The following is a 111,634-nucleotide window of genomic DNA, read 5'->3' as shown; positions in this document are numbered from 1 at the left end:
AGCCGCCGCCATCGGTGCAGAGTGGATGGCGGAACTCACCTGGAACGACCAGGCCGAGAACCTCAAAGACGTGGTCGACAAATACGGGAGATCATGAAGCTACGCATACTGACACTGGTCCTCCCTCTCTTCGGTCTCGTTTTCTTCACGCTCGTGATGGCGGGAGCCCAGGCGGTCGAGGTGATCCGTAACCTACCTGATTCGCGCGCCTCCATCGGCTGGATCATCGGGCTCATCATGATTCCGACGGCCATCACAGGCATCGTCTCGGGCTTGACCGCAGCGCTCGGCGCATACATCAGCAAGCGCATGTCGACGAACGCAACGAACGGATCGTCCAGCTGGAAGAGCATCAGCGCCGGCGCCGGCCTCGGCGGATCAGTGGGCAGTGTGCCGCTTCTCGTCTATCTGAGCTGGTGGTCCCAGGCTGGCCTCGGACTGTGGATCCTCGTACTGGGGTACGTGACGATCTTCGTCGCCTACGCAGGGTTCACCGCACTGTTGATGTGGCGCAAACCTCGGGTCGTGTGACTCATGTCGACGCCTTGGAAGTCGCTTCGATGTTCGCGCGAATCTGACGTTTCGCGCTCGACAGGCGAGATCGAGCGGTCGAAGAGTTGATCCGCAGTCCCGGTTACTTCCAGGCGATGGAATGCTTCATCTCTCACGTCCGTCGACGTAGCGCATGGCTGCAGTCCGATACCGCTGCGCCACCGCGCCCGACGCGAACTCCCGCCGCTCCACCAGATCGAGCCGCACCCGCTCACTCAGCCCGTCAAGCAATCGCGGCCCGTGCCCCGCGAGCACCGGATGCACGACGAACGTGTACTCGTCGATGAGTCCGAGTTCGGCCAGTGCCACCGGCAGTGTGACGCCACCCACCGATAGCCCCTCGCCCGGCTGCGCCTTGAGTGCGTGTACCGCATCGCCCAGGTCGCCTCGCACCAGCTCGGCGTTCCAGTCGACAGCATTCAGCGTGTTCGAGACGACGTGCTTCGGCGCGCCGTCGATGGCCTCGGCGAACGGGATCTCCCACTCCTCCATCCAGTCTGGCCACTGCCCGGATGCCGGGCGACGCCAGGCGGACTCCATCATCTCGTAGGTCGTTCGGCCGTAGAGCACGGCATCCGCTCGCTGCATCTCAGCCGTCCAGAACCCCATCAGGTCTTCGTCGGGAGCGACCCCCGCCTCGTGATGAACGCAGCCGTCGAGCGTGACGTTGATCGCGTAGCGCAGTGGTCTCATCTCGCCGATCTCCTTCGATGCGGGCGGTGAACCCAGAGTATCGGTGTCCTCCCGCACGATGCAGTTCTCATCCATAGGTTTGTCTCCATGACTGGCAGACACGCTATCTCCGACACTCAAGCTTCCCGGCCGACTCGAGAATCGCTCGCAGAGATTGCCGCGCTAAGCCTCGTATGGGTAGTCCTCGCTTCTTTGATAGCGACGCTGCCAGGGCTAGATGGAACCGTGGTTTGGAGCCTGGCTAGTGCGGCAGGGGAGGCAGTTCTGGGTCACATCGGCTGGGCGTTCGGGGTATTCGTGCCAATCCTTCTGGCCTTCTATGCCATCGTCATCGGCGGGCAGCTGGCCGCAACCGTCGACGCGGCGAAGACTCAGCGGACTCTGGGCATGATCGCAGAAGCAATGGTGAGCTCGCTTGTTCCGGCGCTTCTGCTGATCGTGATCGCCTGCATCGCGAAGCCCGGGATTGCTGGAACTCTCTTCGTGATCGTCCCGGTCCTCGGCGCGACATTGTTCCTTGCTGTCCAGCTTGGAGGATTCATCGTCTTCGAACGCGAGCTAGTTCTCGCGAAAGCCGAACGCACGCGAGTCACCATGCGTGCGCTTTCGAGAACCCTGCGCGTTCGATCGCGCAGGCCCGTATGGATTGTCCTGATCGCAAACGTCGTGGTCGCTGCCGGGGCAGGAGTCGCGATGGCCGCGTTCGTCGCTTCGGCGGACCAAGTGGATTCAACGACCACTTTCGACCCGCGCTTCGCGGTCACCATGTACGCGACGCTCACGACGTTGCAAACGTCCGCCTGCCTGTTCGCGGTATCGACCGTGCGGGCTGCGTCCGATCGATTGACTCGGATCCTCGGATGGTTGGTAGGGGTCGCGGTGTCGCTGCTGTTCTTCTTCATCGTTATCCCGACGTTGACGTCGCGCGGCTTCGCGACTGGTATCGGGCTGATGACCGCCCTTGTCGTCTCTACGGCCTCGACTCTGTGGCGAAGAGGGGACAAGCGACGGGTATCACTCGACTGGACGATCCAAGGGGCGGGATCGCGAAGTGCGGCACGATCGATCGCCAAGAGTCACGCGCGGACCGTCCGTCTCATTCAGGCAACACGCTCGGCCATCAAACAGCCATCGCTCCGAGATCGATTTGCTGCGGCCGTAGGGGGCTTTCGAAGCGGGGCAGTTGCCTAAGACCGCCGCGATTGGCGCCTGTTCGGGCTGGATCGGATGCTGTTGACCAGCACCCCTCCCGGCGCGCACTTGCCTCGGGAGTTCTCGTTCGCGCGATCGCGCGACGTTCGTCGGCACCCGCATCGCCAGACATTGTCGAGCGGACCCGGGAAGGTTCGGGTACCCGAGGTCCGCTCGGGCGGTCCCGAGAACTGTCAATCGGCGCCTTTACCCGTCATCGAGACCGCATGAAGGAGCAAAGCACACATATGAGGACAGTGCAGTATCTTGCACCCTGGTCTGGCCAGGGGGCGACTACGGCCGCAGACGCCCCGCCCGGTGCGACATCAGAGTCGCACGCCGGCGTCGGCTCCGTGCTCAGCCTCGAAGTCCTGAGCGTCTTTGCGGACGCGGCGCAGCAACACCAGCGAGTAGATCGTGAATCCCGTGCCGAGAATGAGGGTCAGCCAGTTGGGATTCCCCATCACGAGGCCGAAGATCGAGAGGCCGAGTGCGGCCACCCACAGCGCGAGCATGGTGATCGCGAACACCCGTCGTCGCTGCAGCTCCGGGGGTTGATGGATCAACGACGATGCGGGCTCCTGCTCTTGGCTGGTCATCGGAGCAGCATAGCGGCGAGCGCGGACGCTCATGGCGGCGTCGCTGGCGTCGCCGGTCGAACCGATCAGGACTGAATCGTTACTTGTACGCCGCGTCCACATACCGATATACAGATCACAGCGCTCTGGGGGCGCTGGCGATTCGTCGCCTCACTGTCGAGGGGAACTCTCATGTCACTGCCGCCTGCCTCCTGGCATCCGGACCCGGAGAATCCGAATCAGCTGCGGTGGTGGGACGGCCATCGCTGGACCGATGCCACATCACCGTCGCCAGCTGCGGCCGTGACGACTCAGATGGCTCCGCCTGCCCCACCCGCAGCGTCCGTTGCCACGAAGCGACGGAGCGGGTGGCGCACCGCCGGGATCATCGTCGGCGCACTCGTGGTCGGAGGAGTGCTCGCCCGGTTGTCGCCAATCGCGATCCTGTTGGTTGCCACGGTCATGGTCGGCGTCGCCCTCTACGTGATGGTCGCTCGCCCTCTCCCCGCGCTCGGGCTCCGGTCGAGGATGTCGGGCGTAGTCGCCCTGGGCCTAGCCGCGCTGCTGGTCACAGGCGGTGGCATCGCGAGCGCGAACAGCGGAGGCACACCGACGGCATCCGAGCCGCAGAACTTCGCGGCGGTGACGACATCGACTCCGGCGCCCAGCCCGACCCCCACGCCGACCACGTTCGAGACGGCGACCGAAGAAGTGCCCGTTCCGTTCGAAGCGACCACCGTCGACGACCCTCAGCTCGATCAAGGCGCCACAGCGCTCGTCGCCGTAGGCGTGAACGGCGTGAAGGTGATCACGTATCGGGTGACCCTGGTCGATGGCGTGGCGGTGTCGCGCGAGGTCGTAAGCGAGGCTGTCTCCGTGCAGCCGGTCCACGAGGTGACGGCGGTCGGAAGCAAAGCTCCCGCACCGGTCGCTGTGCCGGCCCCCGCGCCCGCACCGGTGCCGCTCGTGCAGCAGGGCGGCGGCGGATGCGACCCGAACTACACCGGCGCGTGCGTGCCGATCTCCAGCGATGTCGACTGCGCAGGAGGCAACGGAGACGGACCTGGATATGTGCAGGGCCCGGTGCAGGTTGTCGGCTCGGACATCTACGACCTCGACCGCGACGGTGACGGGATCGCCTGCGACTAGTCGCTAACCGTCCTTCAGGTCATCGAGCTGCAGCGGCAGCGATCGCTTCACGGAGATCATGGAATCCGATCTCCTTGCTATAGCGCGACAGCGTCGCCAAGCCCACGGACTTGTAGCCCAGTTCTTCGAGCACTGAACGTGGAAGAACGTGAAAGACCCACGCACCGACATCGAGGGGATCGTATTTCTCCGGATCAATCTGCCTGTTCCAGGCGAACACGTACACGTCGGCGTTGTACGTCTGCTCACCGACATACCCGGCTTCAATGTCGAGCCGTCGACCCCGCAGCCCTCCGAACGAGATCGTTGACGGGCGGCGCTGCGCCCACGATTGCAAGTAGGCAGAACTCTTCACCTCGATCTTGACGTCACCCCAGAGAACATCGAAGTCATCCCATTCCACGCGAGCGACTTCGAGACCGAGGGCCCGTCCTACTAGGTACTCGGCGAAGTACCCCCGAGCGTTGTTCATTCGCAGATCCGACATTGCGAAGCGCCAGAAATCCACGACGCTCCCACTCATTCCGCGAAAGGCCTCGTCGCCTCGCAACCGCGGCAGTTGAGGGGGTTCTCGCCACGTTCCATCCCAATCCATGTTTCACCTTCTGAAGTAGAGCTCACACTCGCCCACCAACGGTGGTGCGGTGTTCAGTTTCTGTTTAGTCCCCAAGTCCGAGAATCGAGCGCACGTTTGTAGTGCTCCTCCGCCTCGTTGATCTTGTTCTCCGGCGTAGCCGGATCGAAAACTCGGAGGAGCGAGTACCGGAAGGTCGACGGGTCAAGGGTGCGAAGCTCGACGTTGCCGCCGTGCCCGTTCGTCGCGTAGACGTTCCACCGCTGACGAAGGCTCTCTGCGCCGTCAGCCTTGCCCACGTATTGGCGCCCGTCGCGCGTATCGGTGATCAGGTAGATGCCCATCACCGATGCCAGTGCCGTCCGCCACGACGCGTACCGGTGGTCTCGCATGACAGCTTGTAGCTGCGGGTAGTCGAGAATGAGCCTGTCGAATCCGGGGAACGGAACCGGTTGGGCGTCTGCGATCTCCATCACCGGGTACTTGGCAGCGGTGGTGCCGTTGATCCACCAGGTTCGAAGAGAGCGCCACCCGATGACAAGCCGGTTCCTCAGGTCAGCGAGCTGATCAGACACCGAGAGGTCGAATGTGCGGACGGCTCCATCATTTGAGATCTCTCGCCGGTTCTCTACGACCGACCAGAGCCGCGCGCGATCGCCACCTTCCCTCACGAAGACAACCCACACCTTGGGGGGCGTAACTGGGAACATACGCTGCTTCGCACTCTGCCGGCCGGTGTAGTACAGAATTTCCGCGTCGGTCGAATCCGCGTGGATCCCCACGAGACCAGTGTCTTCGTGCTCGCGAACGTAGGCGTGGCGAATCACCATAGCCTCGGTCGGATCGATCCCCGCGCTGCGGAGGATCGAATCCAGGGTCAGGGTCACGGGGATCAGCCCCCGACGTAGGGCCGCGCCGGTCGAGCCTCTTCTGCCAACGCCTGGCGGTGCGACGTCAGCGCAGATCGAACAGCCGTGTAGATCACGAGCCACAGGATCAGGATGCCGATCAGAAACCCGGCGACGTAGAAGAGGACGATGGTGAGGAAGGGATCCATGGCGTCAGACTAACCGGCCGCGTGTGCGGAGCAGCTAGCCTCCCGCCTCGAGCGACCTGTAGAAGTAGAACGCCCGCTCGCCGGTGTCGGGGTCGACGCCACTGAACCCGTGCCGTTCGTAGAAGCGCATCGCCCCGGCATCCGATTCATCGACGTTGATCTCGATCGCCGCGACGCCGAGTTCCCGGCAGATCTTGACCATGTGCCGGAGGATCGCGCCGCCGACACCGCCACCGCGATGGGCGGGCTCGACATACATCTCATCGAGCAGCGCGACCGGTCCGTCAGACCACACATTCGGGCGCAGGGTCACGAGCGCGAGGCCGACCGCGGGATCGCCGCCGAGCACCGCGAACGTCGAGGATCCGCCCAGCAGCATGCGCAACCGCTCGGCGAGCACCTCGACCCCCGGCGTCTCGGTGTCGAACTCCGTGTTGAAGGCATGCAGCATCTCGGCGAGACGGGCGGCGTCGTGCGGGGTGGCTCGACGGGTGACGGTGGTCATGTGGATGCCCTTTCTCGGGTCGAGCGCTTCGTCTCGGGCCGGCGGCGGTTCCGCCGGTTCACAACTCCGGAAGAACGAGCGGACCGACGCATCGGTCCCCCGGGATTCCGGGGCCGAGCCGGCGGACGCAGTCGCTTCTTCCGGAGTTGTGGACGTGAACCTCCGCGCGCCACGCTCGACGAAACGGGAGAACCCGATCAGGCGCTGTCCGAGTCGGCCTTTCGCGAACCGGCTTCGAGAACGTCGCCCGCCGGCAGTTCCTGGTGTCCGCCGAACTGCAGGCGCATCGCCGACAGCACCTGGTTCGCGAACTTGTCTTCGTCGCGCGAGGCGAAGCGCTCGAACAGCGACGCCGCGAGCACCGGCACGGGCACGCCCACGTCGACCGCGGCCTTGACCGTCCAGCGACCCTCGCCCGAGTCGGAGACCCGACCGGCGAGACCGTCGAGCTGCGGGTTGTCGGCGAGCGCGGCGGCCGTGAGGTCGAGCAGCCACGACGAGATGACGGATCCGCGGCGCCACAGCTCCGCGACCTTCGACGTGTCGATGGGGAACTGGTAGAACTCCGGCTCCTCGAGCGGGGCGATCTCGGCCGAGTGCTCGGCCTCGCGCACTCCGGCATCCGCGTTGTGCAGCAGGTTGAGCCCTTCGGCGATCGACGCCATGATGCCGTACTCGATGCCGTTATGCACCATCTTCACGAAGTGCCCCGCACCCGACGGACCGCAGTGCAGATAACCCTGCTCCTCGGGGGTGAGGTCTCCCGTGCGACCGGGGGTGCGCTCGATCTCGCCGACCCCCGGAGCGATCGTGCGCAGCACCGGCTCGATGCGCTGCACGGCCTCATCCGGTCCACCGACCATCAGGCAGTACCCGCGGTCGAGTCCGAACACTCCACCGCTCGTGCCCACATCGACGTAGTGGATGCCGCGCTCACGGAAGGCCTTCGCCCGCCGAACATCATCGCGGTAGTTCGAGTTGCCGCCGTCGATCAGGATGTCGCCCTCGTCGAGCACCGCCGCCGCCTGGTCGGCCACCATGCCCGTGAGCGATGCGGGCACCATCATCCACACCGCCCGCGGCGCCTCGAGCTTCGACGCCAGGTCGGCCATGCTGTCGGCGCCTGTCGCTCCCTCGGCGACCAGAGCCTGCACGGCATCCGCGTTCACGTCGTAGACCACGCATTCGTGCCCCGCCCGCATGAGGCGGCGCACGATGTTGGCACCCATCCGGCCGAGTCCGATCATCGCCAGCTGCATGAGAATCCTTTCGTCTCAGCCCCCGTGAGCCGAGTCGGGGCAATCCTGGCACGGGTGCGTGAGGTGCTCAATGGCGTTGCGCGGTGGTGCGCGCTCGGTGCGGGGTCAAAAACGCACCCGCAGCGCCCTCTTCCGATGCGAAAGTGACCCCGCACGCACCAGGCCCTCGGGCGGGTCGTGTCCCGCACGCGGGCTGACGGCATCCGATCCTTCCCCGATAGCCTGATGATGTTGATCGCGCGGGGGAGCTGTGCGACCTGACGACCGGAGATCTGATGCCTTCACCACGCCTTCGCACCTTCGCGGCATTCACCGTCGCCGCGTTCGGCGCGGCCGCCCTCGTGAGCTGCACCGCATCCGCCGACACCGGCGAGAACGGCCCGACCGAGGCGAGCGTCGCCGTGCTCGACGAGTTCTTCGCGCACCTCGAGCGCGGGGAATCGGCGGAGGCCGCGGCGATGACGAGCATCGAGTTCCCCGAGGAGTTCATCGACGAGGACTTCTATGCGGCATCCACTGCTCTGCCCTCTGACGCGAAGGTCATCGACGTCGAGGGCAGCGACGAGTACTCGGTCACAGCGACCGTCGAATACGTGCTCGACGATCCCGAGAACCCGATGACGGCGACCTACAAGGTCAAGAACAGCGACGGCGAGCGCCGGATCTCGTGGAGCCACGAGTCGTTCGGCGTGATCAACGTCGGCTCCCCGGGCCGGCTCGTGCTCAACGACGAGATGGAGTACCCGATCAGCGCCGAGGCGGAGCGGGTGTTCCTGCTGCCCGCGCTCTACGAGTTCACCTACGACGACCCCACCGGCACCACGCAGCTCGACCCCGACGGCACGAACGAGTTCACCGTCGCGTGGCCGATGGACGATCAGCCGCGCGACACCGAGTTTCCCGCCCGTGTGAATGTGAGCACTGCGAACGTGTCGGTGATCGCATACGTGGAGACCGAGATCACCGACGCCGTCGACGCGCAGATCGAGCAGCTCACGGCCGCCTGCGTGGCAGAGCGCTTGGCCGGGCCCTCGTGCCCTGCCTCGGTGGTGGAATACGACAAGCCGTTGGTCGACCCGTCGACCGTGCAGTGGCTGCAAGAGTCGGGATACGGCGTCGGCGGCACCGATGGGGTGGTCGAGTATTCGAAGGGGTTCACGCTCCTCGCCGACGGAGATTCCTACCCGACCCCCGCCGTGTACGAGGGCACCGTGACCCGGGATGCCGACGGCGTGGTGACCTTCACCCGGAAGTGAGCGGGCGGGTCGCCTTTCTCCGGGCCGCCCTCACAGATGCAGGCTCAGATCACGGATGCATGCCCGATCGGGCGGTCTCGGCATGCATGTGTGATCCGGGCATGCAGGTGTGAACGAGCCACGCCCGAACCTTCCGCACACGGGCCGAGGGCTCGCCGCGGATGGAAGGATTGAAGAATGACTTCCGGCACGTTCGACCAGATCACGCAAGACGACCTGCGCGCTGCGGGCAGCGTCAAATGGACGGCGTTTCCCGACACCATCGGCGCGTTCGTCGCCGAGATGGACTTCGGCCTCGCCCCCGCGATCAACAGCGCGGTGAAGGATGCCCTCGACCTGGGCGTCACCGGCTACCTGCCCGACAAGCTCGCGAAAGACCTGTCTGAGGCGACGGCCCGCTGGTACTCCGACTCGTACGGGTGGCAGATCCCCGCTGAGCGCGTGCACCATGTGCCTGACGTGATCGCGGCGTTCGAGCTGGCGATCGAGCACTTCACCACTCCGGGTTCGGCCGTGATCGTGCCGACTCCCGCGTACATGCCGTTCCTCATGGTGCCGCCCATGCGCGACCGGCGGGTCATCGAGGTGCCGAGCATCGAGGTCGATGGGCGCTGGGTCATGGACCTCGACGCCGTCGCACAGGCCTTCCGCGACGGCGGCGAGATGCTGGTGCTCTGCAACCCGCACAACCCGCTCGGAACCGTCGCGACCCGTGACGAGCTGCTCGCGATCGCCGACACGGTGACGGCGGCGGGCGGTCGCGTCTTCGCCGACGAGATCCACGCGCCCATCGTCTATGCCCCGGCCCAGCACATCCCCTACGCCTCGGTGTCGGATGCCGCGGCCGCACACACGTTCACCGCGACCTCGGCCTCGAAGGCCTGGAACCTCGCCGGCCTCAAGTGCGCGCAGGTGATCCTCTCGAACGACGCCGACGCCGAGCTCTGGGAACGCCTGGGCTTCTGGGCGGGGCACGGCACCTCGACCCTCGGCGTCATCGCCAACACCGCCGCCTACACGGGCGGCCGCGAGTGGCTCGACGGGGTCGTCGAGTACCTCGACGGCAACCGGCGGATGCTGGCGCAGCTCGTCGAGGAGAAGCTTCCCAGCGTGCGGATGATCGTGCCCGAGGGCAGCTACATCGCCCTGCTCGACTTCCGCGAGACGGGTTTGACCGGGGATCTCGGCGAGTGGTTCCGCGAGCACGCCGGAGTCGCGATGACGGATGGCGCCGCGTGCGGTGTGGCCGCCATCGGGTATACGCGCTTCGTCTTCGCGATGCCGCGTCCGATCATGGTCGAGGCGGTCGATCGGATCGCCGTGGCGCTGCGCGAGCGCGCCGCGAACGCGACCTGATCCAGGTCGCGGGCGAGGTCGTCGCCGCTGAGCGCTCGATAAGCGGATCCAGCGGGTCTCGGCTGTTCATGTCATGTCCCATCGTCGAGGGTCGTTACATGAGATATATCCGGCACCCCGGGGCTGACGGGTGGCTCGCTGTGAGAGCCCGGCGCGGGGCCAGTTGAGCACCGGAACTCGGCAGTTCGGATGCGCAACTGACCCCGCATCCGCCACGATGTGCGTTTCCGACCCGGCATCCGCAGGAGGCGTGCCGCACGATGCGTCAGCGAGCTCGAACGGCGGCCCCCATCGCGGCGAACGCCTCGTGCAGGATCGGCCGCGGCGTCGCGAACACGACTCGCACGAAATCCTCGTACCCGTGCCCGAGCAGTGCGCCCTCGGTCAGCACCACTCCGGCGTGGTCGCGGAAGAACGCGGCCGGAGGGCCGTCGATCCCCAGCGCACCCGTGTCGATCCAGCCGATGTAGGTCGCTTCAGGTTCGCGATAGATCGCTCCCGGAAGATGCTCGTCGACGAGGGCTGCCAGTAGGTGTCGCGTCTCGGAGAGGTACGCGAGCACCCCGTCGAGCCACGGCTTGCCCTCGCGATACGCCGCGGTGGATGCGACCACTCCGAGCGTCGCGGCGCCGTGCTGCACCGAGAACCCGAACCGGCGATAGAGCTGCTGGTCGGCATCATTCGAAGTGATCAGCTGTGCGGTCTTGAGCCCCGGGATGTTCCACGCCTTCGACGCGCTCGTGCCGGTGATCGTGTGCGCGGCCGTCACCTCCGACACCGATGCGTAAGGGATGAACGGACGACCGTCGAAGCGCAGCGGGGCATGGATCTCATCCGCGAACACCCGACCGCCATGGCGCTCCACGATCTCGGCCAGCGCTTCGAGTTCGGATCGTTCGACGACGGTTCCGGTCGGGTTGTGCGGGTTGCAGAGCACGAGCGTGCGGGCGCCCGCGGCGAACGCCTCGTCGATGCGCTGCAGGTCGTGATGCCAGCGTCCGTCGACCTCGACACCCGGGATCTCGATCACCGGATGTCCGATCGCCGGCAGATATGTCAGGAACGGCATATATGCGGGCGTGGGCACGATCACCGGCGATCCGGCGGGCGCATACTCCTCGACGGCGACGCGCAACGCGGCCATCACATCGGACACCGGATGCACGCGTTCGGGGTCGATCGCCCAGCCGTACTCGCCCTGCATCCATTCGGCGGTCGCCTCACCGAGCCTGGCCGCGAGCGGTGGAGACAGGTATCCGAGGTTCTCCTGGTCGATCGCTCGGTGCATCGCGTCGGCGATCACCGGCGCGACCCCGAAGTCCATCTCGGCGACCCACGCGCCGATGCGCCCCGGGTGCAGGCTCCACTTGCGGCTCTCGGGCCGATCGAGTTCGAACCTTGTGCGAGAGTCGAACGGATGCGGGTCGGTGCGCGCGCGGTCGTCGGTCATGGCGAGCGGCTCTCAGCCCGCGAACCGACATCGGACGACGGCGCCGGCCCGAGTGGTGCTCACGTGATCACCGTCATCGAGCGGCCGGAAGCGGCCGGCGGTCGGGGTCGTGGTCTCAGACACGGGTACTCCTTCACAGCGAGAGCTTCCACACTAAAGAAGGTCCCGCCGTCGCGCGATTCTCGTTTCAGCGCGTGACCGTCAGGATGTCCGGTCCCGTCAGCCCGCGAATGCGATCCCGCTCGCAGTGCGCACCAGCGTCGCGTTGTCGGGCGCCGTCCGCCCGTCGGGCAGCGAGAGCGTGTCTTCGAGTCCGATGCGCGAATCGAGCCCGAGCTCGACGGCGAGCGTGAACGCGGGCCACGCCGACCGCAGCTCCCCATGGAGCAGGATGGGGACGCTCGGCTCGTCGAGTCGAACGTGTGCGATCAGCCCCTCGGCATGGGGTCGCACGACCTCGACGGCCTCGTCGGGCAGTTCGATGAGCACGCGAGCGCACCGGTCGCGCACCGGTGACTGGCTCCAGGCTTCGAGTCCCGTGGCATCCCAGATGCCTGCTTCGACTCCGACACCTCGGCTCTGCAGCAGCTCAGCCACCCGGTCGGCGCCGGCCTCATGCCAATTGACGGATGCGACGTCGGGCAGTTCCGTCCACTCCGCGATCGCGCCCAGCCGCCGCTCGACGTCAGGCTCGATCCACGCACCGGTCGTCACACCGATCGGCACGTCGGGGCACGCGGCTCGCAACGCCCGCAACCACCGCTCGACGTCGTCGGCAGCGAGGCTGTCGTGCCCCGCAGCATCCTTCGGGTGCACGTGGATCTCCGTCGCCCCTGCGGCCACGGCTCGCGCGGCGTCGGCAGCCGCGAGGGTCGCGTCGGCACTCAACGCCGGATGATCTGCGGCGGAACGGGCGCCGTTGATGCACGCCTGCAGCAGCATCCGTCGCTCTGGTCTCTCTGCGGAATCCGTGACCATCAGTTCATGAGGTCGCGCGGATGCCAGTCGTGCAGGTTTCCGGTATCGGAGGGCCCCTCGTCGGTGCGCACGGTGTGCAGGACCTGCCGCGCTGCCGCTGCTCCGCGGCCAGCCCGGACGGCTTCGTCCTGGGTCTCGAAGCTCGAACCCAGGGTGCGGGATTCGCCCTCGATGCGGTTGAACCAGATCCCGTCACGTTGGAAGGTCTCGATGTCGCCTGCGGCCATGCCACGTCCTTTCGATCTACCTCCTTTCTACGCGAGGGCCCGGACGCCGGAGAGACCCTTGACAGCGTGCCGGGCAATCGTCGGGCGGGGGCCGTCGTCGCATTGGCATCCATCGTTCCCGCCCCAGTCGGAACGCAGCTACGCGACGTCGGTCGCCCGACCGATGGGCCTGAGTCGACTCGCCGAGTGACCGTACGCGACGCCGATCGCCAGGAGCACCACTCCATCCCCTCATCTCGGCATGCGATCGGCGACGGATTCGCCCCGCGGCGCTCGCCTCGCGCCGACCGCATCCACGTATTCCCGCGCACGTCAACCCCGATGACGATGGTCAGCCGACCGATATACGGTCGTCTGATGCATGCATGACCCGGATGCATCTGCAAGGAGCAAGTGATGACGCTGGAAGTGATCTCGCCCACGGCGGCACTCCTCGACGGACGATATGTACTGCACGACCGCGTGGGGCAGGGCGGCATGGCGACCGTCTACCGCGCCGAGGACACGCAACTCGGACGCATCGTGGCGATCAAGATGATCCACGAGGGCACGGGGCCCGTCGCATCGATCGAGCGCGCCCACACAGAGAAGGCGCTGCTCGCATCGCTGAGCCACCCGTCGCTCGTGACGCTGTACGACGCGCAGCTCATCCCCGGGCGACCCCAGTATCTGGTGATGGAGTTCGTCGACGGGCCCACGCTCGCCGGGCGCATGGCCGCAGGCCCGCTGCCGCCGCGAGACGTCGCACGCATCACGCGCGATCTCGCCCGAGGACTGACCGCCGTGCACGCGGCAGGGATCGTGCACCGCGACGTCAAGCCGTCGAATGTGCTGCTCGCGCAGAGCCGTTCCGGCGATCCCGTCGCCGCGAAACTCGCCGACTTCGGCATCGCCTGCTCGATCGAGAACACCCGGCTCACCACCCCCGGAATCGTGCTCGGCACACTCACATATATGGCTCCGGAGCAACTGCGCGACGCCGACCCCGGCACGCCGGTCGACATCTTCGCGCTGGGGCTGGTCGTGCTCGAGGCCCTCTCGGGAGAGACCGGGTATGCCGCGCTCGGCTCAGGACGTGCGGCGGCGATCGCCCGCCTCGCGCAACCGCCGAGGATCTCCGAGACGGTTCCCGAGGAGTGGCGCGATCTACTGACCGGCATGACGCGACTCGAGCCCGAGGAGCGACCGACAGCGGTCGAGGTCGCTCGCGTCGCGCGCGGCCTGCTGCGGGGCTACGCCGCGGATGTCGGCGGTTCCGCAGTCGCTGCGGCGGCCGCATCCATCGTCGCCTCTGCCGGCTCGGCTTCTGCCGGTTCGGCTTCGGCCGCGGGCGCGGCACCGGCGGCGGCAGATGCCGATGCGTACTCTGCCGCGAGTGCGAATTCGGCGGCGAAGGCCGGTGCAGAGCCTGCCGCGGGCCCGACCCCGGCGGCGGATGCCGGTGCACACCCGGGCGCGAATCCGGAGGCAGAGCCGGTCGCAGCACGATCGGGTGCCGACGACCCCACGCCGACCGGCGCGACGGCAGTGCTCCCGGCGACAGACGGCACCGGCGTCACTGCGGTCGACGGTGTCGCACCCATCACGGACGCGGCCGCGTCGCGCAACCGAACACGAAATCGTGTGCTCGCGGGCGCTGCCGGACTGGTCGCGACCGGGGCGATCGTCGTCGGGCTCGCGGCATTCACCGCCCCGACATCCCCCGACATGTCGAGGACCGCGTCTGCGCCAGTGGTTCGAGTACCGGCCGAGGCGACGCCGGTGGATGTGCCCGCGGCTCCCGTGGAGGTCGTCACCGAGTCAGAGGATTCCGGGAACTCCGGCGAGGGCGGGAAACCCGACGAACCGGGCAACTCCGGGAACTCGGACAAAGGCAACAAGGGCGACAAGGCCGACAAGGCCGACAAGGGCAACACGAACGGCAATTCGGGCAAGAAGTAGTCCTCGCCGATAGCTTTCCGATGTCGAGGGGCAGTCAGCTCCGACCCGTGTTCGCACAGTTGCCGCCGAGGCCTCCTCTGCGCGGTGCGCACTTCGCGCTACGCGCGGCCCCTCCATAACTCCGGATCCGTACGCCCGATCCGTCCCCTGGGCGGATCCTGAGCAGATCCGACAGCGAATCTCCGGAGTTATGGAGCGCGAACTTGTCAGCCCGCGTGCGCGACCCGCACGTCGAGCACCCATCATGACCGGCGGCGTGCGTCGCCTCCCGTGCGTGGGGTCAAAAGCGCATCCCCCGCCCTCGATTCGGATGCCTTTTCGACCACGCACCGGGCTCAAGATGCGTTTTCGACCACGCACTCGGCATGCTCTCCTGACCGGCGATCGGCCCACGGCATCCCCCGGTAGACTGGCCATGCCCCGCCGGCCCCTCATCTAGGAGTGCGCGTGACCACCGCCCCTGCACCTGCCCACAAGCACGTCCCCGACTCCGTCGAGAACGCCACCGCGACTCCGGAGAAGGAGCAGCCGTACGCAGCGCTGGGCCTCAAGGACGACGAGTACGCCCGCATCAAGGAGATCCTGGGCCGCCGCCCGACCTCCGGCGAGCTGGCCATGTACTCCGTCATGTGGTCGGAGCACTGCTCGTACAAGTCGTCGAAGAACTACCTGCGCCGCTTCGGCCAGAAGGTCTCCGACGAGATGAAGGAGCGCCTGATGGTGGGCATGGGCCAGAACGCGGGCGTCATCGACGTCGGCGAGGGCTGGGCCGTCACCTTCAAGGCCGAGTCGCACAACCACCCGTCGTTCATCGAGCCGTTCCAGGGCGCGGCCACGGGTGTCGGCGGCATCGTCCGCGACATCATCTCGATGGGCGCGCGCCCGGTCGCGATCATGGACGCTCTGCGTTTCGGCGCGATCGACCACCCCGACACCGCCCGCGTCGTGCACGGCGTGACCAGCGGCATCAGCTTCTACGGCAACTGCCTGGGCCTGCCGAACATCGGCGGCGAGACGGTCTTCGACTCCGTCTACCAGGCCAACCCGCTGGTCAACGCGCTCGCGGTCGGCGTGCTCCGCCACGAAGACCTCAAGCTGGCCAACGCGACCGGCGTCGGCAACAAGGTCGTGCTGTTCGGCGCCCGCACGGGTGGCGACGGCATCGGCGGCGCCAGCATCCTGGCATCCGACTCGTTCGACAGCACCGGCCCCACCAAGCGCCCCGCGGTGCAGGTGGGCGACCCGTTCGCCGAGAAGGTGCTCATCGAGTGCTGCCTCGAGCTCTACCGCGACGAGCTCGTCGAGGCCATCCAAGACCTCGGCGCCGCCGGCATCTCCTGCGCGACCAGCGAGCTCGCGGCCAACGGCAACAGCGGCATGAAGGTCTCGCTCGACAACGTCCTGCTGCGCGATCCGTCGCTCACGGCTGAGGAGATCCTCATGTCGGAGTCGCAGGAGCGCATGATGGCGATCGTCGCGCCCGAGAAGCTCGACGCGTTCCTCGCGGTCGTCGAGAAGTGGGACGTCGAGACGTCGGTGCTCGGTGAGGTCACCGGCGACGGCCGCCTCATCATCGACTGGCAGGGCGAGCGCATCGTCGACGTCGACCCCTCGACCGTCGCGGTCGACGGCCCGGTCTACGACCGTCCGGTCGCGTATCCGACGTGGATCGACGCGCTGCAGGCGGATGCCGCCGAGAACCTGCCCCGTTCGAACGACCCCGAGGTGCTGCGCGAGCAGTTCCTCAACCTGGTCGCCTCGCCGAACCTCGCAGACACTCGCTGGATCACCAACCAGTACGACTACTACGTGCTCGGCAACACGGCCCTCTCGTTCCCCGACGACGCCGGCATGATCCGCGTCGACGAGGAGTCGGGTCTCGGCTTCGCTATCTCGACCGACGCCAACGGCCGCTACTGCCAGCTCGACCCGTATGCCGGTGCACAGCTCGCACTCGCCGAGGCGTACCGCAACGTCGCCGTCACCGGTGCCGTCCCCACCGCGATCACCGACTGCCTGAACTTCGGATCCCCCGAGAACCCCGAGGTCATGTGGCAGTTCGGGCAGACCGTCGACGGCCTGGCCGACGGATGCTATGAGCTCGGCACCCCGGTCACCGGCGGCAACGTCTCGTTCTACAACCAGACCGGCGACGTGCCGATCCACCCGACCCCGCTCGTCGGCGTGCTCGGCATCATCGACGACGTCTCTCGTCGCATCCCGTCGGGATGGCAGGACGAGGGCCAGAACATCTACCTGCTCGGCACGACCTCGACCGAGCTCTCGGGCTCGGCCTGGGCCGAGACCGTGCACCAGCACCTCGGCGGACTCCCGCCGAAGGTCGACCTCGCGGGCGAGAAGCGCCTCGCCGGTCTGCTCGGCGCAGCCCGTGACGAGTGGCTGATCTCGTCGGCACACGACGTGTCTGAGGGTGGCCTGGCGCAGGCTCTCGCCGAGGGCGTCTCGCGCTTCGGCGTCGGCGCGCGCGTCTGGCTGAACGAGATCATCGAGCGCGACGGTGTGGATGCCGCATCCGCCCTGTTCTCCGAGTCGACCGGTCGCGTCATCGTCACCGTGCCCCGTGAGGACGACGTCAAGTTCCGCGGACTCTGCGAAGGCCGCGACTACCCGGTGATGCGCATCGGCGTGACCGACTCCGAGGGCGCGAAGCTCGAGGTGCAGGATGTCTTCACGGTTCCCGTCGCAGAGATCCGCGAGCGCTCGCAGGCGACCCTGCCCGCAGCCTTCGGACCGACAGTCAGCGAGCCGGTCAGCGCATGAGCGGCGACGGCCTGAGCGAGGACTACGGCGATCTCGGCGAGAAGCGCAATCGCCGCATGCGCATCGTCGCTTGGACCGTCATCATCGCCCTCATCCTCGGCGGCGGCGGAGCGACCGTGATCACGCTGCTGCTCGGCTGAGTCGGGGTCTGCTCCTTCCGGTTGTGATTCCTGTTCGTCAGGCACGAGTTCGGTGTGCCCGGACGACACTCCGGTGGTCGGAGTCGTCTTCTGCACCGGCATCCGTGATCTGGGCTTCTCCACATCCCCCGGAACGGGGCGCCTGAATGTAGGCACCCCCGCGAAGGATCCGAGGCATCACAGATCCAAGGGGGATGCCATGACCGAAGCCAAACTCGACCTGATCGCCAAACTGCTGGCGAAAGCCGAGAGCACCACGCCTGAAGAGGCCGAGGCTCTGACCGAGCACGCCGAGCGACTGATCGTCAAGTACGGGATCGAGCAGGCACAGATCGACGAACGACGTGGGCTTCTCGGTCAGGCGCAGGAGCAGATCATCACCGAGCGGATGCTGTTCCGCGGCGTCTATGCGAAAGATCTCCGCGAGATCGGCATCGGCGTGGCCGGAGGACTCGGCGCCGTGCGCCCGATCCTCGCCGAGTACCCGCCGATCGCGGGGCTGCTGCTGGTCGGGCACACGTCTGATGTGACGCAGGTGCAGACCCTGACAGCCAGCCTGCAGGTGCAGGCCATGGTCGCGATGCGCGGCTGGTGGCTCGAGCACCGCGCCTTCTACGTCGGCCAGCGCGAAGGCGTGAAACGGCGTGCGCGCAGCGGCTTCCTCCGAGGATTCGCCGTCGGCGCCATGAGTCGCATCGAAGAGAGTCGTCGTGTCGCCGTCGAAGACAGCGGAACGGGCACGGAACTCGTGCTCTCGTCACGGCGGAGTCGAGTGGATGCCGCAGTCGATGAGATGCACACCTCGCACGCCCGACGGCGTCGCGGTGCGGATGCCGGCTCCTTCGCGCACGGGCACCGATCAGGTCGAGACGCGCGCACTGGAGACAGGGCAGTGGCGGGAGGGTGACGCCGGGTCGCGGGTGTCGGTCGCCCATCAGGTCGCGGAGTCGGCATGGAGCTATTCGGTTCGCGGCGATGCGGGTCGCGCTCAGCTCGTCAGTTCGTGGTCGCTGCTGCAGGGGCGAAGAGATATCTGGAAAGGGCGACGATCGCCTCGGTGTCGTGCTCCTCGCGCACGAGGGATTCGACGATGATCGCCCCGAGGATCGCACGTCCCAGTTGCTCGACGGGTGCGTTCTGCGGAAGCTGGCCGTCGCGGATGCCGCCGCGCATGCGCTCGGTGAGGTACTTCTCGACGCCGAGGCTCTCGCCGAGGTGGGCTCCGACGCCCGCATCCTCCGTCGCCGCAGCGACGAGGGATCGGAGAAGAGCCCCTCCTTCGGGGGCTTCGAGGATCGAGAGCACGCTGCGCAGCCAGGTCTCGACGTCTGCGGCGAGGTCTCCGGTGTCGGGAACGATGAAGTCGACAGGGATGAGTCGACCTTCGGCGAGGCACTCGCCGATCAATGCGCCGCGCGACGGCCACCAGCGATAGATGGTCTGCTTGCCCACCCCGGCCTCCTTCGCGATCCCCTCGATCGTGAGCCGGTCGTACCCCTGGTTGTGGAACAGTCGAGAGGTCGCGTCGAGGATCGCCTCCCGGGCAGCCGTGCTGCGCACGGGTCCGCTTCGATGCTCGTTCACCACTCGTTCAGGATAACCACAGAACACTAGACGAGACGCCCCGTATGATCTATTCGTCTGAAGGAGATCGTTTTGGCTTCATTGCTGTACCGCCTGGGTTCGTTCGCTGCACGCAAGGCGTGGACGGTGATCGTCTCGTGGGTCATCATCCTCGGCCTGGGGGTGGGCGCGTTCCTCACGCTCGGGGGCACGCTGAGCAACAGCTTCGACATCCCGGGCACCGCCTCGGGAGCCGTCACCGATCAGCTCGCCGAAAAGCTGCCCGACACCGCAGGCGGCACGGGAACGGTGGTCTATCAGACGACTGACGGCTCGGCCTTCACCGAGACGCAGAAGCTCGAGATCTCGAAGCTCGCAGCGAGCGCCGAAGACCTCGACGGCGTGGCGTCGGTGATCGACCCGTTCGACGCTCAGCAGCAGCAGGCCGTGCAGGCGCAGGATCTCGCCGACGGCAAGGACCAGATCGAAGGCGGTCGGGCCCAGCTCGACGCCGGCCAGACGCAGCTCGATGACGGTCGCGCGCAACTCGAGGCCGGACTCGAGCAGTTGACCGCCGCACGGTCGCAGGCCGAAGCGGGCGGCGCTCCCGCCGAGCAGCTCACCGCTCTGGACGCGCAGCTCGACGCGCTGAACACACAGCTCACGGAGCTCGACGCCCAGCAGAAGACGATCGACGACTCTCGCGCAGAGCTCGACACCAATGCCGAGAAGGTCGAGCTCGGCTCCACTCTCCTCGACCTCGCGAACGGCATCGGCGTCGTGTCCGACGACGGCTCGACCGCCATCGTGAACGTCTCGTTCGAAGACCCCCGCCTCGAGCTCTCCGAAGAGGTCAAGCAGGGAACGATCGACCACTTCGAGTCGTCGCCGATCGACGGCGTCGAGGTCGACTTCGGCACCGACATCGCGCAGGGTGTGCCCGAGATCTTCGGCGTCGGAGAGGCGATCGGCCTCGCGTTCGCGGCCGTCGTGCTGATCGTGATGCTCGGCACGCTCATCGGCGCGGCCCTGCCGATCGTGACGGCCGTGGTCGGCGTGGGCGTCGGCGTGACCGCATCCCTCGCCTTCTCGGGCGTCGTCGACATGGCATCCGTCACCCCGGTGCTGGGTGTGATGCTCGGACTCGCGGTCGGCATCGACTACTCGCTCTTCATCGTCAACCGTCACCGCAAGCAGCTGCTCAATGGCGTTCCCGTGAAGGAGTCCATCGGACTCGCCACCGGCACCTCGGGCACCGCCGTCGTGTTCGCCGGTACCACGGTGATCGTCGCTCTGCTCGCCCTCAATGTGACCGGCGTGCCGTTCCTCGGGCTCATGGGCACGGTCGGTGCGGTCTGCGTCGCGGTCGCCGTGCTCGTCGCGATCACGCTCGCCCCTGCCATCCTCGGACTCGTCGGCGCACGCCTGCTCAGCGGCAAGGCTCGCGCCACCATCGGGCAGCCGCACGCCGCGGGCAAGCCCGTGAAGCAGATGTCGACGCTGCGCGCGATCGTCACCGTGCTCGTCAGCGTCATCGCCCTGCTGATCGTCGCGATCCCTTCGATGTCGATGCGCCTCGGGCTGCCCGACGGTGCGAGCGAGCCCTCCGACTCGACCAGCTACCGCGCATTCCACATCGTCGACGAGCAGTTCGGCGAAGGGGCGAACGGCCCGCTGCTCGTCACCGCGACCCTCGACGACGCTGTCAGTGACGACGACCTGCTGGCCACGCAGGTCGAGATCGCGCAGACCCTCGCCGACCAGGACGACGTCGTCGGTGTCGCGCCGATCGCGAACTCCGACGACAACACGCTGCTCGCGTTCCAGGTGCTTCCCGCCGAAGGCCCGAACAGCGCGTCGACCGAGAAGCTCGTGCAGGACATCCGCGCATTGCCGCAGCTCGACGGTGGCATCACGCTCGGCGTCGCCGGCCAGGCGGCGACCAACATCGATATCTCCGAGGCTCTCGCCGGCGTCCTGCCGCTCTACCTGGTGGTCGTCGTCGGGCTCTCGCTGCTCATCATGATCGTCGTGTTCCGCTCGCTCCTGGTGCCGGTCATCGCGACCGGGGGCTTCGTTCTCTCACTGTTCGCGACCTACGGCCTGATCGTCGCCGTGTTCCAGTGGGGTTGGGGCGCCGATCTCATCGGGTTGGACAGCCCGGGGCCGATTCTGAGCTTCCTGCCGGTGATCCTGGTCGGCATCCTGTTCGGGCTCGCGATGGACTATCAGCTGTTCCTCGCCTCGGGGATGCGCGAGGCATACGTGCACGGAGCTTCGGCGAGGGATGCCGTCGCGCAGGGCTTCCGCGCCGGACGCTCGGTCGTCATCGCCGCAGCCCTCATCATGGTCTCGGTGTTCGGCGGGTTCATCTTCTCGGAGTCGACCATCATCCGCTCGATCGGCTTCGGCCTCGCGTTCGGTGTGCTGCTCGACGCCTTCGTCGTGCGGATGCTGCTGATGCCGGCGCTCATGCACCTGCTCGGCCGCTCGGCCTGGTGGCTGCCGCAGTGGCTCGACCGCATCCTCCCGAACGTCGACATGGAAGGTGCCGCGCTCGAGCGCGACCACCCCGGTGTGCGCACCGACACGGTTCAGGTGGTGGCGAGCTCGGAGACGCCCGACCCGCGCTGACGGCCCTCGGGTACGGGTGCGGGTGCGGGTGCGGGTGCGGGTGCGGGCACCCTCGGGTGCGGATGCGAACGCTGACGCCCTCGAATGCGAATGCGGATGCTGACGCCCTCGGATGCGAATGCGGATGCGGATGCGAGCGCTGACGCCCTCGGATGCGGATGCGGATGCGAATGCGGGTGCGAATGCGAATGCGAGCGCTGACGCCCTCGGATGCGGATGCGGATGCGGATGCCGGCGAGTTGGCACGCGGTCACCGGTTCGAGTCGCGGTTAGGCCCGTAGGGCGGAGAACTCCCCGTTGGGCGGAACTCTCGCACCGGAACCTCCGCCTGACAGGGCGAAATCCGCCCGACACGGCGAACTCCGCCCGACACGGCGAACTCCCCCTAACACGGCGAACTCCGCCCGACACGGCGAACTCCGCCTGACACAGCTCACGCCGCCCGAGACGATCGCCCCGGACCCGACGGAGCCACGCGAGCGCCCCTTCCGCGCAAGGGCGAGCGTCGGTAGCCTCGGCGAGCAAGGAGGCATCATGACCAGCGCACCCATCGACGTGGCCCTGGACGCGAACATCGAGGGCTACTTGATCGGCTCACCGGTGAGCATCATCCGCGAGTTCGCCTCCGCGGTCGGCAGCGGGCCGCGATTGCACCGGCATCCGTACGTCGAGACCTTCGTGATCCACCGCGGCCGCGCGCTCTTCACCGTGGGCGACGAGCAGGTCGTGGGATCCGGCGGTCAGGTTCTGGTCGTGCCGGAGCTCGTCGACCACCGTTTCGAAGTGCTCGACGGCGGCACGTATGAGGCGACCCACATCCATTCGAGCGACCGGTTCATCACGGACTGGCTCGAATAGTCACGCTCTGTCGGCGGCCGGATGGCTGGCCGAATCCCGGGTGGCTGCGGGGGCTGGGAGGATTCGCCCGCCATTCGGGGATTCATCAGCCGGATGCACGAGCAGGACAGCCGTCCCCCACGCACACGCATGCCCAGACGACAGATGCAGGCCGGATCTGGGGTTCTCGGCCTGCATCCGTGATCCGGGCATGCAGTTGAATGAGGCGGAAGATCGGATGCGCTCGTCACCGGCCGGACGGCTGGCCGAATCCCGGATGGCTGGACAGGCCCCGGCGATTCGCCCGCCATGCGTGCGATCTCCAGCCAGACGAACCGGACACCCAGCCAGACGAACCGGACCTCCAGCCAAACGAACCGGACACCCAGCCAGACGAACCGGGCGCCCAGGCACACAAACCGGGTACGGTCACACACCGGGTCAGACCACCATCCCGCGCCAGATCACCTCGACGGCAGCCCTCAGGCGGGCGGCGACCGCAGGGTCGTCCATCCGGTCGCCGCGCACGACGATCTGGTAGTACGCGGTGCCGGCGATCGCATCGAAGCATGCGTCGACGTCGAGGTCGGCACGCAGCTCACCACGTGCGATCCCCGCGCGCAGCGCGTTGAGCAGGGGCACCCGCCGACGCGACACATGTGACTGCCAGTACGCCCTCTGCAGCGCGCGGTCAGACATCACGAGCCGGATGCGCTGACGGAATCGCTCCTCCGCATAACCGGATGCCGCGACAGACAGGGCCACTCCGTTCTCGCCGAGCCCGAGCCCGTCGAACAGCGCCTCGCGAAGATCGACATCGTCCGGATACTCCGGCGGCACCATGCGCCCGACGTCGAGCGCGGCGGCGATCAACGTCGTGAGCGACGGCCACCGACGGTACAGTGCCGCCCGGCTCACCCCGCTCCGTGCGACCACGCGGCTGACGGTGACGTCCAGACCCGAGTCGATGATCTCGAGCGTCGCGGCGACGATCTGCCCGTCCATGTCCTCGTCGCGCGGACGGCCGGGGCGGCGGCGAACCGCAGCCCCGACAGCAGCATCCGTCACGGCATCGATCGTCGTCACACCAGCGCCCGCTCGCGGAGCCGCGCGACGGTCGCATCCGACAGCCCGGCGGCGCGCAGCGGCGCGAGGGCATCACCGTGCTGCTCGCGAAGCGTGTCGAGCAGCGTGCGCATCGACACCTCCATCGAGCCTTCGAGCAGCGCCGCGCTCGCGCCGGCGGCATCGGCGTCGAACCCGAGCGCCCTCCACATCGCCCCCATGACGGGCGCGGTGCGCTGCATGATCGCGGCCATGTTGTGGCTGGTCAGGGCGTAGTCCGCGACGATGTCGTCATCCGCCGCTCCGAGTGCAAGCAGCAGCATCGCCGCGACCACACCGGTGCGATCGCGCCCGGCTGCGCAGTGGAACGCGGCGGTCCCCGGCGTGTGGGCGATCACGTTCAGCGCCGTGACGAGCTGCGGCGCGGCGACCTCCACCATCCGCAGGTACATCTGACCCATCGCGTCGTGGGTGAGCTCGGGGGCGCCGTCACCCATCGAGCGTCCGACATCCGCGATCAGCGGCAGGTGGTGGTAGGCGACCGGGTAGTCGGCGAGGGGGCCACGACCGGTGACCGAGACTTCGAGCGGCGAGCGCAGGTCGATGATCGCGGTCAGGCCGGCCCCGACCAGCTGCGAGGCGACCTCGGTCGTCACGTACGCGAGGTCGTCGGTGCGGATCGCGAGTCCTTCGCGCAGCACTCCCCCGTCGATCGGGATTCCGCCGAGGTCCCGCAGGTTGACGGGGGCGCTGAGCACCAGGTCGATGTCGGCGATGGTCATGTGATTCTCCTTCGGATGAGGGCGCTGCCCTGGTCGATCGCCGTGACGAGCACGATGATGCAGATGATGATGGCGCTGAGGTGGCCGTAGTCGTACATGCGCATCGCGGTCGTCAGCTCGAGGCCGATTCCGCCGGCGCCGACGAGGCCGAGGATGGTCGCGCCGCGCACGTTGCCCTCGAACAGCAACAGCGTGTACGAGGTCAGCAGGGGTGCGGACTGCGGCAGGATGCCGTATTGGATGACCTGTCGCTTCGAGGCGCCGACGGCCTCCATCGCGACGACGGGTCCGCGGTCGACCTGCTCCATGGCTTCGGCGAAGATCTTGCCGATCGATCCGATCGACCCGAGGGTCATGGCCAGGATGCCGGCGAACGGGCCGAGTCCGACAGCCGAGACGAACATGAGCGCGAAGACGAGATCGGGCACCGAGCGGATGATGTTCATCACCCACCGCGTCGGGTAGTAGACCCACTTGGGTGCGATGTTCGACGACGCCCCGAACGCGGCGAGCAGCGACAGCACGGCACCGAGCACCGTGCCGACGACCGCCATCTGGAAGGTCTCGAGCAGCAGCGCGAGGATCGTGCCGATCTTCGAGAAGTCCGGCGGGAACAGGCGAGACAGGAACTCGCCCATGTTGACCGCGCCGTCGCCCAGCTTGATGAAGTTGAACTCCGCGCCGTTGAACGACCAGATCAGCAGCAGGGCCGCGATGGGCAGACCGATCAGGAAACGAGCGCGGGGCACGCGGAACGCACGCTCGAGGCGCGATCGCTCGGCCGCGTCGAGGGCCGGGCGCGTGGTCGCGCGATCGGCATTGCCGCCCGTCGAACGCGTAGTGCCACCCATCGGGCCGCCGGTCGGGCCGCCCGTCGCCCCGCCTGTCGAACGCGGGTCAGTGGTGAGCGTCATCGTCGTGCTCCTCGTCGTCGTAAAGCGGTGCCAGTGCGGCGGCATCCAGTTGTGATGTGGCGCCGGCGACCAGCATCCGCCCGTGCCGCAGGCCGATGATGCGGTCGCTGTGCGAGAGTGCGAGCGGCAGCACGTGCAGGCTGACGAGCACCGGGATTCCGTCTTCGGTGGCGATCTCGCGCAGGAGTTCGAGCACCGAGTCGGCGAGCTTCGGGTCGAGCGATGCGACCGGTTCGTCGGCGAGGATGACCTTGGGCTGCTGCATGAGGGCGCGGGCGATCGCGACGCGCTGCTGCTGCCCGCCCGAGAGCGAGCGCGCGGGCGCGTTGGCCTTGTGAGCGATGCCGACCCGGTCGAGCAGTTCGAGTGCGCGGCGACGATGCGCGCTCGAGAAGCCGCCCACCAGGTTGATCGCGCCCGCTCCGTGCAGGGCTCCGGCGAGCACGTTGGTCATGACGCTCAGACGTGGGATGAGGTTGAACTGCTGGAACACCTGGCCGACATCCGACCGCAGCGTGCGCAGCTCTCCGCGCGCGAGGTTGGTGACGTCGTGGCCCGCGACCCTGACCGATCCCGCAGAGATCGGGGCGAACCCCGTGAGGCTGCGCATCAGGGTCGACTTGCCCGAGCCCGAGGCGCCGAGCAGAGCGACCATCTCGCCCGGGAACAGGTCGAGGTCCACGCCGTCGAGCACCGTGGTGGTGTCGTACGCGACGCTGAGGTCGCGCACGGTCACGAGCGGCAGCGCCTGGCGCAGTTCGGCGGTGGGGGTGCGGCCGGGGGCGTGGGTCGCGGCATCCGCTCCCTCACCCGCCCCCGTGTTCGTCGGAAAACCCAGACCAACGGATGCCGGCTCGGCGCGTCGATCCTCGACCTGCCCACGGGCGGACGAACCGTCTGCGTTCTCCCTCGAACCGAGGGCGGATGCCGGGAGGGCGGATGCGGCGGCCGAGACCGGGAGGGCGGATGCGGCGGCCGAGACCGGGAGGGCCGATGCCGTGGCATCCGCCCTCATGAGGGACGGGTTCGTCACTTGAGATCCTTGAGCTCGACGCCGGCGACCGCGGCGATCTCAGCGAACGAGGTGAAGGAGGAGCCGTCGAGGTCGACGGTCTGCTCGGCAGCGGCGAAGGCGCCGTAGGCTCCGAGCGCCTCCGCGTTCTCGGGCGAGAACACCTCGGCGATGCCGTCCTGGATGAGTTTGCGGGTGTCGGCGTCGAGCGACTGACGGCCCAGCACCGCACCCTGGATGTCCATGGCGGGGCTCTCGCCGACCGCGCGCCACTCCCCGTCCGCGAACGGGAACATCGGAGCGCCGAGCTCGGTCAGCATGACGGCGGTGCAGGCGGCATCCACCTGTCCCTGCTGGAGCGCCGCGAAGCTGCCCTCGTGTCCGCCGGCGAAGATCGCCTCGTAGTCGGTCCCCTGCTCCAGGCCGGCCTCGTGCAGCATGTACACCGGCATGAAGTAGCCCGAGCTCGACGCCTGGTCGGCGAACGCGACGGTCTTGCCCTCGAGGTCTTCGACGGTCTCGATGGGCGAGTCGTTCAGCACGACGCAGGTCGAGACGGGCTTGCCGTCGCCCTGGAACGCGACCAGCGCGTCGACCTCACCCGTGTTCACGGCGAGCGCCGAGGGGAAGCCGCTCATGATGCCGATGTCGACGTGGTCGGCGCGGATCGCCTCGACGACGCTCAGGTAGTCGGGCACGTCGGTGATCTCGACGTCGCGGCCGGTGGACTCTTCGAGGAGGTCGGCGAAGACCTCGATCGGGTTCTCGGCGGTGGGGTCATCCCCGACGGGGAGCGTCGCGATCGTGATGGGAGCGTTCGGGTCGGCGGGAGCCGCTTCGGCGGTCGGGCTCTGGCAGCCGGTGAGGGCGAGGGCGGCGACCCCGAGGAGGCCGACGGCGGGCAGGGTGAGGCGGCGCATGATGACCTTTCGGGAGGAGTCGTTCCCGAATTCCGAGAACATGAGTATTCCAACTCGCGAAGGTGACAGGGAATTACGAGACCGGCGTACTCGAAACGGAACGCTGAGTGAACGGCTGGTGTCGGTGGCCGGCCGACCCGGATGTCGGAACCCCCGCCTAGAGTGTGCGGATGACCCTGGATGCCCGCGCTCGCCTCGAACAGCTGCACGCCCAGGCAGCGGAGCGGGTCGAAGCGACCGGGGTCACGCTCGCCGAGCTCATGCATGACCGAGAGGGCTCGAACGACGACGACGAGCACGATCCCGAGGGCGTCACGCTCTCGTCGGAGTGGTCACGACTGACGGGGCTCGCCGAGGCGGCGGCATCCGAACTCCGGCAGGTCGACGACGCGATCGCACGACTGGATGCCGGCACCTACGGCATGTGTGCGAACTGCGGCCGACCGATTCCGAAGGATCGTCTCGAGGTGCGCCCGTTCGCCACGCACTGCGTCGCCTGTGCCGAGAAGCTCGGCCTCTGATCCAGGGGCACCGGGTATCAACTCACCAGAGGAACGTGACCCCCACGGCGAACACCGCACCGATCACGGCGACCGCCCACCAGTACCATGCGCGGCGGCGAGGCCGGAAGGGCAGCGGCGTCCGCGAGCCACGCAGCACCAGGATGCCGATGGCAGCGAGCGCCGGTGCGAGAGCGATGCCCCACACCCAACCGCCGACGGAGAACCACGGCCCGCTGTGCCAGAGCAGCAGGAGGCCGAAGGCCGCCCAGATCAGGTCGCCGATCGACGGCAGAAGCGCTTTCACCCGGGACGCTCGGATCAGGGCGACCAGGCTCAACAGCAGAGCGAGCCCGAAGATGCCCCACGCGATGCCGACCGACGCGCTGTCGATCGCGGGAATCGGCGCGCCGGACGCATACGACATGGCGATGTAGTCGGCCGGGGCGGTCGTGTTCGACAGCGCGAGGAATGCGGTGCCGGCCTCCCGGTCGAGTGTGAGCATGGTGCGGAAGCCCCCGGTTCCGCCGTTGTGCCACGTCTGCAGGCTGTCGCCGTCGAACGCGGCCGACGTGATCCATCCCCATCCGATCTCGGCCCCTTCTCCCATGGGGGCGGTCGGATCGAGAGCGGCCACGCCCCGGGCAGTCCCGTCGAGGTTGGCCTGCGCCCAGGTCGCCAGGTCGGCGGCGGTCGTGAAGGTCGACGAACCGGCCGGCAGGTATCCCTCGCCCCACCAGCGCGGCGCGGGTGTGCCGTTCGACAGGAACCCGGGCACGGCGTCGATGGGCACCTCGTCGGCCGTCGCCGCGACGACCGTGTCGTCCATACCGAGCGGATCAGTGATGCGGTCCTTCAGCAGGGCCGCGTAGCCATCGGCATCCGCCGCTTCGACGAGTGCCGTCCCGAGCAGCGAGACGGCGAAGTTCGAATAGACCGAGCCCTGATCGGGGTCGACCGGCGCGACCGCCGCGTCGGCGATCAGCTGCTCGGTCGTGGTCGTCGCGTAGGGATTCTCGTTCAGGAGGACGCCGGTCAGCGACTCCGCTTCCGCCGTGGCACCGAGTCCCGGCAGTCCGGAGGAGTGCTGCGACAGCGACGCGAGCGTCACCTCGCCGGCTTCCGTGCCTTCGAGTTCGGGAAGGTGCTCAGCGAGCTGATCCTCAGCCTCGACCTCGCCTCGCTCGATCGCATCGGCGAACAGCGCACCCGTGAAGGTCTTGGTGATGGATCCGAGCTCGAACACCGTGTCGGCGGTCGGGGCTCCCGCTTTCGACGGGTCGGCGTCGCCGAGCCCGGCGAACACGGCGCCGTCGGGGCCGATCTCGGCGACGGAGAGTGCGCGGAAGCTGTCGAGACTCCCGGGCAGGGAGCGGATGCGGTCGGCCAGTGCCTCATCGCCTGCGGTCGACGCACTGACCGTCTGATGCTGCGGACCGATCGCCGCACCGAGCGCGACGCCCACGACCGCTGCCGCACCGATCACGGCCAGGATCGCTCGGGTGGGGCGTCGGCGTCGAGCATCCGGCGCGTTCTGCGGGTCTTGCAGGTCGGCGGAGGGATTCGAGGGAGTGGTCACGGTGGGCTCCTCAGCTCGAGGCGATCATGGTCAGGACGAGAAGGGGCACCACGCGTGCGGCGGGCACCTCGTAGTACCCGCGGCGCGGAGAGACGAGCCACCCCGCGCTGACGAGCTGGCGCAGGTGGTGGTAGAGCTGGCCCGACGAGGCGAGGTGCTCGAGCTGCAGCAGCTCGGCCGTCGTGTGCGCGCCGCGCATGATCTGGCGCACGAGCTCGAGGCGTGCCGGGTGCCCCAGAGCTTCGAGCGGACGGGCGAGGTCGCTCCAGTCATTCGCGAGCAGCCCTTCGGCGTGCAGTCCGTATTGCCAGCGGACCGGGCCCGCCTGCGTCTCGACCGCGCCGGCCATCATCACGGCCCCCGGCGCACGGCGGCCGAGCTCGTTCACGAACCAGAGCGGATCGTCGGAGCCGGCGGCTTCGGGCGCAGCATCCGTCGCTTCCGATTCCGCATCGTCGGCGGGCCCGGCAGAGTGAGCGGCGAGTGCGGAGAGTCGCGCGACCTCGTGCTCGAGGTCGGTGAGCCGGCGCTCGATCGTGCTCTGCTCGTCGGATTCCATGATCCGAACCTATCAAAAGTTCGTAATTACGGAAAACGGGGGATTTCGACGGTCGGATCGGATGCGGGCGCGGCCCCGAGCACGGATGCCGGTTCAGAGGCTCCCGAACGCGATCACCGCGCACATCGTGCCGACCGTCAGCAGAATCGGCGCCGCCACGATGCCGCACCAGAAGCTCCGGGCGGCTTCCTTGTCGGGCACCAGCGCGGCGACCAGCGCGGCGATGGCCATGAGCGCTCCGGCGAACACGAAGACCGGTTGCTGAAACACCCACGCGAGCGGAATGAAGTGGATGCCGACGACAGCCAGCACGAGGGGCGCGATGAGATCCTGTCGCTTGCGCCTGGTCGCCCAGATCGCCAGCACGATGATCACCACCACCTCGATCCAGAAGACGATCAGATACCAGGTCGACGCTGCGCCAGCCCAGCTGATCGCCGTCGGCGCCGACCAGTTGCGGATCGCCGCGGGCAGACTGATCCCGGCCAGAGCCGCGCCGCCGAGGCTGAGCACCCCGAGGATCACGCGCCAGCTCCAGTGCTTCGGCGGGCGCTCCTGCCCCCACCCCGCCCACACGAATGCGGCGATCCCGAAGATCGCCCCGGTCATCAGCAGGTCACGCGGGAAATCATCGATGATCATGCCCACAGGCTAACCGGGTGCCGGTGCCGGTGCCGGTGCCGGTGCCGGTGCCGGCGCCGGGAGCAGGCGACTCCGTGAAGCCCGAGAAGTAGGCTGAGGGCATCATGGACGAGTTCATCCGGGGCTTCTGGATCTTTGCGGGCAACTACTGGTGGCTCGCCTTCCCGATCCTCGGCATGGCCGGCGGCGCGGCGAAGGCGTGGGAGCGCAGCGCGAAGCGCCGGCACGAACGACGCATCGAGACTCTGCGACTCAAGGCCGAGATCAAGACCGCCCAGCTCGAAGCGCGCAGCGGACGGGCGAAGCGCATCGGCCCGGCGGTCGTCGACACCCGGGCCTCGGTCGCCCCGAACACCCTGCTCGAGCGCCTCTTCTCAGAGCACGACGAGATCACCGCGCGCTGGCTCGACTACGAGCTCGACGTCGCGAAGCTGATCGCCTTCCCCGCCATGAGCGACGGACGCCAGCCTCTGGTCGCCGCGTTCCTGCGGGCCAAGAAGACGGCGGATGCGTTGCGCCCGCTGTCTGCCGATTCGACCGTGACCGAGCGGCAGGTCTCGGAGTACCTCGACGCCGTGGGCGCCTACGCCGTGGCGTTCGAGATCGCAGAGAAGGATGCCCGCCGCCTGCGCGACTCGACCTTCACCGAGCCCGAGCGCAAGCGGCTCGATCGCGCGCAGCAGCTGCTCAAAGTCGCCGTCGACGAATCGGCCACGCAGGCCGAGCGCAACATCGCCTATCGGCGCGTGCGCGACGAACTCGAGGGTCTGATCCTGCTGAGCGACGAGGCCGTGCAGGTGCTCGAGAATCAGGTGGCCCGTGAGCTGCCGGCGCACCCGTCGGCGGGCACCGTCACGGAGACCACGCCGGAACCCGAGAGGATCTTCCTGCCCCCCGCTACGAACGCTCCCGTGACCCGGGCCGGCACAGAGGCACCTGCACCCCTGCCCGCGAGCACCAAGGACGACCGGGAGAACCCGCGATGATCACGAGATTCGAAGAGCTCGACTGGCAGGAGACACCGATCGGCGAGCTGACGCTGCGCCGACGCACCGAGCCCGCGGTCGGCCAGGAGATCTACGAGGTCAGGCTCGGCGACGAATACCTGATGTCGAGCCTGTTCACCGTGGCCGAGGAGGAGCTATCGAACCTGGGTCTGGCTGCTGCCGAGGGCGATGATCTCTCGGTCCTGGTCGGCGGACTCGGGCTCGGATACACGGCGGTCGCCGCATTGCGCGACGACCGTGTGGCTTCGCTCACGGTGGTCGATCGGCTCGGCGCGGTGATCAGCTGGCATCAGCGGCGCCTGCTGCCCGTGTCGGCGGAACTCGTCGACGACCCGCGCACGAACCTGGTCGAAGACGACTTCTTCGCCCTGGTTCGGGCAGCACCCCGCGAAGATCACCCCGGCTACTCCGCGATCCTCCTGGACGTCGACCACTCGCCGCGTCACCAACTCGACCCCACGCATGCCGACCTCTACACCGCGGCCGGCCTGCGCGCACTCGACCGGCACCTCGCTGCCGTCGGTGTCTTCGCGCTGTGGTCGGATGATCCGCCCGACGAGGACTTCATGGGCGAGATGCGCACCGTATTCGATGATGCCGTCGCCCACGTGGTCGACTTCGCGAACGCCGTGACGGGCGGGACGTCGTCGAACACCGTGTACGTCGCGCGCAGTCGCCGTGCGACGGATGCCGCTGTCGCACCTGCACCTGCACCTGCACCTGCACCGGAGTCGGCGTCGTGACCCCGAAGACGATCGTGCTCACCGGAGCATCCGACGGCATCGGCGCGGCCGCCGCACGCCAGCTCGCGGCATCCGGTCACCGGCTCATCCTCGTCGGCCGGTCCGTCGAGAAGACGCGGGCGGTCGCCGCCGACACCGGGGCCGAGTGGTTCACGGCCGACTTCGCCCGGCTCGACGACGTTCGTGAACTCGCGACGAAGATCGCGGATGCCGTGGGCGACGGCGGGATCGACGTGCTCGCGAACAACGCCGGCGGCATCTTCGGGGATCAGACTCCTACCGTCGACGGGTTCGAGAAGACGCTGCAGGTCAACCACCTGGCCCCCTTCCTGCTGACGAACCTGCTGCTGCCCCAGCTGCGCACCGGTCGCGCAGCGATCATCAACACGTCGAGCGTCGCGCACCGTCTGTTCGCTCGGCTCGACATCGACGACCTCGACAATCGCAAGAACTTCAGTGCGAACAGGGCCTACGGCGACGCGAAGCTCGCCAACGTGCTGTTCACGAAGAGCCTGCACACGAAGTTCCGCGCCGAGGGCCTGAGCTCGGTCGCCTTCCACCCCGGCACCGTGCAGACCAACTTCGCCTCGGATTCGAACACCCTCATGCGCTTCGTCTACCGCACCCCGCTCAAGCGCCTGCTCCTCATCAGCAGCGAGAAGGGCGGCAGCACCCTGAGCTGGTTCATCGAGGGAACGCCCGACGAGACCTGGATCTCGGGCGAGTACTACGACGAGCGGGTGCTGACTCGGCGCGTGAACCCGCGGATCGAGGACGCCGCACTGGCCGAGGCGCTGTGGCAGAAGAGTGCAGAGCTCGTCGGGATCGACGCCGTCTGACCGCATCCGGGTCACCGGCTGTTCGCCCCGGCGCGCTCCGGGTGCACTTCGTGCCGCCCCACCGCGTTCCCGACGGCACGAACTGCGACCGGAACCGACCCAGCGGGGACTTCAGCCGCACGAACTACGACCGGAGCGGCCAGGCACGCATGCGGGGTCGCATGGATCTCGCGCTCAGACGGCAGGAGTATGCTGGCACACCGGGTCATGTGACCCTTCAGAGCGCGAGAGGCGGTGATGGCGATGTCCGGTGATAGTTGCGACGCCGCCTTCGTTGCGTCGCGTCTGACTGCATCCGTGCGTTGAGCTTCGGCTCCGCACCTGCACGTCCTGCTCCGCAGCCGTCGGCGGCGTCTTCCGCCCCCTGACGAATTCTGCGCACGCCCTCTCTGACGAGGCAGTGCGCCTGCGAGAACGGAGCCAGTCATGGCCCTCATCGACAACGGCGTGTACGTCCACGGACGTCGCGTGGAGACCCCGAAGAACCTCGACGAGACCTACCGGTCGCTCGACGCCCACGGCGGCATCGCCTGGATCGGTCTGTATCGACCGAGCCCTATCGAGGTCGCCTCGGTCGCGCGCGAATTCGACCTGCATCCGCTCGCGGTCGAAGACGCGCTGTCGGGACACCAGCGGTCGAAGGTCGAGCGCTACGGCGACACGCTCTTCGCCGTGCTGCGCCCCGCCCGTTACCGCGACGAGCAGGAGTCGATCGAGTTCGGCGAGCTGCACCTGTTCGTCGGCCCCGACTTCGTGGTGACCATCCGCCACGCCGAGTCGCCCGACCTCGCCGGCGTGCGCCGCCGCATGGAGGCGCACCCCGAGCTGCTCGCGATGGGACCCGAGGCCGTCTTCTACGCGATCCTCGACGAGGTCGTCGACGGCTACGAGCCGATCGTCGCCGGGCTGCTCAACGACATCGACGAGATCGAGGACCAGCTCTTCGGCGACAGCGACGACGACGCCCTCTCGCGCCGCATCTACGAGCTCTCTCGCGAGGTCATCAACTTCCAGAGGGCGGTGCACCCGCTCGCCGGGATGCTGGAATGGCTGCGCCGCGGGTCGGAGAAGTACCGCATCGACGAAGAGCTGCAGCGGTCGCTGCGCGATGTGCTCGACCACGTCATCCGCGTGAACGAGCGGGTCGATTCGTTCCGGGCGATCCTCGAGAACGCGCTGACCGTGCATTCCGCGCTGGTCGCACGACGGCAGACCGAGGCAGGGCTGGCCCAGAACGACGAGATCAAGAAGATCTCCTCGTGGGCGGCGATCATCTTCGCGCCCACGCTCGTCGGCACGGTCTACGGCATGAACTTCGAGGTGATGCCCGAGCTGCACTGGGCACACGGATATCCGATGGCGATCGGAGCGATGGCCGCCTTCGCGGTCGCCCTCTACGGAGTGTTCAAGTACAAGAAGTGGTTGTGAGGCCGGTCGGGCTCAGCGGTCGTCGCCGCTGAGCCTCTCGAGCAGGCCGTCGAGGTCGTCGAACTCGATGACCTCGGCCTCGACGCCCTCACGATCGCGCACCTCGATGTTGGCGACCTCGAGCTCGTCGTCGAGCTGCACCAGGATCCGAGAGTCCGGGAACTGCTTCGGCGCGTCGAAGGCGATCAGCACCGCATCGGCGAACACCACGACGGAGGTGGCTTCGAGATCGTCGCGCAGGTCGATCTGCTCGAGCACCGGCTCATCGTCCACCGCCTCGTCGATGTCGTCGGCGACCTCGTCGATCACCGCACGCCACCGCGTCTCGGACACCGACAGGATGCGCGCGATCGCCGCGAGCAGAGTGTCGTCGTCGAGGGTCTCCTCGTCGTCCTCGAGCTCGGGGTCGACGTTGACGGTGACGACCGCGCCGGCGGCGTCGATGGTGGCCCGGCCGTAGACGAGGCCGTTCTCGGCGACCGGATCATCGAGCAGTCCGCTGTCGACGATGCGGGCGAGGAGGTGGTCGAGCAGTGAGGAGGCCATGCGACCAGTCTTCCACTGACCCCGCCGCTAGGCTCGGGGACGTGCCGAACGCCGAATCCCCCGCATCCGCCGCATCCGCCGCATCCGCCGCATCCGCCGCATCCGACCTCAGCCGCCTCGCGGCGTCCCTCGTCGGACCGGAGCCGTTGAACTGGGTCATCACCGGAGATTCGATCACCCACGGACTCGTCCACACGCAGGGTGGCCGCAGCTATCCCGAGCATCTGCACGAACTGATCCGCGGCGAGCTCGGGCGCACCCGCGACGCCGTGATCAACACAGCGATCAGCGGGCACCGCCTCACCGACATCCTCGGCGACTGGGATCGTCGCGTCGCGTCGTGGCGGCCCGACATCGTCACCCTCATGATCGGCACGAACGACATGGCGACCGGCCCAGGCCAGGTCACCGTCGCGCCTTCGGACTTCGCCGCTTCGCTGCGCGAGTTCGTCACGCGCGCACGGGCGGCGGGCGCGATCGTCGTGCTGCAGACACCGCCGTCGATCGACGTCCCGAATGCGCCGGGCCGCGAGCGGATCGTCGAGTTCGCGGATGCCGTGCGCGAGGTCGCCGCCTCGGAAGACGTGATCCTCGTCGATCAGCACGCGCGGTTCACCGAGCTCGGCAACGGCGGAGTGCCGTGGGGGATGATGAACGACCCGTTCCATCCGAACGCCGCGGGTCACGCCGCCCTGGCCCTCGAACTCGCGAACACCCTCGACATCTGCCCGCAGCCCGACCGCGACCGGACGCTCCCCCTGCTCGAGGCGCGGGTGATGGCGGCGCGCCTGAACGGCTAACCGCCCGCATCCCCCGCCCCGCCCCGCCCCGCCCCGGCCCCGGCCCGCGCGGCGTCCGTCGCCGCTGCCCGCCCGTCGGCCGCCGCCGCCGCCATGCGGGGCCAGTTCCGCACCGCACAGCAAGGTTTCCGATGCGGAAGTGACCCCGCATCCGCTAGGAGATGCGGAAGTGGCCCCGCATCCGCTGGGAGATGCGGAAGTGACCCCGCGTCGCCGAGCCCCCATGCGGGGCCAGTTCCGCACCGCGCAGCAAGGTTTCCGATGCGAAGGTGACCCCGCATCCGCTGGGAGGTGCGGAAGTGACCCCGCGCGGCCGGGGGCGGAGCGCCGCGCGGCAGACGCGCATCGGCGCACTCGCCCTGACCGGGTGAGGTCGTCGCCCGACTGGCCGGGAACGCCAATACCCTGGGCGCATTCGCACACGACAGCGGGGGTGGCGGCATGTCTCACGTGGTGGCAACGGGCGCAGGCAAGGCGATGATGGAGCGTCGGAACGACCCGACGCACGACTACATCCTCGGGCTCACACGCAAGAAGAGGCCTCGAGTGCTGTTCGTCGGCACCGCGACGGGCGATGACGCGGCATACATCGTGAGCTTCTATTCGACATACGACTCCGACCGCTGCGCACCGCATCACCTTCCCCTCTTCCACCGGTCGGTCGACGACCTCGCCGGATTCGTGAAGGGCTTCGACGTCATCCACGTCGGCGGCGGCAATACCGCGAACATGCTCGACGTGTGGAAGCGTCAGGGACTCGACGACATCATGCGCGAGATGTGGGAGGATCCCGCGTCGAACGTCGTGTTCACCGGCGGCAGCGCCGGGGGCATCTGCTGGTTCGAGGGCGGCACCACCGACAGCTACGGACCCACGCTGCAGGTGCTGCCCGAAGGACTCGGGTTCCTGCACGGCAGCTTCTGCCCGCACTACGACGCCGAGGATCAGCGCCGGCCGCTGTTCCACGCATCCCTGCTCAGCGGCGAGCTCGCCACCGGATACGCGGTCGGCAACCTGCAGTCGCTGCACTTCGAGAACTCCGACTTCGTCACCGCGATCAGTCCTGTCGAGAACCCGCTCGCGCTGCGTGTCGAGGCCATCGGCGGCAAGATCGTCGAGACCGAGCTCGCGACCGAGATCCTCACCGGCTCCGGCCCCATCACGAAGGGGCCGTCGACATGAACGACAACGTATGGATCCTCGTCGCCCAGCTGATCGTCGTCATCCTCGCGATCTACATGGGCACCCGCACGAGCGGGATCGGCCTCGGCGTCTGGGGGCTCGTCGGCGTCGCCGTGCTCATCTTCGTCTTCGGGGAAGCCCCGGGCAACGCCCCGGTGGATGCTGTCTTCATCGTCATCACGGTGATCACCGCCGCATCCACCATGCAGGCCGCCGGCGGAATCGACTGGATGGTGTCGGTCGCCGCCAAGGTGATCAGGCGCAAGCCGAAGTCCGTGGTGTTCCTCGCCCCGGCCATGTCGTTCCTCTTCACGGTCGGCGCCGGCACCGGCAACATCTTCTACCCGCTGCTCCCCGTGATCTACGACGTGTCGTACCAGCAGAAGATCCGCCCCGAACGAGCGCTCTCGGTCTCGGCCGTCGCGTCGCAGGTCGGCATCCTCTGCTCCCCCGTCTCGGCAGCGACCGCGTCGATGGTCGTGCTGCTCGCGCCTCAGGGCGTCGACCTCGGCGGACTGCTGCTGATCATGTGGCCCGCGTCGATCGCGGGGCTCTTCGTCGCGGCGCTCGTCATGATGCGGCACGGCAAGGATCTCGAAGACGACCCCGAGTTCCAGCGCCGCCTCGAGAGCCACCAGATCCAGCCGCCGACGGTCGACGCCCACGACAGCAAGCTGCCGCGCACCGCGGTGCTGTCCGCCACACTCTTTCTGATCGGTGTGGGCGTCATCGTGCTGTTCGGCCTCTTCGAGGGGCTGCGCCCGGTGATCGGCACGGATGACGCGGGCGACCCGGTGCGCCTGAGCGTGACCGTGATCATCGAGGTCGTGATGGGCATCATCGCTGCTCTCATCTTCGTGTTCTGCAAGGTCAAGGCCGCCGACGTCCCCAAGCAGCCGACGTTCCCCGCCGGTATCGTCGGTGCGATCGCCCTGTTCGGCATCGCCTGGCTCGCCAACACGTTCGTCGCGGCGAACCAGACGCTCATCGTCGACGGACTCGGGTCGGTGGTCTCGGGATCGTCCGCGTTCCTCGGCGCGCTGCTGTTCGCCCTCGCATTGTTCGCGGTCGCGATGCTGACGACGAGTCAATCGAGCGCGACCAACGCGATCGTCCCGATCGGCATCACGATCGGACTGCCCGCTCCGCTACTCGTCGGGCTCTGGCCGTCGACCATGGGCATCTACACGCTGCCCGCCAACGGCAGTCAGGTGGCCACCGTCGCGTTCGACCAGACCGGCACGACGAAGATGGGCAAGTTCGTCTTCGACCACTCGTTCCAGCTGCCGAACCTCGTCTACATCGGGGTCGCGATCGTCGTCGGCGTGACGCTCTCGTTCCTGTTCTCGTGACGTGAGGGCCCGCTGACATGCCGGATGCCCTCGACCGTTCGGCCCTGCGCCAGTTCCTTCTCGGACTCGCGCAGGGCATGAACGCCTCGGCCGAATCGGTCGACCGCATCCGCGACACGATGACCGAGGTCGTCGAGGCCTACGGCGGCGACGACACCGACTTCGTCGTGCTGCCGACGATCATCCTGGTCGAGACCGGCGATGACGAGGAGTCGCGAGTGGCGATCAGATCGGCGACGAACGCGTCGTTCCGATTCGACCAGATCGCGGCGCTGTACGAGCTGATCGCGCAGGCGCGCAACGCCTCGGTGCCGCCGCTCGACGGCATCCGACGCCTGAACGAGATCGGCGCGATGCGCCCCCGTCTCGGCTGGGTCACCCGCACGTTCGGGCATGCCGTGCTGACGACCGGACTCGCGCTGCTGCTCGCTCCGACCTGGCAGGGCGCGATCGTCGCGTTCGTGCTGGGTGCGGGTATCGGACTGCTCAAGCTCGTGCGGTCTCCCACGCTGCAGCTCGTGATGCCGATCGCCGCGGCGTTCGGCTGCGCCGCTGCCGTGTTCCTGCTCGCCGAGGTGATCGAGATCGGCGATCCCATCCGCCTGCTCATCGCCCCGCTGGTCACCTTCCTGCCCGGGGGTGTGCTGACCACGGCGACCGTCGAGCTCGCCGCAGGGCAGATGATCTCGGGAGCCTCACGTCTGGTCTACGGTTTCGTGCAGCTCGCGCTACTGGCGTTCGGCATCCTCGCAGCCGGCACGGTCGTCGGGGTCGAGTCGCGCACGTACGAGCCGCTCGAGGCGGCATCGTTCCTGCCGTGGTGGGTCGCGCTGATCGGCATCCTCGTCTTCGCTCTCGGCAACTACCTGCATTTCTCGGCGCCCGCCTCGACGTTCGGCTGGGTGCTGCTCGCCCTGATCGTCGCCTACATCGGGCAGTGGGCCGGCACGGCGTTGCTCGGCGCGACCGTGGGCGGATTCGTCGGAGCGGTCGCGATGGCGCTCGTCGTGTTCTGGATCGCCTCGCTGCGCCACGGGGCTCCGGTGCAGATCACCTTCCTGCCCGCGTTCTGGCTGCTCGTGCCCGGGGCCGCCGGGCTGGTCGGACTGACCGAGGCCGTCGCCACCGACAGCGGACTCGCGGATTTCATGGAAGCCCTGCTCTCGATCATGTCGATCGCGCTCGGCGTGCTCATCGGCACAGCGCTGTACCGGGTGGTGCATCACGGGGCGGAGGAGATCGTGCAGTTCGCGGTGGCACCGCCGACGGTGGCCGCTGATGCGCCGCGGCGGTTCTTCGATCGCCTGCTGCCCTGGCGGCGCGCTCGCGACTGAGCCGGGCTCGGTCGTCCGGCCGCCATAACTCCGGAACTGTCCCCAGGTTCGACCGGGATCGCCCCCGAATCGCCACGCCTGCCGACTTCCTCCGGAGTCATGGCAATCGACCGTGCCCGCCCTCCGAGAAAACTTAGTATTCGGTGTTGCTAAGTACCGGTACTCAGTGTTACTTTGTACCGGTACCCAGCAACACTGAGTACCGCAACCGAACGAAAGGAGGTTCTCATGGGCAAGCAGATGACCGAGATGCTCAAGGGCACCCTGGAGGGCATCGTCCTGACCCTTCTCGCCGAGCAGCCGGCCTACGGGTACGAGATCACCACCCGCGTGCGTGACCACGGATTCACCGACATCGCCGAGGGCACGATCTACGCCCTGCTCGTGCGCGTCGAGCAGAAGAAGCTCGTCGACGTCGAGAAGGTGCCCAGCGAGAAGGGGCCGCCCCGCAAGGTGTACTCCCTCAACCCTGCCGGCACGCAGGAGCTCGAGGAGTTCTGGAAGACCTGGAGCTTCCTCACGCAGCGCATCGACAGCCTGCGCACCGAGGACACGAACACGAAAATCGACACGAACATCAAGGAGAACTGACATGGCCGCCAAGTGGATCGAAGCGCTCACCGGATCGCTCGAGCAGAAGAAGCAGTACCGCGATGCCAAGAAGCGCATCGACGCCCTCCCCGAGCCGTATCGCACGGTCGCCAACGCCCAGCACCGCTACACGATGTACTACGGGGGCATCACCGACGGCGACATCCTCGTGCAGATCTTCCTCGATCTCGCCGATCTGTGGGAGCGCGCCGCCATCGACGGCACCCCGATCGACGACATCGTCGGCGACGACGCCGTCTCGTTCGCCGAGACCTACGCCGAGGCGTACGGCGGAACCCACTGGATCGACAAGGAGCGCGCCCGCCTCAACAAGGCGGTCGACGACGCGAAGAAGAAGGAGACACGATCATGACCGGCGCCGCCATCTCCGTGCGCGGCCTGGAGAAGTCCTACAAGGATCTCCACGTGCTGCGCGGCGTCGACTTCGACGTCGAGAAGGGATCGATCTTCGCCCTCCTCGGCTCGAACGGCGCAGGCAAGACAACAGTGGTGCGCATCCTCTCGACGCTGCTGAAGTCGGATGCCGGCGCGGCCGTCGTGCAGGGAGTCGACGTCTCGGCCGACCCGCTCGCGGTGCGGCGGATCATCAGCCTCACGGGTCAGTTCGCGGCCGTCGACGAGATCCTGACCGGTCGCGAGAACCTCGTGCTGGTCGCGAAGCTGCGGCACCTGCCCGATGCCGCGAAGGTGGCGGACGACCTGCTCACGAGGTTCCGCCTGACGGATGCCGGTGCACGCAAGGTCGGCACCTACTCGGGCGGCATGCGCCGTCGCCTCGACATCGCCATGAGCCTGGTCGGACACCCCGAGGTCATCTACCTCGACGAGCCGACCACGGGCCTCGACCCCGAAGCCCGCATCGAGGTGTGGAACGTCATCAAGGAGCTGGCGAACACCGGCACCACGGTGCTCCTCACCACCCAGTACCTCGACGAGGCCGAGCAGCTGGCCGATCGCATCGCGATCCTCCACGAGGGCCGGATCATCGCCAACGGCACCCTCGCAGACCTCAAGCGCCTGCTGCCTGCGGCCAAGGTCGAGTACGTCGAGAAGCAGCCCACCCTCGAGGAGATCTTCCTCACTCTCGTCGGCACCACCTCGTCGACCGAACCCGGAAAGGAGAACGCCGCATGAGCACGCACTTCGTCGCTGACACCGCGACACTCACCGGCCGCTCGATGCGGCACATCTTCCGCAGCGCCGACACCATCATCACCACGGCGGTCACCCCGATCGCGCTGATGCTGCTGTTCGTGTACGTCTTCGGCGGAGCCATCAAGCTGAGCATCGGCGCCGAGAACTACGTGAACTACCTGCTCCCGGGCATCCTGCTGATCGCGGTGGCATCCGGCATCGCCTACACGGCGTACCGCCTGTTCAACGACCTGCAGAGCGGGATCTTCGAGCGCTTCCACTCCATGCCGATCGCACGATCGAGTGTGCTGTGGGCACATGTGCTCACCTCGATGGTCTCGAACGCCATCACGTTGGCGATCATCTTCGCCGTCGGGTTCGTGATGGGATTCCGCACCGGGGCAGGCCCTCTGGCATGGCTCGCCGTGATCGGCATCCTGCTGCTGTTCACCCTGGCACTGACATGGCTGGCGATCATCGCAGGTCTCAGCGCCAAGACGCTCGACGGCGCCACCGCGTTCTCGTACCCGCTGATCTTCCTGCCGTTCATCAGCTCGGCATTCGTGCCGACCGAGACCATGCCTGGCCCGGTGCGGTGGTTCGCCGAGAATCAGCCGGTCACGTCGATCGTCGACACCATGCAGGCGCTGTTCGCCGAGAAGCCGGTCGGCACGGACATCTGGGTCGCCCTCGCCTGGTGCGTCGGCATCCTGATCGTCGCGTACGTGTTCGCGATCACCGCGTACCGCAAGAAGGTCAGTTGACCGTTTGCAGTGAGACGGAACGCTCCGTCCGGGCCCCGCGCCCGGCCGGGGCGTTTCGCCGCGCTCGGCGTCGGCTGGCCCGGCTTCGACTTGTGTAGGGCTCCTGACTTCGACACTGCGCCTCGGGAGGAGGACTGCGCGTGGGGAGGAGGATCCTGCCCTGAGGCTCCTCCCGAAGGGCGGTTCTCCTCCCTAACCGGGTGGGGTGGTCCACCTCTTACCCGGCGCGCGCGACCTACCGAAGCCCGAGCGGACCGAGCACCACGGCCTGCCGGGTACGCACCCAGACCACACCGTCGGCACGCCGCTCGGCGCGGGTCGCGAAGCGGTAGCGGTAAGACACGGCACGCACCCACCGCGGCGGTTCGCCGTCGAACGGGTCGCTCCGCAGCAGCGCCAGCGTCGGAGCATCCGCCTCGAGCAGTCGCAGCAGGAACACCGTGAACCAGTCGTCGAGAGAGCGCCCGAGCGGCAGGAACCACATCAGCCAGTCGAGTCGCAGGTGATACGGCGCGAACTGCCGAGGGATGCGGCGCACGTCGCCCGGCTTGCCCTTGAACTCGTACTCGCGCCACAGCAGGCCGTCATCGTCGACCGACCCCTCGACGATGATCTCGACCCGGTGCTTCGTGACCGTGCCGAAGGCCCCGTAGGCGTTGGCGAGCTGCCAGCGGTTGAAGCTCGCATTCATCAGCTGACGTCGCGCGAACAGGTTGCGCAGTGCGGGCCAGCTCAGCGCCACGACGAGCAGACCGACGGCCGTGGTGATCACGAACCAGTACAGCGGGATGCCGGGCCAGAGGGATGCTGCGACATCCGTCTGTCCACCACCCCGAGCCCCGATGCCCGGCATCCCGACGCCCGGAATCCCGATCGCCGAGAACGCGATCACGATCGTCACCCAGTTCAGCCAGGCGAAGTTGCCCGTGGCGACCAGCCATATCTGAGTCGCGATCATGATCGCCGCAGCCGCGGTTCCGACGAGCTGCGGCACCGGCCCGGGGATCCACACCGACAGGATCGGCGCGAACACGAAGAACGGCACCACGAGCTGGGCGAAGTGGTTGCCGACGACCTCACCGCGGTGGAACCACCGTGGCAGCAGATGCGCCTGACGACTGAAGGGACCCGGCATCGGCTGCGTCTCATGGTGGAACATCAGGGCCGTGAGGTCGCGCCATTCCTGTCCGCCGCGGATCTTGATCATCCCGGCGCCGAACTCGACCCGGAACAGCAGCCACCAGAACAGCACGATCACGACGGTCGGCGGCGGCTGCTCGTTCGAACCGAGGAACGCAGCCAGGAACCCCGCCTCGAGCAGCAGCATCTCCCAGCCGAACGAATAGAACGTCTGACCGATGCTCACCACCGACATGTACCCGAGCCACAGTGCGAGGAAGCACAGCATCGGCACCCACGGCGGACCCCACTGCGGGATGCCGATCACGAGCAGCACCGACACGGCGATACCCGCCCCACACAGAATCGTGAGGCGCTGATCGGAGTAACGGATGCGGGTGAAGAGCGTCGGATGCAGCATCCGCCGTCGCTCGCTCTGCTCGCCTATCCAGTCGAGCAGCACGGGCGCCGGCAGCAGCCCGTGCTCGCCGAGGAGCGCCCGGAACTGATTCAGGGTCGAGATGAACGCAACGAGGTACAGCGCCGCGATGCCCCGCTGGAGGACCTCGCGGGCGAACCCGAAGTCGACCGCCGCGAACCCGTCCACGCGCACAGGTTACGCCCGGGACCGCGCCGCGCAGGAGGGGGTTGCGGGAGAGGCACCCTGCACGTGTCGACTCGCTGCGCGCCCTCGAGGCCCGTCGGCGAGACCCGAACGCCGCGAGGGGCGGCGAACACCCCGATGGGCGGAGGATCTTCGGGTGACCCTCCGCCCATCGGGGAGAACTCCTCCCGACAGGGCGACGCAGCCCGCAGACCTCAGCCCGCAGACCTCAGCCCGCAGTCCGCAGCCCGCAGCCCGGTCAGCTGACCGTGCCGAGCGCCTCGGCGCGGCGGCCTCGCCGTGCACGACGGATCTCGAGCCCGACCATGCCAGCGAGAGCGAGTCCGATCAGCAGACCACCGGCGAGGGTGAAGCCCTGGGAACCGGTTCCTCCGGCGGCCGGCAGCTCGAAGGCGGGCACGTCGCGCACCGACACCGTGCTCCCTTCGAGGGTCACCTGCGGGCTCGACTGCCCGTCGGCGATCGACAGCGCACCGGCTGCCGACACGACGATCTTCACCGGATCCGCGAGGAGCGAGAACCCTTCCGGCGCCTTCGTCTCCTCCAGCCAGTAGGTGCCCGGACGCAGGCCGGCGGCGGTGAAGACTCCGACCTCGGCTCCGGCGATCAGTCCCGGGGTCACCGGAGCGCCCGGGCTTCCCGCCGCGTCGGCGAGCAGACGGAAGCCCGATCCGTCCATCCGCACCCAATCCCCGTTGACGTCTTCGCCGAGCTTCTCGACGATGATCGAGGCGAGCACCTCGCGCGTGGTCGCATGAGCAGGGTCGGTGTCGGTGATGCGCACCCCTCCCGATGCCGGCTGGCCTGAGGCGGTCGCCGTGTTCTTGTGCAGCACACCGCCGGCCGTCGGCGCGGGCATGGTCGCGGTGAACACCGCCGTCTCGCCAGGGTCGAGAGTGCCGTCCCACGCGCCGACGGGGAGGATCGACGCCGCCGCGATGACATCATCCGCGAGCTGCACAGCGGTCAGCACGACGTTTCCGGTGTTCTTCACGCGGAACTCGAAGGTGAGCGCCGACCCGGCATCGACGGCGACGCCCGGAGCCGTGTTCGCGTCGTCGCCGTTCACGAGCTTGACGACCTCGATGGCGGGTGCCGCCGCAGCGAGGTTCAGGATGTAGTCCTCGACCTCGCCCGACTGGGAGATGCCCCGAGGGTCGGCGACCTCCGACGCGGTGAAGGAGGTGCGCAGACGCAGGTAGGTGTCTCCGACGACGGCGGTTCCAGGCACCGTCCACGCGAGGTTCACCGAGGTCGCACCGGCGAGGAAGGCCGCCTGCACCCGCTCGGTCGCATCGAACGCGCCGTTCTTGTTGAAGTCGATCCACCCGGCGACTGTTCCCGCAGACGTGGTGCCTGACAGCGGGATCGGCAACGAGTACGCGGTGCCGCGGATCGCGCGCGGGGCACGGATGCCGTCGCCGATCGCGTCATCCGTGTCGAGCGATGCGGTCGCGCTGGCGTTCGGCGAGAGCGTCGGCTTGGCCGTCGCGTCGGCATCCGAGGTGATTCCCGCACCCAGGCGCAGAGGACCCTGCACGTGCACGGCGGCCTGGGCGGCGTCGTAGCTGCTCGGGGCGTCGCCCATGTCCTCGTGCAGACGGATGGACAGCCGGAAGAGATCGGCGAGTCTCGTCCCGAGGTCGGCGACGTTGTATCCGCTGGCCCACCCGTCGGTGACCGGAGCCCGCTGGATGTGCGTGCCGAGGCTCAGCGTGACCGTCTGGAACGTGCCCTTCAGCGCGACCGAGCCGCACCCGGCGAGCGATGTGCTGGTCATGGTGCGGCCACCCAGCTCGGCGGCGTCGGGAAGAATCGTGTCGCATCGCGAGCTGCTCGTCTTGACGACCGTGGTGAGGGTCGTCGGGGTGGTCTGGAAGTTCTGCGCGCCCGCGAACTGCGAGAACGTCACACCCGGGGTGACGATGCCGAGCTGCATGACGATCCATCCGGCAGCCGTGCGGTCACCCTCGGCGTTGGTCCTGACGGTGAGGCCGTTGCCGGTGATGATGTTGCAGAAGGTCTCGCTCGAGTTCCGCCTCTCCGAGCACTGCGCGTAGCCACCGAGCCCCGAGATGTCGAGGATCGGATCGGTGACGGGGCGGTTGAAGGCGACGGTGAGCGTGCCGTTGCCCGGGCAGTATCCCGTGTAGTCGAGATTGCCGCACATGCCGGCGTAGGCCTCGAGTCCGACGGTCGGGGTGTTCGCCGGATCCAGACCGGGAGCGAACATCGCCGGCGTCGCACCGTAACCGGAGTGCGGGGTCGTGGTCAGGAACTGCACACCCGCGGTTCCATACTGCGTGGTCGAGGGATTGAGGGTCAGCGTCGCCGTGACCCCGCCCCGGTAGTTCATAGTCGCGGAGGTCGCGGTGCGGGTCGTGCTCACCGCATCCTCGATCGCCTCTGCCGGGTCCTGCGTCATCGGGAGTCCTCCTGCCAGCAGGATCACGCCGATCAGCGCCACGCCGAGGAGCGTTCGGAGGCGGCGTCGCCGCGGTACGGGGGCGGATGCCGGTGCTGGTGCAGTCATCAGGTCCTCAATCACAGGGGACATCTCCGCGGGAGATCCCGATCCGTCCGACGGACCGGTGGGCGCAGCTTTCAGCCCCGGCGAAGCATGTCTGGAGTGTCGTCGATCTTTCGACGGCACTCACAAGACGGGGGTTCCGACTGTTCGTGACGGGTGGATCGAGGCGCTGTTTCGGTACATCAATACCCCGGATGACGGCTGTCCGTCGCATCGCCCCATGGGGCGGAGAACACAGCGATGGGCGGAGGATCCGTGACAGATCCTCCGCCCATCCGGGTGGAGTCCGCCCGACGCAGGGGCGGAATCAGTTCAGCGCTGTCAGGTCAGCTGACGACCCAGTCGAAGTCGTCGCCGTGCTCCTCGAGCCATGCGTCGACAGCATCCGCTTCCTTGCCCTCGCCGTACTCGTTCACGACGAGGTCTTCGAGCGAGCCGTACTGCTCGTCGTCGAGCTTGATCTGCTCGATCAGCTCAGCGGCCTCGGGGAACTCCTCGGCGAAGCCCTTCGTGCCCAGGAAGTGCAGAGCCTCGGACTCACCCATGGCGCCCTTGGGGTCTTCGAGATCCTTCAGCGGGAAGGCGTCGTTGGCCCAGAACGGACGCCACAGCGTCACGACGATGTCCTCCTGCTTGTCGGTCGCGGACTTCAGCTCGGTGAGCATCGCCGCCGTCGACGAGGTGACGAGCTCGTACTCGCTGTCGAGGCCGTACTCGGGCATCATCTTCTGGGTCTGCGCGGTGAGACCGGCGCCCGGCTCGATGCCGAAGATCTTGCCGTCGAACTCGGCGCCCTTGCCCGCGAGGTCCTCGATCGAGTTCAGCTCGGAGTACTCCGGAACCGCGATGGTCAGCTTCGCGTTGTCGTAGTACGCGCCGAGGTCTTCGATGTCGTCGCCGTAGGTGTTCATGTACTCGGCGTGCGTCAGCTCGGGCCAGGCCGACGGGTAGATGTCGACGTCGCCCTGGGCGAGACCGGTGTACAGCGGGCCCGCCTCGGTCAGCGTCTTCATCTCGACGTTGTAGCCGATCTTCTCGAGCTGGTCCTGCAGCAGGTACGCGGTGCTCAGGCCGTCGGTCCACGAGGGCAGGAACCCGAGGGTGATCGTGCCCTTGTCGCCCGAACCGGAGTCGCCTCCGCCGGTGCCTCCGCCGGTGCCTCCCATGCCGTCGCCGCTGCAGCCGGCGAGGGTCAGTGTCGCTGCGGCGCCGATGGCCGCGATCGTCAGGATCTTCTTCATGTGTATCTCTCTCGTTCCGTATATATGTGCTGTGTTGCTGTGTACTGCTGTGTTGCGTGTTCTCTTGCGGGAGGGATGAGTCAGTGCACGCCGCCGCCGACGGCGGTGCGGCGCGGGGAGGCCTTCAGGCGCTCGGCCTCGTCCTCGGCCTCCTTCGCATCGACCGCCTCGGCCGATGCAGATGCAGGTGCGGATGCAGGGGAGTCCGACGCTGCGGATGCCGCGGCGAGACGCTGCCGCGTGCGACGACGCGCCAGCATCCCGAGCAGCGACGAGCGGTTGCTGCCCAGGTCGCCGAGCGCTGCCGTGACGCGGTCGAGGAAGACGGCGATGAGCACGACGCCCAGACCCGCCTCGACGCCCTTGGCGATGTTGATGGTGGAGATCGCCTCGACGACGATCTTTCCGAGGCCGTCAGCGCCGGCCATGCCGGCGATGACGGCCATCGACAGGGCGAGCATGATGACCTGGTTGACGCCGGCGAGGATCGTCGGCATCGCGAGCGGAAGCTGGATGCCGCGCAGGATCTGCCCCGGCTTCGCGCCGAACGCCTGACCCGCCTCGACGGTCTCGGAGTCGACACCGCGGATGCCGAGCTCGGTCAGTCGCACGCCCGGAGGCAGCGCGAAGATCACGGTCGCGACGAGTCCGGGGACGACGCCGATGCTGAAGAACACGATCGCCGGGATCAGGTAGACGAACGCGGGCATGGTCTGCATGAAGTCGAGCACGGGCTTGAGCACCGCACGCACCGTGGCGTTGCGGGCCGACCAGATGCCCAGCGGCACCGCGATGAGCACCGCGATCGCCGCCGCGACGAGCACGAGGGCGAGCGTCTGCATCGCAGGGACCCACAGGCCCATGGCCACGATGAGGCCGAACGAGACGACCGTGCCGATCGCGAGCTGCCACGACCGGACGAGCCAGGCGATGAGCGCGGCGATCACGATGATGACCACGAAATGCGGGCTCAGCAGGGCGCGGGTGAGCCCGTCGACCAGGAAGCTGACGACGAACGAGATGACGTCGAGCAGGCCGTCGAGGTTCGTCTTGATCCAGTCGACTCCTGTTGCGACCCAGCTGCCGAGGGGAATGCGGAAACCATCCATCAGCGCACCTCCTCTGTCGTTGCGGCGGCCGGCTGCGGGTCAGCCGTCCATCCGTCGTCGAGCACTGCGTCGATCTCGGCCTGCGGCATCGGAAGAAGCGGCAGGGTGAGCTCGCCCGTAGCTCCGGGGCCGGGGCCGAGGGCTGCGAGCAGGGTGATGCGGGGGATCACGCCGGTCAGGCGCCCCGCGGCATCCACCACCGCCAACGGCAGCGGCGACTCCACCGACGGGATGAAGAGGTTCATGAGGACCTCGTCCTCGCTGACGCTCTGTGGAACCGGCTTGATGATCGACTCGAGCGTCGACACACCCTGACGCACGAGCTTGACGGCATCTCGGTCGGTGACGATCCCGAGCAGCTTGCGGTCGCGGCCCGTGACGTACGTGGCCGACATGAAGGCGTCGCGCATCTGGCGGAGCGCCGTGCGAGGCCCGGCGGTCTCGGCGACGACCGGACGCGGACGCTCCATGACGTTCGCGGCCGTGAGCACCCGGGCGCGGTCGACATCCTGCACGAACTGCTCGACGTAGTCGTTGGCAGGATCCATGAGGATGTCCTCAGGCGTGCCGATCTGCACGATGCGGCCGTCGCGCATCACTGCGATGCGGTCGCCGAGGAACATGGCCTCGTTGAGATCGTGGGTGATGAAGACGATCGTCTTCTGCAGCTTCTCCTGGAGTTCGAGCAGCTGCTCCTGCATCTCTCGGCGGATCAGCGGGTCGAGGGCGCTGAACGCCTCGTCCATGAGCAGGATGTCGGAGTCGGCGGCGAGCGCGCGGGCGATGCCCACACGCTGCTGCATCCCGCCCGACAGCTCGGAGGGGAGCTTGTCGGCCTGGCCCTCGAGTCCCACGAGCGAGAGGATCTCCTCCGCCTTCTTCAGCCGCTCGTCCTTGCCCACGCCCTTGAGCTCGAGCGGGTAGGCGACGTTCGCGGCGACCGTGCGGTGCGGCAGCAGTGCGAAGTGCTGGAACACCATCGAGATGCGGTCGCGGCGGATCTCGCGCAGACGCGACGAGGGGATGCCCGTGATGGGGTCGCCGTTCACGACGACGGATCCGTCGGTCGCGTCGTGCAGCCCGTTGAGCATGCGGATGATGGTGGATTTGCCGGAGCCCGAGAGGCCCATGATCACGAAGATCTCGCCCCGGTTCACGGTGAAACTGGCGTCGATGACGGCGGCGGTTCCTGCGTCGCCGACCTCGGATCTGCTCTCACCGGCCTTCAGTCGACGGACGGCACTGCTCGGATTCTTCCCAAACACCTTGTACAGATTGCGCGCTTCAAGAGCGATTTCGGACACGTTTCCCCTGCGGCTCGCCTTCGGGGGCTGAGCCTGCTTCGGTTACGCCCGGGTGATCCTCCCGGCCGTTTCGACATGGTGCTGTGGCGGCGCGGACGGCGGATTTCGGATCCACCGCGATAGAGCATCGACCGTACGTCCACGCCTCTTCGCAGCACAGCACATTCGAAAGAAGGACGTGATCGCGGACTGGTCTTCGGGCCGTCAGGCCCACCAACCAACGTAACGAAATGGCCGGTCAGGGGCAAATCCGCCATTTCTTCGGGTGTTCAGTTTCGGTGGCTGACCGGGGGATTGCGCGGGTTTCGGCCACGCGACGCGCCGGGGTCTGGCCCGCGTTTTCGGGCGGCCGTTCGCGCCTGCGTCGGCCCCATTCCGAGTGTGTGGCCGCGGGAAGCGCGTATGGCCGAACGAGGCGCAGGAGGAGACGGATCAGCGGCGGATGCTGCGCGTCACCGTGAACTTCGGAGTGCGCTCGAGCTGTTCGGTGGCACCCACGAGCCGGGTGAGTTCGGCGCGATATCCGAGCGAGGAGTTGTAGACGGTGAAGAGTTCGCCACCGGGGCGGAGGATGCGGGCCGCGGCCTCGAACAGACGTGTCGCGGCCCCTGTGTGGACGCTGCTGCCGAGGTGGAACGGCGGGTTGAGGAGCACGACGTCGGCGCTGGCGTCGGCGAGCTCGGAACCGGCGTCGTCGTGCATGACGACGACGCGATCGTCGACGCCGTTCGCTGCCATGGTGGCGCGGGCCGAGGCCACCGCCGCGGCCGACCGGTCGGTGGCGATGACGCCGGAATCGGGGTGCGCGAGGGCGTACGACGCGGCGAGCGCGCCGGTTCCGCAGCCCAGATCGACGACGACCGGGGCCGGGCTCGGCTGTTCGCCGTCCACAACTCCGGAAGAACGTGCGGCATCGGGCCGATTCGGGGCCTTTTCGACCGATCCGGGTGCGTTCTTCCGAAGTTGCGGATCCCCGAGCCCGAGCACCTCGAGCAGAACCCGGGTGCCGATGTCGAGTTTCGGCCCCGCGAAGGCCCCGCCGTGCGCGACCAGCACGAGCCCGTCGTGCCGCTCGGTCACCGGGAACGGCGGCTTCTCTGGCACCGTCCTGGGCTCGGAGGCCACGACCAGGCGCGACTTCCGCTCGGCGCGCTGGGCCTGCACATGGGAGAAGCTGCGCCCGAGCACCTCGTTCTGCGCGATGGTCATGTGCTTCACTCGGCCGCCGGCGACGAGCACGGCCTCCGCGGCGGCCCAGCGTGCCACGGCGTCGGCGATCTCTTCGAGTTCGGCGAGCGCCTTCGGCAGCTGCACCAGCACGAGCCGCGCGCCGTCGAGCAGAGTCGCATCGAGCTCGTGGCCAGAGAAGCCGACGAGGCCGAGCTCGTCGGCGTTGCGGTCCAGCGCTCGGCGCCCGGTCGCGAGGTCCTGATGCACGCGGAGGCCGTCGAGGCCGGCATCGGTCAGCGCCAGGGTGATCGCTCCGTACTCGTCGCCGATCACCGCGATCTCACGCCCCGCCACGTCGAGCGCGAGAGCGCGCTCGACGAGCAGCAGATCGGTCGCGTCGTGGGCCTGCAGGTTGTCGGCCTCGACATCGGGCCAGCGCCGCAGGCGGCTATAGGGGAAGTCCACCCCTCCAGACTAGAAGCGTCCGAGACGGAGCGTCCGAGACGGCGAACCAGAACGGGGGATGGCAGGCTCAGGGCCGCCCTCGTTCGGCGGACCGTCGCGAACCGTCTTCGCCCTAGGCCGACAGGGCGAGGGCGGTGCGAAGGGGCGCGGGTGCGCATCCGATGCACAGCGTCTCTCGCTCGCCGGATGCGGTGCGCCGAGCGACCCAGGGTGCGCCTCGTCCGATCGCGTCATCGCATCCGTCGCAATGGCGACGGCGGGCTGCCAGCAGGAGCAGCCCTGCGGCAGCGATGCCGAGAGCGAGAGCGACGAGCGCCGCGGTGATGGCCGCGCTGCCGCCCGTCGCCGCCAGGATCGGGGGTGTCGTGCTCGTGTCGCCCTCGAGCTGCACGACGATGTCGAAAAGCAGCTCGGTCGACTCCGCATCCGCGCTCCTCTGGGTGGCCAGAGATGCCGGCACGTCGAATCCGACCGTCACGGGAACATCCGCATCGCGCGGAACCTGCACCTGCACGAGTTCGGGACGTCCGCCGTCGAGGGCGAGCAGATCGGAGAACGGCGCAGAGCCCGTCACACCGGCGATGTCCCAGAAGAGCGTGACGTGGTCGCCGAGTGCTGGGTTGGCAGCCAGGGTGGGCACGGTCTCTGCCAGCACGAGGCCGACGGCCATGACGCCGTCGGATGGGCCGTCGTTACGCACTCGGAGGGTGCGGGAGACGTGATCCCCTGGCGATACCAGGCGTTCGCCCACGAAGCTCGCCTGAGCAGTGGCGTATTCGGACCCTCGCCAGTTCAGGTGAACCGTATGCCCGTCCCACCGGCCCGAGACCAGGTCCGCCCGGGTGGCGGGGCTCGATGTGATGTCGGCGGCTCCCGTCGCGTGAGTCTCAGCCCCGGCAGCTCCGCGGGGAGATTCCTCCGCCGGAGGGCGGGTCCCGAAGACGGTGGCGCTGGCGGGGGCCATGGACAACCCCAGCGCTATCAGGACGGACAGCACGAGGGCGATGGCGCCCAGTGATCGCGCGCCGCGTGCCAGGCGCGATGGCTGCTTCAGAGAGCAGCTGTCGCCGGAGACGTCGATGTAGGCACTCATGGGTGTTCCTCTCACAGAGACGGTGAAACGGGTGCGGTTGAGTGAAATTTCTGTTCCAGAAGCGCGACCTCGCGCTCACGAAGAGCGAGTTCTCGCTCCCGCAGGTCCAGTTCTCGTGCTCGGAGCGACGCGTCAGCGTCGGCCCCGCGGTTTCCCTCAGGAGACGGCGAAGCCGTATCCGGTGCGGTCAGTGCCCCCGCGATGGCGCGAACGCGCGTTCGCGGACGTGCCCGATCGAGTGCGTAGACGCCCACCGCCACGAGGGCGAATATCGAGAACACGAGGATCTTGTTGTCGTCGACCCAGCTCCGCGCCCAGCCCACGGCGGGAATGCCGTACATGAACACGCCACGCACCTGCTCGGGCGAGACGGGCTCGTCGGGGGCTGAGTTGGCGTCGCCCTGCAGGATGAGCCGACAGGAAGTACCGTCCTCGTAGTCGCCGACGGTCTTCGCGATGACGCGGTGGGTGATGAGTGCCGGGTCGTCCGGGGTGGGATGGTAGGTCACGATGTCGCCGATCGAGACGTCGTCGCAGACCTCCTCCTGAGCGATCCCTCGTACTGCGACGACGTCGCCGGGGCCGAGGCCGGGTTCCATCGAACCGGTGAGCACGGTCAGGCTGTCTCCCCCGAGAATGCGGGGGATGAGGAACAGGGTCGCGATGACGACGATGATGACGCCAGCTGCGATCGCCCCCAGGACGGCACCGAGTGCCTGCCAGAGCGAGCCGGGCACCCGCGCCAGACGGAGTCCGGCACCCGGCCGGGTGCGGGGAGATCTGATTCGGTTGCGAGGCACTGTCTTCTCCTTGAAGTGGGGCACCCGCTGACGCGGGTGCCCCACTGCTTTGACCTGCTTACTTGAACTGCGAGCCCGTGTCGCGGACCTGGTCGAGCTGCAGCTTCAGCTCGGCGAGGGTGTCGACGGTCAGGGCGTCCTGGCGGGTGCCCGTGGCTGCGGCGGTCTGATCCGAGTAGCTGCCGTCCGCCGCAAGGGTGTCCTTGCCGGCGTCGCCGGCTGTGCTGTCGAACGTGCCGTAGAGGACCACGGTGACGTCCTCGGACGTATCCGTCATCTGGAAGACGGTCGACTCCGCAGCGCCGCCTGCGGTGGCGACCATGGCAACGCCGTCGTCGACGCCGTCAGCCTGACCGGTTGCCGGTGCAGACAGGTAGAACAGGCTGCTGTCCGCGGGGACCGCGGTCTCGGAGACGAGCAGTGCGCCCTGGTTGTAGACCTCGTAAGACCAGGTCATGGATGCGTTGCCGTCGATCATGGCGTCCAGACCGGCGACCGAGAGCTTGCCGACGAGGTTGTCGCCCTCGAGCGTGACATCCGCGGAGAACGCCGCGGCGACCTTGTCACCCGGAACGGCGCGCCAGGATGCGTCGTCGATCAGGTGGCCGAGCTGAGTGCCGTCGGTGCCCGGGAGGGTGTCGGTCGCGTCGGATCGGTCGGCGGACACGTCGTAGAACGAGGTGTCCGCGGTCTGGACGAGGTTGAGGTCACCGCCCGTGATCTCGCCGCCGGCGAAGACGTCATCGGCGCTCCAGAGCGCGAACGTCGAGCCCCCCGCAAGGAGCGCGACCGCGCCCAGCCCGACCCACACCAGTCCGCGGCGACGCTTGCGCTCCTCCGTGACAACGATGGTTGTTGCGTGGTTGTCCATGTTTCTCTTTCTGCTTGTAGCCCCTCTACAAGGGACTGGTTCACCCGACGCCCAGCTAGTCGTCGAGGTCTGTGCCGAACGTGCTACTCGTTCGAAGCTGTGGGCGCGAAACGGTCGCTGGGCTGCGTCACTCCCGCGTTGCGATTCGTCACCGCGGGGTCGAGGACGATGGTGATGTCCGGCTCGTTGTTCGGGTCCGGGTAGATCCCCGCACTCCAGACGTCCACGTCCCGCGGGCGTGTCTGGTCCTCCGCGAGGCCGCTGGCTTCCACCTCATTGATGTAGGTGCCCAGCAGCGGCAACGACGGCGGGAAGCTGACAGACGTGCTCCACGTGTCCAGAGCCTCGTAGACCTTGCCGTCCTCGGCGATCCCCTGCGCGTAGGCATCATTGACATAACTGCCATCGGGCGCGTTGATGAAGGCCATCGCCGCACACCAGGTCTGACTCGATCCGCCGCTCGTTCCGGCGCCCGGTGCCTGGAGCTCATGCGCCCGAGCATCGAACACCAGGACGTTCTTGCGCAGTTCCCCTTCGGCCGTCTCGGGAGTCGCTGGCACGTCTGCACAGCCGCCGCCGGCGTCAGCGGGATACACCTTGAGGGTCGAGTACCGAAGAAGGGTGTTCTCTTCCCCGACCCCGGTGCTCAAGTCGTGGACCGAGCCGTCGCCTGCCACCTGCGAGGTGACGGACACGTCGTAGACGAGGCCGGTGATGCCGTCCGCCCGTCCGGTGGCATCGAACGTCCAGATGATCGGCGCGGCGTCAGGCCCCGTCTGCCCGAGAACCTCAGCCATCGACGATCCCGGCAGGGTGAGTTCGACGGGGGCGCCGTCCTCGCTGTGGACGAGATCTGCCGACCCGTCCGTCGGAGCCGCCGCGAAGGCGACCCGGCCGAGGTCGAACGCAGGGATGCTGACGGAGTCATCCATCGCCCACAGGGCGTGTGCCGCCGGAACAGTGGAGGCGGCAAGTGCCCCCAGAGCGAGTCCACCGATCACGGCCTTCGCGTACGCTCGACCGCGGTCGCGCCTGCGCAGCCCTTTCGCCATGCGGTCGCTCTTGCGGCTCACGGGTTGCCTCCCTCGACGAAGCCGGATCCTTCGCGAAGCTGCTCGAGCGAGATGACGATGTTCCCGGCTGCCCACTGGTCGGGTGCGTCGTCGACGGATCCGCCATCGGCCCAGTCGTAGTCGCCGAGGATCTCTGCAGAGATGACGACCTTCCAGTCCTCGGTCACCCCTTCGTCTGTGCCGGTCAGACCGCCCACCGCGAGAGTCGTGCCGAAGCGGGCGGTGCCGGTTTCAGGGGCGACCTGAACGCCGTCCGCGTCCTCGATGTGGAACGACAGCGCGATCAGTCCGTCCTCGACTGCCTGGGCCGCACTCCCGGTCGCATAGTCCACCGAGAGCCCCCCGGCGATGTTGTCCCCCTGGAGGTACGACTCGACGTTCTGGGTGATCGTGATGAGGTCTCCGGGCATCAGGGCGAAGTCCGCCGGCGTTCCGGTGAGCGGGCGCTGCTCGGAATCGCGGATTCCCGGAGTGATCTGGCTCCAGGTGGTCTCCATCGAGACCAGCCTCAGGTTTCCACCGGTGATGTCTCCCGCGTCGGCCGAAGTGCTGGCAGACCACAGAGCATAGGTTCCGCCTGCCGATGCGCCGGCGATGAGCAGCCCGACCAGGAGCGGGGCTGTGACCCCCAGGCCCGGTCGCCCGAGACCCCGCTTGCGTCGTTCACGCGTGGTCACGGGGTCTCACCCGACTCGGAGCTCGGGCCGTCTGCCGTGGTGTCCACGGGGATGAGGGAGACGCAGGAGAACAGTTTCTCGGAGTCACCGCTGTCGAGCGACGCGACCGTACCGATGACTCCGCCCTTGCCGAGTCGCTCGTCAGAGTCGATGACCTCGACATCGCGGAGGACCGTGAGCCAGTCGTCTGCGGAGGTGTTGCTGACGGTGTACACGAAGCACACGGCCTGACCGTCTGTGAGACGGCTGTCACGCGGAGCGGGCGTACCCGTGGCCTCGATCTGCTGAGCCGAGGAGGGATCGCCGACAGTGATGTACGCGCGCTTCACGATGTTGATGATCGGGTCGGTTGAGTAGAGGTACGGGTTCACGTCCGGCACGAGAAGACCGTCGTAATTGCTGTCCCCGGTCACGACGGTCGCCGCGATCGTGGTCTTCGTGCCTGCCGGAGCGTCTCCTGCAGCGGCGGTCACGACAACGGCAGCCGACTGAGTCTCCCCGCCGTCGATCACCGGCGATGCGGTGCTCAACGACAGCTTCGGCGTCCCCTCGGGCTGATCGACGCTCGTCGGGAACTTCAGCTGCTCGGTCGGAACGGGTGCACCGCCCGCCAGCATGTAGGTGAACTTCTTGCCCCGCCCGTCACCGGTCACCAGCGTGAACCTGTTCGGCTGAGCGGTGATGGGGTTCACGAACGTCACGACGTTGTCGGTGGCGCGCTCGCTCCCGGTCGCGGCTGCCGTGATGTTCACCAGTCCCGTGGGGATGGCGACAGTGCCCGCACCGATGGTCACGGTCACCTGCGCGGTGTCGTCGACGCGCACCACCACATCGAACTGGGTGCCCGAGCTTCCGGCGATCTCCGAGACCGAGACGATACGCGGGTTGAGCTTGTCGGCGTCGATGGTGCTGATGCCTGCTGCGACACCGTCGAGTCCCTCGGACGTCGCTCGCTTCGCCTCGACGACGAAGTCATCGCCGGCGACCGTCGACGTGTCGAGCTGCATCGACGAGGTGAGCGTGAAGTGCAGGTCGCGGGCGTGCGTCTCCTCATTCTGAGTGGTGGCCTGCGCGATCGTGAGCATGGGACGGCAGTTGCCGTCGATGACTGCGACTCGCGAGTACTGCGACGACGACGATGTGGAGCCCGAGAGGGGTTCGATCGTCTGCACCCGCAGTCCTCCCGTCACCGCTCCGGAGATGGGGTGGACGGGGCCGACGCCGCTGTTCGTCTCGAGTCGCTCGTCACCGGGCATGGGCAGAGCGACCTGCAGCGTCCGGCGCTCATCGGCGTCGACGTCGTAGCGGCCGATATAGACCTCCGCGTCGTTGCCCTGGGTCCAATAGACGTCGAGCTCGACGGGCACTCCGGGATAACGCCCTGCGGTGTTGTCTGCCGTGTTGGCTGCGTCGGCGGGCGGGGCCACTTCGAGGGGCACCGTGCACTCGGTCGCGGTGATCGGAGTGGCCTGGACGTTCGCGCTGCTGCGGGCGATCGGCCACCACGTGTTCAGCTTCGCGTTCGCGGACGCGTTCACGTTGCTGACGAGGGTCGCCGCGACAGAGCCGTTGCCCGCGAACTCCTCGAGGACGGTGTTTGTCTGGCTTCCGGACCGCGGTCCGAACGTGTTGCGGGCGATCTCGACGACGCCCGTCTGCAGCATCCGGATGCCGGAACGGGAAGCGCTGGTCGAGAATCCGTCGAAGTGGTTGTCCACGATGGAGACGCGCGAGTCGGCGAGGTTCGTGGCGGAATCGGTCGGCTCGAGACCGTCCCAGTAGACGGCCTGGGTGTTCATGGTTCCCGTTGCGAGGAACTCGTTGTCGGCGATCTTGCCGCCGGTGCCGATGCGCTTGTCGGTGGGGAGCATGATCGCTGCCGCGTTGTCCTGCACATCGCCGTTGCCCGACATGCCCGTGAAGTCGTTGCCGACGATCTCGAAACTGTCGAGGTTTGCGTAGGCCAGGTCGACCACCGCCTGACGAGCGCGGTAGTAGGGGGCGGAGAACGTGTTGCCGCTGACCTTCAGCGTGCCGACGGTGGCGTACCGGAGGTCGAGGCCGCGAGCGTCCGAGGCGGATGAGCGGTTGATGTTCGGCGCGACGTTGTCGGTGAACTCGAGCTCCGTGATGTGCTGCTCATAGGCCTCGACCGGCGTCGAGGTGCATCCCGCTGCCGTGCTTCCGTTGCACGCACCGGAAGCGTCGCCTGCGAGATAGGTGTTGCCGGTGACGGTGAGCCCCTTGACGGGGAATGACGCACTGGTCCCCTCGACCACGCCCCAGTTCCACTCCCTCTCGCTGGAGGCGAAGCCGCTGATCGTGGAGTTCGAGACCGTGATCTCCTCAGCTCCCCCGCGCACGACGAAGAAGCGCTCGGGGTAATAGGTGACAGTGCGCACGTCGAGGTCGTCGAGGGTGACCCGCTTGGCCTTCGGCCCGATGTAGAAGGAGGTCTCCCCCGCCCAGACATCGTCGACGGCGCGGATGGTGATGTCAGGCCCGTTGAGGTGGAACGGAGCGACGGCGATATCTCCTGCCCCGGCAGGGTGGACGGTGATCCTGTGCTCCAGGTCGATGGTGACCGGAGCGGTCACCTCGTACACCGCACCGCTGCTGTCACCACTCGCGTCACCGGCTACCGCGCCGTTGGCTCCGGAGAGGGCCGTGGTCCTCATCCGGGTCGCTGTGCTGATCGCGATGTTGCCACCTGCGAAGTCGGGGTCGACCCCGATGGCCACCTCACCGGGGGCGGCGTTGAGGGCATTGGATTCTTCGATGGCCGCGCGCAGTGTGCACGTTCCGACGGTGGACTCGCAGATGCCGTCTGTGAGGGAGCCTGCAGCACTCTGAAGACCCAGGGAGTCGACCGACAGCTGGGTCGCCGCCTGGGCCATGTTCGCGATGGCGATCGGTGTGAGCAGTCCCGCTGCGATGGCGAGCGTCACGCCTAGAGCGGTGGCCTTGCGGCGGCGTCCGCTATCGGTTCTACGAGTTCGCATTTCAAAGTTCCCCTACTGCGCAGGAGCGCGGCGATGTCCAGGAGTGGCTGACGCATCTATGACATCTCCGAGCGGCGAGGGGCACACCGGGTTCGAGCGATCATGAGTGGTGCACGATCGGAAGTTGGGTACTCGTGGGGGCATCCCTGAGTGACGTACGCGTCACGCGGGTGGAGAAACCGCCGGTCGACCGATATTTCGCAGAGCTCTTCGTGACGGTCCGAGCCCTTCCCGGACATCGGCGCCCTTGACAGAGACTGAACACGCGTTTAGTCTGCTGTACATGCGTTCAGCTTCGGATGATCTCACCGCTCGGGCACGGATCCGCGACACCGCCATCGCCGCCTTCGCCCGTGATGGGTACGACGCCTCGAGCCTGCGTGCGATCGCCAGGGAGGCCGGCGTCAGCCCGGCGCTGATCGTGCACCACTTCGGCGACAAGAACGCCCTGCGCACGGCATGCGACGACTACGTGGTCAGCGTCTTCACCGACGAGGAGCACGAGCTCATCGCTGCGCCGACCGGCGACCGCATCCGCACAGCCCTGCACGATCTCGAGCGCTACGGCCCCTACATCGACTACCTCTCCCGCATGCTCGTCGACGGCTCACCCGCCGCCGACCGGCTGTTCGACAGCTTCCTCGCCAATACGCGGCAGGTGCTCGACGAGCAGCGCACCGCGGGCATGCTCGAGCCGATGAGCGATCCCGAGATGACGACGCTGCTGCTGACGCTGATCGGTCTCGGACCCGTCGTGATGCGCGCCCAGATCGCGCGCACCCTCGGAATGGACCAGCTGAGCCCGGCCGGGCTGCTGCGCACCACCCTGCCGACACTCGAACTGCTCACGCACGGCATCTATTCGACGACCGCACTGCTCGACGGCGCGCGCGACGCACTCGCGGCCGAGGGGAATGCCCCGAGAGGAGACGCATCATGACCGACACCATCGAGATCGACCGTCTGCACAAGCGCTACGGCAGTCGCATCGCGCTGCATGAGCTCGAACTGCACGTGCGCCCAGGCACGGTCTTCGGGCTCATAGGTTCCAACGGCGCCGGCAAGACGACCACGCTCCGCACGCTCGTCGACGTCATCCGCCCGTCATCCGGCTCGGTGCGCGTCCTCGGTGAAGACCCGCGACACGGCGGCGCGGCACTGAGGCGGCGCATCGGATATGTGCCGGGGGAACTGCACCTCGAAGGGCGATCGAGCGGACACCGGATGCTGACGTTCTACGCCCAGGTCTCAGGCAGCCACGACTCCGCGGCCACGTTGCAGACCGGCCGCGAGCTCGCCGACCGCCTCGGCGTCGACCTCTCGCGCCCCGTCCGCACACTGTCGAAGGGGAACAAGCAGAAGGTCGGGCTCATCCAGGCGTTCATGCACCGACCGGAGCTGCTGATCCTCGACGAGCCCACCAGCGGCCTCGACCCCCTCGTGCAGCGCGAGTTCCTGCAGATGGTGCGCGAGGCGAAGGATGCGGGGCAGACCGTGCTGCTCAGCTCGCACGTTCTCAGCGAGATCCAGCAGACGGCCGACGAGGTCGCGGTGCTCGCGAACGGACGGGTCGTCGCCGACGGCGACGTCGCCTCGCTGCGCCTGGGCTCGATCCGCCGGGTGCGTGCCGAGCTGGCTGCGACGGATGCCGCGGCGGCCCGTGCCGCCTTCGATCGAGTCCCCGGCCTCAGCGGCATCGACGCGAGGGATGCCGCCGGCATCCTGCAGCTGTCCGGCACGATCGACGGCGCCATCGATCCGTTCATCAAGGCGCTCGCCCCGTTCGAGGTGCGCGACCTGACGGTCGAGGAGCCCGACCTCGAAGAGTCGGTGCTGCGGTTGTACGGAGACCCGGCGGCGCGTGCAGCGTCGGCTCAGCCACAGGGCGAGGTCGGCCGCGGCGCTGCCGAGGCCGACGCCCAGCTGCCGACGAGACGCTCGATCCGCGACGGGGAGGCGGAGCGATGAACGGCATCCTGCCGGTGTTCCGGCGCAACCTGCGCGAATCGTGGCGGAGCCTTCTCGGGTGGACGGTCGGCCTCGCCGCCGTACTGTTCCTCTACCTGCCGCTGTATCCGAGCATCGGGGGCAACGGGCAGATGCAGGACATCATCGACGCCCTTCCGAAGCAGCTCGTCGAGACCATCGGGTACGACCAGATCTCCAGCGGCGCCGGGTACACCCAGAGCACGTTCTACGGGCTGATGGGCTTTCTGCTGCTCACGATCGCCGCGGTGATCTGGGGGTCCGCGGCGATCGCCGGCGCGGAGGAGAGCGGACGCGCCGAACTCGACCTCGCGCACGGCATCGGCCGCGGTCAGTACGCACTCGAGTCCGCTCTGGCCGTGCTCGTCAGGCTGCTGTGGCTCGGCACCTTCGCGGGCATCGTCGTCTGGGGCCTGAACGACCCCTCCGAGCTGGGCCTCGAGGGCTGGCGCATCGTCGGAGCCAGCGCGGCGCTCACCGGACTCGCGTTCCTCACGGCATCCGCCGCTCTGCTCGCCGGCGCAGCGACGGGTCGCCGCATCTGGGCCACCGGTGTCGGTGCGGGAATCGCCGTCGTCGGGTACATCCTGCAGGCACTCGCCAAGCAGTCGAAGGACCTCGACTGGCTGAACGCTCTCTCCCCCTACGCGTGGGTCTACCGGCAGTCGCCGCTCGCCGAGGGCGTGGATCCCGGCGGACTGGCCCTGACCTGGGGCCTCGCGATCGCGTTCGTCGTGGGGTCGGCCCTCGCGCTCCGCGCCCGCGACCTCCGCGGCTGAGGTTCGCGCTCGGCGCTCGCCCACCCTCCGGGGCGGGGCCAGTTCCGCACCTCCCCACGGATGCGGGGTCAGTTCCGCACCTCCCCACGGATGCGGGGCCAGTTCCGCACGGTGTTCCGGGTTCTCCGGTGCGCAACTGGCCCCGCACGACACCGCGGGAACGGGTGCCGGAACGGGAACGGGAACGGGAGCCGGAGCGGGAGCCGGAACGGGCGCCGGAACGGGAACGGCACACCCGCGCCGCGACCCGCACTTGCCCGGGATCCGCCTCACCCCCCTTGACACAACCGAGGTTCAGTGGTTACCTAGTCGAGTAACTAACCCACCAACCGCTGCGGAGGACTCGTGATCGAAGAAGGCAAGCCGCTCTTCCTCCAGATCGCCGAGCAGATCGAGGACTCGATCCTCGACGGCTCACTCACGGAGGAAGCTCAGGCCCCCTCGACGAACGAGCTCGCCGGCTTCTATCGGATCAACCCCGCAACTGCAGCCAAGGGAGTCGCCATGCTCACCGACAAGGGAGTGCTGTACAAGCGCCGCGGCATCGGCATGTTCGTCGCCGCCGGGGCGAAGGATCTGCTCCTCGGCGAGCGCCGCGCCGCCTTCGCCGATCGCTACATCGACCCGCTTCTCGCCGAGGCCCGCACGCTCGGTCTCGGCGCCGACGACCTGGCCGCGCTGCTCCGCGAGCGCGCGGCCCAGGAACCCCAGACATCACAGACATCACAGACATCACAGACATCACAGACAGAAGGGATGACCCCCGCATGACCGCCGTCATCGAGGTGCAGCACCTCACCAAGCACTACAAGGAGAAGAACGCTCTCGACAACGTGTCTCTCACCCTCGAGGGCGGTGCGATCTACGGCCTGCTCGGCCGCAACGGAGCGGGCAAGACCACGCTCATGTCGATCCTGACCGCGCAGAACTTCGAGTCGTCGGGCACAGTGCGTGTCTTCGGCGAGCACCCCTACGAGAACACGCACGTCCTCAACCGGATCTGCTTCGTCCGCGAGAGCCAGAAGTACCCGGATGACGCATACCCGCGTCACGCGTTCAAGGCCGCGAGCCTGTTCTTCCACAACTGGAACCAGGAGTTGGCCGACGAGCTCATCGAGCAGTTCCAGCTGCCGATGAAGCAGACGATCAAGAAGCTCTCGCGCGGCCAGCTCTCGGCCGTCGGGGTCATCATCGGTCTCGCCTCGCGCGCCGAGCTGACCTTCTTCGATGAGCCTTACCTCGGTCTCGACGCGGTCGCCAGGCAGATCTTCTACGACCGTCTGCTCGAGGACTACGCCGAGCACCCGCGCACGATCGTCCTCTCGTCGCACCTGATCGACGAGGTGTCGAACCTCATCGAGAAGGTCATCGTGATCGACAACGGCAGGATCCTGCTCGACGAAGACACGGATGCCGTGCGCGACCGCGCCGTCACCGTGATCGGCGATGCGACCAAGGTCGATGCGTGGGCGTCTGACCGCGAGGTGCTGCACCGCGAGGCACTCGGCCGGGTGGCATCCGTCACCGTGCTCGGGGCGCTGTCTGCCGGCGAGCGCGCCGAGGTCACGGCATCCGGTCTCGATCTCGCTCCGGTGTCACTGCAGCAGCTGATCGTGCGTCTGACGCAGAAGGCCGAGGCGGGCTCCGCCACCAGAGCCTCCGCCGCGAAAGAGGAGGTCCGCTGATGCGACGCACGCTCAACGTCATCCGCCTGCAGCTCATCAACCGGCAGACGTTCATCTGGGTGCCGCTGATCATCCTCGGCTCGGCCGTGATCATCTCGATACTCATCTACGCGATGATCCCGACCGACGGCCCGAAGTACGGCGGTGGCGGCCAGGCTCCGCTCTGGTACTTCTTCGCGATCGGGATCTCGGCGATGACGCTCACCTTCCCGTTCTCGCAGGCGATGAGCATCACGCGGCGCGACTTCTTCTTCGGGACCATGCTCACGGCGATCCTCGGCAGCGCCTTCCTGGGGATCGTGTTCCTGATCGGCGGCGCCATCGAGACGCTGACGAACGGGTACGGCATCAACGGGTACGTCTTCTACCTTCCGTGGCTGTGGGAGGCAGGGCCCGGCGGGGCGTTCATCGTGTACTTCTCCCTCGCCCTGTTCCTGTTCGTGGTCGGCTTCACAGGAGCGACCATCTACAAGAGCTGGGGACCGACGGTGCTCACGATCGTCGGTGTCGGCCTCGCGCTCATCCTGGTCGGGCTCGCGTTCCTCGCGACGAGACTCGAGCTGTGGGGCCAGGTCTGGACGGGCATCCTCGACGCCGGCGCGCTCGGCCTCGCACTGTGGGGCCTCGTCGCCACTGCGGTGCTCACCGGCGTATCGTTCCTCGCCTTCCGCAGGGCCATCCCCTGATCGGTCGATGATCGCTCGATGCCGGTCGCTCCTCACGGGGGCGGCCGGCATCGCCGCGTTCCGACCGCTACTCGGCCTCGCGGTCAGATGCAACCAGGTGCGAGGACGGATGCCGAGCGGCTAGCGTCACCCTTCGGGGAGGATGACGAGAGGATGCCGTGACGAACATCAGAACACGAGTGCGCGCGCGCCGCCCGGGCATCGTGCGCTCGCTGCGCGAAGCGGTCGACCCCGCCCGGCTGCTGCTCGTCGCCAAGACCGCACTGGCGGTCGGGCTCGCGTGGCTGATCGCCCCGCACACGCCCGGAGTCACCGACGAGTACCCGTATTACGCGCCGCTCGGCGCGCTGGTCAGCATGTATCCGACGCTCATGGGGTCGGTGCGATCGGGGCTCCAGACGCTGCTCGGACTCGCGACCGGCATCGGATTGGCCGCAGTCGTCGTGCTGACCGTCGGCCCGACCTGGTGGAGCATCCCGGTCGTGGTCGGCGTCGGCGTGCTGGTCTCAGGCACCGGCTGGTTCGGCGCAGGACGCGAGTACGTCCCCATGGCGGCGCTGTTCGTGCTGATCGTCGGCGGCCAGAACGCCGACGAGTACTCGCTCGGCTATCTCGTGCAGATGGGAGTCGGAGTGGTCGTCGGTCTCATCGTGAACCTGGTGATCGCTCCCGCTCCGCTCACCCTCGCCGCCGCGGCGAAGGTCGACGCCTTCCGCGCGCAGTTGAGCGACCATCTGCACGACATCGGGTCGGCCGTCTCGGAGTCCTGGCCGCCGGAGCACGAGCAGTGGGCCGACGATGCCTCATCTCTCGCCGACACCACGTCAGAGCTGCGCACCGCGCTGTCCGACGCCGACGACAGCCGACGAGGCAACCCGCGGGCGTTCGGGCGGCGAGGTGACACGCGGCATATCCATGAGGAGCTCGCGCGCCTCGATCGCATCGCCCACCTGATCCGCGACATCTCCGACGAGGTCGCCGACACCATCTGGGACCGCCCCGGCGCGCTCGAACTGGATGCGGCACTGCCCGAACCGCTCTCGGCCGCGTGCCACGCCGTCGCCGACGTCATCGCGCAGCAGGATCCGCTCACTCCCGCAGATCACCGCGCTCGCGGAGAGGCGGCCCGCGCGATCAGGCTGCTGCTCGAGACCGTCGACGATCGCACGATCGATGTGCGGCGGTCCATGGGCCCTGGCGTGCTCGCGGCGATGCAGCTGCGCCGCATCCTGATCCTCAGCGGACACCGGGAGCCGGAAGAAGAAGCGGAGGGCGAGACCGAGTCCGAGCAGGAGGGCGAGGGCGCGTAGCGGTCAGATCGTGTCGTCAGCGGCGACGAGATCGATCTGCCAGAAGCGGCCCTCGGCGTCGTCATCGTCATGCGCGGCTTCGGCCTCGGACACCGCCTTGTCGAAGATCTCCATGACCGCCGTGAACTCTGCCTCGGTGAGCCGGGTGGTGCGCTGCTGGAACACGGCGTGGATGCCTGAGGCTCGACCCCCGTAGTACGCGGGCGACCACGCTATGACACGCTGGAGAAGGTCCTGGTGCTCGGCAGCCAAGGCTCGCACCACGGCTCCGCCGAGCTCCTCGTCGGCCACCGGATGGTCGGGGTCGCCGACGCTCATAGCACCCTTCACCGGCGCCCAGACTCGATCACGGCGATCACGGGCGTGCTCGGGGGCCTCGACGATGAGTCCGGCGTCGGCGAGAGTGCGCAGGTGGAAGCTGACGCTGTTCGCGGCGACGTCGAGCTCGGCGGCGATGTCGGCCGCGCGCATATGGTCGCGGCGGGCGAGCAGGCGGAGGATCTGTCGGCGCAGCGGGTGCGTATAGGCCTTGAGCATGGCAGTCGTCATCCATACGGGATCTTCGCCGTGAGTGCCCTCGCCCATGGTCAGATTCTACCTGCAGGAATTATTGCGCAAGAGTAGTTGCGCAAGTCTTCTTGCATAACTACTCTGAGGGGCATGACGACGACCGTGACCGACCCCCACCGGCTCTGGCGGAACACCCGGTACCTGACCTGGCTCGTGAGCGACACGAGCAAGGGCCTCGCCGCGACACTGTTCGCCTTCGCGATCCCCCTGCTCGCCCTGGTGGTCACCGACGATCCCGCCCAGGCAGGGGTGATCGGCGGTGCAGGAATGGTCGCGCGGCTGGTCTTCACACTCGCCGGTGGCATCCTCGCCGACCGGCACCGTCGCATCCTGCTCATGCTCATCGGCTCCCTCATCGGCATCCTGCTGGCCGGAGCATTCACGCTGTTGGCTGTGTCCGATGCGCTGACCTTCGGCACCCTGCTGGCCGCGAACGTCCTGCTGGCCGCTCGCAGCGGACTCTTCGACGTCGCGGGCGAGAGCGCGATCAAGGAGATCGTGCCCGATGACGCGATGGGCAGAGCTCAGGCCGCGAACCAGGGTCGGGATGCCGCGCTGCAATTGGCCGGCGGCCCGCTGGGCGGGCTGCTGCTCGGAGTCGGCGGCTGGCTCGTCGGAGTCGTCATGACGCTCTGCCATGCCGTCGCCGCACTGACGGCGTGGATGCTGCAGCGCCAGGCTCGCCGCGTCGGGATCGCGGACGCAGGGGCCGAAGCCGTCGGGTTTCGGGTGGGCGATGACGGGGAAAACCCAGAGCCCCCGGTTGATGCAGGGCGTATCACGGCGGGACTCGCCCTCGACGCGGCGGATGGTCTGGGCTTCCCCACGGATTCGAGTGCGGATGCCGCCGTCGCCGCACCGACCAGGACGAGCGCCTGGGCCGAGCTGCGCGAGGCCTTCGCCTGGCTGTTCTCGCGCCCCGATCTGGGCGGCGTGCTCGTCATCATCACGATCATCAACCTCGGCTTCAACGCCGCGATCACGACCGTCATGTACGCGCTTCAGCAGGCCGGATACTCGGAGCTGCTGATCGGCTCCCTCGGTGCGGGGGTCGGCGCGGTCATGCTCGCCGGTGCCATCGTGGCCCCCCTGCTCGTGCCGCGCATCCGCACCGGAGTGCTCGCGATCGCCGGTCTCGCGGCCGGCACCATCGGCACGATCGTGCTCTCGATGGTCACCGAGCCGTGGGCGATCGTCATCGTGCTGGGCGCCTCGGTGGTGCTGCTGCCGGCGCTCAATGCGGGGATGATGGGCTACTTCATGGTCGCCACACCGACCGAGCTGCTGGGTCGGGCCAACAGCGCGGCCGGCGTGCTGGGGATGGGCGCCATGCCGCTCGCGCCGCTGATCGCCGGCTTCGGCCTCACCTGGATCGGACGCGAATGGACGATCCTCGTGTGCGCCGCGCTCTGCGTGCTCGCCGTCGCCCTGGCGCTCGGCAACCGCGCGCTGCGCGCTCTGCCCGTCGAGTCCCGCTGGGCCGCGCACGCGAAGCAGTACGAGAGCGCCTGAGCGGCACCCGACGCTTGGTCCGACACAGGGCGGTCGCCGCCGTGTGTCACTTCGATCGAGCGCTCGCGGGGGTCCTCGCGAAATGGATGACCGGGATGGCCAGATGTCGGCGCCTCTGCATAGGATCGGCGACACGCCCACCCGACCTGAGGAGACGAAGATGTCAGACATGCAGATCACCGAGAAGCCACTTCCCTACGTCCGCCTCGCGGCGCTGACCGAGACCGTCGCCTCTCAACCCGAGGTCGCCGCCGTCGTGGGCCCGCTGTTCGACCAGGTGGCAGACGTGCTCCTGGCCGCCGGCGCCACCCCGGGACTCCCCATCGCCGAATACGACATGAACAAGCACGGCGTGCGCATCACGGTCGGCTTCGTCTACGACGGCCCCGCCGTCGACGGGATCGTCATCGTCGAGCTGCCGGCCATCGACGATGCGTTCACCGCCACGCACCTCGGCACCATGGAGACGATCGATGACAGCTGGGACGCGGTGAACCAGGCGATCATCGCCCAGGGAGCGACGGCGCAGGGCGCCTGTCGTGAGGTCTATCTGCAGTCGGAGTCCGAAGATCAGGCCGACTGGATCACCGAGCTGCAGCAGCCGGTCACCCGCAGCTGACCCGTCAGAGCGCTCCGGCGAGCGCCGCGACGCCCACGATCACCGAGACCAGCGCGAGCACGAGGGCGATCGCGATCAGCACGGCGTGCACCTTCAGGAACGTCGTGGCCTTGCCTTCGGCATCCCGGGCCCTGGGGTCTGTCGCGACCCGCTTGTAGAAACGGGGCCACACCAGCACGTTGAAGGCGGCGTTGAGGAAGAGCACGACGGCGAGAGCGATCACCCCTCCACGCTAACGCCCGCGGCACGAGTCCCCGGCCACCCGGCCACCCCCCGGCCACCCGGCATCCGTCGCCCGCCACCCGGCATCCGACATCCGACCTCCGGCATCCGTCTCCCGTCGCCCGGCATCCGGCATCCGGCATCCGCCACCCGGCATCCGTCTCCCGCCGTCTCTCATGCACCGTCTGCAGGACCAAGGCACGTCTGCAGGACCAGATCGCTGCCCGGTTCCCGCAGACGCTCATCCGTCCTGCAGACGCCCCCCGTGATGACCCTCGGACTCAATCTCACCAATATTCCGAAAAACATACCGAGTCCATGTATCACCAGGCTCTTGCCGTGCTCCTGACTGGTGTGATCACAATGGGACTCATGATCGACGGCGCACCCGACGGCGCCGCCCTCGATCCTGCACCGGACGACGGAGCGGCACGCTGGAAGCGAGCCGCCGAGTTCTTCGACGCATGGCGGGACGGCGACAGCCGCGCGATGGACGACCTCGTGCGGCTGATGACGCCTGTGCTCTGGCATGTCGTGCGCGCCTACGGGCTCGACCGCACCCTGGCCGAAGACGTCATCCAGACGACGTGGCTGCAGCTGGTTCGGGGGCACCGCTCGATCACCGATCCGAAGGCGGTGTCGGCCTGGCTCACCACCACCGCACGCCGCGAGGCCTGGCGGGCCGGCAAAGCCCACAACAGGGTCGACGCGACGGAGTCGGATGCCCTCGACGCACTGCTTCCTGAGCAGCAGTCGGCCGAGCATCACGCCACCGTCGGGGACGAGAAGCGACGGCTGTGGGCCGCGGTTCACCTCCTCGCCGACCGGTGCCAGCGCCTGCTGCGAGTGATCGCCTTCGAGGAGCGACCGGACTACGCCCGCCTCGCCGCCGACCTCGCGATGCCCGTCGGCAGCATCGGACCCACCCGTCAACGCTGCCTCGCGAAACTGCGCGATCTGCTCGATGCACCGACACCACGAACGGAGGGCAGCTCATGAGCGAGAACGACGGCGCCCACGGTGGCGACAACCACGAAGACGCCGAGCTGTTCGCGCAGCTGCGTTCGCTCTGGCGCGATGTCGATCCGATGCCGGCCGCTCTGATCGATCGCATGATCGCGACGGTTGCGGCTGAGGGTCTCTCGGAGGAGTACGCACTGCTCACCCTCGTCGAGGAACCGCTCGGCGCCGTGCGCGGTGACGCCGATGCACTGACCCTGCAGTTCAGCGACGGCACCACCAGCATCCTGCTGCACGTCACGCGCACGGCGAGCGGTGCGCACCGGGTCGACGGCTGGGTCGACTCGATCTCGCATGCGATCGAACTCGCGCAGGGCGAACGCATCCGCACCACGACGACCAACGACACGGGTCGCTTCATGTTCGACGATGTGCCCGACGGACTGACTCTCGTGCGTCTGCGCACCATGGTCGGCGATCAGGAGCGAACCATGTCGACCCCGCAGTTCGAGTTGTGATCCACCGCGGGGACTCCCGCGCGCATGACGGGGCGACCCGTGCACACCACCGCTGGGCGACTCCCGCACCACGCAGGACCTCACTCACCGGAAGCGGGCCGACCCGCACACATCGCGGGGTCCCCCGCACAGGACGCGGGCTCATCCCGCACAGGATGCGGGTCCGCCCGCGAGGAGAGGACCGACGATGGAGCAGCCCAAGGGGTGGAGCTGGCAGGACAGAGCTGAGGGATCGATCAGACGGGGGACGGCTCTCGATCCGTCGGTCGAACCCGTCGACGGCGTCAGGGCGTTTCCCACGGCCTACCTGCAGGAGCGTCTGCTGATCACGCAGGATCAGGAGAACGGCCAGGAGGCGTACGACGAGGAGATCCGCGAGCTTCGCGCAGCGGCCGGCTCGTTCGGCTGGAATCTCGAGATCGAATCACCGGATGCAGTCCGCGCCGCCGTTCCGCTGGTTCCCGGGGTGCCCGGCTTCCTCCGCGCCCGCCTCACCACGCCCGACGAGCCGACCCGCGGCGAGTCTCCGGTGCCGCCCGATGCCTGGCGCGTCCTGCAGCGCGCCCGCCGCAGCTCCGGCACGCCGATGCCGAGGACCAGCCTCGAGCACGTGCTGTCGATCGACCCTGTCGGCCTCAATCCGTTCAGCCGCACGAATCCCTTCAGCCGCACCAACCCGTTCAGCCGCACCAACCCGGTGCGCGGCGCGGGCGGAGGAGCCGGCGGCAGCGACGACTACCTCGAGCCGGGGCGCGGCGCGCGCCAGCCGGTGACCTGGCTCGGACCGGCGCCACGGCGCACGGCAGCCCCGAAACGCGGCCGCCGCCCCGTGGTGGCGGTGCTCGACACCGGATGCGGAGTGCACGACTGGCTGCCCGACGACATCGTCACCCGGCACATCGAGCTCGACGGCGTGCCGATCGGCCTCACCGACGACGCCGACCCCGAGCGCTACCCCGACCTCTACGGACAGCTCGATGGAGAGATCGACGCCGTCGCCGGGCACGGGACATTCATCGCGGGCATCATCCGCCAGACGGCACCGGATGCCGACATCCTCTCGATCCGCATGGCCGGCGCGCTCGGCGTGATCGACGAGAGCACCTTCCTGACCACGGTCGCGCAGGTCGTCGAGCTGCTGCGGCGACACCGCGAGGACCCGTCGACCGGGCATCCGATCGACGTGCTCAACCTGTCGCTGGGGTATTACCACGAGACCCCGGTCGACGGTCAGTTCAGCCTGACCCTCAACGCCCTGCTCACCACGGCACGTGCGCTCGGGTGCGTGGTGGTCTGCTCGGCGGGCAACGACGCCATCGACCGGCCGTCATTCCCGGCCTCGCTGTGGCCCTGGCCGGGCGCCGACAACGGCATCCCTCGTGACAAGGATGCGCCGCACGTGTCGGTCGGTGCCCTCAACCCGTCGGCTCGGTCGATCGCGCTGTTCTCGAACATCGGCCCGTGGGTGCAGGTGTACGCGCCCGGCGCCGCCGTGGTCAGCACGTCACCCGCCTTCGTCGGTGGCGAGCAGGCGATCACCAGGGCAGACGTCGAAGGTCTGCGGCGCGAGACCATCGACCCCGACGACTACCGCGGGGGCTTCTCGATCTGGAGCGGCACGTCGTTCGCGGCTCCCTACGTCGCAGGGCGCATCGCCGCACAGCTGGGCCCGGTGCCATCGCAGGGCATCACCGCGGATGCCGCGGCCAAGGCCGTCGCCGCGGTGCTGAAGACGCTGCCGTCGCCGGCGTCGGGCGGGTAGCCCCGGCCGGGCAGGCACGGACCGGTAGCCACGAACCGGATGGCTGAAGGATGCCCGGATGGCCGACCGCACACGATCACATCACCAGCCATCCGGGCATCGGCCAGCCATCCGGGCGCCCAGAAAACCGGATGCGGCCGCAGGCCTTCCCTGAAACCTGGCGTACCGGCATTCTGGTGAAGTGCCCCTGTCTGCTCTCGAGCTGCATCAGCGCGGCGTCGACGCAGCCAACTCCCGACGGTTCGCGCAGGCGCGGCGAGCGCTGACGACCGCATCCGCGCGCACCGACGACGACGATCTGCGCGCGCGCATCGACGGGACCATGGCCTACGTGCTCGCTCAGACGGGCCAGCCGGCCGAGGCCGAGCGCCTCTCGCGTGCAGCGCTGTCGCGCCCGGGGCTCAGCGACGAGACGGTGGCCCTCGCGAACGGGCAATTGGGCACGCTGCTCATGCATGGCGGACGCCTCGACGAGGCCGACCTGTTTCTCACGAAGGCGATCGACGGCCTCGATGAGGGCTCGATCGAGAGCGCGAACTGCCTGATGAGCCGGTCGATCGTCAGCATGCAGCGGCACCGGCTCGACGACTGCTCGGCCGATCTGCTGCGGGCCATCGCCGCTTATGAGGCCCATGGGGCAGACGCACCGCTCGCCGAAGCCCGCCACAACCTCGGCTACGCCGCACTGCTCGGCGGCGACCTCGTCACGGCGCTCGGGTTGATGACCCGATCGCGGCCGATTCTCGCCGCCACGAGCGACCTCGCCGCGGCGATCAGCGACCTCGACCGTGCCGAGGTGCTGCGTGACGCCGGCCTCACCACAGAGGCCGAAGAGCTGCTCGGCACGGTCGCGGTGCGGTTCGGTGCACAGCGGATGCGACAGGCACGCGGCGAGGCCGAGTTCCACCTCGCCCGGTCGCTGCTGCGGCACGACGCCGCTTCTGCCGAGCGTTCCGCCGCGACCGCATCCCGCCGCTTCGCCGCACTGGGAAGCGAGAGCTGGGCCGCGCGTGCCGAGGCGGTGCGGCTGGAAGCCCGACTGCTCGCCCACCCGAAGGCCGCACCGCACACCGAGGACTTCACGCGCACCGCCGCAGCGCTCGCCCGTGGAGGATTCCGCACAGAGGCCACCGCCCTGTCTCTCACGGCACGCCTCGCTGACGGAGGGCGACTGCCACGGCTCACCTCCGACGCCCCGACTCCCCTGCGCCTGCGGCAGCACGAGGTGCGTGCGGTGCGTGCGGCGTCTGCAGGCAAGGATGCCGATGCCCGACGCGCGGCCGCCGACGGGCTCGAGCTGCTCACCGCGTGGCAGCAGTCGTTCGGCGCGCTCGACCTGCAGGCCTCCGTGGCGATGCACGGCACCGAGCTGATGTTCACCGGGCTCGCTGCCGCCGCACGATCACGCGATCCCGGGGTGCTCTTCGAGTGGTCGGAGCGCGCCAGGCACCTGAGTCAGCAGGTCGCTCCGGTGCGCCCACCGCACGACGAGGAGCTTTCGGCCGACCTGGCTGAACTGCGCATGCTGCGCGCCGACCTCGCAGGGTCGGACTGGACGACCGATTCCCGGGTGCGCGAGCTGCGGGATCGGGTTCGCGACCGGCAATGGTCATCGACCGGTGTCGGCGGGAACCACGAACGCCTCGGGCTGCGCGAGACGATGGCCCGGCTCGACGATGACACGGCGATCCTCGCCTACGTCTTCACGCGCGACGAGCTGCTCTGCGTCGTGGTGACGGCATCCGCTTCGTCGATCGTCGAGCTGTCGCTGCCGCGCATCGAAGCCGCACTCGACGGACTCCGCGCCGACCTCGACGTCGCCGCCCTCACCCGCGGCGGCCAGATGGCGCACATCGTGGCGCGGTCGCTCGACGAGAGGCTGCGGCTGCTCGACGACGCGCTCCTCGCACCTACCCGCGCGGCGACGGGCGGGGCCGCCCGTCTCGCGCTGACGGTGCCAGGAATTCTCGGCGGCATCCCGTGGGCGATGCTCCCCGGCATGCGTGGAACGCCGTTCACGATCGCGACCTCGGTGTCGCGATTGCTCGGCGGGGCGCGTCGACACCCCGGTCCCTCGTCGGCGCATCAGCGGCCGGAGGCACCGACGGTGGCGCCGCAACGCCCGGGCCTGGCGTCGGCAAGCGACGCGTCGGCAGGCGAGACAGCGGCGCCGAGGCCGACGGCGGGGTTCGCGACCGGGCCTCGGGTTGCTCGCGCCGAGGAGGAGGTGCGCCGGGCCGCCGAAGCGTGGCGCGACGCGCGGATGCTGACCGGCGAGAGTGCACGGGTATCGGCCGTCACAGAGCTCGCCGAGCAGGTCGACGTGCTGCACATCGCCGCCCACGGTCGGCACGCGGTCGACAATCCGATGTTCTCGGGGTTCGAACTCCACGACGGCACCCTGTTCGGCTATGACGTCGACCTGATCTCGCGCGCGCCCGAGACCGTGGTGCTCTCGGCCTGCGAGCTGGGTCGTTCATCGGTGCGCTGGGGCGAGGAGGCACTGGGGATGACGCGGGTCTGGCTGCACGCCGGCACGGGCTGTGTCATCGCCGCCCCCGTGGTCGTGGCGGACGACATCGCCTGCGAGCTGCTCGGGGCCGTGCACTCCGAGCTGGCGGCCGGCGCACGCCCGGCTGTCGCCCTGGCCGCGGCAGCCGAATCCACCGGTCTCAGCGCGCCTTTCCAATGCCACGGAAGCGGACTCTGAAACTTTTCTCCAGTCGATGTATCAGAACATCGATGGGCCGCTCCTTATCTCCAGAAGGTGCCGGCGAAGGGCTTCGGAAACGAAGCGCGAGGGAGGCGCAGTCGAACTGGGGAAACCCTCGTGCACTGGGGAGTGTGAGGGAACGACAGGACACCATCTACTCCGGGGATGTCGCGAGAGGGGTCGCGGCATCCCCACCAGGAGTTCGGCACTGTGTTGCTTGTGAGAGTCGAGTCCGCATGCGAAGATCACAGGCACATTCAGCACCGACGGCAGTGTGCCCGGCGTGCGGAGAGCTGGTCGTCATGAGGTCGAAACGAGTGCTCGCATTCGTCGCAGTGGCCGTCTTCGGCGCGGCGGTGTCGGTGGGGTGCACCGACCAGGGGATGAGTTCAGCGACGCCGACCCCCACGGCCACTGACTCGACACCCTCACCGGGTGCGGCGGCGGTGGGCGAATGGACGTCCCCGGACGATCCGGGCGTGACCCTGACCCTGAATGCGGATGGGTCGTTGGTCGGCTTCGACGGCTGCAACACGCACTCCGGGGTCTGGAATGGCCGGGACGGTGGAATCATCCACCTCGAGTTCTCGGGGGGACACACGGAAGCCGGCTGCCCCGAGGGCGTCGTGCCGTGGCTCGCACTGTCCGATGGGGCGATGATGCGCGGCGACGCGCTCTCGCTCTTCGGGCCCGCGGACGGACCGACCGGCGAGCTGGTGCGGTCCGAGGACTGATCGGCCGGTCAGGCGGTCTGGACCTCGTAGCCCGCGTCGCGGAACGCGGCCAGAGTCGCGGCATCCGCGCCGTCGTCGGTCAGGAGCACGGGGAACAGCTCCGGGCCGCCGACGGCAGCGAACGCCACAGTGCCGATCTTGCTGCTGTCGGTGACGACCACGGCTCGGCGGGCTCGTTCGGCCATCATGCGGTTCACCGCCGCTTCGCGTTCATCCTGCGTGGTGGCTCCGGCAACGGCATCCATTCCGTTGACTCCGATGAAGGCGATGTCGAGCCGCACTCCCCTCAGCAGCTGCTCGACGAACGGGCCCACCAGCTCGTAGCTGCGCGAGTGGATCACTCCGCCCGTGACCACGACCTTGATGTCGGGTCGGGTCGCGAGCTGGGCGGCGATGTTCACGGCGTTGGTCACCACCGTGATGCCCGGCCCGGCCGAGAGATCGTCGCGAGCGGCGATCGCTGCGGCGATCGCGGTGGTCGTGGTTCCACCGGACAGCCCGACGACCATGCCCGGCGTGACGAGCGCGGCGGCGGCCTGGGCGATGCTCTCCTTCTCGTGCGAGCGCTGATGGCTCTTGTAGCGGATCGGCAGCTCGTAGGCGACCGAGTGCGCGACGGCCCCGCCATGCGTGCGGGTGAGCAGACGCTGCTCGGCGAGCGAGTCGAGATCGCGGCGGGTGGTGGCGGCCGAGGCGCCGAAGCGCTCGACGAGCTCGTCGACGTTCACCTCGCCGTCCGCGGCCAGCAGATCGAGGATCGCATTCAGACGGGCGGCGCGCTTCATGTCACCATCCTGCCCGCCTTCGCGTGACTCACCCCGCCACCTCGGTGGACTCGAGGGCGAACAGGCGCAGCATCCGCGCCGCCTCCCCGGCGAGCGCATCGCGCGCAGGGATGAGGTACTTGCGCGAGTCGACGAGCCTCTCATCGGTGTCGAGGGTCGCGCGGATGGCACGGGTGAAGAACCCGTTCAGGTGCGTCGAGACGTTGATCTTCGTCATGCCCGCGCGCACGGCGTCGGCGATCACGGCGTCCGAGACTCCCGATGATCCGTGCAGCACGAGGGGAACGGGGAGGGCTTCGCGCAGGCGTGCGATGAGAGCGAGGTCGAGGGATGCCGTGCGGTCCGTCATGGCGTGCGACGAGCCCACCGCGACGGCGAGTGCATCGACTCCGGTCGCGGCCACGAACGCCCGCGCCTCGTCGGGGTCGGTGCGCACGCCCGGTGCGTGGGCACCGTCCTTGCCGCCGACCTCGCCCAGCTCGCCCTCGACGTAGACGCCGGCCGCATGGGCTCGCTCGGCGACGGCAGCCGTGATCGCGACGTTGTCGTCATAGGGCAGCGCTCCGCCGTCGAACATGACCGAGCCGAAGCCGAGGGCGATCGCCTCATCGACGAGCTCAGGGCGCTCGGCGTGATCGAGGTGCACCGCGACCGGCGTCTGTGCGTGACGGGCGACCGCGAGAGTCGCCAGCGCGATCGGCTCGAGGCCACCGTGATAGTCGGCGCAGTTCTGCGAGATCTGCAGGATCACGGGCAGCCCGGCGGCGGCCGAGGCGCGCACCAGCCCCTCGGCGGTCTCGAGATGGATCACGTTGAAGGCGCCGATGCCGGTGCCGCGAACCGCGGCATCCGTCACGAGCTCGCGGGCGGAGACCAGGGTCACAGGGGGTCCTCTCGAAGGGCGGAGTCGTAGGGGGCGACGACGAGGCGCTGCTCGAGCGCCTGCCAGTCGTCGGAGATCTCTCCCGCGAGCGGCATGAGCACGGCGGCGGCCGACCACGCGGTGGCGCGGCGCAGAACGGTCTCGGGATCACGGATGCCGTCGGCATAGAGCACCGCGCACGCGGCCACTCCTGCATCACCGGCGCCGGTCGGGTTTCCGGCGAGCGGGGCGTCGAGACGGGCGTGCAGCACCTCGGATGCCGTGACGGCGAGCATCCCTTCGGCGCCGAGCGACAGCAGCACGAGATCGACACCGCGCTCGATCAGCGAGCGGGCACCGCCGACCGGGTCGGTGATGCCGGTCGCCTCGACGAGCTCGGCGGCGTTGGGCTTGAGCACGGATGCGCCGGCATCCGCCGCGTGCAGGAGAGCCGGTCCCGAGGTGTCGACGATCACGGGCACGCCCGCATCCCGAGCCGTGCCGATCAGCAGAGGCAGCAGCGTCTCGGGCGCCCCGGGCGGCAGGCTGCCCGAGATCACGAGCACCTGCGCGCCGGGGAGGGCATCGACGACCTCGCCGAGCAGTGCCGCCCACTCGGGATCGGAGGGGTTCACACCCCTCTCATTGACGACCGTCGTGTCTCCGAGCGCCGCGTCGACGATCGCGATGCTCTGCCGAGTGGCACCCACCACGGGCACCAGCCGGTGAGGAACCCCGCTGGCACCGAGCTCGGCGGCGAGCTCGACGCCGCTGCGGCCGCCGGCGGTGGACACGGCGAGCACCGAGGCCCCCTGAGCGTGGGCGACCCTCGCGACGTTCAGGCCCTTGCCGCCGGCTCGCACTGCGCCGGCATCCGCTCTGTGCGTCTCTCCGAGAGTGAGTCGATCGACGTGCCAGGTGAGGTCGAGGGCCGGGTTCGGCGTGACGGTGAGGATCATGCGAGCTCCCTCGCGCGCAGAGCCGCGCCCAGGATGCCGGCGTTGCCCGACAGCTCGGCAGGGACGAGTTCGGGGATGCGGTGGAAGCTGAGCCGTTCAGCCAGCCGGGCGCGCAGTTCGTCGAAGAGCGCCCCGCCCGCGCGGGAGAGGCCGCCGCCGATCACGATGGCCTCCGGTGCGACGACCGCGGTGAGCTGGGCGAGCGAGAGAGTGAGGGCGTCGAGCGCCGAGTTCCAGATCTCGGAGGCCACGCGGTCGCCGGCAGTGGCACGAGCGATCACATCTTTGGCGCCGTCGGGGGTGATGCCCGTAGCCTCGCGATAACGTCGCGCGATCGCTCCGGCAGACGCCACCACCTCGAGGCAGCCCCGGGCACCGCAGGCGCAGGCGGGGCCGTCGGCGATCGGCGAGTGACCGATCTCACCCGCATAGCCGCCCGCGGTGTAGGGCTCTCCGCCGACGAGCAGCGCGCCGGCGATGCCGGTGCCGATCACCAGCACGACCGAGTTCGAGTAGGCGCGGGCACCGCCCAGGCGGTGCTCCGCCCAGCTCGCCGCGCGCACGTCATGGTCGAACGCCACGGGCAGTCCGAGCCTCTCCGAGGCGAGATCGCGCAGCGGCGAGTCGTGCCATCCGAGGTTGCTGGCGAAGACGCCGAGACCGGCCTCCGCATCGACGATCCCCGGCACCACGAGTCCGGCCGCCTGCGGCACGACGTCGGGATGCTCGGCCCGCAGCTCGGCGGCGAGCACTCCGAGCCGCTCGATGAGCACTTCGGTGCGATCGCCGGCGGCCACGGGAGTCGGGGTGCGGCGCAGACCCAGGGCGGTGCCATCGGCATCGAACAGCGCCGATTTGATGTCGGTGCCGCCCACGTCGAAAGCCAGCACCGGCGCACCGTTGCCGAGCGGGCGAGCGGCGGCGAGCCTCTCGCCCGCTGCGTCAGTCACGACATCGGCGATGCTCGCGGCATCCTCAGGGCTGGTCATCGATCGCTCCGTTGGTGGGTCGGGTCATGCATCCAGGATGACGGATCGCGTGAGGTTGCGCGGCTGGTCGGGGTCGAGCCCGCGCGCGACGGCCCTGTCGAGGGCGACGCGGTGCAGGCGCACGAGGTCGGCGAGCGGGTCGATCGGATGCTGCACGAACCGCGCCCCCGTGGCCTCGACCTGGGCGGCCAAGCCGTCCGGCGCCTCGCCGAACTGCCAGGTCACGCGGCCGGGTGCGGCGATCGCGATCGGGCCGTGGCGGTACTCCATCGACGAGTACGACTCGGTCCACGACTGCGACGACTCGCGCATCTTCAGAGCGGCCTCGTGCGCGAGCCCCACGGTCCAGCCGCGACCCAGGAACGAGTACTGCTCGGCATCCCGCAGCTCGTCGTCGTAGCCAGCGGCGAGCACGGCTGCGGCATCATCGATCGCGCCCGTGAGGTCTTCGCCGAGCGAGGCGCGGAACAGCGCCAGAGCGGTGGTCGCGAAGCGGGTCTGCACGACCGACTTCTCATCGGCGAACGGCAGCAGCACGGCCTCGTCGACGAGCGAGACGAGCGGCGAGGTCTCGTCGCCGATCACACCGATCGTCGGAACGCGGCCCTTGATGCGCTCGACCAGTTCGAGCACCTCTGTCGTCGTGCCCGAACGCGTCAGCGCGACGACGGCGTCGTAGCCGCGGTCGACGAAGGCCTCGGATGCCGCGAACGCATCGGTCTCGCCCTGCCCCGCCGTCTCGCGCAGGAACGCGTACGACTGAGCCATGAACCACGACGTGCCGCATCCGACGACGGCGATGCGGGCTCCGGATGCCGGCAGCAGCGCCTGCATGTCGCGGAGATCGGCCGCGCGGGCCCAGGTCTCGGGCTGCGAGTTCAGTTCTTCGCGCATGTGTGCGCCGGGCAGAAGTTCGGTCATGTCGGGCCCTTCGGATGAGATGTTGCAAGTTTGTGATTGTTTAGCGGCTTATTCGATCATAGTATGTCGACAAAAGGAATCCTTGCAAGGCTTCCTCTTGATTTGTTTATTCTCCTGACAAATAATCGAACAAGTTCCACCGCCCCTCCGGAGATCCGGTCCATGGAGGGTTCCTCGAGCCGATCCGGCTCGAACCGATCGCCCAGCCACCCAGGGAAGGCGATCACACGCACCGTCGCGTGAGTTGTGCTTGCGACTGTGCACCACCTACACAGTGAGGAATGCAATACACATGAAGAAGTCACTGCGATTCGGCGCCGTTGCCCTGGCGGCAACCGCCACTCTCACGCTCGCTTCGTGCGGGTTCGGCGGCTCGACCGGCGGCGGTGGAGACGCGGAGGGCGAGACCACTCTCAACCTCCTCGTCCCCAGCTACTCCGACGCCACCAAGGGCCTGTGGGAAGACGTGATCGACGGGTTCGAGAAGGAGAACCCCGACATCAAGGTCGATCTCGAGGTGCAGTCGTGGGACAACCTCGAGAAGGTCGTCTCCACCAAGATCCAGGCCGGTGAGGCTCCCGACATCTACAACGGCGGCCCCTTCGCCGGCTTCGTCGGCGACGAGCTGCTCTACCCGGTCGAGGACGTGGTCTCGGAGGAGACCTACTCCGACTTCCAGGACGCGTTCCTCGCGAACGCCGAGGTCGACGGCACCGCCTACGCCCTGCCGCTGATCGCGTCGGCCCGCGCACTGTTCGTCAACAACGCTCTGCTCGAGCAGGCCGGCGTCGAGGCTCCGACGACCTGGGACGAGCTGCTCGATGCCGCTACCAAGGTGTCGGCACTCGGCGGCGGCGTGGCCGGATACGGCATGCCGCTCGGCTCCGAAGAGGCTCAGGCCGAGGCGGCCGTGTGGCTCTGGGGCGGCGGCGGCTCGTTCGGCGATGCCACCGAGATCACGATCGACACCCCCGAGAACCTTGCCGGTGCCGAGCAGATCAAGAAGATGATCGACGCGGGCGCCACTCAGGCAGACCCCGGTTCGACCCAGCGCTCGCCCCTGATGGACATCTTCATCCAGGGCAAGATCGGCATGCAGGTCGGCCTGCCGCCGACGGTGGGCCAGATCGAGGAGGGCAACCCCGAGCTCGACTACTCGATCGTCCCGATCCCGACCGAAGACGGCTCGCCGTTCACGCTCGGCGTCATGGACCAGCTGATGGCGTTCCAGAACGACGGCGACAAGCAGGAGGCGATCACCGCCTTCTTCGACTACTACTACTCGGCCGACGTGTACGTGCCGTGGGTGCAGGCCGAGGGCTTCCTGCCCGTCACCAAGTCGGGTGCCGAGCAGCTCGCCGGCGAGGAGGCTCTCAAGCCCTTCCTCGACGTGCTGCCCGACGCGCAGTTCTACCCGTCGACGAATGAGAAGTGGTCGGCCACCGACGGAGCCTTCAAGGCGCTGTTCGGTCAGCTGCAGTCGAAGCCGGCGCAGGACGTCCTCGCCGAGATCCAGGCACAGGTCGACGCGGGCTGAGCCCCGCTGACCCTGTCCACACCAAGCGACGGAGAGGTTCGGGTATTCCCATGAGCCAGACGAAAGAATCCTCGAACCTCGCGGGGGCGGCCACCGGCCGCCCCCGCACCCCGGGGCGCCGCACGGGCGCGACCCGCGGCAGGCCGGGAGGCAAGGACCTGCTCCAGGCGCTGCCCTGGATCGCCCCCGCCCTGCTGCTCATCATCGGCGTGGTGCTGTTCCCCGCCGGGGTGATGTTCTTCAACTCCACCCGCGACATCTCGCTCTCGGGCCTCGACAAGGGCTCGGTCGGCTTCGACAACTTCGTGACCGTGTTCACGTTCGCCGAGTTCTGGCCGATCATCTTCCGCACGATCATCTGGGTCGTGGCGGTCGTGACCTTCACGGTGCTGATCTCGCTCGGACTCGCGCAGATCCTCAACAAGGCCTTCCCCGGCCGACAGATCGTGCGCATGGCCGTCATCGTGCCGTGGGCGGCATCCGTCGTGATGACCACGATGGTCTTCTACTACAGCCTCGAGCCGTACTTCGGGGTGTTCAACAAGTTCCTCTACGACATCGGACTCTCCGACGACGCGGTCGGCTACGGCTGGACCAAGAACCCGGCCACCGCCTTCGCCTGGTCGATCGTGATCGCGATCTTCGTGTCGCTGCCCTTCACGACGTACACGATCCTCGCCGGGTTGCAGACGGTCCCGGCCGACACCCTCGAGGCCGCGAAGATGGACGGCGCAGGCCCCACCCGCACCTACTGGACCGTCGTCGTCCCCCAGCTGCGCAGCGCCCTCGCGGTCGCGATCCTCATCAACATCATCAACGTGTTCAACTCGCTGCCGATCCTCAAGGTGATGACCGGGTCGATACCGGGCTACGGCGCCGACACGATCATGACGATGATCTTCAAGTACATCGAGCTGCAGAAGAAGGTCGACGTCGCCAGCGCGCTCTCCGTCGTCGCCTTCCTCATCGTGATCGTGATCGTCGCGATCTACGTCAAGGCCGTCAAGCCCATGAAGGAGGTCTGATCATGACCCTGACCGAGACCGCCCTCGTCACCACCGCCGGCTCCGAGCCCGCCCCCCGCATCCCGGGGCGCAAGCGCCGCTACACCGAAGACCAGGTGACGCTGCCCCGCGTCATCCTGCGCATGGCCGCCGGCATCCTCGTGCTCGCGATCTTCGTGCTGCCGTATCTGATCATGTTCTTCGGCTCCGTGAAGACGAAGTCGCAGATCCGCTCGGTCGATCCGACCTACCTGCCGCTCGAGTGGCACTGGGAGAACTACATCTCGATGTGGTCGACCCCCGAGACGCCGCTGCCGTACAACCTGATCTCGACGATCATCATCGCCGTGTTCGCGACGCTGTTGGTGCTCGTCGTCTCGCTGCCTGCCGCGTACTACACGGCCCGCTTCAAGTTCCCCGGGCGCATGGTCTTCCTGTTCCTCGTGATCGTGACGCAGATGCTGCAGCCGGCCGTGCTCACCTCCGGCCTGTTCCGCCAGTTCACGGTGCTCGGGCTCAGCGACACGTGGGCAGCGATGATCTTCATCAACGCGGCGTTCAACCTGTCGTTCGCCGTGTGGATCATGCACTCGTTCTTCGCCGGCATCCCCAAGGAGATCGACGAGGCCGCTCAGATCGACGGTGCCGGACGCTTCACCGTGCTGTTCAAGATCAACCTGCCGCTGGTGTGGCCGGGCATCGTGACCGCGATCGTCTTCACGTTCGTCGCCTGCTGGAACGAGTTCGCCGCATCGCTCGTGATCCTCTCGACCGACAAGAACCAGCCGCTGTCGGTCGCGCTCACCAAGTTCGTCGGTCAGTACGAGACCAGCTGGCAGTACGTGTTCGGCGTCTCGATCGTCGCGATCCTGCCCGTCGTCATCCTGTTCATGCTCATCGAGAAGCGCCTCGTCGGCGGCCTCACCGCCGGCAGCGTGAAGTAGAACCTGCGGACCGGATGCGGAGCGCCACCCCGGGTGGCGCTCCGCATCCGTCGTCTTCCCGAAGTATGTCGAGGGGACGCTGCGGGTGCCGTCTAGGGTGGTCATGCAGGGGGGCAATATATGACATGGCAGGATGCTGGACGGGTTGATCGACGACCGTCAGGTGACGCACACCCGGGGTGGGGATGGGGCGTGGTGCTCGTTCCGGCAGCGGTCGGACTCACGGCGCTCGGGCTGTTCTTCATCCGATCGCTCGACCCCGGGATGGGCACCCTGATCGGGGTCGCCCTCATCGCCTGGGCCGTGTCTCTCGCGATGCCCTTCTTCGTCATCGCCTGGTACGCGGCGCAAGCGGCATGGAAGGCGCCTCGCGAACAGAGCGGGCGGACGTTCGCTGCACCATCGCGTGCGCTGCGACGGATCGGGTTCGGCATCCGGTGGAGCTTCGGCGCCCGCGGCCTGATGTTCAACCCCGCATCGTACGACGGACCGGACCTTCCGATGCTCGTCACCGGCAAGATCGTCCACTACCTCGCGATCGCGATCCTGGTGATGGCCGGGCTCATCGCCGCACTCGTCGGGATCGCTTCACCGCGCTGAGGGTCGGACGCGAGAGCGGCCGCGACCTCCGGTGTCGGCCGCGCAGCGCGTCAGTCGCCGGCGTCGGGTTCCGGAGCGGATGCCGCGCGCAGCTGCGCCGGACTCCAGCGCACGCCCAACGCACTCGAGAGCGCCACCTGAGCGACGCCCGTCGAGATAGACGCGTCCGAATCCGCGTACCGCACCGGCACGTTCGCGGTGCCTGTGGCGGTGTAGTCGACCTCTGCCTGCACGAGCGGCAGGAATCTGTCGCCCAGCGCCCGCGCGGGTCCGCCGATCACGACTTCGGCCGCGTCGAGCACGGCGGCGATGAGCTTGACGGTGCGGCCGAGCGCCCGTGCTCCTTCAGCCAGGTGCTCGCCGTCGGCAGCAGCGGCGAGCGCCGTGATGGCCCCGTCGTCCATGGCGTCATCGAAGTCATCACCGAGCATGGCGGTCATCGACGATGCCGACTCGAGGCACCCGCGTCGCCCGCACCGGCACGTCCGTGCGCCATCGCCGAACTCCACCTGAACGTGGCCGATCTCGCCCGCGCGATCACGAGGGCCCGGAGCGAGCTCGCCGTCGAGGGTGACCGCCGCGCCGATGCCGGTGCCGATGTGGATGAACAGCCGATAGCCCGAGGATTCGTCCTCCCTGGCCGCTTCGGCGATCGCCTCGGCATCCACGTCGTTGACGAGCAGCACGGGAATCCCGAGCGCCGCTTCGAAGCGCTCGGCGAGCGGCACGTCCGTCCATCCCAGCTGCACGCTCTCGAACACGCGGCGTCCGTCCGTCGTGCCCGGGAGCTGCACGCCGGCGACGAGCAGGCGTCCGGAATACTCGGCCGCGACATCGGCCACGGCGTCGTCGAGCATCCGGTCCCGCGACTCGTCGGAGAACGCGACCCGTCTCGTCTCGACCTCGGCGCCGTCGAGCGCGACCAGCGCGATCCGTGCGTCGGTCGGTCTGATCACGAGCACGAGGATCACGTGATGCTCGGCCTCGATGCTCAGAGTCGTCGCCCTCTTGCCTCCCGTGCTGGCAGCCTGTTCCCCGTCGACGATCAGCCGCAGGTCGATGAGCTCGGCCACGAGGGATGACGCGGTCGCCGCCGTGAGACCGGTGGCGCGCGCGATTCCCGCCCTCGTCTCCGAGCCGGGGTTGCGGAACACGAGCTGCAGCGCCCGGCGCAGGTTCGCGCGGCGAACGGAGGCCTGAGTGTCGAGTGCGTCGTCGCTGTTCAGCATGGTGCCGGTCCCGTTGCAGGAATTGGTTGACAGACCTGGTGGTTCTGCGTACCCTCGGTCATAGTTTATTCAATAAACTTAGTTCGGTCCCCGGGCGGGTGAGTGCTGCACACACTGTCATCCGCCCGGACGGCCGGATCATCGCCCCTCGGCGGCTTCGGTGTGATGGCGGATGACTTCGGCCACCACGAAGTTGAACCACTTCTCGGCGAACTCCGGATCGAGATGCGCCTCCTCGGCCAGCGCCTTGAGGCGTGCGACCTGCTGCTCCTCGCGCCCCGGGTCGGATGCCGGCATCTCGTGCTCCGCCTTGAGCTGGCCGACCTGCTGCGTGGCACGGAAGCGCTCGGCGAGCATGAAGATGAGTGCTGCGTCGATGTTGTCGATGCTCGAGCGCAGTCGGAGGAGTTCAGCCCGGGGGTCTTCGGCGGCGGTCATGCCCCCTACTCTACGGAAACACGGGGCTGAACGACCCCACCCCGGACGGGGGATGGCTCCTCGGTCGCGCCCTGGTCGAACGCTATCGTGAGCACATGAGCCGAGAAGAGCACGAGCCGTCCTCGAGCGGATCCGCTGCCGCATCCGCCCCACCCCCGGCATCCGAGCGCGAGCCCTCGGCGTCCGAGCACGAGCCCTCGTCGACCGACGCATCCGCTGACGGCTCCGCGTCCGCGAGCTCGCCCACGACAGGGCCCGCCTCCGTCGCGGCGACCGGTCCGCGCGACTCGACGGCGTCGCCCGCCTCCCGTCACGGCGTCGTCGAGCCCATGACGCCGAGCCGGTCGTTCTGGACGCGCATCGACCGTCCGTTCGTGTTCGGATTCCTGGTGACGCTCGGCGGCCTCGCCGCCATCGTGCTCGGTCTGGCGGTCGCGAACCTGTCGACCGTGCTCATCTACATCGCACTCGCCCTGTTCGCCGCCCTGGGGCTCGACCCCACCGTGCGGTTCCTCGAACGGCGAGGGCTGTCGCGGGCCATCTCCGTGGTGGTCGCGATCCTCGGACTCATCGTCGTGGCGGGCCTCGTCGTGTGGATGGTGCTTCCGGTCGTGATCGACCAGATCGCGAGCTTCGTGCGATCGGTGCCGGGGCTGATCCAGGAGTTCACGCGCAGCGACATCTATGCGACACTCGACGCCCAGTTCGGCGACCAGTTCCAGGACCTCGTCGCAGAGGTGCAGAAGTTCCTCTCCGATCCGGGCAACATCGCCGCGATCGGCGGTGGGGCGCTGCAGGTCGGCGCCTCGATCGCCAACGCCGTCTCGGGCATCATCGTCGTGCTCGTGCTCACGCTCTACTTCGTTGCGACACTGCCCTCGATCAAGACCGGGATGCTGCGTCTCGCTCCCGCCCGTGACCGCGCTCGCGCAAGCGACATCACCGACCAGATCACCGACTCGGTCGGCGCCTACGTGATGGGAATGGTCGTGCTCGCGTTCTGCAACGCCGTGCTCGCGTTCCTGCTCTACGTGTTCCTGGGGCTGCCGTTCCCGCCGCTGATGGCGACGGTCGCCTTCTGCATCACCCTGATCCCGCTCGTCGGATCCGTGATCTTCTGGATCATCGGCACGAGCCTCGCGCTGTTCAGCGACCCGATCGCAGCGCTCGTCTTCGCTCTCATCTACCTCGTGTACATGCAGATCGAGGCGTACGTCATCACCCCGCGCGTCATGAACAAGGCGGTCGCCGTTCCGGGAGCCCTCGTCGTGATCGGCGCCCTCGCCGGTGGCACGCTGCTCGGCCTGCTCGGCGCTCTCGTGGCGGTGCCCGTCGCGGCATCCATCCTCATCATCATCAAGCAGGTGCTGATCCCGCGGCAGGATGCCCGGGTCTAGCGCACTCACCCGGCGCGAGGGACGACCGCACCTCACACGCAGAAGTGCCCGGACCCTGAGGGCCCGGGCACTTCTCATGAGAACGACTCGCGATCAGACGAGGTCGTTGTCCTCCAGCCACTTCTTGGCGATGTCCTCCGACGACTGCTGGTCGACCGTGCTCAGCACGTTGAGGGCGACGAGCTCCTCACCGGTCAGCTTGGCGCTGACGGCGTTGAGCACATCGGAGACGTCATCGGCGATGTCGCTCGACACGATCGGCACCACGTTCGACGAGATGATCAGGTTCTCGGGGTCTTCGAGAGCGACGATCTCCTCCGTCTCGAACGCAGGGTCGGCGGTGTAGATGTCTGCGACCTGGATCTGCCCTGCGAGCAGCGACTCGAGCGTGGTCGGGCCGGTGGCCGAGAACGCCAGGTCGACGCCGTAGACCTCCTTGGCCGCAGCCGGGCTGTACGGACGCTGCTCGAACTCGGGGGCGGCGCCGATCGTGACCTGCGAGGTGACCTTGCTGAGGTCGCCGATCGTGGTCAGGCCGTTCTCCTCGGCGAAGCTCTTGAGCACCGTGTAGGAGTCCTGATCGGTCGCCTCGGCGAAATCGAGGGCGGTCAGGCTCTCGGGCAGGGCATCCTGCAGAGCGGCATAGACGTCATCGGGGCTCGTCACGTCGATCTCATCGTCCGAGATGTACTCGAGCAGGCTGCCCGTGTACTCGGGGAAGACGTCGATCTCGCCGGACTCGACATCGGGCATGTACGCGTCGCGCTGACCGATGCTGAGCTGCTTCTCGACGTCGAAGCCGGCGCCTTCGAGCGCCTGAGCGTAGATCTCGGCGATGATCTCGTTGGAGTAGTACGCCTGGGAGCCGACGACGATCGTGTCGCCGCTGCCCGAGCTCTCGCCGGAGTCGGCCGGCTCGCCGAGCGATTCGCTCGAACCGCAGGCGGACAGGGTGAGTGCCGCCGCGGCGACAAGGCCGACGGCGAAGACAGAGCGCTTGCCTCGTGCTGTGAACATGGACTTCCTCTTCTCTGGGGGACTTCTGGGGACTGCTGTGCTGTGGATTCAGGCTGTGGCGGGCTCGGTGGCGACCGGAGTCGGTCCGTCACCGGAGGTGGGCGGCTCCGAGTTCGAGGGCTCGGCCGCGGGAGCGAGCGCGCGCGAGCGTCGGCGTGAGGGGCGGCCGCCCGTGCGCAACCCTCTCGGGACGGCGAGGTGCTGGGCGGCGGCGAGCAGCAGGTCGACGATCAGCGCCAGCGTGGCGACGAGGATCGCTCCCGCAAGCACCTGGTCGAAGCGCTGCAGCGGGATGCCCTGGATGATCGGGTAGCCGAGCCCGCCCAGGCCGACGTACGCGGCGATCGTGACAGTCGCGATGACCTGGAGCAGAGCCGAGCGGATGCCGCCCACGAGCAGCGGAAGACCGAGCGGAACCTCGACCTTCCAGAAGATCTGCCAGCCCGTCATCCCCATGGCCTTCGCCGAGTCGATCACCCGTCGGTCGATCGCCTCGAGCCCGGTGTAGGCACCGGCGAGCAGGGACGGGATCGCAAGCAGCACGAACGTCGTGATCGCGGCCTGGGGAACGCGGAGCACGCCGAGCAGGAGCACGAGGAGAATCATGAGGCCGAAGGCCGGGATCGCGCGTGCCGCACCCGATACGGCCACCGCGATCTCGCGTCCCTTGCCGGTGTGACCGATGAGCCACCCGAGCGGCACGGCGATGGCCGCCGCGATGACCACCGAGATCGCTGTGAGCGTCAGGTGCTCACCGAGCAGCTTCGGCAGTGCGTAGTTGCCGGTCCACTGGGCCGGGGCCAGCATCCAGGCGAATGCTTCGAGGAAGAGGTTCATGCGGGCGCCCCCACCACGACTGGTCGCGCCGCGCTCGTCTTGGTCGTCGCACGCGTCCACGGCATGAGAGCCCGCCCCGCGAGCAGAAGCAGCAGGTCGATCACCAACGCGATGACGACGACGGCGATGATGCCGGCGAACACCTCGGCGATGATGCGGCGGTCGAGGCCGTTGGTGAAGAGGTAGCCGAGGTTCGTGATGCCGATCAGGATGCCGACGGTCGCGAGTGAGATGGTGCTGACCGCAGTGACCCGCAGACTCGCCAGGATCACCGGGCCGGCGAGCGGGAACTCCACCGCCCAGAAGCGCCGGAAGGACCCGAACCCGGTGGCCGTAGCCGCCTGGCGGATGTCGTCGTCGACCGAGTCGAGGCCGTCGGAGACCCCCCGCACGAGGATGGCGATGGCGTAGATCGTCAGCGCGATGATGAGGTTGGTCTCACTGCGGGCCGAGTATCCCGCGACCGACGGCAGCAGGATCAGCAGCGCCAGCGAGGGGATCGTGTAGAGCAGCCCCGTGAGCACGATGATCGGTCCGCGCACGAGCTTGAACCTCCACGCGACCCAGCCGAGGGGCAGCGAGAGCACGAAGCCGAGCACGATCGGAACGATGCTCTGACGCAGGTGCACCAGAGTCAGGTCGACGATCAGATCGAGGTTGTCGACGACCCAGTTCATGTGAGTCCGCTCTGCACGGCTCCGAGGGCGGCGGCATCCGGGCCGGCGAGCGGACCAGCGGACTTCTCGGGCTCGGCCACGATCGCCCCCTGCGTGCGACCCTCGGAGTCGACCACGACGGTGCCGTGCGGGGTCTCTCTGAGGTGCAGCGCGCGGCGCCCGCGGTCGGCGCCGATGAAGGAGGCGACGAAGTCGTCTGCGGGGTTCTCGATGATCTCGCTGGGGCTGCCCACCTGGACGATCCGCGCGCCCTTGTCGAGGATCACGACCTGATCTCCGAGCAGGAAGGCCTCGTCGATGTCGTGCGTGACGAACACCACGGTCTTGTCGAGCTCGTGCTGCAGCCGCAGCGTCTCCTGCTGCAGGTCGGCGCGCACGATCGGGTCGACCGCGCCGAAGGGCTCGTCCATCAGGAGGATGTTCGGATCGGCTGCGAGTCCGCGGGCCACTCCGACGCGCTGCTGCTGACCGCCCGAGAGCTGGCTGGGATACCGTTCGGCCAGCGACTGGTCGAGGCCGACCGTCTTCAGCAGCTCCCGCGCGCGCTCGTGCGCCGGCGCCTTCTTCACACCGGTGAGGCGCAGCACCGTGGCGACATTGTCGATCACCGTGAAGTGCGGCATGAGACCCGAGTTCTGCATGACGTAGCCGATGCGGCGACGCAGCGCGACGGGGTCGCCGCCGAGCACGCTCTCGCCATCGATCTCGACCTCGCCCGACGTCGGCTCGACCATCCGGTTGATCATGCGCAGCAGGGTGGTCTTGCCGCATCCCGAGGATCCGACGAACACCGTCGTCTTGCGAGACGGGAGCACCAGGCTGAAGTCCTTGACGGCGGTGGTGCCGTCGGGGAACTGCTTGGTGACGTTGCGGAACTCGATCACGATTATTCTCCGGTCGGTCGATCGACGAGACGGGCGTCAGCACCCCGGCTGCGGCATACAGAGGTCATGCGGAGACTTCGACCCGCGGGTCGAAGGCGACGAAGCCCGAGAAGTCCTTGCCGACACGGTCGAAGGCACTCGGGAACGGAGTGGGATAGGACCACGCGTAGTCGGTGTGCAGTTCGCCACCCGCCTGCACGGAGAAGTACTGCGCTGCGCCCTTCCAGGGGCACGTGTACTGGGTCGGGCTCTCGACGAGCGCTCCCTCGGTGATCGACGCCGGCGGGAAGTACCAGTTTCCCTCGATGCGGGCGAGATCGCTCTCGTCGGCCTCGGCGATGACGGTTCCTGCGAGTACAGCCTTCATGGTCCTGCCTCCTCGGATGTGGGTTCGAGCGTATAAGAGGTGTGCGACATTCGTCGGGGGGTTGTGCCCGACGTCGTCAATGTGGGACACAATCCTGCTCCGGGCGCACCGATCGCACCAGATCTCTCATCGGCTGTTCGGAGCGGATGCCGGAACGGATGGCGCCGCGCGGCATCCGTTCTTCGCATCCGCCGACCGTCGTCATGCCGAGTCCCGCCCATAGGACTCGAGCAGCCGCAGCCAGATCTCGCTGATGGTGGGGTACGCCGGAACCGCGTGCCACAGGCGGGCGATCGGCACCTCGCCGACGATCGCCACGGTCGCCGTCTGAACGAGCTCGGCGACCTCGGGTCCGACGAACGTCGCACCGATGATGACGTCGCGCTCCTTGTCGATGACGAGACGCGCCTGTCCTTCGAAGCCGTCTTCGTAGAGGCTCGCCCCGGCGACCCCGCCGAGGTCGTAGTCGATCACGACGACATCGGTGCCCGCTTCGCGCGCCTCGGCCTCGGTGAGGCCGACCGACGCGACCTCGGGGAACGAGAACGTCACCTGCGGTGCCGCGGCGCTGTCGGCCGTCGCCACGTGCCGACCCCAGGGGGCGTCGTCGACATCCTCGCCCTTGGCTCGTGCCGCGATCACGTCGCCTGCGGCCCGCGCCTGGTATTTGCCCTGGTGGGTGAGCAGAACGCGGCCGTTGACGTCGCCCACCGCGTAGAGCCAGTCAGAGCCCGGCACCCGCATCGTGTCGTCGACGGTGATCCAGCGACCGGCCTCGAGACCGACGACGTCGAGCCCGACGTCACCGCTGCGCGGAGATCGCCCCGTCGCCACGAGCACCTCGGCCGCCGTGACCGTGGAGCCGTCGTCGAGCACGATCGCGACGCCTGCGTCGCTGCGCGTGACGCTGGTCGTGCCGGTATCGGTGCGCACGTCGACGCCGAGCTCCTTCAGCCCCGCCGCGACGCGCTCTCCCGCGAACGGCTCCATCGACCCCAGCAGACCGCTGCGGGCGATGATCGTCACGTTCGAACCGAGCGCCGCGTAGGCCGTGGCCATCTCGACCGCGACCACTCCGCCGCCGATCACCGCGAGCGAATCCGGAAGCTCCTCGGCGCTGGTCGCCTCGCGACTGGTCCAGGGAGAGGACTCACGCAACCCCTCGATCGGCGGGATCACGGCATCCGATCCCGTGCTGATGGCGACCGCGTGGCGCGCATGGAGCACGCGGGTGCCGCCGTCGGCATCCGTCACGGTCACCTCGCGCTCGCCCGTCAGGCGACCGTGACCGCGCGCGAGGTCGATGCCGGCCGAATCGAGCCACTTCACCTGGCCGTCGTCAGACCAGTTGCTCGTGAACGAGTCGCGGCGGTCGAACACCGCGCGCACGTCGAGCTTTCCGGTCACCGCCTCGGCCGAGCCCTTCACCTTCTGCGCCGCTCGCAGCGCCTGGGCCGGACGCAGCAGCGCCTTCGACGGCATGCAGGCCCAGTACGAGCACTCACCGCCGACCAGCTCGCTCTCCACGATGATCGCGGTCAGTCCGTTCTGCACGGCCCGATCGGCGACGTTCTCGCCCACCGGCCCGCCGCCCAGGACGATCAGGTCGTATTCGTCGGTCTTCTCAGCAGTCATGAGGTGCACCTCTCCGTCGCCCAGTCTTGCTCAAGACCAACGCCGAGTCACGGGGTGGTTGTTCCGTGGGCGCGTCGCCGGGCGCGTCGTCACCGTGGTTCCAGGCCACCTCACCTCCACTCCTGCCCGCCCCTTCTCGGCCGGGTGACCGGTCCGTCTGCAGGATCAGGGCACGTCTGCAGGACCCCATCCGTGGTTCAGTCCTGCATCCGTGCGTCGGTCCTGCATCCGGGCGACGGCCCTGCATCCGTGCGTCGGTCCTGCATCCGTGCGACCCGTATCGGCTCGCATCCCCCTGGTTCCGGCGACGCAGACCTGCCTGGCACCGGCCGGCTCCACAACTCCGGAGATCCGGCGCGCACGAGTCCCGAAACCTGCCGGGCCGAACCGGATCGTGCCGTTCCTCCGGAGTTGTGGCACCGCCTCGGTCCACAGCTCAGCACGAACGTGGCGAATCCGCCCGAAACGGCCCATCCCGGTCAGAATCCGGCGGATCCATGCTGAGTTGTGAACACCAGGTCACACCCCACGAGCAGCGACCCGAGGCGCGAGCACCGCCGCGGCGAGCGCGATGATCCCGGCGAAAGCGAACACCGCGATGAACGGGTCTCCCGCCGCGGCCAGCCCGGTGAACAGCACTCCGGTGATCGCGAGTGCCAGCGCGCTCCCGAACGAGTCGGCCACGGTCATGGCCGAGCTGTTGAAGCCCTGGTTCTCGGGCGCCGACATCTCGAGCGTCAGGGCGCTGGTGCGCGGGCTCATCAGCCCCATACCGGCTCCTGCGATCGCCCAGGCGACGATGATGACGATCACCGACGCGGACAGCACGGTGGCGACGAGCGCGAGGATGACTCCCGCGACGACGAGCACCGTTCCGACCCGCACGGCCAGCACACTCGAGAGCCTGACGCCCATGCGCCCCTGCACGGTGGCGGCAGCCGACCAGGCGAGGGCGCCGCCGGTGAGCGAGAGTCCGGCGATGGTGGGCGAGACCTCGTAGCGCTCCGTCAGCAGGTAGGGGATGTAGACCTGAGCGCCGAAGAAGCCGGCGGCGGCGAGCCCGCGCACGAGCAGCACCGACGGCAGACCCCGTCGCGCCCGCAACGTGCCCTTCGGCAGCAGCGCCCGAACCGCGACCAGTGCCACGACCACGGCGGCGGCCGCGAGCACGGGCCCGGCTCCCGGGAGATCGCCGACGAGATTCAGGGCGAGCACGGCGACCGCGGCGAGCACCGACCAGCCGAGTCGTCCCATGGCCCAGGGCGTGGTGATGTCGCCCTCGCCGGAGAGTCCGCGCAGCGCCGGGATGACCATGAGCAGCGCGGGCACGACGAGGAAGACCACGCCGAGGAACACCCAGTGCCAGCTCCAGATCTCGGTGACGGCGCCGGCGACGGTGGGCCCGACGAGCGAGGGCACGACCCAGGCCGCGGCGAACCCCGCGAAGATCGCCGGGTGCAGGTCCCGCGGGTACACGCGGGCGACGACCACGTAGAGCGCCACCATCAGCCCGCCGTTGCCGAGACCCTGCGCGAAGCGTCCGGCCACCAGCACCTCCATGCTCGGCGCGAGTCCGGCGACCACGAGGCCGATGACGAACAGGCCCACCGACGCGTAGAGCGGCGCCACGGGCCCGCGGCGATCCGCCCAATTGCCCGCCACGGCCATGCCGATGACCCCCGTCGCCAAAGGGCCGGCGAACGCGAGGGCGTACAGCCGTTCGCCGTCGAGGTCGGCGCTCACCGCCGGCATCACCGTGGTGACGGCGAGGGACTCGAACGCCCCGAGGAACACGAGCGCGCAGGCGCCGATGGTGATCCAGACGTAGGCGCCGCTCAGGATGCCGGTGGCGGGCTTCGCGGTCGGAACCGCATCGGTGTCGATGGTCATAGGGTCGACCGTAGAACCTCAACACTGGTTGAGGTCAAGCTGCTCCCGTCGACCGCCTCAGCGCACCGGCAGAATGTGCGTGGGCGCCGGAGCCTGAGCGACGTGCCGGATGTCGAGAGGTGCACCCGTGCGCTCGTCGAGATCGATCAGCGCGACGGTGTCAGAGCGCTGCCCCGCGACAAGCAGCTTGCCCTCGTGCACGAGGTGATGACGCGGCCAGTCGACCCCCGAGTCGGCGAGCGCGATCGACTCGAGAGCCTCGCCCCCGCCGCGCACACGCAGAGCGGCGATGGTGTTGCTGCCGCGCAGAGCCGTGTAAAGGAACTGGGCGTCACGCGTGCGGGCGAGCTCGGCGGGGAAGTCCACGCCGATCTCGGCGATGGGGCTCGTGAGCACCGACGACACGACCGCCCATGTGCCGTCGCGCCCGGCCGCGAGCGTGAACACCTCGCACGAGTATTCGGTCACCACGTGCAGGTGACCGCTGGGGTGCACGACCATGTGACGCGGACCGGTGCCGACGGGCAGCACGACCTCGTGATCGAGCACGAGCCCGCCCGCGATCGGACGCCAGATGCGCACGAGGTCGAACCCGAGATCGGTCGTCGCGATGCGCCCGTCGGCGAGGAACGCCGCGGAGTGGGCGTGGGAAGAGCGCTCGTCTCCGGTGGCGGTGAGCGCACCGGCATACGGATCGGATGCCGAGGTGGCGACACCGGCCGGCGCCGTCTCCTCGAGCGGTTCGCCGAGGAGCGCTGCGCGCAGCTCGGCGGCCTTGCTCACGGCATCCTGCACCAGGCGCCCCTGCGCGTCGATGCCGATGCGCACGACCCGTCCGTCGCCGTAGCAGCTCGCGATGAGGAACGATCCGCTCGACGAGACCGCCACGTGGCACACGCCGTCGCCCGCAGGCACGGGCTCGCCGATCGGCTGGAGCGCCGACGCCCCGCTGCGCGAGAACGCCTGAACCGCCGCATCCCCCTCGAGCGCCGCGTAGACGACGTCGAGGGTCGGATGCTGCGCCAGCCACGACGGCGAGGGGGTCCGAGTGACCGCACCGCGATACTCGAGCGCGGTCGGCGCGCTCTCGTCGCCTGCGAGCAGACCGATGCCGTCTGCCGCGCCCTCCATCGCGGGGCCGTACCCGCCGAGCCAGAACCGTGTCACAGCGCGCTCAGTCGAGCAGGTCGTGACGCACGATGACCTGGTCGCGCTCGGGGCCGACGCCGATGACCGAGATGCGCGTGTTGCTCATGCCCTCGAGCGCGATGACGTAGTCCTGCGCGTTCTTCGGCAGGTCGTCGAACGTGCGCGCGGTCGAGATGTCCTCGCTCCAGCCCGGGAAGTACTCCAGCACGGGAGTCGCGTGGTGGAAGTCGGTCTGGTTGACCGGCACCTCGTCGAAGCGTCGGCCGTCGACGTCGTAGGCGACGCACACCGGGATCTGCTCGAGACCGGTCAGGATGTCGAGCTTGGTGAGCACGAGGTCGGTGATGCCGTTGACCCGAGTCGCGTAGCGGGTGATCGGGGCGTCGTACCAGCCGACGCGGCGCGGGCGGCCGGTGGTGGTGCCGAACTCGAAGCCGCGCGAGCGCAGCCATTCGCCCTGCTCGTCGAACAGCTCGGTCGGGAACGGGCCGGACCCGACGCGAGTCGTGTAGGCCTTGACGATTCCGACGATGCGGTCGAGCGCGCCCGGTCCGATACCCGATCCGGTCGACGCGCCACCGGCGGTGGCCGATGACGACGTGACGAACGGGTAAGTGCCGTGGTCGACATCGAGCATGGTGGCCTGGCCACCCTCGAACACGACGACCTCGCCGCGGCGCAGGGCCTCGTCGAGCAGGTATCCGGTGTCGGCGACCATCGGACGCAGACGCTCGGCGTAGGAGAGCAGGTCTTCGACGATCTCATCGGCCGTGATCGCTCGACGGTTGAAGATCTTCACCAGCAGGTGGTTCTTCTGGTCGAGAGCGCCCTCGACCTTCTGGCGCAGGATGTTCTCGTCGAAGAGGTCCTGCACGCGGATGCCGACGCGGTTGATCTTGTCGGCGTAGGCCGGGCCGATGCCGCGGCCGGTCGTGCCGATCATGCGCTTGCCGAGGAATCGCTCGGTGACCTTGTCGAGCGTGCGGTGGTACTGGGTGATCAGGTGCGCGTTGGCGCTCACCTTGAGGCGCGAGACGTCGATGCCGCGGCCGCCGAGCGCCTCGAGCTCGCTGAAGAGCACCTCGAGGTCGATGACGACGCCGTTGCCGATCACCGGTGTGACACCTGGCGACAGGATGCCGGAGGGCAGCAGGTGCAGCGCGTACTTCTCGTTGCCGACCACGACCGTGTGGCCCGCGTTGTTGCCGCCGTTGAACTTGACGACCCAGTCGGTGCGCTCGCCGAGCAGGTCGGTGGCCTTGCCCTTGCCCTCATCGCCCCACTGGACGCCGACGATAACGATTCCTGGCATGGGTATCCCCCTTGCTTTCGCCGGGTTTGCACCGGCTGATGAGCTGGCCCTTGTCGGGCGACTCCATCCTACCGAAGGGCTGTTTCGCGGCCGTTTCGGGCTGTGGAGTGGCCACCTCCGGGGGTGCTCACCCGACGGGCGCCGGCAGCCGGCGCCGGGCCGGCGTCGGGTCCGGATGCCGATCCCCGGGACACGGGGTGTGCGTCTGCAGGACCGATGCACGGTTGCAGGACGAAAGCCTGCGCCTCGTCCTGCAACCGTGCTCACGTCCTGCGGATGGACCCTGCCGAGCGGAGCCGACGGACAGCTGGCGGAAAACGAGCGGATGCTGTCGCTGCAGCCGGTCGCCGATGTCGGTGGCCGGTGGCACGATCGGAGGATGCCGAAGACCGGTCGCCTGCACGGCGACGACAGCCTGACCACAGCGAAGCCCCGCACCCAGGGGCCGCTCGTGCTCGTCGCCGCCCTCGTGACGGTGGTGCTGTGGGCGTCGGCGTTCATCGGCATCCGCGGTGCAGGGCCGCACTTCGACCCCGGCGCGTTGGCGCTGCTCCGCATGGCGGTGGGCACCGCGGTGCTCTCGATCATCGCGGTGCGCCACGGCATCCGTCTTCCCGACCGTCGGCACTGGTGGCTCGTGGCGGTGTGGGGCATCGGGTGGTTCTGCGTCTACAACCTGGCCCTGAACGCCGCCGAGCGCACGCTCGACGCGGGCACCGCGGCGATGGTCGTGAACCTTGCGCCGCTCATGGTCGTGGTCTTCAGCGGGCTCTTCCTTCGAGAGGGGTTCCCGAAGCCGCTCATCATCGGAGCGCCGATCGCGTTCCTCGGCGTCGTGCTGATCGGCATGAACTCCTCCACGAGCGAGGGGCCTGACATCACCGGCCTGTTGCTCGCACTGCTCGCCGCAGTGATGTACGCGGGATGCACTCTGCTGCAGAAACGTCTGCTCAGCGCGGGCACCGACGCGACGACCTTGACCTTCCTCGGCGCCGCCGCCGGCACCGTCGCGCTGCTCCCCTGGGTGGGCAGCCTGGTCGGCGCGTTGCAGACGGCTCCGCTCGGCTCGACTCTGTGGGTCGTGTATCTCGGCATCTTCCCGACAGCGATCGCCTTCACCACGTGGGCGTACGTGCTGCAGCGCAGCACCGCCGGGCAGACGTCGGCCACGACTTATGTCGTTCCCGCGATCGCGATCCTGATGTCGTGGGCGATCCTCGGCGAGGTGCCGACCCCGCTGATGTTCGTCGGCGGCGCACTCTGCCTGCTCGGCGTGCTCGTCACCCGGATGAAGTGGGGTCGCCGCACGGCCTGACCCAGGCGGGCTGAGAAAGCCTCAGCGCGGCGACACCGACCTGCGCTGACGGATCGACCCGCGCTGCGCCTCGACGCTCGCGAGCATTTCGCCGGCGAGCTTGCGCTTGAGTTCGAGCGACTCTCCGATCTCGGCGGCGAGCCTCGGGCGAGTGCGGATCAGCTCGTCGATCGTCGCGAGCGGCAGCACGAGCACGGTCAGGATCTCGCCCGCGACCGTCACAGCCTGCGTCCGCTCGCGGGTGAGCGCGGTCTGACCGATCAGGTCGCCCTTCTCCGCCGATGTGAACTCGACGCGACCGCCATCGACCTCGATCGCGAGCACCGCCCGGCCCGACACGACCACCCGCACCTCGTCGGGAACGACACCACTGGCGAGAACAACCTCGCCGACGCCGTAGCGCTCGAGATGCGAGTTCTGCGTCATCGCCTCGAGATCGTCGTCGTGCAGATGCAGCGTGCCGGCGATCTCGGCGAGCGCCTCGGCGAGGCGACCGGGCTCGGCGATCGGGTCGGTGGCGTCGCCGTCGAGCGCAAATCCACGCCGCCGCGCCGCGTACCAGACCCACGACAGGTACATCGAGAGTGCGCGTCCGGCATCCGCGGGTCCCGCGACCGGAATCGAGACACCGTATGCGCCGGCGCCGGAATAGCTGACCGAGGCCCGCTCCCGATCGGCGAGCATGGGCAGCGCATCGGCGACCTCGACGAGCAGAGCCATCACCTCGTGCGGCGGATCGTCTGTCGCGAAGGTCACCGAGGTCGATGCCGAGTACGGCCCGTCCGGCTCGGAGAGGTTCGTGAACGACGCACCCGACAGGCTCGAGTTGGGCACGATCTGGATGCCCGACCCCGTATCGATGTGCACGGCGCGCCAGTTGACCTCGACCACGCGCCCTCGAACGCCGGCCGCATCGAGGAAGTCGCCGATCTTGAACGGCTGCTCGAACAGCAGCAGCAGGCCCGAGATGACGCCGCCGACCGCGTTCTGCAGCGCGAGCCCGATGACGATCGATCCGACGCCGAGGGCGGTGAACAGGCCGCCCACATCGGCATCCCACACCCACGAGAAGAGGAGAGCGAGCCCGAGGGCGACGAGCACGAGACGGGCGATCTCGACGAAGATCGTCGGGATCCGCTTGCGCCACGAGTCCTCGGCGGCGTTGGCGAACAGCGCCACATTGAACGACGAGAGCAGCAGCAGGATCACGAGGAACCCGAAGACGGTCGCGGCGACGCGGGTCCACACCTGATCAGCGGGCGACTGGGTCGCGAAGGCCAGCAGCGCGAACAGTGCGCCGACCGGGATCACCCCGTTGCGCAGCAGACGGAGGGGGCCGGCGAGCGGGCTGTTGCGACGGCGGAGCCCGTTGATCATCTCGGTGAGAACGACGAGCAGCACCGGCACCCCGACCGCGAGCGCGACGACCCACCACCCCCAGCCATCGCGGAACGCGTCGTCGAGCATGTCAGCTCACCTTCCAGACGGTCTCGCTCTTCCCGTGCGCCTCGACCGTGCCTGCCTCGGTGAACGTGAAGATCTCCCGCGTGCGGTCGTAGACCGTCTGACTCACATACACGCCGGGGTCGCCGGTGACCGAGCGCACCCGATAGGCGAGGTTCACCGCATCACCCCAGAGGTCGTAGGCGAGAGTCGTGCGGGCGACGAGTCCGCTCGTGACGGTGCCGGTGTCGACCCCGGCACGGAGGCCGATCGACGACCCGTTCTGCGCGTTGAACCGCTCGACGACGCCGAGCAGGAGGCGCGCGAAGTCGACGCTGCGGCGCACGTTGTCGACGCGAGGCACGATCAGACCGGACGACGCCAGGTACCCGCCGCGCAGCGTGCGGACCTTCTCGACCCCAGCCTTCTCGGCCGCCTCGTCGAACCCGCGCATGAGGGTGTTGAGCAGCCCGATCTCCTGCTCGGCGGTCAGGCCCCGCGCGTACTCGTCGAAGCCGACGAGCTCGGCGAACACGACCGACACGTTCTCGTGCGCCTCCGAGATCGCCTCGTCGCCCTTCTTGTACTTGGCTGCGACGCTCTCGGGCATCAGGGTCAGCAGCAGCTTCTCGTTCTCGGCCTGCTGCTCGTCGATCAGCTCCTGCTTGATGCGCAGACTCGATGCCATGTCGTTGAACGCGCTGCCGAGATCGCCGAACTCGTCGCGCGAGCCCTGCGGCACCTGCACGTCGAGATCGCCCTCGGCGACGCGATGGACCGCACCGACGAGCCTGTGCACGGGGCGGGTGAACACCTGCGCCAGCAGCAATGAAAGCAATGACACCCCCAGCATGATGCCCAGCAGCGACAGCAGCACCGTGCGGGTGAAGTCGCTGACGGGCGCGAACGCCTCTTCGGAGTCGATGCGGGCGATGATCACCCAGTCGAGGCCCTCGACCTCCAGCGGCGCGTAGGCAGTGACGCTCTCGCGGCCCAGATAATCCCGCCCGATCGTCGTGCCCGAACGGCCCGCCTGGGCATCCGTCACCGCCTGGGTGTTGACCTGCTGCAACAGCACCGTGCCGTTCACCTCGACGGCTCGCTCGGCGACGCTCGGCGGGACGCCGCCGTTGATCGCGATCTCCTGGTAGCTCGCCGGGTCCTCGATGAGCCGCCGCGAGTTGCTGCGCATCAGATCGTCGCGACCCACGAGGTAGACCTCGCCGGTGTCCCCGAGTCCCTGCGACTTCCACTGCTCCGAGCCGGTCGTGAGGTCGTTGATCGTCTGGATCGAGACCTGGAACGCGATCGCGCCCGTGATCCGATCGTCGTTGCCCACCGGCGAGATGACCCACATTGTCGGGATGTTGAGCGACGGGATCCACCGCTCGAAGTCGGTCAGGATCACCGTGTTCACCGAGTTCGTCGCGATGGCATCGGAGTACGCGCCTGCGAGCACGGTGTCTCGGTAGGCTCCGGTCAGCAGGTTGGTGCCGAGTTCCGGCCCCTTGTATGCCGAGAACACGACATCGCCGTCGAGGTTCATCAGCAGGGCATCCTCGTAGCCGGCTTCCTCGACCAGCCGTGTGAAGTAGTCGCCGTAGCGCACAGTCGCCTCGCCGTAGGGCGTTCCGTCATCAGGATCGTTGTCGTTGAGGAGGGTGTCGTAGTCCGCGTCGAAGTCCTCGTTCTGGGTGGTGAAGTGAGACTGCAGGTGCTGGCCGGCCACGGAGTCGGGGATGAAGGCACTGTCCCCGTATTCGTCGCCGGTCCGCCCTTCGAGCTGAGGGATGAAGAAGTCCCTGTAGTACGCCTCGAGTCCTTCGCGTTCCCCCGGCTCGGGTTCGTGCTGCTGCAGCTCCTCGAAGCCCTCGTTGAGGGAGGTCGAGAGCGTCTGCGCACTGAGGTTGCGCGAGTGCAACGAGGCATCGCGCTTGACCGTCTCGAGTGCGTCGGTGATCTCCGCCGCTCTCATGGATCGGATCGTGATGAGCTGATCGACCGCCGAATCGTGCAGCGACTGCCGACCGTTGACGAATCCGATCGCGCCCACGATCACGGATGACACGAGACTCACCGCCAGGAGCATGATGAGGAGCTTCGACTGGATGCTGAGCCCAGCCCGTCCGCGCCACAGTCGTCGCCGCTCCCCCGTGCCGTTGGATCCCGCGGTGCCCTCGCTCATGTGCCCCTCCCGGCCGCGTGCGCTGCGCTTGCGCAGACGCTATCGACATATCGGTATTTCGGTCTAGCGATCAGACGGATCCCGACCGATAAAGTGTGCGCGGAGGCGAATATGACGACTTGGTGGCCCTACGCACGACTCGCAGCAGCAGTGCTCGGACTCGCGGCGATCGTCGCACAGCTCGCCCGCAGCATCCAGAATGCGCTGAACGCCACCACCGAGTGGGGTCAGCACATCCCCACCGTCGCCGCGAACTTCCTCAGCTTCTTCACGATCCTGTCGAACGTGCTCGCGGTGATCATCCTGACGATCGGCGCGATCTGGGCACTGCGCCACCGCCGCGACACCGAGCCGGAGCCGACGTGGTTCGCGATCGTCCTGGCCTGCGTGAGCACCTACATGATCGTCACCGGCATCGTCTACAACACGCTTCTCCGCAACGTCGAGCTGCCCCAGGGCGTCACCGTGCCGTGGTCGAACGAGGTGCTGCACGTCGTCATCCCGCTGTTCCTGCTCGCGGATCTGCTGTTCGCACCGCGTCGACGCGCGCTGCGGTGGAGCGCCGTCGCCATCGCAGCGATCTTCCCGATCGCCTGGGTCGTCTACACGATGATCCGCGCGAACCTCATCATCGCTCCCGCCACCGGCGATCCGTGGTGGTACCCCTATCCGTTCCTCGACCCGCACCTCGTGCCCGGCGGCTATCTCGGCGTCGCGGGCTACATCGTCGGCATCGCGATCGCCATCATCGGCGTCGCGTGCTTCGTGGTGTGGGTCGGCCGCAAGCGCGGCAGCGCGACGGACACGGCTAGCGGATCGCGCCCTCAGGGCTGAACACCGAGAGCACCGCAGCACTCACATGCTGCGGGGTTGTGGCCACGGCCTCCCGCGGATCGAGAAGTCGACCGGGCACCCGGTCGCCGCGGAGCTCCTCCCGCGTCGACGGCTCCAGTCGATAGAGGCGAAGCGCGAGCCACAGCAGCGTTCCGTCCACCCCCAGCGCTGAGGGGTCGACATCGATCACGCCGCGCCTGCGCGAGAACGGATGACGCCACCGCTCCCGATAGCTGACGGCCCCGGGACGCACGGCGACCTTGAGCACCATCGAGTTGTTCATGCCGACGCCGAGGTCGATGCTCTGGATGTCGTCCCAGTGCACTTCGGCATCGAGGTGGAAGGTCGCGGATCCGAGCCCGCGGGGATGCAGGAACAGTCGCCGAGGCTGCCGTAGCGAGATCAGGTGGCTGACGATCGGACCGAGCAGCAGCACCGCGAACAGTGCCCAGACGATGCGCCACGCACCGCCGACGCTCACCGCGGCAACCGCGAAGGTCGCCGCTGCGGCGAGCGCCGCGACCAGCGTCGTCGCGGGCACGAGCTTCGATCCGGGAAGGAGTATCCCCCCGGGGACGCTCGCGCTCGCCCGACTGACGTCCTCCGCGCTCACGCGTCGGCGAGACAGGGTCGTGAGCCACAGCGTCACCGCGATCACCCACCAGAGCGCGGGGACGGCGATGAGCACACCCAGGATCGGGCGCATGGATGCGGTGTCCTGCAGATACATCAAGACGCACAGCACAGTGGCGACGGCCGCGAGGATCACGTTCATCACGACGACGGCCACCCACAGCGGTCGTCCGATCGAGTACTCGAGCGCACTGCGCGGCATCGTTCTGGGCCGCTTCATCGTTCCCGCATCATCCGAAGATCGAGTTCCAGGCGCCGCCGATCGCGTCGCCCACGGCCCCGGCCGCATCGCCCAGCGCCTCGCCGGTGTCGACGAGCTCATTCCATCCGGACTCGAAGACGTTGCCCGCCCCCTCGAACATGCCGTCGATCATCCCGGACGTGAAGACGCCGACGACTCCGCCCACCACGGCGCCCGCCGCGGCGCCGACGATCGTGCCGGCCGGCGGCAGGATGAACGAGCCGATGATGGCTCCGGTGCCTGCCCCGGCGCCGATCCCCGCGACCATACCGCCGATGTTCGACGCTGCAGCCTGCTGCCAGGATTCACCTCCGTTGGCGATGTCGTCGTAGATCGCGTAGCCCGTTCCCGCGATGCCGAGCACGACCAGCCCCTTGCTCAGCGCCGCGCCCGCGCGCAGCGTGCCCATCAGGCCCTTCTCGCCTCCTGCGAGCAGGTCGTCGGTCGTCGACAGCAGCTTCGCGACGTCGTCGGTCTCGTCCAGCAGACTGTAGAAGTTCGACTTCGGGCCGTTGATCGCCCCCGAGGGGGTTCTCACGCTCTCCAGAGACTTGGTCAGCGATGCCAGCCGTTCGGCGTTCGTCACCTTCGTGCTCGTCAGACGGAACGCGGCATTGGCCAGTGCGCCCCCGGTGATCGCCCCGGTGAGAAGCCCCGTCAGCACGGTGAGCATGTTCGCTCCGGACGCCGCCCACGTCGTCGCGAACGCGTCGAGAGCTTCCTGCCACTGGGTGTTCGCCGCCTCGGCCTCCGCGACGACCGTGTTCCACGTCTGAACCTTGGCCGCATGGGCCGCTGTCGCGGTGGCGCTCGATGCCGTCTCGGAACCCGGCTCATCGGGGTCGTACTCGCGCGCCGGAGCGTTGCCCGGTCCGTGCACCTGTGTTCCCGACACCGCAAGCCCTCCTGCCGATGCGGTGGCCAATGCGCCTGTCATACGACTCTGAGCGTCCCGCAGAGCATCTGCGAGCACGAGCACCGACCGGCCTACGGAGGACGCCTCGGTTCCATAGGTCGCAACGGACGTGTTCGCTGTGGAGACCGTCTCCGAGAACGCGTCGGCCCCCGAACCCGCCCAGCCGTCCAGCGTTGTCGCTCGCGCCGATGAGATGTCGCTCGAGAAGTTCTCGGCGCCGCCGGCGACCTTGTTCTTCAAGAAGATAGCGATCGTCTCGATGTCGTCGGGCGAACCCTCGATCCTGGTTTCCTGCACCGAGCTCATTGCAGGCCCGCCCCCAGCTCTGACACTCGAGCCTTCGCGAAGTCCTCCATCGCACCGAGGTCGTCGACGGCGGCCTGAACAGCGTCCGTGATGGTGTCCACTTCTACGACCAGACGGAGAGCGATGTCGGTCGTCAGCGCGAGAACATCGGCAAGCACCGCCGCTGCCGCACCGAGATCTCCGCCGCTCGGATTCGCTGCGGCCAGCGTCGCGTCGAAATCCTCAGTCCCGATGCGAAGAGCAGAGATACCGCTCGCAGTCGCCTGAGCATCCGCCCGGATCATGACTGCTCGCGCGATTCCGCTTCACGCGCGGCATCGCCCTCGGCACCCTTGCGCAGACGCGCCGGCATGACGATGTCGAGCACCACGGTGTCGAACTGATCGACCTCTCGGAAGCTCTCGAGCTGAACGGTCGGCACAAGCGCCCAGGGCTGCGCGACGCCCATGCCACGGTGCAGCCTGTCCAACGCCGAATATGCCAGGAGAGCCTTCCGGCCGTCCTTCGTCAACCGGTATTCGAGTTGAGCTTCGGCCGGATCTGCCGTCTCCTCGGCAAGAGGCACGTAGAGCACCGGGGGCAGGTCGCTTGCTTGCACCATGATCGTTCCTCGTCTCTCCACGCGGGATTCCAGCTAACCACGCCTCCGCCGCGCCTGCCGATATATGCGTCGGCTCGCACCAGGGTCGACGACGTCGAGCCGCCGGATGGTGCATCCGTGATCTCGCCCTGCATCCGTATCCGGGCCGGAGCGGCGAGATCGGATGCGGTTACGCTGGTCGACGGGGGTCGTCGACGCGTCCCCCGTGGGAACGAGGAGACATACCGATGAACGAGCCCTACGCGCCCGGCCCCTCCGCAGGTTCGACGCCGCCGCCCCCACCTGCCCCCTCCGCCCAGGCCGCCCCGCCTGCCCCTCCCGCTCCTGCGGCCCGTGCTGAGGCATCCGCAGCATCCGCTCCCCCGGCCCCTGCGGCGTCGACATCGGCGAGCAAGAGATCCGAAGCTCCCACCGAGGCCGAGCTTCAGCGCGCGACCGCCGTGCTCAAGACCGTGTCAGACGCGTACTCGGCGAAGATGGTCGGCCAGGAGCGCCTGCGCATGAGCCTGCTGATCTCGCTGATCGCCGGTGGGCACATCCTGCTCGAAAGCGTTCCGGGTCTCGCGAAGACGACCGCGGCGAGCACGCTCGCCGACACCGTCAGGGCGCAGTTCAAGCGCATCCAGTGCACCCCCGACCTGCTGCCCAGCGACATCACCGGCAACCAGATCTACGACGCGGCGACGGGCTCGTTCCGCACCGTGCTCGGCCCGGTGCACGCGAACTTCGTGCTGCTCGACGAGATCAACCGGTCGAGCGCCAAGACCCAGAGCGCCATGCTCGAGGCGATGCAGGAGCACCAGACGACGATCGGCGGCGAGGTGCACCACCTGCCCAAGCCGTTCCTCGTGATCGCGACGCAGAACCCCATCGAGCAGGAGGGCACCTACGAGCTGCCCGAGGCCCAGATGGACCGGTTCCTGCTCAAGGAGATCGTCGAGTACCCGAGCCCCGCCGAGGAGTTCGAGATCCTCGGGCGCATCGACTCGGGTGTGCTCGACCCCGACCGCCACGTCTCGAGCGCGATCAGCCTCGACGACGTGCACATGCTGCAGGACGTCGCGAGCCGCATCTACGTCGACCCGGCCATCCGCAATTACATCGTCTCGATCGCCTACGTCACCCGCAACCCGGCGCCCTACATCGGCGAAGAGCGCGCCCGCTTCATCAAGTACGGCGCGAGCCCTCGTGCGAGCATCGCGTTCCTGCAGGCATCCCGGGCGCTGGCGCTGCTGAACGGCCGCGGTCACGTGATCCCCGAAGACATCCGCTCGCTGCGCCACCTCGTGCTGCGCCACCGCGTGCTGCTGACCTTCGAGGCCGATGCCGAGGGCATCCGCAGCGAGGAGATCATCGACCAGATCTTCGCCGCAGTGCCCACACCCTGACCTCGCCATGGCCAGCCTGATCGCCCAGGTGAAGAGCAAGCTCTTCATCCACTCGTCGCGCAAGTCGCTGCACGCGCTCGACGGCGCCTATGCGTCGCTGCTGCACGGCCGCAGCCTCGACTTCGAGGACCTGCGCAAGTACGAGTACGGCGATCAGGTGCGCGACATCGACTGGCGTGCGACTGCTCGGCTCGGCACTCCGCTGGTGAAGCGGCACCGTGCGATGCGGATGCACACGATCCTGTTCGTGGTCGACACGGGCCGCTCGATGGCCGCACTCGCGCACGACGAGAAGTCGAAGAAGGAACTCGCGATCCTCGCCACCGGAGTGCTGGGCGTGCTGGCGCTGCGCCACGGCGACGACTTCTCCCTCGTCTACGGCGACTCCGACCGCATCCGCCGTCGCGCACCCGGCCGCAGCGAGGGCGCGCTCGAACACGCCCTGCGCACGATCGACCAGGCCATCGACTCGAGCACGGCATCGAGCGACCGGGACGCACTCCTGTCTCACGTGACCCGCACGATCTCTCGCCGCATGATCGTGGTCGTCATCACCGACGAAGCGCCGGTCACGACGGAGACCGAGCGGATGCTGCGCCGGCTGCGCGTGCAGCACGACGTGCTGTGGCTGACCGTGAGCGACGCCGATCCGGTGCTCGACCACGCGACAGGCACCATCCGCAGCGATGTCGACACCATGTGGGAGGTGCCCGACTTCGTGCAGGGCGACCCCGACATCATCCGCGAGCTCGCGGCGCAGACCGAGGCCGACGCCGCGCGTCTCGCAGAGCTGCTCAAGCGCATGGAGATCAGCCACAGCGTGCTGGCGGGCCAGGACGACGCCGTCTCGCAGCTGCTCCAGCTGCTGAATCGGAGGTCGAATGCCCGGCTCTGATGAGCTCTATCCGCCGTTCCAGTACGGCTGGGGCTGGATCCTGCTCGCGTTCGGCATCCTGCTGCTGCTGATCGCGGCGGCGTGGCTGGTCGTCGCCCTGACGCGTCCGCGGCGCGACCTCACGCTGACGCGCGATGCTGAGGCGCCCACTCTGCTCACGACCGACGTGCTGTCGCAGCTGAGGGTCGAGTACTTCGATCGGATCCAGCACATCGAGGACGACTACCGTGCCCGCACCCTGTCGGCCCGCAGCGCGAACCTCGAGCTCAGCCGTGTGGTGCGCATGTTCGTGAACGAGTACAGCGGGCTCGAGGCTCCTGTTCTCGCACTCGACGACCTGGTCTCCCGCGGAGTGCATCCCGCCCTCGTCGACGCCATGGGGCGCCATTACTACCCGAGCATCTTCCGCCCCGGCCCCGCGATCGATCCGATCGCAGGCGCCGATGCCGCCAGAACGGTGGTGCGCACATGGCACTAGCGAACTGGTGGCTCATCCTCGTCGCTGCGGGCGTCGTCGTCATCGCTGTCGGGATCGGCATCGTCATCGGACTGCGCAGCGGTGCGAAGACCGAGGCGCACGAGCGCGCACGCGTCGCCCGAGCCGAACGCCTGCGCGCCCTGCCGACGTTCCGGCAGGCACTGAACCGCCGCGTGCTGGCACTCTCGAGCATCCTGCTGATCGGCGTGGTCGCGACACTGGCGGCCGGAGTCGTCTCTGCGCGCCCGATGGCGTCGCAGACCATCCAGCCCGTCAACACGAGCCGCGACATCATGCTGTGCCTCGACGTCTCGGGGTCGATGAGCGAAGTCGACGTCGAGGTGCTCACCGTCTTCGAGGAACTGCTCGAGGACTTCGAGGGCGAGCGCATCGGCCTCACGATCTTCAACAGCTCGCCCGTGCAGATCTTCCCCCTGACCGATGACTACGAGTTCATCCGCGACCACCTGCAGAGCATCCGCGAGAGCTTCGAGTTCACCGAGTCGATCCCCGAGCACTGGGTCGGCACGCTCAACGGCAACGGCGCATCTCTGATCGGCGACGGCCTGGCGGCCTGCGCGATGGCGTTCGACCATCCCGATGACGAGCGGTCTCGTTCGATCATCTTCGCCACCGACAACGAGGTGAACGGCGCATCGATCGTGACTCTCGACGAGGCGGCGGCGTATGCCGGTTCGAACGGGGTCCGGGTGTTCGCGCTCAACCCCGTGCAGGGCAAGGACGCCGACGTCAGTGCAGAGCTCACGAAGGCCGCCGAGGCCACGGGTGGCCAGGCCTACGGCCTGCGCGACACCACCACCGTGAGCGACATCGTCACCCAGGTGCAGGAGCAGGAGGCGGCCGCGCTGAAGGGTCAGGCGCAGGTCGTCTGGACCGACGCCCCGAACCTCTGGATCGTCGTGCTGATGATCTCGATGCTCTCGTTCATCGTCGTGCTCTGGAGGGTGAGACTGTGATCTTCCAGCCCGTGCTCAACATCTTCCTCCTGGCGCTCCTCTGCACGCCGGTGGCCGTTCTCGCCGTGATCGCACTGACCAGGGCGAAGGCGCGCGACAGAGCGCTGTGGGCCATGCGGCTGGTCATGCTGTTGGCCTGCTTCTTCATGTTCCTTCGCCCTGGGCTCCCAGGCGGTGCGACAGAGACGCTCGCGACAGACACCGACATCGTGCTCGTCGTCGACACGACGGCGAGCATCGTCGCCGAGGACTGGAACGGCGACGAGCCGCGCCTGGACGGCGTCCGCGCCGATGTGCAGGCGATCGTCGACGAGTACCCGGGTGCCCGCTTCGCCCTGATCACGTTCGACGCCACAGCCGACCTGCGCATGCCACTCACCACCGACACCACCGCGCTCGTCTCCTCGCTCGAGGTGCTGCGCCCCGAGGTGACCAGCCAGTCACGGGGCAGCTCCATCGGCATCGCGAACCAGCTGCTCGCCGACACCCTGACGAACGCGGCCGAGGCCTCACCCGACCGCTCGCGCATGGTGTTCTACTTCGGCGACGGCGAGCAGACGGTCACGTCAGCGCCTGAACCGTTCGACGGCAGCGAGGAGCTCACGGATGCCGGTGCGGTCCTCGGCTACGGCACGACGGAGGGCGGGCCGATGAAGCTCACCACCGGCAGCGTCGAGGGGTCGTCGAACGAGTACATCGAGTATCAGGGGGCGAACGCCCTGTCGGTGATCGACGAGGCGAACCTCGAGGCGATCGCCTCGGATCTCGGCGTCGACTACCAGCACCGCACTGCCGATGCCGAGCTGGTCCTGCCTGACGCGCCGTCGACGACCACCAGCTATGCCGAGTCGGGTTCGGTGGGCAACGTGACCGAGCTGTACTGGATCGCGGCCCTCGTGGTCGTGGCGCTGCTCGGGGTGGAGCTCACGAGGGCGAGCATGCTCGTCGCCCGACTGCGTCTGCTGCGAGCGCCCTCGACGTCGCCTCGTCGGAAGAAGTCGACCGGCGGAGGTGCCGCATGACCGATCTGTCGACTCGGGCGGGCGCGACGCCGCCCGGCACCCCTGACGAACTGAAGGCGTCGGCCGCCGCGGCGCTTCTCGCCTCGAATCGTCGCCGACGCCGCATCCGTCGGTGGATCGCCATCGGCACTCTGCCCCTCACGCTGGCCGCGCTGCTGTTCGTCGGCAAGATCCTCAGCATGTATGCGTTCGCGCACCAGTCGATCACCGCCTACGTGGCCGACGACTACTCCGGTTCCGAGGCATCGGCCCGCGGTCAGGAGTTCCTCAACTGGTTCGAGCCCTACAAGGCGCCGTTCAACGTGGGCACCGCACTTGCCGGGGCCGAGAAGCTGCCGGAGGCACGGACGGAACTCGAGGAGTCGCTCGACCTCGCGACCGGCCTCGAGGTGTGCACGGTGCGCATCAACCTCGCCCTCGTCCTAGAGCGCATGGGCGACGCCGCGCGCACCGGGGGCGACGGCGCCGCAGCCGCCGAGTTCTACGGCGAAGCCCTCACCGTCACGACCGAGTCGCCGGAGGAATGCAACAGCGAAGAGGCGCAGGAGCAGTCGTCCGACCCTGACCGCGACATGCAGCAGAGCAGGGAAGACCTCGAGGACCGTCTCAAGCAGAAGCAGCAGGACGAGCAGCAGCCGCCCCCGGAGGAGCAGGAGCAGGAGCCGCAGCCCTCGGACGAGAAGCTCGAAGAGCTCGAGGACAAGCTCGAGCAGGGAACGCAGGAGCGCGATCAGCAGCAGGGCGACGACGGCGGAGGCTCGGGGACGGACAAGCCATGGTGATGGATCACGAGAAGCAGCGGGCCCGCTACGTCGCCGGCACCGAGGGCGCACCACCCGTGCCGCCGCCCGGAGGCTATCGCAACGCACGCCGCCAGGCCGGCCCTGTCGTGCAGCATCCGGGCGCCCCCGCCCTGTCGGGCACCGCGAGCGCGGCCGAGATCTCGTCTGAGACGAAGAAGCCGGCGAACGCACTCGGCTGGATCGCCCTGGTCGTCGGCATCCTGTTCGCGCTGATCCTCCTCATCACGCTGGCGATCGGCGCGACCGACGCGCTCTACGGCGTGACGATGCTGGCGCTGCAGCTGGTGGTCGTGGCAGTCATCGTCGGCGCGATGTTCACCGCCCGTGGACGCACCCTGGCCGCCGTCGCCCTCGCGATCACCCTGATCTTCAACGTGGCCACAGTGGGCGGCATCGGCGCACTGCAAACGTCGGCCTCCGGCAGCTACGACGGCATGAAGTCCGACGAGCAGAAGCACGAAGAGGCCTACCCCGGCATCAAGGGCACCGATCCGCAGGATGCGCTGCGGCAGCAGTCACTCGAAGATGTGCAGGCCGAGGCCGACAGCCTGTTCGCCGACATCCGCGACCGCATCACCGCCGAATACGGGTACG

110 protein-coding genes (2 of these 110 only partly in view) are annotated in these 111,634 nt (G+C 68.2%); 53 read left to right on the top strand and 57 right to left on the bottom strand.

Annotated elements, in window-relative coordinates; translation table 11 throughout:
- Both ACZ0AA_RS14735 and ACZ0AA_RS14730 read left to right on the top strand, forming a co-directional pair.
- Positions 1-97, top strand: partial view of a hypothetical protein gene (locus tag ACZ0AA_RS14735; protein ID WP_463513377.1) — the 3' end only. It extends 713 nt beyond the left edge of the window; the window shows 97 of its 810 coding nt (coding positions 714-810); its start codon lies off the left edge, out of view; its stop codon occupies positions 95-97.
- Positions 94-531 (top strand): hypothetical protein, encoded by a 438-nt coding sequence (locus ACZ0AA_RS14730; RefSeq protein WP_463513376.1) that lies wholly within the window; start codon positions 94-96, stop codon positions 529-531. Before ACZ0AA_RS14735 ends, ACZ0AA_RS14730 begins: the two co-directional genes overlap by 4 nt.
- Before the next feature lie 126 nt (positions 532-657).
- On the opposite strand, the gene ACZ0AA_RS14725 is transcribed toward ACZ0AA_RS14730, so the two are convergent.
- A complete protein-coding gene (locus ACZ0AA_RS14725; RefSeq protein WP_463513847.1) occupies positions 658-1,245 on the bottom strand; it encodes a dihydrofolate reductase family protein in 588 nt (195 codons plus the stop codon).
- 297 nt (positions 1,246-1,542) lie between these two features.
- Between ACZ0AA_RS14725 and ACZ0AA_RS14720 the strand changes: the two genes are divergently transcribed.
- On the top strand, positions 1,543-2,436 hold the full coding sequence (locus ACZ0AA_RS14720; protein WP_463513375.1) for a hypothetical protein: 894 nt from the start codon (positions 1,543-1,545) through the stop codon (positions 2,434-2,436).
- 326 nt (positions 2,437-2,762) lie between these two features.
- On the opposite strand, the gene ACZ0AA_RS14715 is transcribed toward ACZ0AA_RS14720, so the two are convergent.
- A complete protein-coding gene (locus ACZ0AA_RS14715) occupies positions 2,763-3,035 on the bottom strand; it encodes a hypothetical protein (RefSeq protein ID WP_463513374.1) in 273 nt (90 codons plus the stop codon).
- Positions 3,036-3,206: 171 nt separating this feature from the next.
- Between ACZ0AA_RS14715 and ACZ0AA_RS14710 the strand changes: the two genes are divergently transcribed.
- Entirely contained in the window at positions 3,207-4,163 is a 957-nt protein-coding gene (locus ACZ0AA_RS14710; RefSeq protein WP_463513373.1) for a G5 domain-containing protein, read from the top strand.
- 19 nt (positions 4,164-4,182) lie between these two features.
- On the opposite strand, the gene ACZ0AA_RS14705 is transcribed toward ACZ0AA_RS14710, so the two are convergent.
- The 5 genes from ACZ0AA_RS14705 to gnd form a co-directional block, all read right to left on the bottom strand.
- Positions 4,183-4,671, bottom strand: coding sequence for a hypothetical protein (locus tag ACZ0AA_RS14705; protein WP_463513372.1), 489 nt, complete (start codon positions 4,669-4,671; stop codon positions 4,183-4,185).
- Between the two features lie 140 nt (positions 4,672-4,811).
- Positions 4,812-5,624, bottom strand: a complete 813-nt coding sequence (locus ACZ0AA_RS14700) for a GIY-YIG nuclease family protein (protein WP_463513371.1) — start codon at positions 5,622-5,624, stop codon at positions 4,812-4,814.
- A gap of 5 nt (positions 5,625-5,629) precedes the next feature.
- Positions 5,630-5,794: a hypothetical protein gene (locus tag ACZ0AA_RS14695; RefSeq protein ID WP_463513370.1), complete on the bottom strand. Its 165-nt coding sequence runs from the start codon at positions 5,792-5,794 to the stop codon at positions 5,630-5,632.
- A gap of 34 nt (positions 5,795-5,828) precedes the next feature.
- Positions 5,829-6,299, bottom strand: coding sequence for a GNAT family N-acetyltransferase (locus ACZ0AA_RS14690; protein ID WP_463513369.1), 471 nt, complete (start codon positions 6,297-6,299; stop codon positions 5,829-5,831).
- Positions 6,300-6,496: 197 nt separating this feature from the next.
- Entirely contained in the window at positions 6,497-7,558 is a 1,062-nt protein-coding gene (gnd, locus tag ACZ0AA_RS14685; RefSeq protein WP_463513368.1) for a phosphogluconate dehydrogenase (NAD(+)-dependent, decarboxylating), read from the bottom strand.
- 275 nt (positions 7,559-7,833) lie between these two features.
- Between gnd and ACZ0AA_RS14680 the strand changes: the two genes are divergently transcribed.
- Positions 7,834-8,814, top strand: coding sequence for a hypothetical protein (locus ACZ0AA_RS14680; RefSeq protein WP_400863056.1), 981 nt, complete (start codon positions 7,834-7,836; stop codon positions 8,812-8,814).
- 177 nt (positions 8,815-8,991) lie between these two features.
- Entirely contained in the window at positions 8,992-10,170 is a 1,179-nt protein-coding gene (locus ACZ0AA_RS14675) for a MalY/PatB family protein (RefSeq protein ID WP_463513367.1), read from the top strand.
- Between the two features lie 265 nt (positions 10,171-10,435).
- On the opposite strand, the gene ACZ0AA_RS14670 is transcribed toward ACZ0AA_RS14675, so the two are convergent.
- The 3 genes from ACZ0AA_RS14670 to ACZ0AA_RS14660 all read right to left on the bottom strand — a co-directional run bounded on the left by ACZ0AA_RS14670 (position 10,436) and on the right by ACZ0AA_RS14660 (position 12,825).
- The gene (locus tag ACZ0AA_RS14670) at positions 10,436-11,620 is read right to left on the bottom strand and encodes a MalY/PatB family protein (RefSeq protein ID WP_463513366.1); all 1,185 of its coding nucleotides are present in this window, start codon (positions 11,618-11,620) and stop codon (positions 10,436-10,438) included.
- Positions 11,621-11,839: 219 nt separating this feature from the next.
- Positions 11,840-12,598 carry a 3-keto-5-aminohexanoate cleavage protein gene (locus ACZ0AA_RS14665; protein WP_463513365.1) on the bottom strand — a complete coding sequence of 253 codons (759 nt, stop codon included), beginning with the start codon at positions 12,596-12,598 and terminating at the stop codon, positions 11,840-11,842.
- On the bottom strand, positions 12,598-12,825 hold the full coding sequence (locus ACZ0AA_RS14660; RefSeq protein WP_463513364.1) for a DUF2188 domain-containing protein: 228 nt from the start codon (positions 12,823-12,825) through the stop codon (positions 12,598-12,600). The genes ACZ0AA_RS14665 and ACZ0AA_RS14660 overlap by 1 nt, the downstream gene beginning before the upstream one ends.
- Positions 12,826-13,221: 396 nt before the next feature.
- Here ACZ0AA_RS14660 and ACZ0AA_RS14655 point away from each other — a divergent pair, with 396 nt between their 5' ends.
- From ACZ0AA_RS14655 to ACZ0AA_RS14640, 4 genes are all read left to right on the top strand, one after another.
- Positions 13,222-14,766, top strand: a complete 1,545-nt coding sequence (locus tag ACZ0AA_RS14655; RefSeq protein WP_463513363.1) for a serine/threonine-protein kinase — start codon at positions 13,222-13,224, stop codon at positions 14,764-14,766.
- Positions 14,767-15,213: 447 nt separating this feature from the next.
- Positions 15,214-17,547 carry a phosphoribosylformylglycinamidine synthase subunit PurL gene (purL, locus tag ACZ0AA_RS14650; protein WP_463513362.1) on the top strand — a complete coding sequence of 778 codons (2,334 nt, stop codon included), beginning with the start codon at positions 15,214-15,216 and terminating at the stop codon, positions 17,545-17,547.
- Complete coding sequence (locus tag ACZ0AA_RS14645) at positions 17,544-17,687, top strand: hypothetical protein (protein ID WP_167947250.1); 144 nt, start codon at positions 17,544-17,546, stop codon at positions 17,685-17,687. The genes purL and ACZ0AA_RS14645 overlap by 4 nt, the downstream gene beginning before the upstream one ends.
- A 199-nt stretch (positions 17,688-17,886) precedes the next feature.
- A complete protein-coding gene (locus tag ACZ0AA_RS14640; RefSeq protein WP_400863071.1) occupies positions 17,887-18,594 on the top strand; it encodes a DUF2786 domain-containing protein in 708 nt (235 codons plus the stop codon).
- Positions 18,595-18,683: 89 nt separating this feature from the next.
- On the opposite strand, the gene ACZ0AA_RS14635 is transcribed toward ACZ0AA_RS14640, so the two are convergent.
- Complete coding sequence (locus ACZ0AA_RS14635; protein WP_400863073.1) at positions 18,684-19,271, bottom strand: TetR/AcrR family transcriptional regulator; 588 nt, start codon at positions 19,269-19,271, stop codon at positions 18,684-18,686.
- A gap of 72 nt (positions 19,272-19,343) precedes the next feature.
- On the opposite strand from ACZ0AA_RS14635, the gene ACZ0AA_RS14630 reads away from it, so the two are divergent.
- Positions 19,344-21,884: an MMPL family transporter gene (locus tag ACZ0AA_RS14630; RefSeq protein ID WP_463513361.1), complete on the top strand. Its 2,541-nt coding sequence runs from the start codon at positions 19,344-19,346 to the stop codon at positions 21,882-21,884.
- Here the strand turns inward: ACZ0AA_RS14630 and ACZ0AA_RS14625 are convergent.
- The gene (locus tag ACZ0AA_RS14625) at positions 21,845-22,138 is read right to left on the bottom strand and encodes a hypothetical protein (protein ID WP_463513360.1); all 294 of its coding nucleotides are present in this window, start codon (positions 22,136-22,138) and stop codon (positions 21,845-21,847) included. The two genes, ACZ0AA_RS14630 and ACZ0AA_RS14625, sit on opposite strands and share 40 nt — an antisense overlap.
- Before the next feature lie 280 nt (positions 22,139-22,418).
- Here ACZ0AA_RS14625 and ACZ0AA_RS14620 point away from each other — a divergent pair, with 280 nt between their 5' ends.
- The gene (locus ACZ0AA_RS14620; RefSeq protein ID WP_463513359.1) at positions 22,419-22,742 is read left to right on the top strand and encodes a cupin domain-containing protein; all 324 of its coding nucleotides are present in this window, start codon (positions 22,419-22,421) and stop codon (positions 22,740-22,742) included.
- Positions 22,743-23,162: 420 nt separating this feature from the next.
- On the opposite strand, the gene ACZ0AA_RS14615 is transcribed toward ACZ0AA_RS14620, so the two are convergent.
- The 5 genes from ACZ0AA_RS14615 to phnD are packed head-to-tail and all read right to left on the bottom strand — an operon-like array spanning position 23,163 to position 27,414.
- Complete coding sequence (locus tag ACZ0AA_RS14615) at positions 23,163-23,807, bottom strand: TetR/AcrR family transcriptional regulator (RefSeq protein ID WP_400863078.1); 645 nt, start codon at positions 23,805-23,807, stop codon at positions 23,163-23,165.
- Positions 23,804-24,568: a tyrosine-protein phosphatase gene (locus ACZ0AA_RS14610; RefSeq protein WP_463513358.1), complete on the bottom strand. Its 765-nt coding sequence runs from the start codon at positions 24,566-24,568 to the stop codon at positions 23,804-23,806. Before ACZ0AA_RS14610 ends, ACZ0AA_RS14615 begins: the two co-directional genes overlap by 4 nt.
- Positions 24,565-25,482 carry a phosphonate ABC transporter, permease protein PhnE gene (gene phnE / locus ACZ0AA_RS14605; protein WP_463513357.1) on the bottom strand — a complete coding sequence of 306 codons (918 nt, stop codon included), beginning with the start codon at positions 25,480-25,482 and terminating at the stop codon, positions 24,565-24,567. Before phnE ends, ACZ0AA_RS14610 begins: the two co-directional genes overlap by 4 nt.
- Positions 25,466-26,515 carry a phosphonate ABC transporter ATP-binding protein gene (phnC, locus tag ACZ0AA_RS14600; RefSeq protein WP_463513356.1) on the bottom strand — a complete coding sequence of 350 codons (1,050 nt, stop codon included), beginning with the start codon at positions 26,513-26,515 and terminating at the stop codon, positions 25,466-25,468. Before phnC ends, phnE begins: the two co-directional genes overlap by 17 nt.
- The gene (gene phnD / locus ACZ0AA_RS14595; protein ID WP_463513355.1) at positions 26,512-27,414 is read right to left on the bottom strand and encodes a phosphate/phosphite/phosphonate ABC transporter substrate-binding protein; all 903 of its coding nucleotides are present in this window, start codon (positions 27,412-27,414) and stop codon (positions 26,512-26,514) included. Before phnD ends, phnC begins: the two co-directional genes overlap by 4 nt.
- 170 nt (positions 27,415-27,584) lie before the next feature.
- Between phnD and ACZ0AA_RS14590 the strand changes: the two genes are divergently transcribed.
- Positions 27,585-27,935, top strand: coding sequence for a TraR/DksA family transcriptional regulator (locus ACZ0AA_RS14590; RefSeq protein ID WP_463513354.1), 351 nt, complete (start codon positions 27,585-27,587; stop codon positions 27,933-27,935).
- Between the two features lie 22 nt (positions 27,936-27,957).
- Here ACZ0AA_RS14590 and ACZ0AA_RS14585 read toward each other — a convergent pair whose 3' ends face one another.
- The 3 genes from ACZ0AA_RS14585 to ACZ0AA_RS14575 form a co-directional block, all read right to left on the bottom strand.
- Positions 27,958-29,493 (bottom strand): serine hydrolase domain-containing protein, encoded by a 1,536-nt coding sequence (locus ACZ0AA_RS14585; RefSeq protein ID WP_463513353.1) that lies wholly within the window; start codon positions 29,491-29,493, stop codon positions 27,958-27,960.
- A 10-nt stretch (positions 29,494-29,503) separates the two neighbouring features.
- A complete protein-coding gene (locus ACZ0AA_RS14580) occupies positions 29,504-30,052 on the bottom strand; it encodes an ArsR/SmtB family transcription factor (RefSeq protein WP_463513352.1) in 549 nt (182 codons plus the stop codon).
- 93 nt (positions 30,053-30,145) lie between these two features.
- Positions 30,146-30,694: a hypothetical protein gene (locus ACZ0AA_RS14575; protein WP_463513351.1), complete on the bottom strand. Its 549-nt coding sequence runs from the start codon at positions 30,692-30,694 to the stop codon at positions 30,146-30,148.
- Positions 30,695-30,798: 104 nt separating this feature from the next.
- Here ACZ0AA_RS14575 and ACZ0AA_RS14570 point away from each other — a divergent pair, with 104 nt between their 5' ends.
- The 4 genes from ACZ0AA_RS14570 to ACZ0AA_RS14555 all read left to right on the top strand — a co-directional run bounded on the left by ACZ0AA_RS14570 (position 30,799) and on the right by ACZ0AA_RS14555 (position 34,711).
- Positions 30,799-31,680, top strand: coding sequence for a hypothetical protein (locus ACZ0AA_RS14570; protein ID WP_463513350.1), 882 nt, complete (start codon positions 30,799-30,801; stop codon positions 31,678-31,680).
- The gene (locus tag ACZ0AA_RS14565) at positions 31,677-32,444 is read left to right on the top strand and encodes a polyamine aminopropyltransferase (protein WP_400863097.1); all 768 of its coding nucleotides are present in this window, start codon (positions 31,677-31,679) and stop codon (positions 32,442-32,444) included. Before ACZ0AA_RS14570 ends, ACZ0AA_RS14565 begins: the two co-directional genes overlap by 4 nt.
- Positions 32,441-33,283 carry an SDR family NAD(P)-dependent oxidoreductase gene (locus ACZ0AA_RS14560; RefSeq protein WP_463513349.1) on the top strand — a complete coding sequence of 281 codons (843 nt, stop codon included), beginning with the start codon at positions 32,441-32,443 and terminating at the stop codon, positions 33,281-33,283. The genes ACZ0AA_RS14565 and ACZ0AA_RS14560 overlap by 4 nt, the downstream gene beginning before the upstream one ends.
- Positions 33,284-33,709: 426 nt before the next feature.
- The gene (locus ACZ0AA_RS14555; protein WP_463513348.1) at positions 33,710-34,711 is read left to right on the top strand and encodes a magnesium and cobalt transport protein CorA; all 1,002 of its coding nucleotides are present in this window, start codon (positions 33,710-33,712) and stop codon (positions 34,709-34,711) included.
- A gap of 12 nt (positions 34,712-34,723) precedes the next feature.
- Here ACZ0AA_RS14555 and ACZ0AA_RS14550 read toward each other — a convergent pair whose 3' ends face one another.
- Entirely contained in the window at positions 34,724-35,257 is a 534-nt protein-coding gene (locus tag ACZ0AA_RS14550) for a cytochrome C5 (RefSeq protein ID WP_463513347.1), read from the bottom strand.
- Positions 35,258-35,298: 41 nt separating this feature from the next.
- On the opposite strand from ACZ0AA_RS14550, the gene ACZ0AA_RS14545 reads away from it, so the two are divergent.
- From ACZ0AA_RS14545 to ACZ0AA_RS14510, 8 genes are all read left to right on the top strand, one after another.
- Positions 35,299-36,057, top strand: coding sequence for an SGNH/GDSL hydrolase family protein (locus ACZ0AA_RS14545; protein ID WP_463513346.1), 759 nt, complete (start codon positions 35,299-35,301; stop codon positions 36,055-36,057).
- Positions 36,058-36,498: 441 nt separating this feature from the next.
- Positions 36,499-37,239, top strand: coding sequence for a Type 1 glutamine amidotransferase-like domain-containing protein (locus ACZ0AA_RS14540; RefSeq protein WP_463513345.1), 741 nt, complete (start codon positions 36,499-36,501; stop codon positions 37,237-37,239).
- Positions 37,236-38,591, top strand: a complete 1,356-nt coding sequence (locus ACZ0AA_RS14535; RefSeq protein WP_463513344.1) for an anaerobic C4-dicarboxylate transporter family protein — start codon at positions 37,236-37,238, stop codon at positions 38,589-38,591. The genes ACZ0AA_RS14540 and ACZ0AA_RS14535 overlap by 4 nt, the downstream gene beginning before the upstream one ends.
- A 17-nt stretch (positions 38,592-38,608) precedes the next feature.
- Positions 38,609-39,925 (top strand): threonine/serine exporter family protein, encoded by a 1,317-nt coding sequence (locus ACZ0AA_RS14530; RefSeq protein WP_463513343.1) that lies wholly within the window; start codon positions 38,609-38,611, stop codon positions 39,923-39,925.
- Between the two features lie 228 nt (positions 39,926-40,153).
- Positions 40,154-40,516: a PadR family transcriptional regulator gene (locus tag ACZ0AA_RS14525; RefSeq protein WP_463513342.1), complete on the top strand. Its 363-nt coding sequence runs from the start codon at positions 40,154-40,156 to the stop codon at positions 40,514-40,516.
- A gap of 1 nt (position 40,517) precedes the next feature.
- Positions 40,518-40,889 (top strand): DUF1048 domain-containing protein, encoded by a 372-nt coding sequence (locus tag ACZ0AA_RS14520; protein ID WP_463513341.1) that lies wholly within the window; start codon positions 40,518-40,520, stop codon positions 40,887-40,889.
- A complete protein-coding gene (locus ACZ0AA_RS14515; RefSeq protein ID WP_400863114.1) occupies positions 40,886-41,671 on the top strand; it encodes an ABC transporter ATP-binding protein in 786 nt (261 codons plus the stop codon). Before ACZ0AA_RS14520 ends, ACZ0AA_RS14515 begins: the two co-directional genes overlap by 4 nt.
- Entirely contained in the window at positions 41,668-42,435 is a 768-nt protein-coding gene (locus tag ACZ0AA_RS14510; protein WP_463513340.1) for an ABC transporter permease, read from the top strand. Before ACZ0AA_RS14515 ends, ACZ0AA_RS14510 begins: the two co-directional genes overlap by 4 nt.
- A 235-nt stretch (positions 42,436-42,670) precedes the next feature.
- Here ACZ0AA_RS14510 and ACZ0AA_RS14505 read toward each other — a convergent pair whose 3' ends face one another.
- From ACZ0AA_RS14505 to ACZ0AA_RS14450, 12 genes are all read right to left on the bottom strand, one after another.
- Positions 42,671-44,161: a lipase maturation factor family protein gene (locus ACZ0AA_RS14505; RefSeq protein ID WP_463513339.1), complete on the bottom strand. Its 1,491-nt coding sequence runs from the start codon at positions 44,159-44,161 to the stop codon at positions 42,671-42,673.
- Between the two features lie 256 nt (positions 44,162-44,417).
- Complete coding sequence (locus ACZ0AA_RS14500; RefSeq protein WP_463513338.1) at positions 44,418-46,712, bottom strand: GEVED domain-containing protein; 2,295 nt, start codon at positions 46,710-46,712, stop codon at positions 44,418-44,420.
- A gap of 323 nt (positions 46,713-47,035) precedes the next feature.
- A complete protein-coding gene (locus ACZ0AA_RS14495; RefSeq protein ID WP_463513337.1) occupies positions 47,036-47,950 on the bottom strand; it encodes a glycine betaine ABC transporter substrate-binding protein in 915 nt (304 codons plus the stop codon).
- Between the two features lie 80 nt (positions 47,951-48,030).
- Complete coding sequence (locus ACZ0AA_RS14490) at positions 48,031-49,059, bottom strand: ABC transporter permease (RefSeq protein ID WP_463513336.1); 1,029 nt, start codon at positions 49,057-49,059, stop codon at positions 48,031-48,033.
- A complete protein-coding gene (locus tag ACZ0AA_RS14485) occupies positions 49,059-50,363 on the bottom strand; it encodes a quaternary amine ABC transporter ATP-binding protein (protein WP_400863124.1) in 1,305 nt (434 codons plus the stop codon). The genes ACZ0AA_RS14490 and ACZ0AA_RS14485 overlap by 1 nt, the downstream gene beginning before the upstream one ends.
- A 432-nt stretch (positions 50,364-50,795) precedes the next feature.
- On the bottom strand, positions 50,796-51,998 hold the full coding sequence (locus ACZ0AA_RS14480; RefSeq protein ID WP_463513335.1) for a class I SAM-dependent methyltransferase: 1,203 nt from the start codon (positions 51,996-51,998) through the stop codon (positions 50,796-50,798).
- Positions 51,999-52,110: 112 nt separating this feature from the next.
- On the bottom strand, positions 52,111-53,091 hold the full coding sequence (locus ACZ0AA_RS14475) for a hypothetical protein (protein WP_463513334.1): 981 nt from the start codon (positions 53,089-53,091) through the stop codon (positions 52,111-52,113).
- 11 nt (positions 53,092-53,102) lie between these two features.
- A complete protein-coding gene (locus ACZ0AA_RS14470; RefSeq protein ID WP_463513333.1) occupies positions 53,103-53,891 on the bottom strand; it encodes a signal peptidase I in 789 nt (262 codons plus the stop codon).
- Positions 53,892-53,949: 58 nt separating this feature from the next.
- A complete protein-coding gene (locus ACZ0AA_RS14465; RefSeq protein ID WP_463513332.1) occupies positions 53,950-54,762 on the bottom strand; it encodes a hypothetical protein in 813 nt (270 codons plus the stop codon).
- 83 nt (positions 54,763-54,845) lie between these two features.
- Positions 54,846-55,835, bottom strand: coding sequence for a hypothetical protein (locus ACZ0AA_RS14460; RefSeq protein ID WP_463513331.1), 990 nt, complete (start codon positions 55,833-55,835; stop codon positions 54,846-54,848).
- Positions 55,832-56,512 carry a hypothetical protein gene (locus ACZ0AA_RS14455; RefSeq protein ID WP_463513330.1) on the bottom strand — a complete coding sequence of 227 codons (681 nt, stop codon included), beginning with the start codon at positions 56,510-56,512 and terminating at the stop codon, positions 55,832-55,834. Before ACZ0AA_RS14455 ends, ACZ0AA_RS14460 begins: the two co-directional genes overlap by 4 nt.
- Entirely contained in the window at positions 56,509-59,460 is a 2,952-nt protein-coding gene (locus ACZ0AA_RS14450; protein WP_463513329.1) for a hypothetical protein, read from the bottom strand. The genes ACZ0AA_RS14455 and ACZ0AA_RS14450 overlap by 4 nt, the downstream gene beginning before the upstream one ends.
- A 337-nt stretch (positions 59,461-59,797) precedes the next feature.
- On the opposite strand from ACZ0AA_RS14450, the gene ACZ0AA_RS14445 reads away from it, so the two are divergent.
- From ACZ0AA_RS14445 to ACZ0AA_RS14415, 7 genes are all read left to right on the top strand, one after another.
- On the top strand, positions 59,798-60,454 hold the full coding sequence (locus ACZ0AA_RS14445) for a TetR/AcrR family transcriptional regulator (RefSeq protein WP_463513328.1): 657 nt from the start codon (positions 59,798-59,800) through the stop codon (positions 60,452-60,454).
- On the top strand, positions 60,451-61,482 hold the full coding sequence (locus ACZ0AA_RS14440; protein WP_463513327.1) for an ABC transporter ATP-binding protein: 1,032 nt from the start codon (positions 60,451-60,453) through the stop codon (positions 61,480-61,482). Before ACZ0AA_RS14445 ends, ACZ0AA_RS14440 begins: the two co-directional genes overlap by 4 nt.
- The gene (locus ACZ0AA_RS14435; RefSeq protein ID WP_400863140.1) at positions 61,479-62,279 is read left to right on the top strand and encodes an ABC transporter permease subunit; all 801 of its coding nucleotides are present in this window, start codon (positions 61,479-61,481) and stop codon (positions 62,277-62,279) included. Before ACZ0AA_RS14440 ends, ACZ0AA_RS14435 begins: the two co-directional genes overlap by 4 nt.
- A 345-nt stretch (positions 62,280-62,624) precedes the next feature.
- On the top strand, positions 62,625-63,050 hold the full coding sequence (locus ACZ0AA_RS14430; RefSeq protein ID WP_463513326.1) for a GntR family transcriptional regulator: 426 nt from the start codon (positions 62,625-62,627) through the stop codon (positions 63,048-63,050).
- Positions 63,047-63,964: an ABC transporter ATP-binding protein gene (locus tag ACZ0AA_RS14425; RefSeq protein ID WP_463513325.1), complete on the top strand. Its 918-nt coding sequence runs from the start codon at positions 63,047-63,049 to the stop codon at positions 63,962-63,964. The genes ACZ0AA_RS14430 and ACZ0AA_RS14425 overlap by 4 nt, the downstream gene beginning before the upstream one ends.
- A complete protein-coding gene (locus ACZ0AA_RS14420; protein WP_400863145.1) occupies positions 63,964-64,650 on the top strand; it encodes a hypothetical protein in 687 nt (228 codons plus the stop codon). Before ACZ0AA_RS14425 ends, ACZ0AA_RS14420 begins: the two co-directional genes overlap by 1 nt.
- Before the next feature lie 158 nt (positions 64,651-64,808).
- The gene (locus ACZ0AA_RS14415) at positions 64,809-65,960 is read left to right on the top strand and encodes an FUSC family protein (protein WP_463513324.1); all 1,152 of its coding nucleotides are present in this window, start codon (positions 64,809-64,811) and stop codon (positions 65,958-65,960) included.
- A 3-nt stretch (positions 65,961-65,963) separates the two neighbouring features.
- Here ACZ0AA_RS14415 and ACZ0AA_RS14410 read toward each other — a convergent pair whose 3' ends face one another.
- On the bottom strand, positions 65,964-66,545 hold the full coding sequence (locus ACZ0AA_RS14410; protein ID WP_463513323.1) for an ArsR/SmtB family transcription factor: 582 nt from the start codon (positions 66,543-66,545) through the stop codon (positions 65,964-65,966).
- 75 nt (positions 66,546-66,620) lie between these two features.
- Between ACZ0AA_RS14410 and ACZ0AA_RS14405 the strand changes: the two genes are divergently transcribed.
- A complete protein-coding gene (locus ACZ0AA_RS14405) occupies positions 66,621-68,042 on the top strand; it encodes an MFS transporter (protein ID WP_463513322.1) in 1,422 nt (473 codons plus the stop codon).
- A 160-nt stretch (positions 68,043-68,202) separates the two neighbouring features.
- A complete protein-coding gene (locus ACZ0AA_RS14400) occupies positions 68,203-68,661 on the top strand; it encodes a GyrI-like domain-containing protein (RefSeq protein WP_400863151.1) in 459 nt (152 codons plus the stop codon).
- Positions 68,662-68,665: 4 nt separating this feature from the next.
- Here ACZ0AA_RS14400 and ACZ0AA_RS14395 read toward each other — a convergent pair whose 3' ends face one another.
- Entirely contained in the window at positions 68,666-68,884 is a 219-nt protein-coding gene (locus tag ACZ0AA_RS14395) for an SCO4848 family membrane protein (protein WP_400863153.1), read from the bottom strand.
- A 371-nt stretch (positions 68,885-69,255) separates the two neighbouring features.
- Between ACZ0AA_RS14395 and ACZ0AA_RS14390 the strand changes: the two genes are divergently transcribed.
- From ACZ0AA_RS14390 to ACZ0AA_RS14370, 5 genes are all read left to right on the top strand, one after another.
- On the top strand, positions 69,256-69,882 hold the full coding sequence (locus ACZ0AA_RS14390) for an RNA polymerase sigma factor (protein ID WP_463513321.1): 627 nt from the start codon (positions 69,256-69,258) through the stop codon (positions 69,880-69,882).
- On the top strand, positions 69,879-70,361 hold the full coding sequence (locus ACZ0AA_RS14385) for a hypothetical protein (protein WP_463513320.1): 483 nt from the start codon (positions 69,879-69,881) through the stop codon (positions 70,359-70,361). The genes ACZ0AA_RS14390 and ACZ0AA_RS14385 overlap by 4 nt, the downstream gene beginning before the upstream one ends.
- 187 nt (positions 70,362-70,548) lie before the next feature.
- Positions 70,549-72,123: a S8 family peptidase gene (locus ACZ0AA_RS14380; protein WP_463513319.1), complete on the top strand. Its 1,575-nt coding sequence runs from the start codon at positions 70,549-70,551 to the stop codon at positions 72,121-72,123.
- Positions 72,124-72,304: 181 nt separating this feature from the next.
- Positions 72,305-74,833: a CHAT domain-containing protein gene (locus tag ACZ0AA_RS14375; RefSeq protein WP_463513318.1), complete on the top strand. Its 2,529-nt coding sequence runs from the start codon at positions 72,305-72,307 to the stop codon at positions 74,831-74,833.
- Between the two features lie 305 nt (positions 74,834-75,138).
- Positions 75,139-75,570 (top strand): META domain-containing protein, encoded by a 432-nt coding sequence (locus tag ACZ0AA_RS14370; RefSeq protein ID WP_400863161.1) that lies wholly within the window; start codon positions 75,139-75,141, stop codon positions 75,568-75,570.
- Positions 75,571-75,578: 8 nt separating this feature from the next.
- On the opposite strand, the gene ACZ0AA_RS14365 is transcribed toward ACZ0AA_RS14370, so the two are convergent.
- The 5 genes from ACZ0AA_RS14365 to ACZ0AA_RS14345 are packed head-to-tail and all read right to left on the bottom strand — an operon-like array spanning position 75,579 to position 80,086.
- Positions 75,579-76,355, bottom strand: coding sequence for a DeoR/GlpR family DNA-binding transcription regulator (locus ACZ0AA_RS14365; RefSeq protein WP_400863163.1), 777 nt, complete (start codon positions 76,353-76,355; stop codon positions 75,579-75,581).
- Positions 76,356-76,383: 28 nt separating this feature from the next.
- Entirely contained in the window at positions 76,384-77,238 is an 855-nt protein-coding gene (locus ACZ0AA_RS14360) for a class II fructose-bisphosphate aldolase (RefSeq protein ID WP_400863164.1), read from the bottom strand.
- Positions 77,235-78,176, bottom strand: a complete 942-nt coding sequence (locus ACZ0AA_RS14355; RefSeq protein WP_400863166.1) for a 1-phosphofructokinase family hexose kinase — start codon at positions 78,174-78,176, stop codon at positions 77,235-77,237. The genes ACZ0AA_RS14360 and ACZ0AA_RS14355 overlap by 4 nt, the downstream gene beginning before the upstream one ends.
- Positions 78,173-79,165 carry an ROK family protein gene (locus tag ACZ0AA_RS14350; RefSeq protein ID WP_463513317.1) on the bottom strand — a complete coding sequence of 331 codons (993 nt, stop codon included), beginning with the start codon at positions 79,163-79,165 and terminating at the stop codon, positions 78,173-78,175. The genes ACZ0AA_RS14355 and ACZ0AA_RS14350 overlap by 4 nt, the downstream gene beginning before the upstream one ends.
- 24 nt (positions 79,166-79,189) lie before the next feature.
- Entirely contained in the window at positions 79,190-80,086 is an 897-nt protein-coding gene (locus ACZ0AA_RS14345; RefSeq protein ID WP_463513316.1) for an SIS domain-containing protein, read from the bottom strand.
- Positions 80,087-80,378: 292 nt separating this feature from the next.
- On the opposite strand from ACZ0AA_RS14345, the gene ACZ0AA_RS14340 reads away from it, so the two are divergent.
- The 4 genes from ACZ0AA_RS14340 to ACZ0AA_RS14325 all read left to right on the top strand — a co-directional run bounded on the left by ACZ0AA_RS14340 (position 80,379) and on the right by ACZ0AA_RS14325 (position 84,171).
- Positions 80,379-81,623: an extracellular solute-binding protein gene (locus ACZ0AA_RS14340; protein WP_400863172.1), complete on the top strand. Its 1,245-nt coding sequence runs from the start codon at positions 80,379-80,381 to the stop codon at positions 81,621-81,623.
- 50 nt (positions 81,624-81,673) lie between these two features.
- Positions 81,674-82,648 (top strand): carbohydrate ABC transporter permease, encoded by a 975-nt coding sequence (locus ACZ0AA_RS14335; RefSeq protein WP_463513315.1) that lies wholly within the window; start codon positions 81,674-81,676, stop codon positions 82,646-82,648.
- A 2-nt stretch (positions 82,649-82,650) separates the two neighbouring features.
- The gene (locus ACZ0AA_RS14330; RefSeq protein ID WP_463513314.1) at positions 82,651-83,571 is read left to right on the top strand and encodes a carbohydrate ABC transporter permease; all 921 of its coding nucleotides are present in this window, start codon (positions 82,651-82,653) and stop codon (positions 83,569-83,571) included.
- Positions 83,572-83,763: 192 nt separating this feature from the next.
- Positions 83,764-84,171: a hypothetical protein gene (locus ACZ0AA_RS14325; RefSeq protein ID WP_463513313.1), complete on the top strand. Its 408-nt coding sequence runs from the start codon at positions 83,764-83,766 to the stop codon at positions 84,169-84,171.
- Between the two features lie 50 nt (positions 84,172-84,221).
- Here the strand turns inward: ACZ0AA_RS14325 and ACZ0AA_RS14320 are convergent, their stop codons facing one another.
- A complete protein-coding gene (locus tag ACZ0AA_RS14320; RefSeq protein ID WP_463513312.1) occupies positions 84,222-85,400 on the bottom strand; it encodes an ROK family protein in 1,179 nt (392 codons plus the stop codon).
- Between the two features lie 138 nt (positions 85,401-85,538).
- On the bottom strand, positions 85,539-85,838 hold the full coding sequence (locus ACZ0AA_RS14315) for a chorismate mutase (protein ID WP_400863180.1): 300 nt from the start codon (positions 85,836-85,838) through the stop codon (positions 85,539-85,541).
- Positions 85,839-85,933: 95 nt separating this feature from the next.
- Here ACZ0AA_RS14315 and ACZ0AA_RS14310 point away from each other — a divergent pair, with 95 nt between their 5' ends.
- Entirely contained in the window at positions 85,934-87,235 is a 1,302-nt protein-coding gene (locus ACZ0AA_RS14310) for an AI-2E family transporter (RefSeq protein ID WP_463513311.1), read from the top strand.
- Positions 87,236-87,328: 93 nt separating this feature from the next.
- On the opposite strand, the gene ACZ0AA_RS14305 is transcribed toward ACZ0AA_RS14310, so the two are convergent.
- From ACZ0AA_RS14305 to ACZ0AA_RS14265, 9 genes are all read right to left on the bottom strand, one after another.
- The gene (locus ACZ0AA_RS14305) at positions 87,329-88,252 is read right to left on the bottom strand and encodes an ABC transporter substrate-binding protein (protein WP_463513310.1); all 924 of its coding nucleotides are present in this window, start codon (positions 88,250-88,252) and stop codon (positions 87,329-87,331) included.
- A 48-nt stretch (positions 88,253-88,300) separates the two neighbouring features.
- Positions 88,301-89,089 (bottom strand): ABC transporter permease, encoded by a 789-nt coding sequence (locus ACZ0AA_RS14300; RefSeq protein WP_400863183.1) that lies wholly within the window; start codon positions 89,087-89,089, stop codon positions 88,301-88,303.
- Positions 89,086-89,766: an ABC transporter permease gene (locus ACZ0AA_RS14295; RefSeq protein ID WP_400863185.1), complete on the bottom strand. Its 681-nt coding sequence runs from the start codon at positions 89,764-89,766 to the stop codon at positions 89,086-89,088. The genes ACZ0AA_RS14300 and ACZ0AA_RS14295 overlap by 4 nt, the downstream gene beginning before the upstream one ends.
- Complete coding sequence (locus ACZ0AA_RS14290; protein WP_400863187.1) at positions 89,763-90,650, bottom strand: ABC transporter ATP-binding protein; 888 nt, start codon at positions 90,648-90,650, stop codon at positions 89,763-89,765. Before ACZ0AA_RS14290 ends, ACZ0AA_RS14295 begins: the two co-directional genes overlap by 4 nt.
- Before the next feature lie 64 nt (positions 90,651-90,714).
- Entirely contained in the window at positions 90,715-91,017 is a 303-nt protein-coding gene (locus ACZ0AA_RS14285) for a DUF427 domain-containing protein (protein ID WP_056310755.1), read from the bottom strand.
- Positions 91,018-91,218: 201 nt separating this feature from the next.
- On the bottom strand, positions 91,219-92,652 hold the full coding sequence (locus ACZ0AA_RS14280) for a dihydrolipoyl dehydrogenase family protein (RefSeq protein WP_463513309.1): 1,434 nt from the start codon (positions 92,650-92,652) through the stop codon (positions 91,219-91,221).
- 519 nt (positions 92,653-93,171) lie between these two features.
- The gene (locus ACZ0AA_RS14275; RefSeq protein WP_463513308.1) at positions 93,172-94,542 is read right to left on the bottom strand and encodes an MFS transporter; all 1,371 of its coding nucleotides are present in this window, start codon (positions 94,540-94,542) and stop codon (positions 93,172-93,174) included.
- A gap of 57 nt (positions 94,543-94,599) precedes the next feature.
- Complete coding sequence (locus tag ACZ0AA_RS14270) at positions 94,600-95,709, bottom strand: lactonase family protein (protein ID WP_463513307.1); 1,110 nt, start codon at positions 95,707-95,709, stop codon at positions 94,600-94,602.
- Between the two features lie 7 nt (positions 95,710-95,716).
- Positions 95,717-97,003: an adenylosuccinate synthase gene (locus tag ACZ0AA_RS14265; RefSeq protein ID WP_042540385.1), complete on the bottom strand. Its 1,287-nt coding sequence runs from the start codon at positions 97,001-97,003 to the stop codon at positions 95,717-95,719.
- A 259-nt stretch (positions 97,004-97,262) separates the two neighbouring features.
- Between ACZ0AA_RS14265 and ACZ0AA_RS14260 the strand changes: the two genes are divergently transcribed.
- Entirely contained in the window at positions 97,263-98,318 is a 1,056-nt protein-coding gene (locus tag ACZ0AA_RS14260) for a DMT family transporter (protein ID WP_463513306.1), read from the top strand.
- 21 nt (positions 98,319-98,339) lie between these two features.
- On the opposite strand, the gene ACZ0AA_RS14255 is transcribed toward ACZ0AA_RS14260, so the two are convergent.
- Both ACZ0AA_RS14255 and ACZ0AA_RS14250 read right to left on the bottom strand, forming a co-directional pair.
- Positions 98,340-99,785 carry a mechanosensitive ion channel domain-containing protein gene (locus tag ACZ0AA_RS14255; protein ID WP_463513305.1) on the bottom strand — a complete coding sequence of 482 codons (1,446 nt, stop codon included), beginning with the start codon at positions 99,783-99,785 and terminating at the stop codon, positions 98,340-98,342.
- 1 nt (position 99,786) lies between these two features.
- Entirely contained in the window at positions 99,787-101,946 is a 2,160-nt protein-coding gene (locus ACZ0AA_RS14250) for an adenylate/guanylate cyclase domain-containing protein (protein WP_463513304.1), read from the bottom strand.
- Between the two features lie 111 nt (positions 101,947-102,057).
- Between ACZ0AA_RS14250 and ACZ0AA_RS14245 the strand changes: the two genes are divergently transcribed.
- Positions 102,058-102,780: a Pr6Pr family membrane protein gene (locus ACZ0AA_RS14245; protein WP_463513303.1), complete on the top strand. Its 723-nt coding sequence runs from the start codon at positions 102,058-102,060 to the stop codon at positions 102,778-102,780.
- Here the strand turns inward: ACZ0AA_RS14245 and ACZ0AA_RS14240 are convergent.
- From ACZ0AA_RS14240 to ACZ0AA_RS14225, 4 genes are read right to left on the bottom strand one after another with little or no spacing between them, the layout of a single operon-like run.
- Positions 102,755-103,633: a hypothetical protein gene (locus ACZ0AA_RS14240; protein WP_463513302.1), complete on the bottom strand. Its 879-nt coding sequence runs from the start codon at positions 103,631-103,633 to the stop codon at positions 102,755-102,757. The two genes, ACZ0AA_RS14245 and ACZ0AA_RS14240, sit on opposite strands and share 26 nt — an antisense overlap.
- Positions 103,634-103,643: 10 nt before the next feature.
- Complete coding sequence (locus tag ACZ0AA_RS14235; protein ID WP_463513301.1) at positions 103,644-104,876, bottom strand: hypothetical protein; 1,233 nt, start codon at positions 104,874-104,876, stop codon at positions 103,644-103,646.
- Positions 104,873-105,160, bottom strand: coding sequence for a hypothetical protein (locus ACZ0AA_RS14230; RefSeq protein ID WP_463513300.1), 288 nt, complete (start codon positions 105,158-105,160; stop codon positions 104,873-104,875). Before ACZ0AA_RS14230 ends, ACZ0AA_RS14235 begins: the two co-directional genes overlap by 4 nt.
- Positions 105,157-105,477 carry an SAV_915 family protein gene (locus ACZ0AA_RS14225; protein ID WP_463513299.1) on the bottom strand — a complete coding sequence of 107 codons (321 nt, stop codon included), beginning with the start codon at positions 105,475-105,477 and terminating at the stop codon, positions 105,157-105,159. The genes ACZ0AA_RS14230 and ACZ0AA_RS14225 overlap by 4 nt, the downstream gene beginning before the upstream one ends.
- Before the next feature lie 227 nt (positions 105,478-105,704).
- On the opposite strand from ACZ0AA_RS14225, the gene ACZ0AA_RS14220 reads away from it, so the two are divergent.
- The 7 genes in view from ACZ0AA_RS14220 to ACZ0AA_RS14190 are tightly spaced (at most 7 nt apart) and all read left to right on the top strand, a layout consistent with a single transcriptional unit that may run on beyond the window.
- Complete coding sequence (locus tag ACZ0AA_RS14220) at positions 105,705-106,865, top strand: AAA family ATPase (protein WP_400863203.1); 1,161 nt, start codon at positions 105,705-105,707, stop codon at positions 106,863-106,865.
- Between the two features lie 7 nt (positions 106,866-106,872).
- Positions 106,873-107,760, top strand: a complete 888-nt coding sequence (locus ACZ0AA_RS14215) for a DUF58 domain-containing protein (protein WP_400863204.1) — start codon at positions 106,873-106,875, stop codon at positions 107,758-107,760.
- Positions 107,747-108,238 carry a hypothetical protein gene (locus ACZ0AA_RS14210; RefSeq protein ID WP_463513298.1) on the top strand — a complete coding sequence of 164 codons (492 nt, stop codon included), beginning with the start codon at positions 107,747-107,749 and terminating at the stop codon, positions 108,236-108,238. Before ACZ0AA_RS14215 ends, ACZ0AA_RS14210 begins: the two co-directional genes overlap by 14 nt.
- Entirely contained in the window at positions 108,229-109,215 is a 987-nt protein-coding gene (locus tag ACZ0AA_RS14205; RefSeq protein WP_463513297.1) for a vWA domain-containing protein, read from the top strand. The genes ACZ0AA_RS14210 and ACZ0AA_RS14205 overlap by 10 nt, the downstream gene beginning before the upstream one ends.
- Positions 109,212-110,237, top strand: coding sequence for a vWA domain-containing protein (locus ACZ0AA_RS14200; RefSeq protein WP_463513296.1), 1,026 nt, complete (start codon positions 109,212-109,214; stop codon positions 110,235-110,237). Before ACZ0AA_RS14205 ends, ACZ0AA_RS14200 begins: the two co-directional genes overlap by 4 nt.
- The gene (locus ACZ0AA_RS14195) at positions 110,234-111,019 is read left to right on the top strand and encodes a hypothetical protein (protein ID WP_400863211.1); all 786 of its coding nucleotides are present in this window, start codon (positions 110,234-110,236) and stop codon (positions 111,017-111,019) included. The genes ACZ0AA_RS14200 and ACZ0AA_RS14195 overlap by 4 nt, the downstream gene beginning before the upstream one ends.
- Positions 111,013-111,634, top strand: partial view of a DUF4064 domain-containing protein gene (locus ACZ0AA_RS14190; protein ID WP_400863213.1) — the 5' portion only. 503 nt of this gene lie beyond the right edge of the window; only the first 622 of its 1,125 coding nucleotides appear in the window; it begins with the start codon at positions 111,013-111,015; its stop codon lies off the right edge, out of view. The genes ACZ0AA_RS14195 and ACZ0AA_RS14190 overlap by 7 nt, the downstream gene beginning before the upstream one ends.

This window comes from Microbacterium sp. AC035 (genome assembly GCF_979258485.1).
This window is presented reverse-complemented; position numbering and strand designations above follow the sequence as displayed.

Excerpts from the sequence above, each read along its gene's own strand:
- ACZ0AA_RS14220 (WP_400863203.1), top strand. The coding sequence starts at position 105,705 with ATGAACGAGCCCTACGCGCCCGGCCCCTCCGCAGGTTCGACGCCGCCG.
- ACZ0AA_RS14665 (WP_463513365.1), bottom strand. The coding sequence starts at position 12,598 with ATGGTCACGGATTCCGCAGAGAGACCAGAGCGACGGATGCTGCTGCAG.
- ACZ0AA_RS14330 (WP_463513314.1), top strand. The coding sequence starts at position 82,651 with ATGACCCTGACCGAGACCGCCCTCGTCACCACCGCCGGCTCCGAGCCC.
- ACZ0AA_RS14400 (WP_400863151.1), top strand. The coding sequence starts at position 68,203 with ATGTCAGACATGCAGATCACCGAGAAGCCACTTCCCTACGTCCGCCTC.
- ACZ0AA_RS14495 (WP_463513337.1), bottom strand. The coding sequence starts at position 47,950 with ATGAAGAAGATCCTGACGATCGCGGCCATCGGCGCCGCAGCGACACTG.
- ACZ0AA_RS14340 (WP_400863172.1), top strand. The coding sequence starts at position 80,379 with ATGAAGAAGTCACTGCGATTCGGCGCCGTTGCCCTGGCGGCAACCGCC.
- ACZ0AA_RS14385 (WP_463513320.1), top strand. The coding sequence starts at position 69,879 with ATGAGCGAGAACGACGGCGCCCACGGTGGCGACAACCACGAAGACGCC.
- ACZ0AA_RS14645 (WP_167947250.1), top strand. The coding sequence starts at position 17,544 with ATGAGCGGCGACGGCCTGAGCGAGGACTACGGCGATCTCGGCGAGAAG.
- ACZ0AA_RS14440 (WP_463513327.1), top strand. The coding sequence starts at position 60,451 with ATGACCGACACCATCGAGATCGACCGTCTGCACAAGCGCTACGGCAGT.
- ACZ0AA_RS14490 (WP_463513336.1), bottom strand. The coding sequence starts at position 49,059 with ATGGATGGTTTCCGCATTCCCCTCGGCAGCTGGGTCGCAACAGGAGTC.
- ACZ0AA_RS14205 (WP_463513297.1), top strand. The coding sequence starts at position 108,229 with ATGGCACTAGCGAACTGGTGGCTCATCCTCGTCGCTGCGGGCGTCGTC.
- ACZ0AA_RS14365 (WP_400863163.1), bottom strand. The coding sequence starts at position 76,355 with ATGAAGCGCGCCGCCCGTCTGAATGCGATCCTCGATCTGCTGGCCGCG.
- ACZ0AA_RS14690 (WP_463513369.1), bottom strand. The coding sequence starts at position 6,299 with ATGACCACCGTCACCCGTCGAGCCACCCCGCACGACGCCGCCCGTCTC.
- ACZ0AA_RS14230 (WP_463513300.1), bottom strand. The coding sequence starts at position 105,160 with ATGATCCGGGCGGATGCTCAGGCGACTGCGAGCGGTATCTCTGCTCTT.
- ACZ0AA_RS14280 (WP_463513309.1), bottom strand. The coding sequence starts at position 92,652 with ATGACTGCTGAGAAGACCGACGAATACGACCTGATCGTCCTGGGCGGC.
- ACZ0AA_RS14315 (WP_400863180.1), bottom strand. The coding sequence starts at position 85,838 with ATGACCGCCGCCGAAGACCCCCGGGCTGAACTCCTCCGACTGCGCTCG.
- ACZ0AA_RS14355 (WP_400863166.1), bottom strand. The coding sequence starts at position 78,176 with ATGATCCTCACCGTCACGCCGAACCCGGCCCTCGACCTCACCTGGCAC.
- ACZ0AA_RS14640 (WP_400863071.1), top strand. The coding sequence starts at position 17,887 with ATGACCGAAGCCAAACTCGACCTGATCGCCAAACTGCTGGCGAAAGCC.
- ACZ0AA_RS14710 (WP_463513373.1), top strand. The coding sequence starts at position 3,207 with ATGTCACTGCCGCCTGCCTCCTGGCATCCGGACCCGGAGAATCCGAAT.
- ACZ0AA_RS14235 (WP_463513301.1), bottom strand. The coding sequence starts at position 104,876 with ATGAGCTCGGTGCAGGAAACCAGGATCGAGGGTTCGCCCGACGACATC.
- ACZ0AA_RS14465 (WP_463513332.1), bottom strand. The coding sequence starts at position 54,762 with ATGGACAACCACGCAACAACCATCGTTGTCACGGAGGAGCGCAAGCGT.
- ACZ0AA_RS14410 (WP_463513323.1), bottom strand. The coding sequence starts at position 66,545 with ATGGGCGAGGGCACTCACGGCGAAGATCCCGTATGGATGACGACTGCC.
- phnE (WP_463513357.1), bottom strand. The coding sequence starts at position 25,482 with ATGACGCTCACCACTGACCCGCGTTCGACAGGCGGGGCGACGGGCGGC.
- ACZ0AA_RS14575 (WP_463513351.1), bottom strand. The coding sequence starts at position 30,694 with ATGATCATCGATGATTTCCCGCGTGACCTGCTGATGACCGGGGCGATC.
- ACZ0AA_RS14300 (WP_400863183.1), bottom strand. The coding sequence starts at position 89,089 with ATGAACCTCTTCCTCGAAGCATTCGCCTGGATGCTGGCCCCGGCCCAG.
- ACZ0AA_RS14380 (WP_463513319.1), top strand. The coding sequence starts at position 70,549 with ATGGAGCAGCCCAAGGGGTGGAGCTGGCAGGACAGAGCTGAGGGATCG.
- ACZ0AA_RS14515 (WP_400863114.1), top strand. The coding sequence starts at position 40,886 with ATGACCGGCGCCGCCATCTCCGTGCGCGGCCTGGAGAAGTCCTACAAG.
- ACZ0AA_RS14730 (WP_463513376.1), top strand. The coding sequence starts at position 94 with ATGAAGCTACGCATACTGACACTGGTCCTCCCTCTCTTCGGTCTCGTT.
- ACZ0AA_RS14530 (WP_463513343.1), top strand. The coding sequence starts at position 38,609 with ATGCCGGATGCCCTCGACCGTTCGGCCCTGCGCCAGTTCCTTCTCGGA.
- ACZ0AA_RS14370 (WP_400863161.1), top strand. The coding sequence starts at position 75,139 with ATGAGGTCGAAACGAGTGCTCGCATTCGTCGCAGTGGCCGTCTTCGGC.
- ACZ0AA_RS14350 (WP_463513317.1), bottom strand. The coding sequence starts at position 79,165 with ATGACCAGCCCTGAGGATGCCGCGAGCATCGCCGATGTCGTGACTGAC.
- ACZ0AA_RS14405 (WP_463513322.1), top strand. The coding sequence starts at position 66,621 with ATGACGACGACCGTGACCGACCCCCACCGGCTCTGGCGGAACACCCGG.
- ACZ0AA_RS14655 (WP_463513363.1), top strand. The coding sequence starts at position 13,222 with ATGACGCTGGAAGTGATCTCGCCCACGGCGGCACTCCTCGACGGACGA.
- ACZ0AA_RS14520 (WP_463513341.1), top strand. The coding sequence starts at position 40,518 with ATGGCCGCCAAGTGGATCGAAGCGCTCACCGGATCGCTCGAGCAGAAG.
- ACZ0AA_RS14210 (WP_463513298.1), top strand. The coding sequence starts at position 107,747 with ATGCCCGGCTCTGATGAGCTCTATCCGCCGTTCCAGTACGGCTGGGGC.
- ACZ0AA_RS14525 (WP_463513342.1), top strand. The coding sequence starts at position 40,154 with ATGGGCAAGCAGATGACCGAGATGCTCAAGGGCACCCTGGAGGGCATC.
- ACZ0AA_RS14335 (WP_463513315.1), top strand. The coding sequence starts at position 81,674 with ATGAGCCAGACGAAAGAATCCTCGAACCTCGCGGGGGCGGCCACCGGC.
- phnD (WP_463513355.1), bottom strand. The coding sequence starts at position 27,414 with ATGCGCCGCCTCACCCTGCCCGCCGTCGGCCTCCTCGGGGTCGCCGCC.
- ACZ0AA_RS14215 (WP_400863204.1), top strand. The coding sequence starts at position 106,873 with ATGGCCAGCCTGATCGCCCAGGTGAAGAGCAAGCTCTTCATCCACTCG.
- ACZ0AA_RS14500 (WP_463513338.1), bottom strand. The coding sequence starts at position 46,712 with ATGACTGCACCAGCACCGGCATCCGCCCCCGTACCGCGGCGACGCCGC.
- ACZ0AA_RS14550 (WP_463513347.1), bottom strand. The coding sequence starts at position 35,257 with ATGGCCTCCTCACTGCTCGACCACCTCCTCGCCCGCATCGTCGACAGC.
- ACZ0AA_RS14620 (WP_463513359.1), top strand. The coding sequence starts at position 22,419 with ATGACCAGCGCACCCATCGACGTGGCCCTGGACGCGAACATCGAGGGC.
- ACZ0AA_RS14285 (WP_056310755.1), bottom strand. The coding sequence starts at position 91,017 with ATGAAGGCTGTACTCGCAGGAACCGTCATCGCCGAGGCCGACGAGAGC.
- ACZ0AA_RS14435 (WP_400863140.1), top strand. The coding sequence starts at position 61,479 with ATGAACGGCATCCTGCCGGTGTTCCGGCGCAACCTGCGCGAATCGTGG.
- ACZ0AA_RS14660 (WP_463513364.1), bottom strand. The coding sequence starts at position 12,825 with ATGGCCGCAGGCGACATCGAGACCTTCCAACGTGACGGGATCTGGTTC.
- ACZ0AA_RS14570 (WP_463513350.1), top strand. The coding sequence starts at position 30,799 with ATGGACGAGTTCATCCGGGGCTTCTGGATCTTTGCGGGCAACTACTGG.
- ACZ0AA_RS14425 (WP_463513325.1), top strand. The coding sequence starts at position 63,047 with ATGACCGCCGTCATCGAGGTGCAGCACCTCACCAAGCACTACAAGGAG.
- ACZ0AA_RS14590 (WP_463513354.1), top strand. The coding sequence starts at position 27,585 with ATGACCCTGGATGCCCGCGCTCGCCTCGAACAGCTGCACGCCCAGGCA.
- ACZ0AA_RS14555 (WP_463513348.1), top strand. The coding sequence starts at position 33,710 with ATGGCCCTCATCGACAACGGCGTGTACGTCCACGGACGTCGCGTGGAG.
- ACZ0AA_RS14610 (WP_463513358.1), bottom strand. The coding sequence starts at position 24,568 with ATGACCATCGCCGACATCGACCTGGTGCTCAGCGCCCCCGTCAACCTG.
- ACZ0AA_RS14540 (WP_463513345.1), top strand. The coding sequence starts at position 36,499 with ATGTCTCACGTGGTGGCAACGGGCGCAGGCAAGGCGATGATGGAGCGT.
- ACZ0AA_RS14265 (WP_042540385.1), bottom strand. The coding sequence starts at position 97,003 with ATGCCAGGAATCGTTATCGTCGGCGTCCAGTGGGGCGATGAGGGCAAG.
- ACZ0AA_RS14420 (WP_400863145.1), top strand. The coding sequence starts at position 63,964 with ATGCGACGCACGCTCAACGTCATCCGCCTGCAGCTCATCAACCGGCAG.
- ACZ0AA_RS14295 (WP_400863185.1), bottom strand. The coding sequence starts at position 89,766 with ATGAACTGGGTCGTCGACAACCTCGATCTGATCGTCGACCTGACTCTG.
- ACZ0AA_RS14695 (WP_463513370.1), bottom strand. The coding sequence starts at position 5,794 with ATGGATCCCTTCCTCACCATCGTCCTCTTCTACGTCGCCGGGTTTCTG.
- ACZ0AA_RS14250 (WP_463513304.1), bottom strand. The coding sequence starts at position 101,946 with ATGAGCGAGGGCACCGCGGGATCCAACGGCACGGGGGAGCGGCGACGA.
- ACZ0AA_RS14345 (WP_463513316.1), bottom strand. The coding sequence starts at position 80,086 with ATGACCGAACTTCTGCCCGGCGCACACATGCGCGAAGAACTGAACTCG.
- ACZ0AA_RS14310 (WP_463513311.1), top strand. The coding sequence starts at position 85,934 with ATGAGCCGAGAAGAGCACGAGCCGTCCTCGAGCGGATCCGCTGCCGCA.
- ACZ0AA_RS14510 (WP_463513340.1), top strand. The coding sequence starts at position 41,668 with ATGAGCACGCACTTCGTCGCTGACACCGCGACACTCACCGGCCGCTCG.
- ACZ0AA_RS14305 (WP_463513310.1), bottom strand. The coding sequence starts at position 88,252 with ATGTTCACAGCACGAGGCAAGCGCTCTGTCTTCGCCGTCGGCCTTGTC.
- ACZ0AA_RS14275 (WP_463513308.1), bottom strand. The coding sequence starts at position 94,542 with ATGACCATCGACACCGATGCGGTTCCGACCGCGAAGCCCGCCACCGGC.
- ACZ0AA_RS14225 (WP_463513299.1), bottom strand. The coding sequence starts at position 105,477 with ATGGTGCAAGCAAGCGACCTGCCCCCGGTGCTCTACGTGCCTCTTGCC.
- ACZ0AA_RS14670 (WP_463513366.1), bottom strand. The coding sequence starts at position 11,620 with ATGACCGACGACCGCGCGCGCACCGACCCGCATCCGTTCGACTCTCGC.
- ACZ0AA_RS14680 (WP_400863056.1), top strand. The coding sequence starts at position 7,834 with ATGCCTTCACCACGCCTTCGCACCTTCGCGGCATTCACCGTCGCCGCG.
- ACZ0AA_RS14580 (WP_463513352.1), bottom strand. The coding sequence starts at position 30,052 with ATGGAATCCGACGAGCAGAGCACGATCGAGCGCCGGCTCACCGACCTC.
- ACZ0AA_RS14245 (WP_463513303.1), top strand. The coding sequence starts at position 102,058 with ATGACGACTTGGTGGCCCTACGCACGACTCGCAGCAGCAGTGCTCGGA.
- ACZ0AA_RS14565 (WP_400863097.1), top strand. The coding sequence starts at position 31,677 with ATGATCACGAGATTCGAAGAGCTCGACTGGCAGGAGACACCGATCGGC.
- ACZ0AA_RS14390 (WP_463513321.1), top strand. The coding sequence starts at position 69,256 with ATGATCGACGGCGCACCCGACGGCGCCGCCCTCGATCCTGCACCGGAC.
- ACZ0AA_RS14255 (WP_463513305.1), bottom strand. The coding sequence starts at position 99,785 with ATGCTCGACGACGCGTTCCGCGATGGCTGGGGGTGGTGGGTCGTCGCG.
- ACZ0AA_RS14535 (WP_463513344.1), top strand. The coding sequence starts at position 37,236 with ATGAACGACAACGTATGGATCCTCGTCGCCCAGCTGATCGTCGTCATC.
- ACZ0AA_RS14675 (WP_463513367.1), top strand. The coding sequence starts at position 8,992 with ATGACTTCCGGCACGTTCGACCAGATCACGCAAGACGACCTGCGCGCT.
- gnd (WP_463513368.1), bottom strand. The coding sequence starts at position 7,558 with ATGCAGCTGGCGATGATCGGACTCGGCCGGATGGGTGCCAACATCGTG.
- ACZ0AA_RS14475 (WP_463513334.1), bottom strand. The coding sequence starts at position 53,091 with ATGAGTGCCTACATCGACGTCTCCGGCGACAGCTGCTCTCTGAAGCAG.
- ACZ0AA_RS14445 (WP_463513328.1), top strand. The coding sequence starts at position 59,798 with ATGCGTTCAGCTTCGGATGATCTCACCGCTCGGGCACGGATCCGCGAC.
- ACZ0AA_RS14715 (WP_463513374.1), bottom strand. The coding sequence starts at position 3,035 with ATGACCAGCCAAGAGCAGGAGCCCGCATCGTCGTTGATCCATCAACCC.
- ACZ0AA_RS14725 (WP_463513847.1), bottom strand. The coding sequence starts at position 1,245 with ATGAGACCACTGCGCTACGCGATCAACGTCACGCTCGACGGCTGCGTT.
- ACZ0AA_RS14320 (WP_463513312.1), bottom strand. The coding sequence starts at position 85,400 with ATGCTGAACAGCGACGACGCACTCGACACTCAGGCCTCCGTTCGCCGC.
- ACZ0AA_RS14195 (WP_400863211.1), top strand. The coding sequence starts at position 110,234 with ATGACCGATCTGTCGACTCGGGCGGGCGCGACGCCGCCCGGCACCCCT.
- ACZ0AA_RS14240 (WP_463513302.1), bottom strand. The coding sequence starts at position 103,633 with ATGAAGCGGCCCAGAACGATGCCGCGCAGTGCGCTCGAGTACTCGATC.